Source organism: Faecalibacterium sp. An58 (genome assembly GCF_002161515.1).
Lineage (GTDB): Bacteria > Bacillota > Clostridia > Oscillospirales > Ruminococcaceae > Faecalibacterium > Faecalibacterium avium.
Genome location: NZ_NFHX01000001.1, coordinates 112,267 through 225,983 on the forward strand (window position 1 = coordinate 112,267; position 113,717 = coordinate 225,983).

Genomic DNA, 113,717 nt, shown 5'->3' on the forward strand with positions numbered 1-113,717 from the left:
GAACAGGATGGCGTAGATTTGATCCCCCAGGTAGAGGGCGGCCACCAGCAGCATGGTGACGGGGATGCCCCCGGTGCCGCCTGACAGGGAGGCCAGCATGATGAGCATGAACACGATGCCCGACGCCCCCAGCAGCGCCACCCCGGGAAACAGGATGCACTGCAGCACCCCCGACACAAAAGCGGTGAGGACAATGGCCTGCAAAAGGGGAACGCTGCCGTACTTTTCCTCCATGGGCGGGCCTACCACCAAAAACAGCAGCATATTGCTCAAAAAGTGTTCCAGGTCGGCGTGGCCCAGCACATGGCCGAACAGCCGCAGATAGAACAAAGGATCTTTCAGGGAGGAACGATAGACGCAGAACAGGTGGGTGGTGGTCCAGCCGCCGGTGGCGCCGTCCAGGGCCAGGGCCCCCAGAGACAGCAGGAAAAAGGTGAGGACCACAGGGGAATTGTACTGGAAACTGATGCGGAATTTGGCGTGTTTCGTAAGAGCCAGCTCCTTTCGGGGGCGGTGAGGTGCAGTCGTACATTTTATTTTAACACAAAGCGGCGGCACTTTCCAGTACAGAGGACATTCCTCACTGTATAAGGTACGTAAAGAGAGCGAAAATTCGACATTTTGCCCTTGGACAAAAAAGGTGGTTTGTGGTATAATGATCGTATATACGAAGAACAGGACCGCCCGCACTGCCGCCCGTCCCGCTGTCTGCCGCCGGCATGGGGTGCTGTTCTCCAGTGCGTATAGGATGTTCTTCTGCGGCCGGCGGGGTGAGGAGGGATGCAGTATGTTCCGGAAAGAGGATTATGTGGTGTATGGGGACCTGGGCGTGTGCCAGGTGCAGGACATCGTGGAGCGCAAATTTGACGGGCTGGACAAGGCCCATCTGTACTATGTGCTGGCCCCGGTGTACCAGGACGGGGTGCTGTATGTCCCGGCGGACAACCCCCGCATCTTCCTGCGGGCGGTGATCTCGGCGGAGGAAGCCAACCGCCTGATCGACCAGATCCCCACGATGGAGGGAAAGGCGTTCCACAGCCGCAGCTCCCAGGAGCTGAGCGCCCACTATGAGGAGGCCATGCGCACCCACAGCTGCGCCGATTTGATCCGGCTGACCATGTCCATCCACACCAAAAAGAGGGATCTGGCCAGCCAGAAAAAGAAATTCGGCCGGGTGGACGAGCATTTCATGAAGCGGGCCGAGGACAGCCTGAACGGGGAGTTTGCCATCGCGCTGGGCATCCCCCGGGAGGAAGTGCCGGGGTATATTTCCCGGCGGATCGCCGCCCTCGCCCCCGCCAAAAGCTGACCCAAAAAAAGCCCGCCATTGAGGCGGGCTTTTCTCTTTCATGTTTATGGCGGGCTGTCACAGCAGCTGGGGGCCGCCGTACCAGATCAGCGCGGCGCCGGCCAGGCTGACGGCGCCCGGTATGATGTAGGAGGAGACTTTGCTCAGGACCTGCTCCAGCTTGTGGATGGCGGCAGTGCCGTGCAGCCGGTTGTAGCCGAAATAGAGCAGCATCAGGGGCAGGCAATAGACAAAGGTGTAGAGAAGGATGAACAGCAGCACCAGCAAAAAGGGCAGGTGATACCCGGCCAGCAGGGCCAGGAAGCCGAAGTAGGGCAGGGCGCTGGTCAGTTCCAGCAGGCAGAACACCACGCCCATCACAAAGAGGGAGAAGGGGTTCAGCTGGGCGGGCTGTTTGGGGCTGTCCGCCTCTGCCTCGGGAGCGGCTCCGGCCAGGGAGAGCCGGCGGGTGCGGATGATGAGGCGCAGGCCGACGGTCAGGCACCCCAGCCCCAGCAGCAGGGCCGAGCCATACAGCTGGGTGGGCCAGTTGCCGGCGGCCCAATCCAGCAGGCGAGCCAGCTGGGCGGCGATGCCGTAGTAGACGGCCAGGCCCAGCAGGGTGTTGGTCAGGAATCCGCCCATGGTAAAGAACCAGGTATCACTCTTTTTGCGGGCGGAAGCGAGCAGCAGCATATACTGGGCGATGGCGGTGGGATTCAGGCTGTCAAAAAAGCTGGCGGTCAGGGTGGTGCCGATCAAAAGCCACATAGTTCTCCTCCTTGCAGGTGCTGTGGTCGGGGCCTTGGTGTACAACCGAAAAAGGGCAGAAAAAAACGCCTTGGACCATCCCTCCTTCAAAGGCCTACAGAGGGCGGCAAGGCGTTTACCCGGCGGTAAATCATTCAGAACGGGGTCAGTATAGCAAACCGTGCGGGAAAAGTCAAGGGGCGGATCGCTCAGGTGCGGGTGCGCTCCCAATAGGCGCCCATGCTCTGGCCCGGCTGGCCGGTCACCTCGTCGGACAGGTAGCCGGACAGGCCGCAGGGAGCGGGGTCCCACTGCCGGGCGGCGGTCACGGTGGGGTATTCGATCTCGGCGTACCAGAAGGCGCCGGGCTGGCCGGCATCCACATGGTTCACCTCCAGATGGCAGCCGTCGGGCAAAAGATAGGTGCGGCGCAGCTTTTCGATCAGGGGCTTTGCGATGATCCGGGCGGCCAGCTGGTCAAACAGTTTCTTTTCGATGGGCTGTTCGATCTCCTCCCGGGCCAGGCCCCCTGCCGACTTGAAGCAGAGGATATAGCGGGTGGGGCCGCCGGTCTTGGCCTCCTCCCGGATCCGGACGGTGGGCTGTACGCTGATATAGCCCTGCCGCATCCGGAACTCCTCTACCAGGGGCAGGCCGTCGGGCCAGCCCTCCACCATCCATTTGCGTTCGATCTCCATAGCGCAGGTCCTCCTTTCAGGTTCAGTTTTTGTTTTCCACCGGCTTGATATACACGCTGGTGGAGGGGAAAGCGAAATCCAGCCCGTCGGCCCGCACCACATCCATCAGATCCAGGTTCAGGTCGTTGCGCATCCGGTAGAAGGTGCCGGCGTCGGGGGTGCGCACATAGGCCGAGACCAGCAGGTCGATGCTGGAGGCCCCGAATCCGCTGACCTCCACGATCACCGAATCCTCGTAGGTGTAGGGGCTGGCCTTGAGCATGGCCCGCAGGTCCTCCATCAGCTTTTCCAGCTGGGCGCGGGTGGCGCTGTACTCCACCCCCAAAGTGAAGCGATACAGCCGCTTGGTCCGCTCGGTGCCGTTGTTGACGGTGGAGCCGCAGACGTTGCTGTTGGTGAGGATATAGAGGGAGTTGTCCAGGGCCCGCACCCGGGTGGAGCGGAAACTGATGTCCTCCACCGTGCCCTCGATGTCCCCCACGACGATCCAGTCGCCGATCTGGAAGGGGCGCTCGATGAGGATCATCAGCCCGCCGAACAGGTTGCTGGCGGTGTCCTGGGCGGCCAGGGAGATGGTCAGGCCAAAGAGGCCGGCGCTGGTGATGATGCCCGACACCGGCAGGCCCAGCTCCTGGGCAGCCATCAGGATGCCCAAAAGGATGATCACTACTTTGTAGACTTTCACCAGGACGTTCTGCAGCGTCTTGCTGGTGCGGATCTCATCCCGGGAGGTGGTGAGCAGCAGGCTGGTCAGCTCGGAGGCGCCGTACAGGCCCCAGCTCAGCAGCAGGATGCAGAAAAACCGGTAAAGCGTCAAAAACAGCGGGCGGGCGGGCACCGTGCCCCAGGGCAGGGAGACAAGGCCCAGATACAGCCCGGTGAGGAGGGCGGCATAGGCCGCAGGCCGGACGAAGCTGCCCAGCAGGATGCTCACGGCCCGGGAGGGCCAGTGGATGTGGAGCAGCCGGGGGAACAGCCACCGGGACAGCCAGCGACTGACCAGCCATCCCGCCAGCGCCAGCAGGACGGCGCAGGCGCACCGGGCCGCAAAGGCGGGAAGGCCTTCCAGCAAAAGGGCGCCCCCCAGGGAAAAGCTCAGGTCTTGTATCTGAAAAAGCATGATGGTTCCTTTCTTTGAGGGTTGGTTCGGGCGGATGGGACAAATTCAGCCCCTTTATTCTAGCATAGATCGGCCCCGCAGGCAAACCCCTGCCGGGGAAAAGTATGACTTCCGTTTTCCCTCTTGCTTTTTCCCAGCTTTATGCTATACTATGGGCAGAAAGTTCGTTTCGGGGCGGGGTGAGATTCCCCACCGGCGGTAGAGCCCGCGACCACTTTGCTGCAAAGTGCTGACCCGGTGTGATTCCGGGGCCGACAGTATAGTCTGGATGGAAGAGACGATGAACAGTTGATTTTTGACTTGTCATTGCGCCCTGTTGTACCATTTTGGTAGGACAGGGCGTTTTCTGTTTATCTTCCGGAAAGGAGCTTTCCCCACTATTTTTGATCGGGGCGCTGCCCCGGGGAGGTAACGACAATGCAAGCAAACACACAGACCACACCCATCCGCACCGGCGACCGGGACCGCATCCGCAAGCTGACGGTGACAGCCATGCTGTCCGCCGTGGCTTTCGTGCTGATGTTTTTGGATTTCCCCATCCCCATGATCATGCCCTCTTTTGTGCAGATGGACTTTTCCGACCTGCCTGAGCTGCTGGGCGCCTTTGCACTGGGCCCGGTGTACGGCGTGCTGATCAGCCTGCTGAAGAACCTGATCCACCTGCTGCTGGCTTCCTCCACCAATGGCGTGGGCGAGCTGTGCAACTTCCTGTTCGGCGCCGTGTTCGCCTTTGTGGCCGGCTTTGTGTACCAGCGCCGCAAGACCCGCGCCGGCGCCGTGCTGGGCGCCGTGCTGGGCTCGCTGGCCATGGCGGTGATCAGCGTCCCCCTGAACTATTTCCTGACCTATCCTGCCTATGTGGTGCTGTACGGTATGCCGATGGAGACCATCCTGGGGATGTACCAGGCCATCCTGCCCTCGGCGGACAGCCTGATCAAGTGCCTGGTCATCTTCAATATGCCCTGGACCCTGGCCAAGGGCCTGCTGGATGCAGCGCTGTGCATGCTGATCTACAAGCCCCTGTCTCCCATCCTGCACGGCCGCCGCTGAGCCGGTCCCTGGCCGTTCCGTTTTGAACCAAAGCGCCCCGCCGGTCTTAATGCCGGCGGGACTTTTTTGTTTTTTTTGAGAAATGATAAAACTTTCGTTACATTTTTGCGCTATACTGCGCTTGGATGGGCAGTGCGCCTGTCTGTGTGGGAAAGAGTTGCCATGCCAAGCATGGCGGAAAGGAGCGTGATCGGGATGGCGCAGACGACAAAGCGGGCCCTGGCGGCGTCGCTCAAGGAGCTGCTGCTGCAAAAACCCTTCCATAAAATCACCATCAGTGACATCACCCAGCACTGCGGGGTCAACCGGATGACCTTTTACTATCATTTCCATGATATCTACGACCTGGCCAACTGGACCTTTGAAGAGGATGCGGCGCGCCTGCTGAGCGGCAGGATGTCCGCCCAGGACTGGCGGGACGGTTTTCTGGCCATTTTGCAGGAGCTGCGCAAAAACCGGCAGATGATCCTGAATGTCTGCCGGTCGGTGGACCGGCAGACGCTGGACCGGTATCTGTGCAAGGCCATGTGCCGGCTGCTGAACGGGGTGCTGGACGAGATGCCTGGCGGCAGGGATCTGAGCCAGGAGGACCGGGACTTCATCGTGAGCTTTTATGCCCATGCCATCACCGGCATCATCCTGGAGTGGGCCGACAGCGGCCTGAAGGAAGAGCCGGAGGCCCTGGCCCGCCGCACCGACAGGCTGTGCCTGTGCAGCATCGATCGGGTGATCGAAACATTTCTTCGGGAAGAAGGGTGAACCGGTTTGAATCAAGTAGGCCGCTGTGATGCAAAAAGCATCACGGCGGCTTTTTTGTTCATGGAAGTTCCCGACCCTCTGCGCCTATACTGTGTGCATCCCCGTTACGCATAAAAATGGAGTAGAAAACAGACAGAGGAGGCAGTAGGATGACTACCGCGATCAACACGCTTTCCCACAAGATGCAGCGCGCCGCCGCCGGGACCCTCATCGACATGGCCCTGGGCTATGCCGCCAAAGACAGGCAGAAAGCCTACCTGCAGATGGTGGACTGGGCCCGCCAGTTCTGGGGGGACGGTCTGCCGGAAGAAAGTTACGACAAGGCCCGGGCCGCCCTCAGCGACCCGGACAACAAATGGGTGCGCTACATCGACCGAGTGCTGGACGAGACGGACCCCCATGTGGCCCGGGTGACCGCCCTCAACCTGGGGTTCGAAGCCTTTCTGCGGGGAACCAGGAGCATCCGCAAAAACCGGGAACTGTACCAGTGCAACATTCCCTGGCTGATCCTGTTCGACCCCACGTCGGCCTGCAATATGCACTGCGAGGGCTGCTGGGCCGGCACTTACGGCGGACGCAGCAACCTTTCGTTTGAGGATATGGACAAGATCCTCACCCAGGGCAAAGAGCTGGGGGTGTATCTGTATATGCTCACAGGGGGAGAGCCTCTGGTGCGCAAGGCGGACATCATACGGCTGGCGGAAAAGCACAGCGACGCCGAGTTTGCCATCTACACCAACTCCACCCTGATCGATGAAGCCTTCTGCAACCAGCTGACCAGGCTGGGCAACATCATCCCCATGCTCTCCATCGAGGGCACCCCCGAGACCAACGACGCCCGCCGGGGCGGCGGCCACTACGCCGCCGTCATGCGGGCCATGGATCTGCTCAAGCAGCACGGCATTCCCTTTGGCACCTCCATCTGCTACACCCGCGCCAATGTGGAGGCGGTGACCAGCGACAGTTTTCTGGAGATGATCGCCGCAAAGGGGGCCAGGTTCGGCTTTTATTTCCATTATATGCCGGTGGGCAGCGATGCTGCGCCCGGCCTGCTGCCCACGGTGGAGCAGCGGGAATACATGATCCGCCGCATCCGCTACCTGCGCTCGAAGGACAGCCCCATCGCGTTTTTCCCCATGGACTTCCAGAACGACGGCCAGTATGTGGGCGGATGCATCGCCGGCGGCAGGAACTACTTCCACATCAACTCGGCGGGGGACGCGGAGCCCTGCGTCTTTATCCATTATTCCAACGCCAACATCCACGACAGCTCCCTCCTGGAGATCCTGCGCAGCCCCCTGTTCATGGCCTACCGGGAGGGCCAGCCTTTCAACCAAAACCACCTGCGCCCCTGCCCCATGCTGGAGAATCCCCAGCTGCTGGAGGAGATGGTCCACAGGACCGGCGCCCATAACACCGACCTGGCCTCCCCGGAAAGCGTGGAGCATCTGTGCGCCAAATGCCGGCAGTATGCCGCCGACTGGCAGGAAGCGGCAGACCGGCTCTGGCCCACCCTGGAAAAACCCGCCAGGGGCTATCAGAATTACAAGCAGGCCGACGCCTGAACTCCCTTTCCAAAAACGGGACGCCGCCCCCGGTACCATGCCGGAGACGGCGTCCCGTCTGTTTTGGCTGTTCAGCGGCTCCAGCGGACGGCCCACTCCAGGGCGGCCGCCCCCACCTGCTCGGGGGTCATGTTGGCAGTCTGGAGAACGTCCACATTGTCCTTTTGGGCAAACCAGGCCCGCTTGAGGGGCAAAAGCTCCTGCAAATAGTGCTCGAAGAAGCCCCGGTCCCGGGCGGCGTCCCCTTCTTTGCGGCGGCGCAGCACCGGGTCGGGCGCGTCCAAAAAGAGGATGCGCCGGGGCATACAGCGGCGCACCGCCGCCAGTTCCCGGGCCAGGGGGCCTTCCACATCCCAGTCCTGCCCGATGGTGCGGGGATAGTGCAGGGTGTAGAATTCGATCTCCTCCGCCCCGAAGTCCATCACGGTGCAGGGCCACGGCTGGGCCTGCTGCCAGCGGTCCACCTCATGCTGCAGCCAGAGGCGCTGGATCCGGATGTAGTCGTCGCAGCGGGTCTTGTCCAGACCCAGCCGCTGCACCTGGCCGATCACGGCGCGGTTGTCCTCCAGACAGACGTGCAGGTCGGGGGCGTGCCGGGCCAGATACCGGGCGGCGGTGGTCTTGCCCACCGCCATGCCCCCCTGCAGGGAAAGAACGATCATGACATCACCTTATGCGCGGTCAGCAAACCACTTGATCTCGTCCTTGCCGAAGAAGGCGGCCCCTGCAAAGCCTGCGGCCTCCAGGGAAGCCAGCTGCTTGCCCAGCTTTTTGCCCTGGGCCAGCACCGTGACGCTGTGTTCGGCCCGCAGGGCTTCGGCCTGGGCCAGCACGGCGGCAAAATCGTCCCCGGCCCTGTACAGCAGGGCCAGCTTCTGCCGGGCCCCGGGGATCCGGTAGCCCTGCTCCAGCAGGATGCCGCACACCCGCTCGAATCCGATGGAAAAGCCCACCGCCGGCACCTGCTGGCCCAGGAACTTGCCCACCATGTTGTCATAGCGGCCGCCGCCGGCCACCGCCCCTGCAAACTGGGGGCAGACCACCTCGAACACCATGCCGGTGTAGTAGCCCTGGCCGCGCACCAGGCTGGGGCAGTAGGCCACCTGGTACTTGCCCTGGGCCAGACGGCCCGCCGTCGCAAGGACGTACCGCAGGTCGTCGGCGATGGAAGGGTCGGCGCAGCGGGCGGCCACCGCCTCCAGGGAGACGTCTCCCTGGGCCAGGAAAGAAGCCAGGGCGTCCACAGCGGCGGCAGGCATCTGCTTTTCCAGCAGCTCGGCCCGCACCCCTTCGGGGCCTACCTTGTCCATCTTGTCAAAGGTGATGCACACCGAATCCAACGTGTCGGGGGCAAAGCCCATGCTCTCCAGCATCCCCCGGAGGATGCGCCGGTCGTTGACGTTGACGGTGAAGTCCGCAAAGCCGATCCGGAGCAGGGCCCGGGCGGTGACGTCGATCAGCTCCATCTCGGCGTTGGGGCTCTCGTCCCCCAGGATGTCGATATCGCACTGGACAAACTCCCGCAGGCGGCCCTTCTGCGGGCGCTCGGCCCGGAAGACCCGGTCGGTCTGGATCACCTTGAAGGGGGCGGGCAGCACGCTGCGGTTGGCCGCGTAGTAGCGGGACAGGGGCAGCGTCAGGTCGTAGCGCAGGCCCATGTCGGCCAGCTGGTCGTATCGGCCTTCCTCCAGGGCGGCGGAGAGCTTTTCGCCCCGCTTGAGCACCTTGAAGATCAGGTTCAGATTTTCGCCGCCCTCGGATTTGTCCAGGTTCTCCATGTCTTCCAGCATGGGGGTGGAGATCCGCTCAAAGCCGGCTTCCCGGTAGACCTGGAGGATCTGGCCCTGGATGTGGTCCCGCAGGGCCTGCTCGGCGGGCAGAAGGTCCCGCATCCCTTTTAAAGGTTGAATTTTCATCTGTTGAATCCCTCTCTTTTCCACACGAAGGGCGGTAAAATGCAGCCCCGGTTCGGTCGTAGCTTTCATTATATAGAATAATAGGCCGGCTTGTCAACCAGAATACGTGTATCCGATATGCCCTGGAAAACAGGCGGGCGCCCCGTGCGGGGCCGCCGGCCCCACAAGAGAAGGGAGCGTGGCACAGATGCAGAAAAGGGCAGGATCTTCCGCCCGGCCGGGCGCCATCCTGGCGGCAGGGGCGGCCGTCCAGCTGCTGACAGGACTGCCGGCGGCCTGGGGGATATTCCAGCAGCCGGTGATGGAGGAATACGCGCTGGGGGAGGCGGGGGCCACCGCCGCCTTCAGCATCCTGATCGCCGCCTACGGGGTGGGGTGCGTGATGGGCGGCTTTTTGCAGGACCGGCACGGCCCCCGGTGCGGAGCCCTCTGGGGAACCGCCCTGCTGTGCGGGGGACTGGCAGGGGCGGCGCTTCTGCCTGCAAAGGCGGGCTGGGCCATGGGGCTGGCCTTCAGCATCCCGGCGGGGCTGGGGACCGCGTTCCTCTACCCGTCCATCCAGTCCTGCGTCCAGAAGTGGTATCAGGGGCGCAAGGGGTTTGCCACCGGGATCACCGGGGCGGCAGCGGGGCTGTCGGGGGCTTTCCTGACCCTGCTGGTGCGGCTGACCGTGCCCCGCTGGGGGATCCGCGGGGCCTTCTGGACCCTGGCGGGGGCGGCGCTGCCGGTATGTCTGGCCGGCGCCGCCCTCCTGACCGACCCGCCCGGCGCCGCGAAACAGGGGCAGAAGGCCCAGGGCCCCGACTACACGCCCGGCCAGATGCTGCGCACCCGGCAGTATTGGCTGTGTACGGCGGCCGTCTGTCTGTCCACGCCGGCTGTGCTGCTGTTCAGCCCCATCATCCTGCGGCTGGGCCAGGCCCGGGGCCTCAGCGAAGGGGAGGCGGTGTGGGCGGTGGTGCTGGGCAGCGTGGGCAGCACGGCGGGCCGGCTGCTGATGCCCCTGCTCAGCGACCGGATCGGGCGCCGCCCCACCGACCTGGTGCTGTTCGGGGCGTCGGCAGCCCTGTCGGCCGGCTTTGCCTTTGCCCGGGGATGGGCGGTGGCGGCGGTCTATGCGGGGCTGACCTTCTGTTATTCGGCCCTGGCGGCGGTGCTGCCCGCCTTTTCCACCGACCTGTTCGGACTGCCCCACGCCGGGGTGAACTACGGCTTTCTGGCCCTGGGGCAGAGCGTGGGAAGTCTGCTGTTCCCCCTGGGGGCCGGGGCTCTGGGGCTGGAGGCGGGCCGCCACTGGGCCGCCGCCGCAGCGGCCATGGGGGGATTTTTGTGCATCTGGCTGGTCAAGCCCACCGCCCCGGCGGTCCCCGGCCAACCGCGCGGCCCAAAAGCTACAAAACAAAATCAAAAGCGCGGCTTTGCTTGACAAACAGGTAACGATCCTGTACAATCAAGCTGGATGTGTCTGCAGAGAACAGACACCGTTCAAGGTAAAGAAGAAAGGAAAAAAGACATGAGAAAACGCATCGCTGCGCTTGCACTGGCGGCGGTCATGGCCTTTGGGCTGGCCGGCTGCGGTGGAAGCAGTTCCTCGACTGCCGGCTCGGCACAGTCCGGCGCGACAGGGGTGTCGGGTGAGTTCACCGGCACCGCCCAGGGCATGGGGGAGGTCACCGTCACCGTTACCCTGACCGACGGCGCCATCACCGGCTGCGTCATCGAGGGCCCCGACGAGACAGAGGGCATCGGCTCGGTGGTGCTGGAGAACGCCCCCGACGAGATCGTCTCGGCCAATAAGGGCTCCATCGACGTGGTGGCAGGCGCCACCATCACTTCCAACGCAGTCAACGAGGCTCTGGCCGCAGCTCTGGCTGCCGCCGGCCTGGACGCTGCCGACTTCACCGGCAGCGCCGCTGAAGGCCAGACCGCCGAGGACAAGGTCATCGATACCGATGTGGTGGTCGTGGGCGCCGGCGGCGCTGGCATGACCGCCGCCATCACCGCTGCCCAGGCCGGCCGGAACGTGGTCGTTCTGGAGAGCCAGGCCATGGTGGGCGGCAACTCGGTGCGGGCCACCGGCGGCCTGAACGCCACCAAGACCCCCGCCCAGGACGAAAACGAGTTCAATGAGTCTGCCGGCGTGGAGGCCACCCTGGCCGCTGCCGCTGCCGACTACGCCGACAACGAGACCATCACCGCCCTGGCCGAGACGGTGGCCCAGCAGTGGGCCGACTACCAGGCCAACCCTGTGGGCTACTTTGATTCGGTGGAGCTGATGGAGCTGGACACCATGATCGGCGGCCACGGCGTCAACGATCCCGCCCTGGTGGAGACGCTGTGCTCCAACTCGGCGGACGCCATCGCCTGGCTGGCAGAGCAGGGCATCGATATGCCCAGTGTCTCCAGCTTCGGCGGCGCATCGGTCAAGCGGATCCACCGCCCCCTGGACGACGAGGGCAAGGTGATCTCGGTGGGCAGCTACATGATCCCCCGCCTGGAGGACAAGTGCGAGGAGGAGGGCGTTGAGATCCTGCTCAACACCACCGCCACCAAGATCCTCACCGATGCCGAGGGCGCAGCCGTGGGCATCGAGGCCACCGACAACAAGACCGGCGGCACCGTCACCGTCAACGCCAAGGCGGTCATCCTGGCCACCGGCGGCTTTGGCGCCAACCTGGATATGGTCGTGGAGTACAAGCCCGACCTGGCCGGCTTCATGACCACCAACGCAGCCGGCGCCCAGGGCCAGGGCATCGACATGGCCGTGGCCATCGGCGCAGGCACGGTGGATATGGACCAGATCCAGATCCACCCCACTGTGGAAGCCAACACCGCCGCCCTGATCACCGAGGGCCTGCGCGGCGACGGCGCCATCCTGGTCAACGCCGAGGGCAACCGCTTCACCGATGAGGTGGGCACCCGCGACGTGGTCTCGGCCGCCGAGATCGCCCAGACCGGCAGCTACAGCTGGCTGATCATCGACCAGGCCATGGCAGACGCCTCCAGCGTCATCCAGGGCTACATCAACAACGGCTACACCGTCACCGGCGAGACCTATGAGGAGCTGGCCGGTGCCATGGGCGTCGATCCCGCCGCTTTCACCGCCACCATGGAGAAGTGGAACGCCGCCGTTGCAGCCGGCGTGGACGAGGAATTTGGCCGCACCAGCTTTGCCAACCCCCTCGACACCGCGCCCTACTACGCCATTAAGGTCACCGCCGGCATCCATCATACCATGGGCGGCCTGACCATCAATCCCCAGACCCAGGTGCTGGCAGGGGACGGCAGCGTCATCGCCGGCCTGTATGCGGCAGGCGAAGTGACCGGCGGCGTCCATGGCGCCAACCGCCTGGGCGGCAACGCCGTGGCTGACTTCACCGTCTTTGGCCGGATCGCAGGCCAGCAGGCTGCCGACTATGCTGCATGAAGCGACCCGCTGACAGGCCCCGCCGCCGCTGGCTGATCAACGCGGTGTTTGCCGCAGTGGTCCTGCTGGCAGCCGGTGGGTTGTGGCTGGCTCTGGGCCCTGACAAAACCGGGGCCAGCCGGGCTGTGGTGGATTTCGGCATGGGGATCACCGAACAGATCCCTCTGGACGCCGACCACGACTATTACTACGAGGTGGGCGGCTACGTCGTCCACCTGCAGGTCAGCCAGGGGGCGATCGCCTTCCTGGACAGCCAGTGTCCGGACCACGTCTGCGAGGACTTTGGCTGGCTGGACCAGCCCGGCCAGTGGGCCTGCTGTGTGCCCGCAGGGGTATACGTCACGGTGGAATAGGCCCGGCCGGCGCAAGCAGACAGACAGGGGCTGCCGCATGGAAATGCGGCGGCCCCTTTTGGCGCGCACAGCTGAACAGAATGCAGTCAAAGTGTGAAAATAGGGCGAAAAAATTGCGATGTAAAAGGATGTCTTTTTAAAAATTTTATGAAAGAAAAGTGGTTTTGCTTGTCTGGATTCGCCGGTGTGCTATAATAAGAAAGCGATCCTTCGGCGCAAAAGGGGCCTGTGCGCCCTGCCGGAGGGACAGACAGCAGATCAGGAGGAAAGATTTACATGACCTGGAAAAAGAACAAAGGCGCGCCTGCCGGCCAGCAGCCCCGGGCGGATGACGCGGCAGCCGCCGAGTCCGGCCTGAACAAGTATAAAAAGTATCTCAAGTGGATCATTCCGCTTGTTGTTGTAGTCCTGCTGGTGGTGGTGATTGCACTCCGCAACGCCAGCACCGCCAAGACCGCCGAGGTGGCCCCCGAGTATACCCAGGCCTCCGTGACGAGGCGCACCATCTCCCAGACCCTGAGCACCACCGGTACCCTGAATGCCGCCAACAGCTACAAGGTCAAGACGCTGGTGCAGGGCGAGATCCTTTCCTCGGATTTTGAAGAGGGCGACCAGGTGAGCAGCGGCCAGCAGCTGTACCAGATCGAGAACAGCGATGCTTCCACCAATGTGGAGCAGGCCCAGATCAACCTGGAGCAGGCCCAGCGCAACTACGATCAGATCGCGGATTACCGCTATGTGCGCTCGCCGGTGGCGGGCACCGTCTACACCCTCAGCGTCAAGGTAGGGGATGAGGTCACCAGCGGCCAGGAAGTGGCCGTGGTGCAGGATGCCAGCCAGATGGTCCTGCAGCTGACCTTCCCCTCCGCCGACGCTGCCCATTTTGCGGTGGGCCAGAGCGCCCAGATCACCCTGGACGGCACCTTTGAGGTGCTGCAGGGCACCGTCACCGAGGTGTCGGGCAGCGACGCGCTCAGCACCGGCAATGTGCTGGTGCGCAACGTGACCATCTCCACCGCCAACAACGGCGCGCTGAACACCGCCCAGTCGGCTACCGCCACCATCAACGGCATCAGCTCCACCAACAGCGCCACCTTCAATTACCGTGAGCAGCGGACCCTGACCGCTTCCACGGCGGGCACGGTGGCCAAGATCTACATCAGCGAGGGCGGCCAGGTGCCCGAGAACGGCATCGTGCTGGAACTGTCGGGCGACGACCTGGAGGAGACCATCCAGAGCGCCTATGAGAGCCTGCGCAGCCGCGAGATCTCGATGCGCAACGCCGAGGACACCCTGGCCAACTACACCATCACCGCGCCCATCAACGGCACCGTGATCCAGAAGAACCGCCAGGCCGGCGAGTCGGTGGAGAGCGGCAGCGACCTGTGCATCATCTACGACATGAGCTACCTGGAAATGACCATCAACATCGACGAGCTGGACATCAACCAGATCAACGTGGGCCAGCCCGTCACCGTCACCGCCGACTCGGTCAACGGTACCTTTGACGGCGTGGTGACCCGTGTGTCGATGGTGGGCACCACCCAGGGCGGCACCACCACCTATCCCGTCACCGTCCAGGTGGATGAATACGGCGACCTGCGCCCCGGCATGAACGTCAATGCCGATATCGTGGTGGAGCAGGCCTCCAGCGTCATCGCGGTGCCCAACGCCGCCGTGGAGCGGGGCGACATCGTGCTGGTGACCACCGAGTCCCCCAGCGCCGCCAACGCCCTGGCCGATACCCCGGCCCCCGAGGGCTACGTCTATGTCCAGGTGGAGACCGGCGTCAGCGACCAGAACTACACCGAGATCGTCAGCGGCCTGCAGGAAGGGGACATCATCGGCTATGTCTCCAGCAGCACCTTCAGCTATGACGATTACAGTACATCCACGGATGAGGCCACCGGCAGCATCCTGATCGCGGGCGTGGTCAACCCTGTCCCCGCCCTGGGAGGGCGTAAATGAGCGCATTGATCGAATTCAACGAGGTGTGCAAATTCTACCAGATGGGCGATACCACCGTCAAGGCCCTGGACCACGTCACCATGCGGATCGAAAAAGGGGAGTTCGTGGCCATCGTGGGCCAGTCCGGCTCGGGCAAGTCCACCTGCATGAACATCATCGGCTGCCTGGACGTGCCCACAGCCGGCACCTATCAACTGAACGGCCGGGACGTGGGCAAGATGAAGCGCAGCGAACTGGCCGCCATCCGCAACGAGATGCTGGGATTCGTGTTCCAGCAGTACAATCTGCTGCCCAAGCTGAACCTTTTGGGCAACGTGGAAGTGCCCATGATCTACGCCCGGGTGCCCCGGGCCCAGCGCCATGCCCGCGCCAAAGCGGTGCTGGAGCAGGTGGGGCTGGGGGATAAGCTGAAAAGCAAGCCCAACCAGCTTTCGGGCGGCCAGCAGCAGCGGGTGTCCATTGCGCGGGCCCTGGTGCGCAATCCGCCCCTGATCCTGGCGGACGAGCCCACCGGCGCTCTGGATACCCATACCGGCCGGGAAGTGCTGGGGATGCTGCAGGAGCTGAACCGGCAGGGGCACACCGTCATCCTGATCACCCATGACAACTCCATCGCGGTGCAGGCCCCCCGGATCATCCGGCTGGAGGATGGCCGCATCGTCTACGACGGCGACGCCCATTCGCCCGACGCTTTTGTCGTCAGCCCCATCCTGGAGACGGTGCTGGAGAGCAGCCAGAAGAAAGCCCCGGCCCCCCAGGGTCAGGAAGGAGGCGAGAGCCCGTGCTCTTGATGGATACCTTTATTCTGGCGCTCAAGAACATCTGGAGCAACAAGATGCGCACCATCCTGACCATGCTGGGCATCATCATCGGTGTGACGGCCGTGATCGTCATCGTGGGTCTGGGCAACGGCATGACCCAGTCGGTGCGGGACAGCTTCTCGGCCATGGGCATCAACAGTATGTCGGTGTCCATCTGGGGCCGCGGCTCCTCCCGCAACGCCAGCGTGGACTATATGTACCAGGTGGTGCAGGACAATCCCCTCTATCTGCAGGATATCTCCCCGTACGTCCAGGTCTCCGGCGGCCAGACCGTCAAGGAGGGCCGGGATACCTACCGCTACACCGGCGTCTACGGGGTCAATGAGGACTACACCTCCATGGCCAACTACACCATCGCGGACGGCCGCGGCCTGCAGTACATGGATATCAAGGAAAACCGCTATGTCTGCGTCATCGGCGACTATCTGTCCCGGGAGGCGTTCAACGGCAACGCCATCGGACAGGACATCAAGGTAGGCCCCTACCGCTTCCAGATCGTGGGGGTACTGGCCGCCAAGGGCAACGACCCCGAACTGCAGGAGGGCGGCGAGGATGACCGCATCTACGTGCCCTATACGGTGGCCATGAAGATCAACCAGCAGAGCACGGTGGACACCTACACCGTCATCATGGCGGACGAGAATTACGCCAACCAGGCCAAGGCAGCCGTGGAACAGGCCCTGTATGCAATTTATGAGGATGAAGACGCGTATTATGTATACAGCATGAGCGAGCTGCTTGCCCAGATGAACCAGACCATCAGCATGGTGGTCATGGTCCTGACCCTGATCGCGGGCATCTCCCTGCTGGTGGGCGGCATCGGCATCATGAACATCATGCTGGTGTCTGTCAGCGAGCGCACGCGGGAGATCGGCATTCGCAAGGCGATGGGCGCCCGGGAGCGCACCATCCTATTCCAGTTCGTTGTGGAAGCGGGCACCACCTCGGCCCTGGGCGGCGTCATCGGCATCCTGCTGGGGTACGCCCTGTCGGCGGCAGCCACGGCGGCTGTGCCCCTGATCATGCCGGGGGAATCGGTGGCCATTACCCCGGGCAGCAGCGCAGTGCTGGTCTCCTTTGGCATCTCGGTGGGCATCGGTGTGATCTTCGGCTATCTGCCGGCCCGCCGTGCCGCCCGGCTCAACCCCATCGAGGCGCTGCGCTATGAATAAGCGCCCCGCCTTGAGTGAAACATGAGGAGAAGCGAAAATGAAGAAACGACTTTTGTCCCTTCTGCTGGCAGTCTGCATCCTGATCCCCATTCTGACGCTGCCGGCCGCGGCCGTCAACAGCAATGTGGCCATCCAGACCGCCCGCACCATGGGCGTGCTGGATGTGCAGACCGCCGAGGAGCTGGCCGCCCCCGTCACCCGGGGGGAGTTCGCCCGGATGCTGACCATGGTCTCGTCCTACCGTGAAACCGTGAATGAGCAGATCCTGGTGGGCAGCCTGTTCACCGACGTGAACAGCTCCACCGCATACGCTCCCTACATCCGCATCGCAGTGCAGCAGGGCTGGCTGACCGGCTACACCGACGGCACCTTCCGCCCCGAGGGCACCGTCAGCCTGGAGGCCGCCTGCGCGTCCGCTCTGCGGCTGCTGGGCTTCACCCCCACCGACCTGGCGGGCGCTTTCCCGGCAGCACAGCTGAGCAAGGCCACCGAGCTGGGCCTGCGCAGCGGCCTGACCCGCAGCCAGGGCGAGGCCATGACCCGCACCGACTGCGCCGTGCTGCTGTACAACACCCTGACCGCCACCAACAAGAGCGGCTCGACCTACGGCAACACCATCGGCCTGACCGTCTCGGACGGACAGGTGGACACTTCCACCATCCTGGCCAGCAGTCTGAAGGGACCCTTCGTGGCCCAGGCCGGCGAAGTGCTGCCCATCGTGCCCACCACCGTCTACCGCAACGATGAGGTGAGCAGCTCGGCCCAGCTGAACATCAACGACGTCTACTATTACAGCGAGAGCCTGAATTCCCTGTGGATCTACACCAACAAGGCTTCGGGCCGGATCACTTCCGTCTCCCCCAACGCCGCCGCCCCCACCTCGGTGACGGTGGCCGGCGTGACCTACCAGATCGGCAGCACCGATGTGGCCTACCGCATTTCCTCCCTGTCGGGCGGCGGCGTGGGCCAGGTGGTGACCCTGCTGCTGGGAATGGAAGATGTAGCCGTGGGGATCCTCACCGGCGAGGAGGTGGACCAAAGCTACTACGGCGTAGTGCAGTCCTCCAGCAAATCCCTCATCACCGATAACGGCGCCGACGTCATGCAGACCGTCCGTGTGCTGTGCACCGACGGCACCGTGCGCAGCGTCCGGGTGGACAAGAACCTCCGCTACCCCACCGGGTGGCTGGTGTCCATCACCGCTACCCCCGAAGGGGAGAGCGTGGCCTCCCTGAGCGAGCGGGGGGTCAGCGGGCTGTTCAGCGCCGCGGGCCGCAGCCTGGGCAATTACAGGCTGGCCAACGACGTGGAGATCCTGGACACCACCGCCGACGGCACCGGCAAGACCATCCGCCTGGACCGTCTGGACGGGGTGAACCTGTCCGAAAACGATATCCGCTACTATGCCCTCAACGACGCGGGGGAGATCTCCCGCCTGGTGCTGGACGATGTGACCGGCGATGTCTGGACCTATGGCTGCCTGACCGGCTGGAGCATCAACAACAACAATTCCGTCCTGGATGACCTGACCAACCTCCAGCCCAACGATGTGCTGATGCAGATCGTCACCGGCCTGGCCTCGGGCGTGGTGACCGGCTCGCTGCTGAACGATATCTGGAGCGAAGTGACCGGCAACACCGGCTACCTGACCAGTCTGGTGCTGAACCTGCTGGCCAACAACACCAGCGGCCTGCTGAGTACCGTGCTGGGTACCATTGCAGGGGGCGCCAACTACACCTATATGACCGGCACCTCTGCCACCACCTCCACCACCGATGTGCTGTACCCCGTTGTGGCGGGCGGCATCGGCGTGCGCTATGAGGTGAACGGCTCGGTGCGTGGGATGGTGCAGCTGCAGCCCATCCTGATCCAGGACCTGGGGGCTGCCTCGGTGACTGCCACCGGCGGCGCCCGCTATGAGACCGCCGACGATATGCAGGTCTATCTGTGGCACATGGGCGTCTACTATCCCACCACCCTGTCCACCATCAACTCCCAGGACTACTTCCTGGTGGGGTGGGTGGATTCCTGCACCGCAGGCCATCAGGTCCGCGTGCTGACCGCCCTGCGGAAGAACTGAGATGCGGGCGGGACTGGGCGGCTACACCAGGCCGGAGATCCTGCTGCGGCAGGCGCTCGGGCTTGTACTGCCCCGCCGGTGCCCTTTCTGCGGGCAGGTGTTGGGCTGGGCGCCCCAATGCCCCGATTGCGCCGGTATGCTGAAAAACCGCGCACGGCATCCCCAGGGCCGGAACCTGCCTCTTTCGGGCATCCAGCCCGGGACCCTCGCCTGGGCTGCGTCCGCTTTCTGGTATGAGGGCACTGTGCGCAGCGCCATCCGCCAGGCAAAGTATGACCGCAAGCCCTGGATCGCGGTGCAGCTGGGCTGTCTGCTGGCCCAGCAGATGTTTGGGGTCCGGGTGGATGTGCGGGGCGGGGTGGAGATCCCGCGGCCTGCGGCAGACCCGGTCACCGACTGTGACCTGATCGTGCCCATGGCGTCCTCGGGGCGGGGCAGGGCTTATAATGTCCCGGCCCTGATGGCCTACCCGCTGGGTCATGGCCTGGGGATCCCGGTGGACGAGGCTGCCCTGCTGCGCACCCGCCGCGGGACGGCGCAGGCCGGGCTTTCGGGCCAGGAACGGGTGATCAACGCCATGGGGTTGTTCCGGGCAGACGCCGACCGGGTAGCCGGACGACGGGTGCTTTTGCTGGACGATGTGATCACCACCGGCTCAACGGTGTCCGCCGCGGCCCAGGCCCTGCTGTATGCAGGGGCCGAGTGGGTGGGCGCTGTGAGCTTTGCCGTCCCCTGGGAAAATCAGACGCTGCCCGCGTATCCCGGCATCCCCTTTGAGGGGAGAGGGGAGGGCCAGTGGGAGGACGCCGGTCCGGAGGAAGACGAAGAGATCCCATTCTGAAAACGGGAACCGATTTGCCGCAGCGCTCCTGCGGCAAATTTTCCTGTCCATAAAGGAGGAGCTGCATCATGAACCCGAGAAAACAGAGATTTTATATTGCGGCGGCCGCTGTGCTGGCCCTGGTGGCCCTGGCCTGGTCTTTGCTGGGCAGCCCGGTGGTGCTGTGGCACAATCACCAGCTGAAATCGGCCCTGACCGGCCTCACCGACACCACCATCACCCTGGAGCAGGCGGTGCCTTTCAGCTGGGACGAGGTGTATACGTTTGCGCCTTATACCCCGGTGGAGGAGATCCAGCAGGTGATCGGCGCCCAGAGCTACAACCTGCGGGAGGCACAGAGCGAGGGGATGCTGCAGCTGGTCTTTCTGGACGAGGGCGCAGTGACCGCCGCGATCTGCGGCTTTCCCGCCGAGCTGGGCTATGAGATCGTGTTTCCCGACGCGGCCGGCACAGACCCCGGCCCTATCACCCACGGCGAGGACATCTCTTTCACGGTGGAACGCACAGAAGGCGTGGTGCGGCTGACCGCCGCATAAAAGCGGGAAAAAACCCTTGACAAAACCAGTCCGGTCCGGTATAATAATGAAGCTGTAAGCCGCAAGGCGCACAGCAATATCCGGGTGTAGCGCAGTTTTGGTAGCGCGCTTGAATGGGGTTCAAGAGGCCGTGAGTTCGATTCTCGCCACTCGGACCAAAAGACCGTCAGCATGAGCTGGCGGTCTTTTTTCGTTGCAAAAACAGGATAGATATGCTAAAATTAAAACATAAACGAAAAACGCCTGGCTTATAAAAACCAAAGCGTTTCGCGTGTGCCACCTAGTCTGGAGGAGGTTGTGATCATGAAGAAATTTTTCAGTATTCTGTCCGCTGCTCTGGTATTCTGTCTGGGAATATCTATACTGAATGTGAGTGTTTTTGCGGATGAACCCTTGCAGGTCCTGCATTACATTGACCATAAATACAGCGATGGTACAGAAAGTCCTGATTTTGTGGAGTATAGGGATACCGATGTGTCCAAGCTGACGGAAGGTACACCGCTGCTGCTGGGAGGAATGCCGGACTATAACGCTATTTACAACGATGGAACAAACAATTACATCGGATACAATACCAACCAGGGAACGGTATGGTATCTTTGCACAGGTCCTTACAGCCCCGAGATTTTAAAGATCATTCCGGAAGGGCTTCCCGAAGGTGTTGTTCCGGAGGGCGCTGAACTGAGTAAGATCTGGGTGGGCGGTACCTATGCTGGCCTGCTGGAGGCCAATCAGATGCCTGTCCTGGATATTCAGCGGGGGCTTGCTCTTTATGACTGGGAGCAGACCACAGTGATGTCGTATCTGGATGGCAACTGGTCTTCCCTTCAGCGTAAGCTGGAAAGTATGCAGCAGGGCTGACCGGGCATATTTTGCCCCTTCAGGTTTTATGGGCCTGAGGGGGCGTTTTTATGCGGCGAGAAATACGTGAAAATCGGGTCTGGAGAAAGAAATTTTTCGCGTCCCGATCTACAATTCAACAAGGAGTGGGAAAAATGAAGGATCGTGTGGGCCCGATGGTCAGCGGCTGGCTGAAACGGGCGAGGCAGGAGGCGCTGCTGGTGGTGCTGGCAGCGGCAGCCGGCGGGATCGCCGGGGTGCTGACGGCGGTGTTTGGCCGGGGCGTGCTGGCGGTGACCGCCCTGCGGGAAGCGCAGCCCTGGCTGCTGGTGCTGCTGCCCGCAGGCGGCGCGGTGATCTGGCTGGTATACGCCCGTTGGGGCAAGGAATGCAGCCGGGGCATGGCCCTGGTCTTTGATGCGGAAGAAGGCCGCCGGGAGGACGTGCCCCTGCTGCTGGTGCCTCTGGCGGTAGGGGCTACCTGGCTGGGCCACCTGCTGGGGGCCAGCGTGGGCCGTGAAGGGGTTGCCGTCCAGATCGCGTCGGCGGGGGCCAGCCTTCTGACGCCGGCCCTGCAAAGGCAGCAAGACCGGCGCCGCCTGCTGGTGGCGGGGGTGGCGGCCGGTTTTGCGGGGCTGTTCTGCACCCCGCTGGCGGCGGTATTCTTCGCGCTGGAACTGTTCCGCGCGGGGGTGGCGGTATACGACGCCCTGCTGCCGGCTTTGGTGGCTGCATGGACCGCATCGGCGGTCAGCGGGCTGCTGGGGATGGCCCCGTCGGCGGTGGATCTGGGGATCGCGGCTCCGGCCCTGACAGGGCCGGTCCTGCTGCGGCTGGCGGTGCTGGGCGCTGCCTGCGGTTTGGCGGGCTGGCTGTTTGTGGCCCTGCTGCACGGCCTGAAAGACCGTCTGGGCCGCTGGCTGCCCAATCCCTGCCTGCGCATCGTGCTGGTGGGAGCGCTGGTGGCGGTCATAGGCTTTGCCACAGGCAGCCGCTACAACGGCCTGAGCGAGGGCCTGTCGGCGGCGGCCATGGCAGGGGGCAGCCTGTATGCCTGGGACTGGCTGGCCAAGCTCTGCCTGACGGCGGTGTGCCTGGCGGCGGGGTTCCAGGGCGGCGAGGTAGCCCCGCTGTTTACCATTGGCGCGGCGCTGGGCGCGGTCCTGGCTCTGCCTCTGGGCCTGCCGGTGCCCCTTGCTGCGGCCCTGGCTTATGCGGCCGTGTTTGCGGCGGGGACCAACACCCTGGCCGCCCCCATCCTGGTGGGGCTGGAGCTGTTCGGCGGGGAGTATTTCGGCTGCTTTGTGCTGGTGTGCGCGGCGTCCTATCTGTGCAACGGGGGCCACTCCATCTATCCTCAGGCCAAAAGTTAAAATTCAGCCTTGCCCCGCGGGGCGGGTTTATGGTACACTTTACCAAAATAAACATAGCAGGAGGATGAATGGTTTGAAGATCACAAAGCACATCGCAAGACGGCTGGCGGCTCTGGCCCTGGCCGGGGTCATGACCCTGGCGGCGGCGCCGCAGGCTTTGGCGGCGGACACCATCGGCGGGGCGGATACCGCACAGGTGCCCGTCAGCCGGGAACTGGAACAGGAAAACTGCATCCAGTGGCTGCTGGACCTGTTTGGCCTGGGAGGCAGCGACAAGATCACGGTGGATTATCTGAACGTCCGGGGCCAGGGGCTGCGCCGCAACGTGCGGATGGACCTGGTGGACTGCCTGGTGGGCATCACCTACACCGAGCTGGGTTCGATCGGCAGCTATGCTGAGATCTCGGACCGGGCCGCCGCCGAGGCATGGAAGGCCCAGGCCATCGCCATCCACTCCTATCTGGAGTACCAGAACCAGTATGGCTCCTCGGCCAACGCTCTGACCTACACGCCGGTGGATCAGATCCCTTCCGCCACCCGCCGCAAGATGGAAAACGCCATCCGGGATGTGGCCGATCTGGTGCTGGTCTATGACAACGGCAGCGGCTGGTCGGTGTGCGACGCGGTGTTCTCCTGCAGCGCCGGCTACAACACCCAGACCGGGGTGTACGGCACCTGCTCGGCCCTGGATGCCTGGGGCACCGATGTGCCCTACCTGCAAAGCGTCGAAAGCCCCTATGAGGAGCAGTACCACAACATCCTGCGCCGGGTGATCGGCAAGGATTACCGGATGCTGGAGTATAACGACAGCCGCCACCCGGACGAGCCCTACCGGAGCGCCGACACCAGCCACAAGAGCCTGGGCGGCTTTGTGCAGTACGATACCCTGGTGGTGAATGGCCGCAGCTACCGCTACCTGAACCAATTCGTCAGCTCCCGGTACTGCTTCGACTTCACCGCCGACCAGGACGGCACCCCAGCCATGGCGTACTATGGCTATGGCCACGGTGTGGGGATGAGCCAGTGCGGCGCAGTGGGCTTTGCCCAGGAGCGGGGGTATGACTACCGTCAGATCCTGTCCACCTACTACACCGGCACCCGCCTGATGGACAGCAGCGACGGCAGCGTGAGCTCGGGCGGCTGGAACCTGTTCGACTGGCTGTTCGGCTGGCTGTTCTGAACAGACCCTCTATAAACTATAAAAAAAGCCCGCCCCTGGAAGATGGGGGCGGGCTTTGGTCGTATCCGGGGGTCAGACCAGGTAGGGCTGGTAAAGATGCAGGTCCTCCCGCTTGACGATGCCCTCGAGATAGAGGCCGTCGGGGCGGTATTCCTCGGTCAGGACGCTGCCCCGCTGGCGCATGGGGCCTGCCAGGGACAGGGCATCGTAGGGCAGCAGCACCTGGATGGTGCGCACCCGGTCGGCCAGAAGCTGGTCCAGCCGCTGCAAAAGGCGGTCCAGGCCCAGGCCGGTCTTGGCGCTGGTCAGCAGGATGTCGGGGTCGAAGGAGGCGGCCCCGGGTTTGTCGCACTTGTTGTAGAGGGTGATGCGGGGGATATCGGCGCAGTCCAGGCTGTCCAGCACCTGGGCGGTGACGGCCAGCTGCTCCTCCCGCAGCGGATCGGAGGCGTCCGCCACCTGAAGGATGACATCCGACCAGGCGGCTTCCTCCAGGGTGCTCTTGAAGGCTTCCACCAGATTGTGGGGCAGCCGGGACACAAAGCCGACCGTGTCCACCAGCAGCACCGCCATGCCGCTGGGCAGCACCAGCTTGCGGCTGGTGGGGTCCAGGGTGGCGAACAGCATATCCGCTTCGGCCACGCTGGGGCCGCACAAAGCGTTCATCAGGCTGGATTTGCCCACGTTGGTGTAACCCACCAGGCTGACCACCGGCATACCGGTCTTGGCCCGGGCCCGGCGGCTCTCCCCGCGGCGCTTTTCCATTTCGGCCAGACGGGCGGCCAGGGTATCGATGCGGGCGTGGATGTGGCGGCGGTCCAGCTCCAGCTTGGTCTCGCCGGCGCCTCGCCGTGCGCCTGCTCCGCCGCCCCCGCCGCCGCCCTGGCGGCTGAGGCTTTCGCCCATCCCCTGGAGCCGGGGCAGACGGTACTTCAAAAGGGCCAGCTCGGTCTGCAATTTGCCTTCCCCGGTCACGGCGCGGCTGCGGAAGATCTCCAGGATCAGCATGGTGCGGTCGATCACTTCCACCCCCACCGCCGTCGAGATATTGCGGATCTGGCTGCCGGTCAGCTCACCGTCAAAGACAGCGCACTGGGCCCCCAGCTGCTGGGCGGCGAGGCGCGCTTCCTCCAGCTTGCCGCTGCCCAGAACGGTGCCCGTCTCAGGGGTGGAGCGCTTTTGCACCACCTCGCCCACCGCCTCCATGTGGTTGGCCTCGCACAGGGCGGCCAGTTCTTTCAGACTGCGCTCGCAGTCAAAGGCCCCCTGGTCCAGCGCCAGCAGCAGGGTGGGGGTAGGGGGCGTTTCCACCAAAATATCGTATAATTCGCTCAAAGTGTGTCCTTTCTCGTCTGCCAGGCGTCCCGCGTCAAAAGATAGGTATGGCAGGGCACCGGCGTGCCGTCGAATTTGTGGTAGGTGTCGTCGTGGTGCCAGACAAAGCCCGCCTTCTGCATCACCCGGCCGCTGGCGGGGTTTTCCACCGCGTGACAGCAGGCCAGCCACCGGCTGTCCGTCCGGGTGAACCAGTAGTCCACCGCAGCCCGCAATGCCTCAGTCATGAAGCCTTTGCCCCACCAGGCGCGGCCGATGCAGTAGCCCGGTTCCCACACCCCCTGGGAGGTATCGAAGCCCAGACTGCGCCAGGTTTCGGCGGCCCCGGGCTCGCCCATCCGGTCGTCGCAAAAGCCCATCGTGCCGAACACCTCGCCGGTGACCTTGTCCACCAGGCACCAGTGGTAGTAATCGGGGTTTTGGTACAGCTCGTCCCAGGCCGTCAGCAGGGCGAAGGTCTCGGTTTCGTCCTTGTGGGGTTCCCACCGCATATAACGGGTGACGGCGGGGTCGCTGGCCCAGTTGCGGTACATGGCCGGGGCGTCCGCCGGGGCAATGCGGCGGAGAAGCAGCCGGGGCGTTTCGATCTCTTGTGTGCCGGCATGGCGCATGGTGCATTCCTCCCTTGGTTCATGTGGAGACAAATATAGCATATATGCGCCCTTTATGCAAGAGGCGCTTGACAATTTGGCCCGGACCGTTACACTGGTAGCATAAACCACCGAAAGTGAGACGGAACTATGAAAAATGCGCGTGAGATCCTGAAAGACCGCGTCCTGTTGTTTGACGGGGGAATGGGCACCTATTACAAGGCCCGGCCGGGGCTGGAGTGCGAACAGGCCAACCTGGAGGACCCGGCGGGCATCCTGGCGGTGCACCGGGAATACCTGGCGGCAGGGGCTCAGGCCCTCAAGACCAATACCTTCGGCCTGCCCCGGATGGCGGCAGCCCATGTCCCCGGCTGGCAGCAGCTGGCCCGGGCCGGCTGGGAGCTGGGAGCCCAGGCTCTGGCAGAGGCAGGGGGAGAGGGCGCCCTGTTCGCGGACATGGGGCCCGCCCCCGACACCGAAGCCGACCCCGCTGCCCAGAGCTACAAGGCGGTAGCGGAAGTGTTTTTGGAGCTGGGGGCGGAAAATTTCCTGTTTGAGACCCTCAGCAGCGACGCCGGCCTGGCCGAAGCTGCGGCCTATATCAAGAGCCGGCGGCCGGACGCCTTTGTGCTGGTATCCTTTGCGGCGCTGCCCGACGGCTACACCCGGGAGGGCCTGTCCTGCCGGGAGATGGCGGCCCGGATGGCGGCCTGCGGTCAGGTGGACGCCGTGGGCCTGAACTGCCTGCTGCCCCCCGGCGCCATGGCCCCGGTGCTGCAAGGGGTGGCGGGCTGCGGGCTGCCGGTATCCGCCATGCCCAACGGAGGCTACCCCCTGGTGACCCGCAGCCGTGTGGTCTACCGGGGCAGGCCCGATTACTTTGCCCGGGAGATGTGCCGCATCCGGGCCGGGGGCGCGGTCATCCTGGGAGGGTGCTGCGGCACGGCTCCCGCCCACATCGCGGCGCTGCGGCAGGCCCTGGAGGAAACGCCCATACCCATTTGCGGGACCGAAGCTCCGGCCCCGCAGCCCGAGGCCCAGATCCTGCCGGCGGTCTCCGACCCCTTCCTGCGCAAGCTGGCCCAGGGGGAGCGGGTGATCGCGGTGGAGCTGGACAGCCCCCGGGACGCCGACCTGACCGGTTATATGGCCAGCGCCCGGCGGCTGCAGCAGGCCGGGGTGGACGCGCTGACCATTGCCGACTGCCCCATTGCCCGGGCCCGTGTGGACGCCAGCCTGACCGCCTGCAAGCTGCGGCGGGAGCTGGGGCTGGTGGCCATGCCCCACATGACCTGCCGGGACCGCAACCTGAACGCCATCAAAGCCCTCCTGCTGGGCCTGTACGCTGAGGGGGTGCGGGAGGTGCTGGCCATCACCGGGGACCCCATCCCCACCGCCGAGCGGGACGAGGTAAAGAGCGTCTACCAGTTCAACTCCCGCAAGCTGGCGCGGTACATCCACGCGCTGGCGGGGCCGGGGGAGGCCCTGCCGGGGATGACGGTATTCGGGGCGCTGAACCTCAACGCCCGCAACTTCGACGTAGAACTGCGCCGCGCCCAAGAAAAACAGGACAGCGGGATGGCGGGCTTTTTGACCCAGCCGGTGCTGTCGGCCCGGGCGGTGGACAACCTGCGCGCCGCCCGCGCCGCCCTGCCGGGGGCCAAACTGCTGGCCGGCATCATGCCGGTGGTCAGCCACCGCAACGCCCTGTACATGGAAAATGAGATCAACGGCATCCACGTGGAGGACAGCATCATCCGCCGGTACGAAGGGGCCGACCGGGCCCGGGGCGAGGAGCTGGGCCTGGAGATCTCGCTGGAGATGGCGCGGGCCGCCGGGCCCTGGGCCGACGGCTTTTACCTGATGACTCCCTTGGGCCGGGTGGGGCTGATGGAGCAACTGGTGCAGGCCATCCGCCGGGAGGGACTGTGAACCGGCCTTGACAAGCGGGCCGCCGCACACTATAATGGAGCCAGAGGGCCGCTCGCAAAGCCGGGGCGGCCTTTGGCTGGACTTTCTGGTTTGCTATAACAAACCAAGAAACCTGGAAGATTGTGTGTCCGACTCACGGACAGAGCGAGGAAAGGAGAATAGAATGGAGGGAGAAGCGACTGGATAGAAACGAGGTAACGATTTATGCTGAGCAAGGTCATGTGGGGGATACTGATCCCCTTTTTGGGCACTTCTTTGGGGGCGGGATGCGTCTTTTTGATGCGGCGGCAGCTGCATGAGCTGGTGCGGCGGGGGCTGACCGGCTTTGCCGCCGGCGTGATGGTGGCGGCGTCGGTGTGGAGCCTGCTGATCCCCGCGCTGGAGGAAGCCGGAGCCGCCGGCATGGGGGTATGGTCCTTCGTGCCTGCCGCCGGCGGATTCTGGGCGGGCGTGCTGTTTTTGCTGGCGCTGGATCATCTGATCCCCCACCTGCACCAGAATGCCCGCCGGCCCGAGGGGCCGCCCGCCCGGCTGCCCCGCATCACCATGATGATGCTGGCGGTGACGCTCCACAACATCCCCGAGGGGATGGCGGTAGGGGTGGTGTACGCGGGATATCTCACCGGTGCGGCGGATATCTCGGCGGCAGGGGCCCTGGCTTTGTCGCTGGGCATTGCCATCCAGAACTTCCCCGAGGGCGCCATCGTATCCATGCCCCTGCGGGCTGAGGGCGCGTCCCGGCGGCGTGCCTTTGCGGATGGGGTGCTGTCCGGCATCGTGGAGCCGTTGGCCGCGGTGTTCACCATCCTGGCCGCCGAACTGGTCCTGCCCGCCCTGCCCTGGCTGCTGGCCTTTGCAGCGGGAGCCATGCTGTATGTGGTGGTGGAGGAACTGGTGCCCGAGATGGCCGGCGGACAGCATTCGGACATTGGCCCGGTGGCTTTTGCGGCGGGCTTCACCCTTATGATGGCCCTGGACGTGGCTCTGGGATGAGACAACAAGGAGGACGGAACGATGTACAAGACGACCGCGAAGATCGACGGGATGGCCTGCGGGATGTGCGAGGCCCATGTGAACGAGACGGTGCGCAAAGCTTTTGCAGTGGAGAAGGTCACCTCCTCCCACCGGCAGGGTACCTGCACCATCCTGTCCCGGCAGCCCATTGAGGAGCAGGCCCTGGCCGCCGCCCTGGAGCCCACCGGCTACCGTGTGGTATCGGCCCAGTGCCAGCCCTATGAGAAGAAGGGGCTGTTTGGCTTTGGACGCTGATACGCTGAAAAAGACCGCCGATCAGGCGGTCTTTTTTGCGGCGTATGTGTCCCGTCCATCCGCACATGTCGGCTGGACGGGACTTTTTTGCTCATTCAAATACGGCGTCGGTCAGATGGAGATAGCGGAAGCCGTTTTCTTCGTACAGCTCCACCGTGCCCACCACCCGCACCTGGCTGCCCTCGGCGGGGTAGTCCTGGGGATAGGCGGCGGACGGGTCCGCCAGCTCAAACTCCAGCCCCTGGGCGCAGCAGGCCAGGGCGTCCTCGATGACGCAGTAGAAGAAGTTCTGGCTCAGGTCCTCTTCTCCGTCCATGGTGTAGCCGTGCTCCACCGAGAACTCTCCCTCCATCCGCACTGTCTTGCCCAGATAGGGGATGGGGTCGTACATCAGATTGCTCACCTCGGCAAATACCATGGTGCTGCTGAGGGTGGTCAGATCCACGTCCACAGGAGCCGGCTGGCTGACGGCCTGGGGCTGGCTGGCCGGAGCAGAGGAGACCGAGGGCGAGGCCGGCTGGCTGGCCGGGGACTCCGGCGTGCCGGCCTGCCTGCCGCATCCGGTCAGGACAGCGGCGGCCAGCAGCAGGGCTGCACAGCGGGCAAAGGGGTGCATAAGGACCTCCTTTCAGGCGGCGCGGCCGGTGACGGCCCCCGCCAGCGCGAACAGCGCGAACACGCCCAGGTCCACCGCCACGATGGTGGAGCCCACCGGGGTGCCCGCCAGGATCGAGATGAGGATGCCGGCGGCGGCGCAGACCACCGATACCACGGCGGCGCACACCGTCACCGCGCGGAAGCTCTTGAACAGCCGCATGGCCGACAGGGCGGGGAAGATGATGAGGGCCGAGATGAGCAGCGAGCCCACCAGGTTCATGGCCAGCACGATGATCACCGCGATGACCACCGCGATCAGCAGGCTGTAACGGCCCGCAGGCAGGCCGGTGGCCGCCGCAAAGGCTTCGTCGAAGGTGACCGCGAAGATGCGGTCATAGAACACCACGAACAGGGCGATGACCACCACCGACAGCACCACACACAGCCACACCTCGGCCCGGGTGAGGGTGAGGATGGAGATGGAGCCGAACAGAGTGCTGCACACATCCCCCGACAGGTTGGTGCTGGTGGAAAAGAGGTTCATCAGCAGATAGCCCACCGCCAGGGTGCCCACCGACAGCACCGCGATGGCCGCATCCCCCTGGAGTTTGGCGCCCCGGCCCCCCCGCAGCAGCAGGATGGCCGCCGCTATCGTCACCGGCAGCACCAGCAGCATCTCGTCGGTCAGGTTGAACACTGCCGCCACCGCCAGGGCGCCGAAGGCCACATGGCTCAGCCCGTCCCCGATGAAGGAGAACCGCTTGAGCACCAGCGTCACCCCGAACAGGGAGGCGCACAGGGCGATCAGCACCCCCACCACCAGGGCATAGCGCACAAAGGGGAAGGTGAAATAGTATTGCAGCGTCTCAAATGCTGTCACTGGGGGTCACCGCCTTTCGGAAAGTCCTGGGAGCAGGGGGCGAACATCCGGCCCGCCCCGCTGGCCGCGTAGGCGGCCGCCGTGCCAAAGAACAGCCGCTGGCCCTCCCCGATGTGAAGGATATGGCTGGCATATCCCACCGCCGCAGAGATGTCGTGGGAGATCATGATGACGGTGATGCCGTCCTGCCGGTTCAGCCCGGCGATCAGCTCGTACAGCTCGGCGGTCACCTTGGGGTCCAGGCCGGCCACCGGCTCGTCCAGCAAAAGCAGCTTGCGGGTGGCGCACAGGGCCCGGGCCAGCAGGACGCGCTGCTGCTGGCCGCCCGACAGCTCCCGGTAGCACCGCCGCGCAATGGGGGTGATGCCCAGCCGCTCCATGTTGCGGGCGGCCAGGGCCTTTTCCTCCTTGCCGTAGAAGGGGCGCAGGCCGCACCGGTTCAGGCAGCCCGACAGCACCACCTCCTGTACGCTGGCCGGGAAGTCCCGCTGGATGGGGGTCTGCTGGGGCAGGTAGCCGATCTCGTTTTTGTGCAGGCCGTCCCCAAAGACGATCTGCCCCGACAGAGGGGACCGCAGGCCCAGCAGGGTCTTCATCAGGGTGCTCTTGCCCGAGCCGTTTTCCCCCACGATGCACAGGTAGTCCCCCTGCTCCACCGTGAAGGACAGGTCCTCCACCACCCGGGTGTTCTCATAGCCCAGGGCCAGATGTTTACAAGTGATCAGTGCCATAGCGTATCTCCTTTATGCGGCGCAGCCCAGTGCCTGCCGCAGAACGTCCAGATTCTGCTCCATCAAAGACAGGTAGCTGACCCCCGCTTCCACATCGCCGGCGTTCACCGCCTGCATCGAGTCGATGGTCAGGATGGCCGCGCTGCGGTCTGCGGTGTTCTGTACGATGGTCTGGGCCACCCGCTGGTCCGAGTTCTCAATGGTCAGCACGGCGGGCAGACCCAGCTGGTCCACCTTGCCGGCCAGAAAAGCGATGGTCTCAAAGCTGGCCTCGGTCTCGGCCGAGCAGCCGGGGAAGGCGGCGTAATAGTCCAGGCCATAATCTTCCACCAGATACCGGAAGGGAAACCGGTCCCCGAACAGCAAGGTATCCACCGTCCCGGCGTCCACCGCCGCCTGGTAATCGGCGTCCAGGGCCTCCAGCTGCCGGCAGTAGGCCGCCGCGTTGTCGGCATAGGCCTGGGCGTTGTCGGGGTCCAGCTGGCCCAGAGCATCGGCAATGGCGCCGGTCAGCAGCTGGGCGTTGCGGAGGGAGAGCCAGATGTGCTCGTCGTATTCGGCCTCCTCGTCATGGCTGTGGCCTTCGTGGTCCTCGGCCTGCATCCCCTCGGCCAGCTCCTCCAGCCGGGCCTGGCTGCCCAGCTGCTCCAGCATGGACACCGTCTGCATGGCGGGATTGACCGCCTCGGCCAAAGCGTCCTCCACCCAGCTGTCCGAGGTGCCTCCGATATACAGGAACAGATCGCAGGAGGACACCCGCAGCATATCCTGGGCGGTGGGCTGGTAGCTGTGCATATCCACGCCGGTGTCCTGCAGCCAGGTCAGTTCCACGCCGGGAACCTCCCCGATCACCTGCCTGGCCCAGTCATACAGGGGGAAGATGGTGGCCACCACCTGTATGGTGTCCTCCTGGGGGGCGGCATCCGGACGGCTGCCCGAAGGGCTCTGGCCGCAGCCCGCCAGCAGCCCGAGGGCCAAAACAGCAGCCGACAGGGCAGAAATAAGACGTTTGGGTTTGAACATAAAAGCGTTCCTCCGATAAAAGCAAGCCCGCGTTGGGGCGAATTTGCAACTTGACTGCAAATTATTATACACAGGGCCGGGGCGGTTGTCAATCGGGTTTTGGTGATTTTCCTACAAAACAGCCCGGTATTTTCTGTGCAGGATGGCAACAGCCCCGTCCGCTCGACAAAGAATGGGGAATGATGTATACTATTGTAAAAAAACAGGTACAGGGAGCGTGCAGCATGATGTCCCAGCAGGAAAACGCCCAGAAGGCGCAGTTCATCAAAATGACCCAGACCCCCATCCCCAGGCTGGTGATGGGGCTGGCGGTCCCCACCATCCTCAGTATGCTGATCACCAGCATCTACAATCTGGCGGACACCTTTTTTGTAGGACAGCTGTCCACCAGCGCTTCGGGAGCGGTGGGGGTGGTGTCCAGCCTGATGGCGGTGATCCAGGCCATCGGGTTCATGCTGGGGCATGGGGCGGGCAGCGTCATCAGCCGCAGCCTGGGCAGCGGGGATACCCACAAGGCGTCCCGGTTCGCCTCCACCAGTTTTTTCACCGCCATAGGGGCGGGAGCGGTGCTGGGTGTGTGCGGCATTGCAGGGCTGACAGGACTGGTGCGGCTGCTGGGCAGCACCGAGACCATCCTGCCCCACGCCCGGGCCTATGCCTTTTACATTTTGCTGGCGGCTCCTTTTATGATGTCCAGCCTGGTGATGAACAACATCCTGCGCTATGAGGGCAAGGCCAGCTTTGCCATGGTGGGCCTGGTGACAGGCGGCCTGCTGAATATCCTGCTGGACCCTCTGTTCATCTTTGGGTTGGGGATGGGCACCGGGGGCGCGGGGCTGGCCACCGGCCTGAGCCAGATGGTCAGTTTCGGCATCCTGCTGTCCATGTATCTGCGGGGCAAGACGGTCAGCAAGCTGGCCCTGAAAAATTATACCCGCGCCCCGGCGGACCTGGTCCTGATCCTGACCACCGGCCTGCCCAGCTTTGGACGGCAGGGCCTGGCCAGCTTTGCCAGCATGATGCTCAATGTGGCGGCCCGCCCCTATGGAGACGCGGCGGTGGCCGCCATGAGCATCGTCAGCCGGATCTTCCAGTTTTTGCAGTCGGTGGCCCTGGGGGTGGGGCAGGGATTCCAGCCGGTGGCGTCCTATAATTATGGCGCTCAGAAGTTCCACCGGGTGCGGGCGGCCTGCATCTTTACCATGGAAGCGGGGATGGTGCTGCTGACCGTCCTGGCAGGACTGAGCCTTGCCGGAGGGGATACTCTGGTGCGCCTGTTCCGGGATGACGACGCGGTCACCGCCATCGCGCTGCCCGCCTTCCAGTGGCAGTGCGCCGCCACCCTGCTGCAGCCGGTGCTGGTGTGCAGCAATATGCTGTTCCAGAGCGTGGGCAAGTCGGTGCGGGCCACCTTCCTGTCCTGCTGCCGACAGGGGATCTTCTTTATCCCGCTGATCCTGGTGCTGCCCCGGGTGTGGGGGCTGGCGGGGGTGCAGTACAGCCAGCCCATTGCCGATCTGCTCAGTTTCTTCGTGGCGGTGCCCTTTATGGCGCAGTTTTTGGCCGAACTGGACCGGATGGAAGCCCGGGTGCAGGCCGGCCAGGCCCCGGAATGATCCAAAACGCGCCGGCCTGTGTCTCTAAAAATTTTGAGGTAAGAGCCTGGGTTTTGTGCAAGTTGATGAAAGAACGCCCACATACTTGTGAAAAATTACGACGGGTGGTATAATTCCACCAAGAACTCGAATGCCCGGGCCCGGCAGGGCGGGGCCAACCTGATAATCTGCGTGGAGGGATAGACCATGAAAACCATCGAACAGACCTCGATCAAGGCCGGCAGCTACTACACCATCGCCGCCGCATCCGGCTGTGTCATCGAGTATGTGGGACAGGCGGCTGACGGCGCCCAGCTGCGTCTGGGCAAGTACCAGCACAAGCCTGAGCAGGAGTGGTCCTTCGTGCGGGTAGGGGACAACGCCTACCGCATCCACTGCCGTGCCAACAACAAGGTGGTGGACCTGGTGGCCGCCGGCACCGGCCGGGGCACCTGGCTGCACCTGTGGGACGATGTGATGGGCAGCTCGCAGGTGTGGGTGCTCACCCGCAACAACGACGGCACCGTGCAGATCAGCAGCCCCTGGGCCAGCGGCAAGTGCGTGGATACCGTGGGGATGGGCAGCCCTGAGGGGGCCATCCTGCAGATCTGGGACAAGACCCCCGGCGACGACCAGCATTGGCTGATCGCTCCGGTCCGGGAGCGCAAGGGCACGGCCAAGGCAGAGGAGGCCGAAAAGACCCAGACCGCCGCCGTGGAGGCCGCCCCCGCAGAGCAGGCACAAACTGCCGGGGCACAAACTGCCGGGGCACAACCTGCCGAGGCACAGCCTGCTGAGGCGCAGCCGGCTGAAGCGGAGTCTGCTCCCGCACAGGCTGTGGAGGAGAAGGCCGCCGAGCCGGCTGCTGCGGAAAAGCCCAAGCGCTGTGCCTGCCGCACCAAGAAAGCGGCGGAGGCTCCGGCTGCCGAGACCGAAAAGGCCGGGACTGCCGCTGAAAAAGCTCCGGCTCCCAAGAAGGCTGCTTCCCGCAAGAAGGCTGCCGGGACGGAGGCTGCGCCCAAAAAGCGCGCCGCCCGCACCAAAAAGACGGCCGACAAATAAGTAAGACGTGCAGAATGATGCCCCCGCTGTCCGAAACAGGATGGCGGGGGCTTTCTGCTGCGGCCGGCAGAACAACAAAAAAGACGAATGCCATCAAGCACTCGTCTTTGGTCGGAGCAGCGGGATTTGAACCCACGGCCTCCTAGTCCCGAACCAGGCGCGCTACCAGCTGCGCTATGCCCCGAAAATACCGCAGCCTTTTGTGCTGCGGTTAGGTTTGGTTGGGGATGAGAGAATCGAACTCCCACAAGTAGAGTCAGAGTCTACCGCACTACCACTATGCAAATCCCCATCATTCAGTTTGGGCCAGGTGCCGCGCCCTGCCGGGCCGCCGCCGCTGACAAGGGATATTATACCTGAACAGGCCGCCTTTGTCAACACCTTTTTTTACTTTTTTGCGGCGGCGCATTTTCTTATGAAATAAGGCCAAAAACCTTGACAGCGAGCCCCTTTCGGGCTAATCTTATACATAAGATATGGGCCTGTGCCCAAGACAAGGAAAAGAGGGTTTAGAATGAAGAAACGTGTTGGCATCCTGACCGCCGGCGGCGACTGCCCCGGCCTGAACGCGACCATCCGCGGCGTGGCGAAAGCGCTGTACGTCCGCATGGGGGACAACGTGGAGATCATCGGCATCCTGAACGGCTACCATGGGCTGATCAACGGGGACTACAAAAAGATGCAGCCCGACGATTTCCGCGGCCTGCTCACTTTGGGCGGCACTATCCTGGGCACCAAGCGCACCCCCTTCAAGATGATGCAGGTCATCGAGGAGGACAAGATCGACAAAGTGGCCGCCATGAAAAAGACCTATAAGGATCTGAAACTGGACTGCCTGCTGTGCCTGGGCGGCAACGGCACCCACAAGACCGCAAATCTGCTGTCGCAGGAGGGTCTGAACATCATCGGCCTGCCCAAGACCATTGACAACGACATCTATGGCACCGATGTGACCTTCGGTTTCCACACCGCGGTGGAGATCGACACCGAGGTGATCGACCGCATCCACACCACCGCCGGCAGCCACAGCCGCGTGATGTGCATCGAGATCATGGGCAACAAGGCGGGCTGGCTGACCCTGTATGCCGGCATTGCCGGCGGCGCGGACATCATCCTGATCCCCGAGCTGCCCTACGATATCGATCGTGTCTGCGCCGCGGTGGAGCGCCGGGCCAAGAACGGTTCCAACTTCTCCATCATTGCGGTGGCCGAGGGCGCCATGAACGCCGAGGAAGCCCGGATGAAGCGCAAGGAATGGGCCGCCAAGCGGGCCGAGGCAGGCTTTGGCGCTACCGCTACCAACCGCATCGCCGCTGCCATCCAGAAAAAGACCGGCCTTGAGACCCGTGTGTGCATCCCGGGACATATGCAGCGCGGCGGCACCCCCTGCGCCTATGACCGTGTGCTGTCCACCCAGTTCGGCAGCCATGCAGCCAAGCTGGTGGAGGCCGAGCGCTATGGCGTCACGGTGGCCATGGTGAACAACCGCGTGGTGGAGAACCGCCTGGAGGATATTGCAGGCAAGAGCCGCAATATCCCCGAGAGCTGCGATCTGCTCACCGTCGCCCGCCGCATGGGCATCAGCCTGGGCTGACATGCTTTGCCGCGTCCTGTGGCTGCGCAGCCGAGCCGCGTCCTGCGGACGGAACAGGCGAGGCGGAGCAGGGGCCGCGGTCTGAATTTTCAAGCGCATTGCATGCGCCGGAAATTCAGGGCACCGCAACCCGGACGAAACATCCCAAACCCAACAGCACATCAGCCTCCGCCGCCCTGTCAAAAGGACGGCGGGGGTTTTTGTATGAATAGCTTCTTGACTGCGCACCAATGCATAAAACTTGCAAAAACCGGACTCGTTTTGTATAAAACGCCAAAAATGTCCTGCGGCGGGATTTGCCCCCTTTACAACCGGGAGCGGGTGGGGTATAATCCAATACGTTATCACTGCATCGCTTTACCACAGTAGAATGATAGCGCGGAGGGGCCGCGCCCGGCGTGCAGCGCGTAGGGAGGAGATTACGATGAGAAAGTTGAAAAAGGCAGTTTCCCTGATGATGACGGCGGCCATGTGCCTGTCCTTTGCAGCCTGCGGCGGCTCCGCCAGCTCTGCTTCGTCCGCTTCGTCTGCGGCGGCTTCGTCCGGCGCGGCAAGCCAGGAGGCAGCTTCGGCCGCTTCGAGCGAAGCGGAGAGCGATCTGGCCTATGTGCAGGACAAGGGCACTCTGGTGGTGGGCATGACTGACTTTGCCCCCATGGATTACCGGGACGAGAACGGCGAGTGGATCGGCTTTGACGCCGACATGGCCAAGGCGTTTGCCGAGTACCTGGGCGTGGACGTGGAATTTCTGGAGATCAACTGGGACAACAAGCTGATGGAGCTGGACACCAAGGGCGTGGACGCCATCTGGAACGGCATGACCATCACCGACGAGGTGACCAACGGCGCGTCGGTGTCCCAGCCTTACTGCAACAACGGCCAGGTGGTGGTGGTGCCTGCTGAGAAGGCTGCCGACTACCAGACCACCGACAGTCTGTCCGACCTCGCCTTTGCGGTGGAGAACGGCTCGGCGGGCGCCGAGCAGCTGGACGCCCTGGGCATCCCCTATGTGGCCAAGACCACCCAGGCCGACGCCCTGATGGAGGTGGCTTCGGGCGCTTCGGACGCCTGCGTCATCGATCTGCTGATGGCGGGCGCCATGATCGGCGAGGGCACCAGCTACCCCGACCTGACCTACACCGTCCAGCTGAACAGCGAGGAGTACGGCGTGGGCTTCCGCAAGGGTTCGGATCTGGTGGACGCCTTCAACACCTTCTGGCAGGAGGCCTATGCGGACGGTACCGTCACCGAAGTGGCCACCACCTACGGCGTGCAGGAATCCCTGATCGCCTACTGAACCGAAGCATGACGATGGCAGCGGCCTGGCCCTTGGGGGGCGGGCCTGCTGCTGTGTAAAAGGAGAGGAAGTTTATGCTGCTGACCGTTACCCTGAGCTTGCTGGAGGGCCTGGGCACCACCATGGAACTGTTCGCCCTGACCCTGCTGCTGGCGCTGCCTTTGGGCCTTGTGATCGCCCTGGGGGCCATGAGCCGGCTGCGGCCTCTGCGGTGGCTGGTCAGCACGGTGGTGTGGGTGGTGCGCGGCACCCCCCTGATGATCCAGATCCTGATCATCTTCTACGGCCCGGGCCTGCTGTTCGACCTGCCCCTGCTGCCCCGGTTCGGGGCGGCGCTGCTGAGCTTTGTCATCAACTACGCCTGCTATTTTTCCGAGATCTACCGGGGCGGCATCCAGTCCATCCCCCGGGGCCAGTACGAGGCGGGCGAGGTGCTGGGCATGACCCGCAGCCAGATCTTCTTCAAGGTGACGCTGCTGCAGGTGGTCAAGCGGATCGTGCCGCCTATGGGCAACGAGTTCATCACCCTGGTCAAGGACACCGCCCTGGTGCGGGTCATCTCGGTGTACGAGATCATCTGGATGGGGGAATCCTACATCAAAAAAGGGATGATCTGGCCCCTGTTCTATACCGCCGTGTTCTATCTGGCGGTCAACGGCATTTTGACGCTGCTGTTCCGCTGGGCTGAGAAGAAGCTGGATTATTTCCGCTGAGGAGGGGGACGCCATGGCCATTCTGGAAGTCAAGAACATCGAAAAGCACTTTGGCGCCACCCGGGTGCTGGAGGACATCAGCTTTGAGCTGGAACAGGGCCAGGCCCTGGCCATCATCGGCTCGTCGGGGTCGGGCAAGACCACCCTGCTGCGCTGCCTGAACTTTTTGGAGGCCCCCGACCGGGGGCAGATCGTAGTGAACGGGGAGACCCTGTTCGACGCGGCCGATCCCGCCACCCAGCGGGAAGGGGAGGTGCGGCGCAAGCGGCTGCACTTCGGGCTGGTGTTCCAGTCCTTCAACCTGTTCCCCCAGTACACGGCCCTGCAGAACGTCATGCTGGCCAAGCAGCTGCTGGCCAAAGAGCAGCCCGGCTACAAAGAGAACAAGGCGCAGGTGAACGCCGCCATCGAGCAGGAAGCCCGCGAGCTGCTGAGCCGGATGGGCCTGGCCGACCGGGCCAACCACTACCCCCACCAGCTGTCGGGCGGCCAGCAGCAGCGCGTGGCCATTGCCCGGGCGCTGGCCCTCCACCCCGATATCCTCTGCTTTGACGAGCCCACCAGCGCCCTGGACCCCGAACTGACCGGGGAGGTGCTGAAGGTGATCCGCAGCCTGGCCGAACAAAAGACCACCATGATCATCGTCACCCACGAGATGGCCTTTGCCCGCGATGTGGCAGACCGGATCATCTTTATGGACGGCGGCGTGATCGTGGAGCAGGGCGACGCCCGCCAGGTGATCGAACGCCCCCGCCAGGAGCGCACCAAGCAGTTCCTGGCCCGCTATTCGGAAAACTGAATCCCGGCCCCCGCTGCCCGCATCCGGACGGCGGGGGCTTTTGCTGCCTGCTGCGCCCCAAAGAGGGCCCGGGCCTTGCCCCGGCGGGGCGGAAGGTGTATACTGAAACTATCTCGACCTGACTTCATAAGGAGGTATATCCATGCAGGCAACCATTCGCAACGACTTTCTTACCTTGACCGTGGATACCCATGGGGCGGAGGCGGTCAGCGTCCAAAACGCCCAGGGCCAGGAGATGCTTTGGCAGGGGGACAAATCGGTGTGGGGCCGCCATGCCCCCATCCTGTTCCCCTGGACCGGCAAGCTGGCCGGGGGCATCCTGACCCACGCAGGCAAGAGCTATAAGGGCGGCCAGCACGGCTTTGCCCGGGACCTGGAGCACACGCTGCTGTCCGATGGACCCGACGCCATCCGTCTGGAGCTGCGTTCGGACGAGCAGACCAAAACCAATCGCTTCCCCTATGACTTTGTGCTGGAGAGCACCTTCCGGCTGGACGGCAAGACGGTCTGCCACACCCTGACCGTCACCTGCCCCGAGACGGCGGCCGAACCCTTGCCCTTTGGCATCGGGTACCATCCGGCTTTTGCGGTGCCTTTTGACAGCCAGCACACCACCACCGACTACGAGTTCCGGTTCGACCGGCCCGAGAGCCCGGTGATCCTGGATGCCCGGCCCAACGGACTTTTGTCGGGGCGGTGCTATTACCAGTGGAAGAACGCACAGTCCATCCAGCTCACCGACGAGCTGTTTGCCAACGACAGTTTCTGCATGGCGGGGCTGCGCAGCGAAACGCTGGGCATCTATGAGAAGGACACCGGCCGCAGCGTCACCTGCCGGATCGCCGGCTTCCCCTATACCCTGATCTGGAGCGCCAAGACCGACAAGGTGCGCTTTGTGTGCATCGAGCCCTGGCACAGCCTGCCCGCCGCCGAGGCGGACGGCCCCTCCTGGTCCAAGCGGGCGGCGGCCGCCATCCTGGAGCCGGGCCAGCAGTGGCAGACCACCCTGTTCACCACCTTCGACCGGTGAGGGCACTGGGCTGCTGGGCACTGGCCCATCGCGGGGCTCTGGCGGCTCTGGCCGGCGCCCTGGGGGCTGTGGGCCTGTTCTTGGTATTCCGCTCGGACCGCGCCGCCATGGACTGGTGGGTGGCGCGGGTATCCATGCCGGTCAAGCGGTTTTTGGGCGCCGTGTGCGATCCGCTGCCCTTCAGCGTCTGCGAGGCGGGGGCCACGATGCTGATCCTGGCGGCCTTCCTGCTGCTGGCCCGGGCCCTGTGGCAGACGGCCCACGGCAGCCCCGGGGCCTTAGGGACCTGGACGCTGCACCTGGCAGTGGTGGTGCTGTGGGGCTATGCGGCGGTGTGCGGGCTGTGGGGCACCCAATATTATGCGGCTTCCTTTGCCCAGCAGGCGGGGATGGCCGCCAGCCCGGTCACGGCCGCCCAGCTGGAAGCGGTCACCCGGTACTTTGGACAGCAGGTGGCGGCCTGCGCCGGCACGGTCCCACGGGATGGGGAGGGCCGGTTTGCGGTGGCCCGCAGCGCCATCCTGGAGGACACGGAGGGCCTCTACGACGGCTTGACCGGGGACTGGCCCTTTCTGGAGGGGCCGGCCCGGAGGCCCAAGCCCGCCTTCTATTCCCGGCTGATGAGCGCCTGGGGCTTCACCGGATATCTGTGCCCCCTTACAGGGGAGAGCACCCTCAACGTGGACTGCCCGGCGGTGTTCCTGCCGGTGACGGTGGCCCATGAATTTGCCCATCAGCGCGGGGTAGCCGCCGAGCAGGAGGCAAACTTTGTGGGGATCCTGGCATCCATCACCAGCGGCAAGCCCGCCTATATTTATTCGGGGTGGCTGTATGGCTACCTGCATCTGTCCAACGCCCTTTACCGCACCGACCCCCAGGCCGCAGCGGCCCTGTCGGCCCGGCTGCCTGCGGGGGCTGCGGCCGACTTTGCAGACAACAACGCCTACTGGGCCGGCTGGGAGGGCCCGGTGCGCACCGTCGGGGAGTCGGTGTACGACAGCTTCCTGCGCAGCTATGGCCAGGATCTGGGGATGCAGAGCTACGGCGCCTGCGTGGACCTGCTGGTGGAACACTTCCTGCCCCTGTGCGGCCCGACCGAATAAAACGACCCCCGCTGTTCCTTTCGGGAACAGCGGGGGTCGTTTTTATCTTACAAAGAGAGCAGGGGCCTTAGTACGCTACGCCCCAGTAGACCATCGCCTTGGCGGGTTTGCCGCAGCAGGGGCATACGTCGCTCAGATGCTCCTGGACAAAGGGCATACAGCGGCTGGACAGTCCGGCTTCCTCTTTCATCTTCAGCTCGCAGGCCAGGTCGCCGCACCACATGGTCTTGATGTAGCCGGTGTTTGCGGCGGCCAGCTCCTTCACCTGGTCCATGGTGGTGGCGGCCCAGGTGCGCTTTTCGCGGTTTTCCAGGGCGCGCTGGTACAGATCGTGGGTCAGCTGCTCCAGCAGGGCAGGAATGGCGGTCTCCAGCTCATCCAGGCTGACAAAGATCTTTTCCCGGGTATCCCGGCGCACCAGGACGCACTGGTTCTTCTCCAGATCCTTGGGGCCCAGCTCCAGACGCAGGGGCACGCCCTTCATCTCCCACTGGCTGAACTTCCAGCCGGGGGCGTTGTCGCTGTCGTCCAGCTTCACCCGGGCGTAGCGGGCGATGCCGGCGGCCACTTCGGCGGCCTTTTCGGCCACGCCGGGCTTGTGGGGAGCGATGGGCACCACGACCACCTGCCAGGGTGCAATGGCGGGGGGCAGGATCAGGCCGTCGTCATCCCCGTGGGTCATGATGATGGCGCCCACCAGACGGGTGGAAACGCCCCAGCTGGTCTGGTAGGGATGGTGCAGCTGGTTGTCCCGGCCGGTGAAGGTGACGTCGTAGGCCCGGCTGAACTTGTCGCCAAAGTAGTGGCTGGTGCCGCTCTGCAGGGCCTTGCCGTCCTTCATCATGGCCTCGATGGTGTAGGTGGCCTCCGCCCCGGCAAACTTCTCCTTGTCCGTCTTGCGGCCCTTCACCACGGGGATGGCCAGGTCGTCCTCGCAGAAGCTGGCGTAGCAGTTCAGCTGGGCCATGGTCTCTGCTTCGGCCTCGGCGGCGGTCTCATGGATGGTGTGGCCTTCCTGCCACCAGAATTCCCGGCTGCGCAGGAAGGGGCGGGTGGTCTTTTCCCACCGGATGACGCTGCACCACTGGTTGTACTTCATGGGCAGCTCCCGGTAGCTGTGCAGCACGCGGGACCAGTGGTCGCAGAACATGGTCTCACTGGTGGGGCGCACGGCCATCCGCTCTTCCAGCTCCTCGCTGCCGCCCATGGTCACCCAGGCCGCCTCGGGGGCAAAGCCCTCCACCAGCTCCCCTTCCTTTTTCAGCAGGCTCTCGGGGATCAGCACCGGCATGGCCACGTTCTCGTGGCCGCTGGCCTTGAAGCGGGCGTCCAGATTCTTCTGGATGTTTTCCCAGATGGCCTGGCCGTAGGGCCGCAGGATGATGAAGCCCTTCATGCTGGAATATTCCACCAGCTCCGCCTTCAGGCAGATGTCGGTGTACCACTGCGCAAAGTTCTCTTCCTGGCTGGTGATGGCCTGAACCAGTTTTTTCGTCTCTTTTGCCATTGTTATCCTCCTCATGGCCGTGCGCCAAACGCTCTGCGTTCCGCACGAGCCGTCAGTAAAGGCCCCGCCGGGGCGGCTGGGGCCGTCAGAGCATCAGTTGTCCAGATGGCTGTCCACAAAGCGCACCACGTCGCCCACGGTATGCAGGGACTCGATGGCGTCATCGGGCACCTCGATGCCGAATTCGTCCTCCAGGGTCATCACCATGTCCACGATGTCCAGACTGTCTGCGTCAAAATCGTTCAGCAGGTCGCTGTCCATGGTGATGGTCTGGGGCTCGACGCCCAGCTGCTCGGCCAGAAAGCCGCGGATCTTCTCAAATGTACTGTCCATACTCTTGGTTACTCTCCTTTGGTTTTTGAAATCGGGCGGCCCGGGACCGTCCTTTTACGAAATGCCTTATTAAGATATATCGTAAGCCATGGCCGTTGTCAAGCCCTGATTTGCGAAAAGCGGTTGCCAGAACGGCCTTTGCCCATTATAATAAGAGGCAGGACACCGAAAGGGGATGAGGCCATGAGACTGAGTTTCACCAAAATGCAGGGCTGCGCCAACGATTATATCTACCTGGACTGCCGCACCGGGGGCCCCCCGGCGGACATTGCGTCGCTTGCCCGGCAGCTGTCGGCCCGGCATGTTTCGGTAGGTGCGGACGGCGTGATCTGCATCTGCGCCCCACAGACCACCGGCGCTGCGGCCACCATGCGGATCTACAATGCCGACGGCAGCGAGGGGATGATGTGCGGCAACGGCATCCGCTGCGTGGCCCAGTGGCTGCGCACCCACGATCCCGACCTGGCCGGGGCGGATACCCTGCTCATTGACACCCGCAGCGGGCCCAAGACCCTGCGCTGGCAGGGACAGGGGAGCGATGCCCGGGAGGGGCTGTGGCAGGTGGAGATGGGCCGGTACAGCCTGCTGGCCGACAGCCTGCCCGCTGTGAACATGGGGCCCGGCCCGCTGGTGGACTGTACGCTCCATGCCGCGGGGCGCGACTGGCGCGTCACCTGCGTCAGCGTGGGCAACCCCCACTGTGTGGTGGTGGTGCCCGACGTGGACAGCCTGGACCTTGCAGCCATCGGCCCCGCCTTTGAGAAGCATCCCAATTTCCCCCGGCAGGTCAACACCGAGTTTATCCAGCCCCTTGGACCGGACCGGCTCAAGATGCGGGTGTGGGAACGGGGCAGCGGAGAGACCTGGGCCTGCGGCACCGGCGCCTGCGCCAGTGTGGCGGCCGCCACCCAGCTGGGCTTGTGCGATCCCGGGCAGGATATCCGGGTGCAGCTGCGGGGCGGCGTGCTGACCATCCGGGTGCTGCCCGGCCAGGACCTGCGGATGACGGGCCCCGCCTTCACCGTGTGTGAGGGAGAGGCTTTGCTTTGAACGCGTCCGATCCATCGTTGAACCACCAAATGGCAGAAAGGACCCTTTGACTATGAAGATGAACCATCATTACAGCGAACTGAAGGAAAGCTATCTCTTTGTGGAGATCAACCGCCGGGTGACCGAGTACCAGAAGGCCCATCCCGGCTGCGACATCATCCGCATGGGCATCGGGGATGTCACCCGTCCCCTGGCCAAAAGCGTGGTGGAGGCCATGACCGCCGCCGTCCAGGAGATGGGCACCACCGAAGGCTTCCACGGCTACGGCCCCGAGCAGGGCTACGATTTCCTGCGCCAGGCCATCCAGAGCTATTATGCGGGCCGGGGCGTCCAGCTGGAGGCCAGCGAGATCTTTGTCAGCGACGGCGCCAAGAGCGACCTGGCCAACATCCTGGGCCTGTTCGATGCGGACAACACCGTCCTGGTGCCCGACCCCGTCTACCCCACCTATGTGGATGACAACATCACCGACGGCCGCAAGGTGATCTATGCCCCCACCAGCCGGGAGAATGACTTCCTGGCCATGCCCGACCCCGCAGTGCACGCCGATATCATCTACATTTGCAGCCCCAACAATCCCACCGGCGCCGCCTACGACCGCGCCCAGCTCAAGCAGTGGGTGGACTATGCCCTGGCCAACGACGCCGTCATCCTCTACGACGCAGCCTATGAGTGCTTTGTCTCGGAGGAGGGCCTGGCCCGCAGCATCTTTGAAGTGGAGGGGGCGCGCCGGTGCGCCATCGAGATCTGCTCCTTCTCCAAGATCGCGGGCTTCACCGGCACCCGCTGCGGCTACACCGTGGTGCCCCACCAGCTGCAGCGGGAAGGGCTGGAGCTGAACAAGCTCTGGCTCCGCCGCCAGACCACCAAGTTCAACGGGGTGCCCTACATCGTGCAGCGGGGCGCAGCCGCTATCTTTACCCCCGAGGGAATGGCCGAGATCCAGGCAAACCTCGACTATTACCGCCGGAACGCCAAAGTGCTGGCCCAGGCGCTGGACCAGGCCGGCATCTGGTACTGCGGCGGCCACAACAGCCCCTATATCTGGATGCGCTGCCCCGGCGGGATGGACAGCTGGACCTTCTTTGGCTGGCTGCTGGAGAAGGCCAATGTGGTGGGCACCCCCGGCGTGGGCTTTGGCCCCTGCGGGGAAGGCTATTTCCGCCTGACCGCCTTTGGCGACGCCGAAAAGACCAAAGAAGCCGCCCGCCGCATCCAGGAGGCCGTGCGCTCTCTGGAGGGCTAAGCGCAAGAGCTGCAGCGCTCATGCGCCTTGCATCTGGCGTTTTCTGGCGAATATCTCAGCATGTTTGACTTCTCAGATACACCCTGACGGACGGGGATTCGTCCTTGCAAAACAGGGCGAAATATGCTATACTGCACACAGGCTTCCGCCTGACCGGACGTACAAAACAGTCCGCCGCTCCCGCAGAGAAAGGAGCGTGCGGCTGTGGTTATGGCCGCCCCCACAACAGGCGGGCAGGCCCTTTTGGAGAATGACCCTATGATATTTGATACACTGAACAACCTCCCCAACTATCTGGGGCTGGCCTCCGGTCTGGATGCCGTTATCGAGTATATCATGGCCCGTGACATCGGCACCCTGCCCGATGGCCGCACCCCTGTGCCCGGCTCGGACGCCTGGGCAGAAGTGACCGCCCTGACCCCCCAGCCGGGGGAAAAGCTGAGCTTTTCCTGCCGGGAGGGGCATCTGGCCCTGGTCACCGATCTGACGGGCAGCGAGATGTTCGAAGTCTCCCTGGGGGACTTCGCCCTCCAAAAGCCCGCCGCAGGGGCGGCGCCCGCCCAGGGCAGCGCTCCCACCAGTGCCGCAGGGATGCTCAGCGAGGGACGGTTTGCCCTGTTTCTGGCAGGGGAGCCCTATAAGACCGGCATCAAGGCCCAGGGCTGCGGCAAAGTGCGGCAGGCGGTGTTCCTGATCCCGGTGGAGCAGCCCGCCCGGGACTGACCCCGTCCTGTACACAACGCTCATGAGGAGGGGATTTGCATGAGGATCGAGACGCTTGAGACACCCCGGCTGCTGCTGCGCGGTTTCCAGCCCGAGGATGCGGATTTTGCCATTGGTATGTGGAATGACGCCGAGATCGGGCGCTGGCTGTCGGACCCGCGGCTGGAGGATATCCCGGACCAGGCGGCCTACCGCAAGGACATCGAAAACCTGGGGGAGGCCATCGACTGCTGCCACATGGTGGCGGTGGACAAAGCCGATGGGCAGCGGATCGGCACCTGCAGCTTTGTGCCGGAGAACAACGGCCGCAGCTACGATATCGCCTATGCGGTCCATCCCAGCCAGCAGTGCAGGGGATACGGCACCGAGATGGTGCAGGCCCTGATCGACTATGCCCGGGCCCGGGGGGTGGGTGCGGTGACCATCCGCATTGCCCAGGAAAACGCCGCGTCCAACGCCCTGGCCCGCAAGGTGGGCGCACAGGTCATCGCCTCGGGCTCTTACACCAAGGGCGGCACCAATGAGGTCATCCCGGACTTCCTCTATGAGCTCAAGCTGTGAGCCCCGGCCCATCTGTTTCCGATCGCCTTTTGGCTCCCGCGCCTGTTTTGGCAGGCTGCGGGGGCCTTTTGTTTTACACTCCAGGGGGAACCCATTTCTGCGCGCAGTCGCGCGACAGAAATTCCTTCCCCCTGGTATCCCCCTGGGGACAAAATTTAGCGCTGAACCGCGCACTCGGCCTTATGGCCTCGCACACTCTCAGCGCTAAATTTCCCTGTATGTGTCCTGTCCATCCGCACATGTCGGCTGGACAGGACTTTTTGACAATCCGATTCCTGCGCCCGTTAAAGCACAGGGGGTTCTTTCGATCAGCGTGTCACTGCTGGGGTGCATCGGCGTCGGCGCCGGCAGGGTCGGTCAGCAGTTCTTTGATGGCGGGCACTACGGCCCCCAGATTCTGCAGCTCGGAGGGGATGATGATCTTGGTGGCCTTGCCGTTGGCTACCTTGGCCAGGGCTTCCAGGCTGCGCAGGGCGATCACCTTGTCGGCCGGGGCGGCCTCGTTCAGCAGGCGGATGGCGTCGGCGTTGGCCTTCTGCACCGCCAGGATGGCCTGTGCTTCGCCCTCGGCCTCCAGGATGCGCTGCTGCTTGATGGCGTCGGCCCGCAGGATGGCGGCTTCCTTCTCGCCCTCGGCGATGGTGATGGCGGCCTGCTTTTCACCCTCAGCCTTGAAGATGACGGCCCGTTTTTCACGCTCGGCCTTCATCTGCTTTTCCATGGCATCCCGGATGTCGGCGGGCGGGGTGATGTTCTTGACTTCCACCCGGTTGACCTTGATGCCCCACTTGTCGGTGGCTTCGTCCAGGATGGCGGTGATCTTGGAGTTGATGGTGTCGCGGCTGGAGAGGGTGTGGTCCAGCTCCATCTCACCGATGATGTTGCGCAGGGTGGTGGCGGACAGGCTCTCCAGAGCCGCGATGGGCTGGTTGACGCCGTATGTGTACAGCTTGGCGTCCATCACCTGGAAGAACACCACGGTATCGATCTGGATGGTGACGTTGTCCCGCGTGATGACAGGCTGGGGCGGGAAGTCGCCCACCTGCTCTTTCAGGCTGACCTTCTTGGCTACACGCTCAATGAAGGGGATCTTGACATGGAGGCCGGCCTCCCATGTGTCGGAATAGACGCCCAGCCGCTCGATGACGTACACGGTGGACTGGGGGACGATGACGATGTTGGTCACCACGATGAGGATGACCACAAGGACCAGCGCCAGGATCAGAAAAAACAGAATTGCGCTTTGCATAGCTCATACGCTCCTTTCTTGGCAATCAGTTGGGCTGGAGAGGCGTTTCGATGGGGGCGGGCTCGACGATCAGAGTGGTGCTGTGGATGGCGGTCACCCGGCACTTGTCGCCGGGCACAAAAGAGGCGCCGGGCACGGCCTGGGCGTTCCAGTCCACGCCGTCCAGACGGACGCGGCCGGGGGTGCCGTCCGAGACCGGGGTCAGGATGGTGGCGGTACGGCCGATGTTCAGATCCCCGTTGGTGGGGGTGGGAGGCCGGCGGAGCCGGGCTGCCAGCGGCCGCAGGGCCAGCAGGCAGAGGATGCTCACCGCCACAAAGATCGCCGACTGGACCTGCATACTGTCGGTAAAAAGACAGCTGATGAGGGCAGCGGCCCCGCCTACCGCGAACCATACCGACACCAGGTTGAAGGTGGTGGCCTCGATGAACACGAGGACGATGGTGGCGATCAGCCACCCAATGGCTTGCAGCATAGGTACTCCTTCCTTATGACGGGCGCGGCAGAAAGGACCGCGCCTTACCTCTACTATATTCATTTCCGGGGACCAGGTCAAGCTTTTTTGGCTGGAAGGGACACACTGCCCCGGAAGTTTGGCGGAAACCACAAAAAAGCCCGGCACATTTTGGCGTGCCGGGCAAAAATTGCATGCAATTTTTTGAAAGATGCCGAAAATGGGCGGAAAATCTCTGTCAAAATACAGCGCTTTTCCGGGCCGGAAGGTCAGCGGTAATCGTAGTAGCTGTGGTTGGGGTTGTGGCCCACTTCCTCCACCGTGATGGTGAAGCCCATGGGGTTGACCTCGGTGTATTTGCCGCTGGCCAGTTTCTCCACGATCAGGTGGTCGGTGCGGTTGGCGATGATCTCGGCGGTCTCCATGGCGCCCACCCGCTGGTAGTGCAGGATGCCGCCCTCTGCCCGCAGCACCCGCAGCTCTCCCTCCCGGAAAGCCTCGCAGCTCTGGCGCAGCTGGGCCAGCTGGGCGATCACCGGGCGCAGCCGGTCCTCATGGCTGTCCCACAGGTAGTATCCCCGGTTGAAGGGGTCCCGGTAGCCCTGCATCCCGATCTCGTCCCCATAGTACACGCAGGGAACCCCCGGCAGGGTGAAGATGATGGCATAGGCCATTTTGAGCAGGATCAGGCCCTCCTCATAGGCCTCGCCGGTGACGCTGCGTCCGCTCTGCCACTCCCGGCCGCGGTCGCCTGCGGGCTCGTCGGCAATGACGGTCAGGGCCCGCTCGGTGTCGTGGGTGGAGAGGAAATTCAGGGCGGTGTGCAGCGCCGGGGCAGGGTAGTGCTCGCAGATGGACAGGATCTGATCGGCGGCGTCGGCGGCATCCCCGCCGCAGACAAAGCCCAGCACCGCGTTTTTGAAGGGGTAGTTCATCACGCTGTCCAGTCCGTTGCCCAGCAGATAGGTGCGGCGGTGTCCATAGCCGAATTTGGTGGTGGCGTCCTCCCACACCTCGCCCAGCAGGAACTTGTCGGGGCTGACCCGTTTGACCGCCGTGCGGATCTGCTGGATGAAGCTGTCGGGCAGTTCGTCGGCCACGTCCAGCCGGAAGCCCGCCGCCCCCCGGCGCAGCCAGGTGTCGATGACGCCGCCTTCTCCGGTGATGAACCGGGCGTAAGAGGGGTCCTCCTCGTTTACTTCGGGCAGGGTCTCGAAGCCCCACCAGCTGCGGTAGCCGCCCTTGTAGTAGGGGGCGAAATCGTACCAGGAGCGGTAGGGGGAATGGGGGTCCCGCCAGGCCCCCTTGGAGCCATAGCGCCCTTCCTTGTTGAAGTAGATGCTGTCCGAGCCGGTGTGGCTGAACACCCCGTCCAGCACGATGCCGATGCCATAGCGGGCAGCGGCCTGGCACAGCTCCTCGAAATCCCGGTTGGAGCCCAGCAGCGGGTCCACGTTGAGATAGTCGGCGGTGTTGTACCGGTGGTTGGAGTGAGCCTCAAAGATGGGGTTGAGGTAGATGTAGTTCACCCCGAGGTGATGCAGGTAGGGGAGCTTGGACTGGATGCCCTTGAGGTCGCCGCCAAAGTAATCGTGATTGAGATGGCCGCCGTCCTCATTGGGCTGCCAGAAAGGCTCTGCGTGCTTGTCGGCCCGGTAGATCCGGTCCGAGAAGGGCATATGCTTGTTCTCCACCCCCTCGCAGAACCGGTCGGGGAAGATCTGGTAGAACACGCTCCCCTTGATGCACGCCGGCGTCTGGAAGCTGGGGTCATAGACAGTCAGCTGCCAGCGCTCCCCCTCCTGCCAGGACAGCACCCCGCGGCCCATCTTGCCCCGGTAGATCTTGCGGAAGTCGGTGTACAGATCGAAATAATAAAAGTACAGTCCCACGTCAAAGACCTGCACGTCCACCGAAAAGTGGTTGACACCGGGGGTCTGGCCGTCGAAGCGCATCCGGTAGTACACAGGCTGGTCCCCGGGCCCTTCCTTTTGCAGGACCAGGTGGGGGTCCACATAGCCCATCTGCTCGGGGATGCACAGGGCCATATGCACCGTCTGCCCGGCGGGCAGGGCGCCGAAGGGGCGCTTGTAATAGGTGTCACAGCTGTTGAACAGGCAATCCAAGTTCGATCGTTCCTTTCAAAAGAGAAAAGGGGAAGCAGACCCTCTGTGCGCAGGATGCGCGGGACCACTTCCCCCTTAAAAGATACAAAGAGAATTGCAGGGCTGCTTATTTGACGGTGGGTGCGTGCCAGATGTCGCGGGCGTAGTCCAGCACGGCGCGGTCGGCGCTGAAGATGCCGCTGTTGGCTATGTTCTTCAGGCTCATGCGGGCCCAGCCCTCGCGGTCGGCGTACAGACGCTGCAGGTCGGCCTGGGCGCGGCGGTAATCCTTGAAGTCGGCCATGACCATATAGGGATCGCTGGTGAACAGGTTGGAGGTGACCTCGTGGAAGTTCTCGCCGTTCCAGCCGCGCTCCAGGAAGTTCAGCACCTCGTTGGCCACGTCATCCCCGGTGATGAAGGAGCTGGGATGGTAGCCCACCCGCTTGAGGTTCTCCACCTCCTGGGTCAGCATACCGAAGATGATCTCGTTCTCCTTGCCGGCGGCGTTGGCGATCTCCACATTGGCGCCGTCCAGAGTGCCCAGGGTGATGGCGCCGTTGAGCATGAACTTCATGTTGCCGGTGCCCGAAGCCTCGGTGCCGGCCAGGGAGATCTGCTCCGACACCTCGGAGGCGGGCATCAGGTGCTCGCTGAGGGACACGCAGTACTCCTCCAGGTAGACGATGCGCAGCTTCTGGTTGACGGCGGGATCGTTGTTGATCAGGTCGCCCAGCTTGCAGATCATCCGGATCATCTGCTTGGCCATATAGTAGCCGGGGGCAGCCTTGGCGCCGAAGATATAGGTCTTGGGGATGAAGTTGGCGTTGGGGTTGGCCTTCAGGTACAGGTACTGGGCGGCGATGTTCAGAGCGTTCAGATGCTGGCGCTTGTACTCGTGCATCCGCTTGACCTGGCAGTCGAAGATGGAATCGGGGTCGATCAGCTGGCCGGTGGTCTTGGAGATATAGTTGGCAAACTCGGCCTTGTTCTCCAGCTTGATCTTGTTCAGCTCGTTCAGGACGGTCTTGTCGCCGGCGTAGGCGTTCAGCTTGGACAGCTGGGCGGCATCCTGCTTGTAGCCGGTGCCGATGGTCTGATCCAGCAGCTTGCACAGACGGGGGTTGCCGCCCAGCAGCCAGCGGCGGTAGGCGATGCCGTTGGTGACATTCTTGAAGGCGGCGGGCTTATACAGGTAGTAGTCGTGGAAGACGCTCTGCTTGATGATCTCGCTGTGCAGCTTGGACACGCCGTTGATGCTGTTGGCGGTGTAGGCGCAGATATTGGCCATCCGCACCTGGTTGTCGCCGATCAGGGCCATATAGTCGATCTTGCCCTTGTCACCGGGGAAAGCCTGGTTCAGCTGGATGCGGGCCCGGCGGTCCATCTCGGCCACGATCTGGTAGATGCGGGGCAGGGTCATCTTGAAGATGTCCACGTTCCACTTTTCGAGGGCCTCGGCCATGACGGTGTGGTTGGTGTAGGAGAACACCTTCTGGCAGATCTCGAAGCTCTTGTCCCAGTCAAAGCCGCACTCGTCCAGCAGAATGCGCATCATCTCGGGGATGGCCAGGGTGGGGTGGGTGTCGTTCAGCTGGATGGCCACCATGTCGGGCAGGTTCTCCAGGGTGCCGTAGGTGGACAGGTGGTTCTGGACGATGTCGCCCACCGAAGCGGCGGACAGGAAATACTGCTGGCGCAGCCGTAGGATCTTGCCCTCCACGTGGTTGTCGTTGGGGTACAGCACCTTGGAGATCAGCTCGGCCGAAGCGCTCTTGCTCATGGCGGTGCTGTAATTGCCCAGAGAGAAGCTGGACATATCGAAGTCGGGGGCCTTGGCCTGCCACAGGCGCAGCTTGGCCACGCCGGCTCCGTCGTAGCCCTGGACGTACATATCCGAGGGCACGGCCATGACGCTGTTGTAGTTCAGATGCTGCACATAGTGGAAACCGTGGTCCCAATTCTCGCGGATCTCGCCGTCAAAGCGCACCTCGATGGCCTGCTCGGGGTGGCTCTTGAGCCAGACCTGGCCGCCGGGCAGCCAGTTGTCGGCCCGCTCCTGCTGCCAGCCGTCCACGATCTTCTGCTTGAAGATGCCGTACTCATACAGGATGGAATAGCCGGTGCCGCCGATGCAGGTGGTGGCCATGCCGTCCAGGTAGCAGGCAGCCAGACGGCCCAGGCCGCCGTTGCCCAGACCAGCGTCAGGCTCTTCCTCATAGATGGTGTCCACGTTGATGTCGGCGGCAGCCAGGGCATCCTTGCACACCTGGTCCAGGCCCAGGTTCATCAGGCTGACCTTCAGGCTGCGGCCCATCAGAAACTCCATGCACAGGTAATATACCTGCTTGGAACCGGTGCCGATCACCTTCGACTGGAACTTCTTGTAGTTGTCGCTCATCATCTGGCGGCAGATCAGGGCCAGGGCCCGGTAGATCTGCTGGTTGGACGCCACCGAAAGATCGACGCCGTACTCGCTGGTGAGCTTGTTCTGCAGAAGGGTAGAGAATTCCTTGGTTGTCATACGTTCAATCTCCTGTCCAATATGGGTTGCGCAGCATAGTTTGCAAAATGTGGGGCGGCAGCGCGGGGCATCGGCCCCCGCCGCCGGCTGCTTGCCCGGATAAAAAACGGCGGAAACGTCGCGGTAACTCCTCATACGGTATCCGCGTTCATAACACAACAAAGTTATTATAATCGGTTCCACGCGGGATTGCAAGGAAGTGAGCCCATTTTTTCCGTATCCTCTATATTTTGATGGAAAAGTTTGTGCTGAAAGTGCACTAATTTCAAATTTGCTCTTTCTCTTAAGGCCTGATTATATTATAATAGGGTCAAATGGAACGCCGTCCGCACCGCCGCCCGGCCCCTGTTTTTGGGGGAAACTCGGGGAGAAATGCGGGGGGAAATGTCTGCGCCTGCATCCTGTATGAACAGGAGCGGGGAGTTTGCCCCCTCTGCACCGCCGTTTTCGGGGGCGGACAGGCGGAAAGACGACAGGAAAGCGAGGCTGGCAGCTATGGTCAACAAAGTGCGGGTCAACATTGCGGGGGCGCAGTACGCCTTCGCCACCACCGATTCAGAAAAATACATCACCTCCCTGGCCGACAAGCTGGACCGGGACATCGGCAAGCTGATGGAGGCAAACCCCAGCCTGCCGGTGACCAAGGCCGCGGTGTTCTGCGCCATGGACTACCTGGACGAATACCAGAAGAGCACCGGCAGTGCCGAAAATATGCGCAGCCAGATCCAGGATTACATCGCGGACGCAGCCCGGGCCCGCACGGCAGAGGACAAGCTGCGGGCTGAGAACGAGGCCCTGCGCCGGGAAGCCGCCGCCCTGCGGGAACAGCTGGACAAGCTGCGCCGTCATAAGGAAAAGGAAGAGAAGGAGAAAGAGCAGGAGCAGGCCGAAGGCTGACAGGCCCCTGCGGTTGGAAGGAGAGCTATGGCACAGATCGAGATCCTTGCCCCGGTGGGCAGCGAAGAAATGCTCCGTGCGGCTGTATACAGCGGCGCGGACGCGGTGTATTTGGGGTTCGCGGGGTTCAATGCCCGCAGCGGCGCCGGCAATTTTGACGCCGCCAGCCTGTGTGAGGCGGTGCGCTTCTGCCATGGGCGGGGGGTGAGGGTCCATGTGGCCATGAACACCACCGTGTATGCCGGCGAGCTGGAGGCTTTGGCCGGCGCGGTGCGGGCCGTGGCGGCCAGCGGTGCGGATGCGGTGATCTGCCAGGACCTGGCGGTGGCCCGGCTGTGCAGGGAGATCGCGCCTCAGCTGCCCCGGCACGCTTCCACCCAGATGAGCGTCCATACCCTGGAAGGGGCGCTGGAGATGGCCCGGTTGGGTTTTACCCGCGTCATCCTGGCTCGGGAACTGAGCCTGGAGGAGATCCGGCAGATCACGGCCCGCTGCGGCATCGAGACCGAGTGCTTTGTCCATGGGGCCCTGTGCATGAGCATGAGCGGCCAATGCTATATGTCCGCTTTCCTGGGCGGGCGCAGCGGCAACCGCGGCTCCTGTGCGGGGCCCTGCCGGCTGCCCTTTGACGCCAGCCCCCTGCCCGAAGGCCGGCCCGGCACCGCCTGCCACCTGTCCCTCAAGGACAACTCGGTGATCGACCGGCTGGACCAGCTGCAGGCGGCGGGGGTGGCGTCGGCCAAGATCGAGGGCCGGCTGCGCACCCCCGAATATGTGGCGGCAGCGGTCAACGCCTGCCTGGCCGGGCGGGAGGGCCGGGCCTATGACCGGGCCCTGCTGCAGGACGTGTTCAGCCGGTCGGGGTTCACCTCGGGATATCTGGACGGAAAGATCGACGGCACCATGTTCGGGACCCGCAGCGAGGCGGACGCCCGGCAGACCCGCCGCGCCCTGCCCGCCCTGCGGGAACTGTACCGGAGGGAGCGGTCCCGTGTACCGGTGGATTTCAGGCTGGAAGTGGAGGCCGGGGGTGAAAAGCTCACGGCCGCCGACCGGGAGGGCAACCGCGCCATCGTCTACGGGGATACCCAGCCCCAGCCCGCCCGCACCGACCCCGCCGAGGGTCTGCGCCGCAGCCTGGCCAAGACCGGCGGCACGCCCTTTGCGGCCGGGTCCATCGAGATCCGGATGGAGGATGGTCCCTGGTATCTGCCGGGCAGCGCCGTCAATGAGCTGCGACGCGAGGCCCTGGATGCCCTGCTGGAAAAGCGGTCGGCGGTGCGGCCCTGGCCGGTGCAGCCGGTCCAGATGCCGGCCCTGGTCCGGCGCAGCGCCCCGGCCCGGCCCCAGCTGTGGGCCCGGTTTGAGGAATGGGCCCAGGTGCCCCCCGAAGCGCTGGCCCAGGACGGACCCGTCCGGCTCATCCTGCCCATCGCCCAGGCGGATCAGGTGCCCGGGGAGTGGCGGTCCAGGACCATCCTGGAGCTGCCCCGGGCCATGTTCGGCGCCCTGGAACAGGATACCCTGCGCCGGGTGCAGCAGGCGGCAGGGCAGGGTTTTGCGGGGTTTGAGGCCAACAACATCGCCCACCTGGGCATCTGCCGGGGACTGCCTCTCACCGGAGGGATCGGCCTCAACCTGACCAACCCTCTGGCGGCCCAGGCTTATGCCGATTTGGGGCTGGAGGCCATGCTGGTGCTGCCCGAAGTCAGGGACAGCGAGATTGCCTGCATCGCCCCCCTTCGGCAGGGCGTGCCGGTGCCCACCGGGGCCCTGATCTATGGCCATATGCCCCTGATGCTCACCCGGGCCTGCCCCTTGCAGAACGTCCGGGACTGCACCCACTGCGACAGACAGGGGGTGCTCACCGACCGCAAGGCCAGGAAATTCCCGGTGCGGTGCACAGGCGGGGTGCGCATCATCTATAACCCCGTGCCCCTCTACATGGCGGACAAGCCCGGGGCCCTGGCGGTGGACTACGGGGTGGCTTACTTCACCCTGGAAAGCCGGGAGGAGGCCGCCCGGGTGCTGGCCCGGATCGTCCGGGGAGAGCCCTTTGACGGGGAGTTCACCAGAGGGCTGTATTATAAAGGTACGGCGTGAGCCATTCCGGGCCCGCGGTGCACCTGCCGGCGGCCCTTTCGAATAAGATGAAAGAGACAAGAGAAAAGGATTGTACTGATATGCAGCAGATCACGGTAAAATATAAGGTACTGGACCCGCGGGCCCATGTGCCGGCCTACGCCACCGAGGGTGCGGCAGCCGCCGACCTGTGCGCGGTGCTGGACGCGCCCCTCACTCTGGCCCCCATGCAGCGGGCACTGGTGCCCACCGGCCTTGCCATCGAACTGCCGGGGCCCGGGACGGTGGCCCTGGTCTATGCCCGCAGCGGCCTATCCATCAAGCATGGGCTGTGCATGGCCAACGGGGTCGGAGTGATCGACAGCGACTACCGGGGGGAACTGCGGGTGCCCATGATCAATCTGGGGACCGAAAGCTACACCATCCAGCCGGGGGAGCGGGTGGCGCAGCTGTGCATCGCCCCGGTGTACACGGCGGCCTTTGTGCCCGCCCAGACCCTGGGGGATACCGCCCGGGGCCAGGGCGGCTTTGGCTCGACCGGTAAGTGAGGGGGCTGCGCTGTGAAACTGATCTTGGCTTCCGGCAGCCCCCGCCGCAGGGAACTGCTCGGACTGTATACTGCGGAATTTGAAGTCTGTCCTAGCGCGTTTGACGAGCGGGCGGTGCACGCCGACACCCCGGCGGCCCTGGCAGGGGCCCTGGCCCGGGGCAAGTGCCTGGCGGTGGCCGCCCAGCATCCCGGGCGCCTGGTGCTGGGCAGCGATACGGTGGTGGAGCTGGAAGGCCGGATATTCGGCAAGCCGGCCGACGCCGCCGACGCGGCCCGGATGCTGCGGGCCCTGTCCGGGCGCACCCATCTGGTGCACACCGGGGTGTGGGTGTCGGACGGCGAGCGGGACGAAGGCTTTGTGGACAGCTGCAAGGTGACCTTTTTCCCCATCCCGGAGGAGGAGATCCAGCGCAGCATCGCCAGCGGCGAACCCTTCGACAAGGCGGGAGCCTATGGCATCCAGGGCAGCGCCGCCCTCTGGCTGGACCGGCTGGAAGGGGATTATTACACCATCATGGGGCTGCCGGTCAGCCGCACCGTGCGGCTGCTGCACCGGTTTGGAGGCTAAAAGGGGCGCCCCAAAGATGAAAAAAGGGGGAAAAATTGCCAAAGGACTTGTGAAAACGGGGCTTTGTGACTATAATAATGAAAGGACTGGCTGTGCCCGGCACACGGGTGGCCGTCTGCAAGATGCATTTTCTGCCCGGGCTGGCCGGTGGGGCCGGGCCGGGTACCGAGATAGGGGTGGGCAGGATCGCGGGTCCGCCCTGTATGCGCGTGGCTGATTGGAGTTTAGGAGTTTAAAGGAGCTGGCTTAGCTATGAATTTTCTGTCGAAGGACATCGGGATCGACCTGGGCACCGCCAACACCCTGGTCTACATGAAGGGCAAGGGCATCATCATGCGGGAACCGTCGGTGGTGGCGGTGGACACCCGCAACGACGAAGTGCGCTGTGTGGGCGCCGAGGCCAAGGCGGTCATCGGCCGCACCCCCGGCAGCATCGTGGCGGTGCGCCCTCTGAAGGATGGCGTGATCGCTGATTTTGATATCACCGCCAATATGCTGGAGAATTTCCTCAAGAAGGCCTGCGGCAACAGCCTGTTTGCCCGGCCCCGGGTGGTCATCTGCATCCCCTCGGGCGTCACCGAAGTGGAGCGCCGCGCCGTCCGTGAGGCTACCCTCAAGGCGGGGGCACGCCAGGTGTCGGTGATCGAGGAGCCCATGGCCGCCGCCATCGGCGCAGGTCTGCCCATCAGCGAGCCCACCGGCAGCATGATCGTGGACATCGGCGGCGGCACCGCTGAGATCGCGGTCATTTCCCTGGGCGGCATCGTGGCATCCCGCAGCGTGCGGATGGCCGGCGATATGTTCGACCAGGCCATCATCGCGTTCATCAAGCGCAAATACAACCTGCTGATCGGCGAGCGCACCGCCGAGCAGATCAAGATCGATATCGGCTCCGCCTACAAGCTGGAGGAGGAGCTGACCATGGAGATCAAGGGCCGCAACCTGGTGGACGGCCTGCCCAAGAATGTGGTGGTCCACTCGGAGGACGTCCGCGAGGCGCTGCTGGAGTGCCTGGTCAAGATCACCGACGCCATCAAGGAGACGCTGGAGCGCACGCCCCCGGAACTGAGCGCCGACATCATCGACCGGGGCATCACCCTGACCGGCGGCGGCGCTTTGCTGCGCGGCCTGGATAAACTGATCCAGAGCGAGACCGGCATCGACGTCCATGTGGCGGAGAATCCCCTGGACTGCGTGGCCACCGGCGCCGGCGCCGTGCTGGACCATGTGGATGTGCTGCACGACGTGCTGGACACCGACGGGGACCATATGTGACGGACCCGGCCCGCAGCCGGCGTGGCCGTAAGAAGCGAACAAGCGCGGATGGCACCGGCTGTCCGCGTTTTTTCGACCCGATGGGGGGCTTGACGCAGTGAAGGACTTTTTCGACACCTGGAAATTCAGGATCTTGATCGCGGTGGCGGTGTTTCTGGCGGGGCTGATGCTGTATGCAGCGGCCAATGGCCGCCTGACTGCCGCTCCCCAGGAACTGCTGAGCGTGGCGGTGGCGCCGTTCCAAAAGGTGGCCGCCGTGATCAGCGGGGGAGTGGCCTCGGTATGGGACAAGTATACCAGCATCGACGAGACGATGGCGGAAAACGAGGCCCTGCGGGAGGAAAATGCGCAGCTGCGCAGGCAGCTGGCAGACTACGACCAGCTGAAAGCCGAGAACGAAGCCTATAAGAATCTGGCCGGCATCCAGGAGGATAATCCGGAGATGAGCTTTGTGTCGGCCTTTGTGATCGGGCGGGACGCCCTGGACGCCTTCGGCGGCTTTACCCTGGACAAGGGCACAGTCAACGGGGTGGAGCGAGGCGATACCGTCATCGACGACCAGGGCCGGCTGCTGGGCACCGTCATCGAGGCGGACCTGACCAGCTGCCGTGTGCTGACCATCCTGCACCCCAGCTTCAACGCGGCCGGGGTGGTATCCCGCACGCGGGACAACGGCATCTTGACCGGGGACGCCGCCTACGCGGCCGAGGGGCAGTGCGTCTTTACCGACCTGTCCCGGGAGTCGATGGCGTCGGTGGGGGATGAGGTGATCACCACCGGTCTGGGAGGCGTCTACCCGCCGGATATCCTGGTGGGGCGGATCGTCAGCATCGAGCCGGAGGCCAGCGGCACTTCGGTGGTGGCGGTGATCCAGCCGGACGCCGACGTACTGGGGGCCAAACAGGCCTTCATCATCACCGACTACTGAGCAAGGAAGGGCGGGGCTTATGGAATCACGGCGCAAACGCAGGCGTTCCCAGCTGTACAAGTGGGGGCTGTACGTCCTTTTGCTGCTGGGATGCACGGTGCTGCAGACCGTCCCGGGGTTTCTTCTGCTGGGGCAGGCCAAGCCTGTGCTGCTGCTCCCCCTGGCGCTGGCGGTGGCCGTCTGCGAGGATGAGTTTTCGGGGGCGCTGTTCGGGGCGGTGTGCGGCCTGATGTGGGACTACACCGCCGGCCGGACGGTGGGGCTGCTGGCCCTCACCCTGATGGGACTCAGCTTTGCGGTATCGGTGGCCAGCCAGCTGTATCTCAAACTGAACACCCTCAACTTTGCGCTGGTCAGCGCGGGGGCGGTGTGGCTGGTGGTATCGGGGGACTTTTTGTTCTATTACGCCATGCCCGGCTACAGCAATATGCTGGGCCGCTATCTGGGCTATGTGCCCCTCACGGTGGTGATGAGCGGGCTGCTGGCGGCGCCCCTCTACCGCGCCGCCGTCTGGATCAGCGAGACGTTCAAAATCGACAACGGTGTGATCTGATACACCCGGAAGGAGGGGCACGCGCCTATGGATGAGCACAAGACAGTGGTGCGCCGCCTGGCCATGCTGATCGCCGCCGCAGTGGCCGTACTGGCACTGTATACCCTGCGGCTGATCTTTCTGCAGCTGGTGCATGGGGAGGAGTTCGCCGCCCAGGCCACCAGCACCACCGAATACCGCTTCAACGTCACGGCGGCCCGGGGGGACATCGTGGACAGCGCCGGCCGCCGCATTGCCACCAGCACCACCAGCTACAATGTGGTGCTCAGCCGGCTGTTGATCGGGGACAACGACCTCAACGAGACCATCCGCAGCGCGGTGGAGATCCTGCAGGCCAACGGCGAAAGCTGGAACGACGGGCTGCTGATCGGCCAGGCGGACGGGGCGGGGCACTATGCCTTCACCGATGACCCCGCCAGCGAGAGCCAGCAGGAGGATGTGGCCAGCCTCAAGGAGGCCCTGGGCCTCCAGCAGTACGCCACCGCCGACGATGTGATGGACCGCCTGATCCAGCGGTATGAGCTGGAAGGATATGACCCCGCCTGGCAGCGGGTTCTGGGGGGCATCCGCTACCAGATGGAGCAGGAAGCCTTTTCCAATGTGAACAACTTTACCCTGGCGGAGAACGTCTCGGACAAGACGGTGGCCACCGTGATGGAGCACAGCCTGACGCTGCCCGGGGTTGAGATCGCAGAGACCAGTGTGCGCAGCTACACCGACGGCACCATCCTGCCCCATGTGCTGGGCCGGGTGGGCAAGATCACCGCCGAGATGTGGCGCGTTACCGACGAAAACGGCCAGGTGACCTATCCGCTGCGGGAAAAGGGCTACGCCATGAACGACGTCATCGGCATCTCGGGGCTGGAGTCCGCCTATGAGGACCAGCTGCGGGGCCAGGACGGCGTGGAGACCATCACCCGGGACAGCGACGGGGTGATCATCGACACCAGCATCACCACCGAGCCCCAGCCGGGCAAAACGGTGATGCTGACGGTGAACAGCGAGTTCCAGAAGGCTGTGGACGAAGCCCTGGCCCGCAACATCCAGCAGATCGCCGCCACCTACAACACCGATGCCAGCGCCGGCGCGGCGGTGGTCATCGACGTCAAGGACGGCAGCATCCTGGCCTGCTCCAACTATCCCACCTACGACCAAAATCTTTACAGCACCCAGTACAGTGCGTACAGCGCCGACCCCGGCCTGCCCCTGTACAACCGCGCCTTGCAGGGCCTGTACACCCCCGGCTCCACCTACAAGCCGTCGGTGGCCATCGCGGCCCTCCTCAGCGGGGTGATCGACCGCAACAGCACCGTCTACTGCAACGGCGTCTACAACTATTTCAGTGATTACCACCCCCGCTGTACCCGCCACGGCCACAGCGGCGACATCGACGTGGTCACCGCCATCAAGTGGAGCTGCAACATCTTCTTCTACGACGTGGGCCGCCGCACCACCAGCGAGATCTACGACCAGTTCGCCTATCAGCTGGGCCTGGGCACCCCCACCGGGGTGGAAGTGAGCGAGTCCACCGGCCGCCTGACCACCCGGGAGGACTCCAACTACACCGCCTCGCTGGAGATCCAGGCCGCCATCGGCCAGGGCAACACGGTGGTGTCCCCGGTGCAGCTGGCCACCTATGCCGCCACCATCGCCAACAAGGGCGTGCGCTACCGCACCCACTTTGTCAAGGCCCTGGTGGACACCAACACCGGCGAGGTACTGGAGGAGACCGCCCCCGAAGTGATGGACGTCATCGAGGACCAGGTGGGCGCCTTTGACATCGTGGAGGAGGGGATGGTGGGGGCGGCCCAGACCGTCAGCGGCCTGGCCAACTACCCCTATACCATCGCCTGCAAGACCGGTACCCCCCAGCGCAGCGAATACACCATGGTGGGCAACCGGCGGCAGTATTACACCAACTCCACCATCATCGCCTATGGTCCGGTGGAGGACCCCCAGATCGCCGTGGGCATCGTCATCGAATATGGCGGCGGCGGCGCCCGTGCCGGCGAGCTGGTGGCGGATATCTTCAACGCCTATTTCTTCGAGCGCTCCAACAGCATGATCCCCGTACAGGAGGGCGAGCTGCTGGAGTGAGCCGGCCTCCCCAAACAGGCCCGGCGCCCCGCAAAAGCGGGCCAGTTCTTTGCATCTGTATGGAAAAAAGATGCGGATTCTAAAAATATTGAAACTAATGTATAAAAACAGTTGCTATTCTGAGAAAATTGTGGTAATATCATAATTGAATAGTAGCACTGTTTATTTGGATTGAATCGGGTTTAGACAAAGGAGATGGATACGGATGACGATTGCGCTGATCGCACATGACTCCAAAAAGGAATTGATGGTGCAGTTTTGTACGGCGTACTGCCGTATCCTCAGCCAAAACCAGCTGGTCGCCACAGGCACCACCGGCAAGCTGATCGCTGAGGCCACCGGCCTCCAGGTCAAACGGTTCTTGTCGGGCAAGCAGGGAGGAGACCAGCAGATCGCCGCCCGCATCGCCTGCAATGAGATCGACCTGCTCATCTTCTTCCGTGACCCGATCAATGCCAAACCCAGTGAGCCCAACGAAATGACCCTGCTGCGGCTGTGTGATGTACATAACATCCCCATGGCCACCAATATCGCCACCGCCGAAGTGCTGATCCACGGCCTGGAGCGGGGCGATCTGGACTGGCGCAGCATCGTCAATCCGCCTCAGGCGTAACGGCTGCCCTGATCGTACTGCAAAAGCCCCGCTGTGCCCCGGTATGTCCGGCGTGCAGCGGGCTTTTTCGCGTCCGGACGCAAAAAAGCTCCCGGATAAGGCTTCCGGGAGCTTTGGCCGTGCAGGCAGAAGTCAGCGTGCGGACGTGATGAAGCCGCTGCCGGCCACCGTGTCGTTCCGGTAGAAGGCCGCAGTCTGGCCGGGGGCGGGGGCGCGTACCGGCTGCTCAAAGACCAGGGTGTCCACGCCGTCAAAGGCGGCGCTTTGAGCCTGGGCGGCGCTGCGCACCTTGACCTGGTATGTCCCGGCGGGCAGGGGCTGGCCGTCCGGGGTGACGATGCCGTCTACCGTCACGGTGGTGAAAAATTCCTCCCCGGCCCGGGCCAGACGGATATCGCCGTTGGGGCAGATCTCGCGGATGAACACCGGCTCGCCCAGGGCAATGCCCAGGCCCTTGCGCTGGCCCACCGTGTAGTGCAGCACCCCTTTGTGGGGGCCAATGTCCTTTCCATCGGGGGAGATGAACCGTCCGGCCTTGCCCTCCATGCCGCGGTCCCGGATGAAGGCGGCATAGTCCCCGCCGGGGATGAAGCAGATCTCCATGCTGTCGGGGGCGTCGGCGCAGTCCAGGCCGAAGTCCCGGGCCATCTGGCGCACGTCGTCCTTTTCAAATTCGCCCAGGGGCAGCACCAGACGGCTGAGGACCTCCTGGTCCAGCCGGCTGAGCATATAGGTCTGGTCCCGGGCGGCGCTTTGGGGCAGGTGGATGCGGCTCACCCCGTCGGCGTCCACCTCCACCCGGGCATAGTGGCCGGTGGCGATGTACTGGATGCCCAGCCGGTCGGCCGCCGCCAGCAGTGCGGTGAACTTGACGGCGGGGTTGCACCGCACACAGGGATTGGGGGTGCGGCCGGCGCAGTAGTCGGCGCAGAAGGGAGCCACCACTTCCTGCTCAAACAGAGCCTGGGCGTCCAGCACGATGCATTCGATGCCCAGCTGCTGGGCGGCCTGCCGGGCGGCCTGGACCGCTCCGTCGTGGGCGTCCGAGAAACGGATCACTGCGCCGGTCACTGCAAAGCCCTGCTGCTGCAGGATGCGCACCGCCACGCTGGAGTCCACCCCTCCGCTCATCCCCACCAGGACCTTGTCCTGCTCCTCATAGGTGTCAAACCCGCTGCCGGGCAAAATGGTATCGTTCATGTTCAGCTCTGCCTCCCGCCATGTGCTTTGCTCTGCGCCACGGCCAGACGGTCGCAGCGCTCGTTCTCCGGGTGGCCCGCATGGCCCTTGACCCAGACGTAGGTGATGGTGTGTTTTTCGGCCAGTTCCAGCGCCCTGGCCCACAGATCGGGGTTCTGGGCAGGGGATTTGTCCGCCTTTTTCCAGCCCCGGGCCCGCCAGGACCTGGCCCAGCCTTTTTCCAGCCCGTTGATGACATACTGGCTGTCGCTGCAAAACCGGATCTCGCAGGGTTCCTTCAGCAGGCCCACCGCCTCGATGAAGGCGGTCAGCTCCATCCGGTTGTTGGTGGTGGAGCTGTCGCCGCCGCTCAGCTCCTTCTCATAGACTTTATCGCCGCTGCGGTACCGCAGCAGCGCCCCCCAGCCCCCCGGGCCGGGGTTGCCGCTGCAGGCGCCGTCGGTGTAGATCTCGACTTTTTTCATATCGTTCTCCTTGCAGGGTTCAGGGGCACGCAGCGCCCGCTGTCCCTCTTATATTAGAGGCAGGCAGGGGGCGCTGTCAAGGGCAAAACGTATATTTTCCCGCCGCCCTGCCCAAGCTCGAATTGACAAAACCCGGCTTACCTACTATAATGATTGCAAGTAGAAAGCGCCAGGATGTGCGTACAGCGCGCATCCAGGGCGTATCCAGGGCCCTTCCTGCTCTGTGCAGAGCATCCGATCCCGCGTCGTGCGCAGGGTCTTTCAGGACAGGGCGGCCCGGGTATGCCCCGGCCTCCGGGGGGCCGGCCGCGGTCGCATTGAGCAGATGGACCGTGCAGGCCACCAGCGCCCGCCCCGGGGCCACAGCATCCGATCAGCAAGCCGGAGAGCGGCTTTTTTGAGATACGATCCTTTACCGGAGACCGGGCGGAAGGCCGCGGCCTCCCCTTTGGTAAGGGCCGGACGGCCCTTGCCCTGTTTGCGTTATGGAGGTACACATGGCAACAAAAGAGAACACTGGCACATCTTCCGGCAGCGCCCGCCGCCCCAGCCCTGCGGCTGACAACCGCGTCCAGCGCACCCGCCGCCCCATGCGCCGGCCCCGCCGGCCCCAGCCCCCCAAAGGCGGCGCGGCAGTGCCCATCCACATCTACCCTCTGGGCGGCCTTGGGGAAGTGGGCAAGAATATGACCGTCTATGAGTGCTGCGGCGATATGATCATTGTGGACTGCGGCTTGGTGTTCCCCGACAGCGAGATGTATGGGGTGGATATGGTCATCCCCGACTTCACCTTTGTGCTGCAGAACAAGGACAAGATCAAGGGGCTGCTGATCACCCACGGCCACGAGGACCACATCGGCAGCATCCCCTATCTGCTGCAAAAGATGGACCTGCCGGTCTATGGCACCCGGCTGACCCTGGGGCTGATCCGCAACAAGCTGGAGGAGTTCAACCTGGCAGGCAAGACCCGCTTTGTGGAGATCGTCCCCCGGCAGAAACTGCAGCTGGGATGCTTCACGGTGGAGCCCATCCACGTCAACCACTCCATCCCCGATGCGGTGGCCTTTGCCATCGAAAGCCCCGCCGGCGTGGTCATCCAGACCGGCGACTTCAAGATCGATTACACCCCCCTGGCCTGCGGTCCCACCGACCTGACCACCCTGGCCGAGTACGGCCGCAAAGGGGTGCTGGCCCTGCTGAGCGATTCCACCAATGCCGAGCGCCCCGGGTTCACCGCCACCGAGCAGAAGGTGGCCGCCGGCGTCCACAACCTGTTCACCCAGGCGCGGAACAAGCGGATCATCATTGCCACCTTTGCTTCCAACATCTACCGCATCCAGCAGATCATCGACCTGGCGGTGCAGGAAGGCCGCAAGGTGGCGTTCAGCGGGCGGAGCATGGTCAACAACACCGCCATGGCCCAGGAGCTGGGCTATATGCATATCCCGGACGGCACCCTGATCAGCGTGGACGAGCTGAACCGCTATGCCCCCGAGGAAGTGGTGCTGATCACCACCGGCAGCCAGGGCGAGCCTTTGAGCGCTTTGTCCCGGATGGCTTCCTGCAGCCACCGGCAGGTGCGGGTGGGCCCGGGGGATTTCATCATCATCTCGGCCAACCCCATCCCCGGCAACGAAAAGAGCGTCACCAAGATCGTCAACGGCCTGCTTTTGCTGGGGGCCGAGGTGATCTATGAGAGTATGTACGATGTGCACGTCTCGGGCCATGCCTGCCAGGAGGAGCAGAAGCTGATGCTCACGCTGACCCGGCCCAAGTTCTTCCTGCCGGTGCACGGCGAGTACAAGCAGCTGAAAAAACACGCCCTCACGGCGGCCAGCCTGGGCATCCCCCACAACAATATCCTCATCGCGGAGAACGGCTCCAACGTCATCCTGACCCAGGATGAGATCAAGCTGGGAGAGCCGGTCACCGCCGGCGCCGTCATGGTGGACGGCCTGGGCGTGGGCGACGTGGGCAATGTGGTGCTGCGGGACCGCAAGCACCTGTCGGAGGACGGCCTGGTGATCATCGTGGCCACCGTGGACGGCAAGACCGGCCGTGTGCTGGCCGGGCCGGATCTGGTCAGCCGGGGCTTTGTGTACGTCCGTGAGAATGAGAGCCTGATGGAGGGCGCCCAGAGCACGGTGGAAATGGCCCTGAACCGCTGCGTAGAGGAGCGGGTCCGGGACTGGAACAGCGTCAAGACCCGTATGCGGGAGGCGCTGAGCAGCTATATCTACCGGCGCACCAAGCGCAGCCCCATGATCCTGCCCGTGCTGATGGAGGTATGACCTCCATCCCCGCCGGGGCCGTGCCGTGCAGGATGGACCTGCGCGGCTGAACCGCCGGGCCGCCCGCCCCGGGGGCATCCCGGGGACACAGCGGCAGAGGGGATGCAGGCAGCTCCCCGGCCCGGCCAGTGAAGTGTGTCCTCCCGAAGGGGAGGGGAAAAGAGGCATCCGCCATGAAGCAAAAACCCAGATGGACGCTGGAAATGTTTACAATGGGCTTTGCGCTGCTGGCGGCGGCGCTGTCCCTGCTGCTGCTGGTGGTACAGCCCGCCCTGGGCCCTGTGGTGCTGGTGGTGGCGGTGGTGTGCATCATCCTGGTGGTGGTGTCGCGCTACCGCATCCGCCGGTGGGCGGCCCGCTGGGTCACCGGCACCAGCTTTGAAAATTCCCGCACCCAGTACAGCCTTGCGTCCCTGTCCCAGCCGGCGGCCCTGCTCAGCGGGGACACGGTGGTGTGGTATAACCTGCCTTTCCGGGACAGGGTCCTGGCCGGCGGGGACCAGCTGGCCGGACGTGTGAACAAGATGCTGCCCGGACTGGATATGGCCCAGTGCGCCGGCCCGGACGGCCAGGTGCTGGCCTGCGTCAGCGGTACCTGGCGCATCCATGCCTCCACCGTCAAGGGGGAGGGGGAGAAGGTCAGCATCCTGATCCTCAACGATGAGACCGCCCTGCGCAGGGTCGAGCTGGAATACAAGGCCAGCCGCCCCGGTTATATGATCTTCTCGGTGGACGGCTACGACGATGTGTTCAGCGACATGCTGGACAGTGAGAGCGCCCGTTTGCTGGAGCGGATCAACCGCACCATCGAGGCCATGATCGCCCGGGGCACCGGTTTTCTGCGCCGGGTGGCCAACGGGCGCTACATCGCCGTGGTGGAGGAGCGCCAGCTGGAGCAGTTCGCCCAGCAGGGCTACGATGTGCTGGACAAGATCCGGGCCCTGGAGCCCAGCATCAACCTGTCCATCTCCATCGGCATCGGCCGGCGGGCCCCCACCCTCCACGAAGCCCAGGAGATGGCGGTGCAGGCTCTGGATATGGCCCAGGGCCGCGGCGGCGACCAGGCCGCCGAGATGACCCCCGACGGCTTCACCTTCTACGGCGGCGTCAGCCATGGTGTGGAAAAGCGCAGCAAGGTGCGCAGCCGCATCGTGGCCGAGGCCCTGGTGGGGCTGATCAAGACCGCCGACCATGTGGTCATCATGGGCCACCGGATGAGCGATCTGGATGCCATCGGCTCGGCGGAAGGGATGCTGCGGATCTGCAAGATCTGCGATGTGCCCGCCGTCATCGCCGTCAAGCGGGAAGCCACCCTGGCCTCCAGCCTGATCAACGCCATTGAGGACGCCGGTCAGGAGGGGGATTTCATCGACCCCCGCAGCGCCCTGAGCATCATTTCCAAGGAGACTTTGTGCATCGTGGTCGATACATACCAGGTCGGCCAGGTGGAGTGCAAGGAGATCCTGGAAAAGTGCGGCAAGATCGCCGTCATCGACCACCACCGCAAGGGGGTAGGCTATATCGAAAACGCCGTGCTGGTCTGCCACGAGCCCTATGCGTCCTCGGCCAGCGAGCTGGTCACCGAGCTGCTGCAGTATGTGGGCACCCGGGATGACAAGCCCACCCGCATTGAGGCCGAGGGCCTGCTGGCGGGCATCATGCTGGATACCCGCAACTTCAGCCTGCATACCGGCGTGCGCACCTTTGAGGCGGCGGCGGCCCTGCGCCGCTACGGCGCCGAGACCGAGCGGGCCTGGGCTTTGTTCGACGTCAGCCTGCCCGAATACAACGCCAAGGCGAGCCTGGTGGCCAAGGCCCAGATGTACAAGGGCTGCGCCGTGGTGCTGAGCGGGGAATTGCCCGCCGAAGCCCAGGTGGCGGTGCCCCAGGCGGCCAACGACCTGTTGAGCATCGAAGGGGTGCAGGCCAGCTTTGTGGCGGTGCAGGCCGGCAGTATGGTCAAGATCTCGGCCCGCAGCATGGGCCAGGTGAATGTGCAGGTGATCATGGAGAGCATGGGCGGCGGCGGACACCAGACCATGGCGGCCACCGTCCTCAAGCACACCACCATGGAGCAGGCCCACGCCCACCTGTGCGCGGCCATCGACGCCTACCGGGCTGCCCAGAAAAAGGGCAGCGTGAAAGCCTGACAAGCTGAAAGGAGAAGGGAAATGAAGCCCTATGATTATCTGATCGTGGGGGCGGGGCTGTTTGGCGCCGTCTTTGCCCATGAGGCCCGCAGCAAGGGCAAGCGCTGCCTGGTCATTGACCGGCGGGACCACATTGCAGGCAATGTGTACACCCAGCAGGTGGAGGGGATCAACGTCCACCGCTATGGCGCTCATATCTTCCACACCAACTCCAAAGAGGTGTGGAACTATGTGGGCCGGTTTGCCGAGTTCAACCGCTACACCAACAGCCCGGTGGCCAACTACCACGGCCAGATCTACAACCTGCCCTTCAACATGAATACCTTCAATAAGATGTGGGGCGTGGTGACTCCCGCCGAGGCCAAGGCTGAGATCCAGCGCCAGCGGGATGCCGCCGGCATCACCCAGCCCAAAAACCTGGAGGAGCAGGCCATCAGCCTGGTGGGCACCGACATCTATGAGAAACTGATCAAGGGCTACACCGCCAAGCAGTGGGGCCGTCCCTGCGACCAGCTGCCCGCCTTCATCATCCGGCGGCTGCCGGTGCGGTTCACCTACGACGACAACTATTTCAATGCCCTCTATCAGGGCATCCCCAACGGCGGCTACACCGCCATGGTGGAGCGTATGCTGGAGGGGGTGGAGGTCCGCCTGGGGGTGGACTACCTGAAAGAAAAAATGCAGCTGGACGCTTTGGCGGACCGTGTGATCTACACCGGCGCCATCGACGCTTATTTCGGCTATCAGCTGGGGGCGCTGGAATACCGCAGCGTCCGGTTTGAGACGGAGGTGCTGGACACCGACAACTACCAGGGCAACGCGGTGGTCAACTACACCGACGCCGAGACCCCCTACACCCGCATCATCGAGCACAAGCACTTTGAGTTCGGCACCCAGCCCAAAACGGTGATCAGCCGGGAGTACAGCGCCGAGTGGAAGGTGGGGGACGAGCCCTACTATCCCGTCAACGACGATAAGAACAGCGCCCTCTACGCCCGTTACCAGGCCCTGGCCGGGGAGGAAAAGAAGGTCCGCTTCGGCGGGCGCCTGGGCGAGTACCGTTACTACGACATGGATAAGGTGATCGAGAGCGCCCTGGCCGCTGCCCGGGAGGAGCTTGCATGAAGATGGATCGGAACATGATCGCCTATTGCGGCGCCTACTGCGGTGTGTGCGAGTGGAAGGACAAGATCGGCTGCAAAGGCTGTAAGGCCAATGCGGGAACGATGTTCTGGGGCGAATGCGATAAGGCGTGCTGCTGCATCGAAAAGGGCTTTGCCCACTGCGGCGAGTGCCCGGATCTGCCCTGCCAGAAGCTGCAGGAGCTGTTTGATGACCCGGAACACGGCGACCGGGGCGTGAGGCTCCGCAACCTGATGCACTGGAAAGCCGGAGACAGCGTGTATGAAGAACTGGGCAACGCAGCCCAGGAGAAAGCAAAGGGCCTGCAATAAAAAGGACGCGGGCAAAGGGCTTGCCGCCCTTGCCGAAACGGCCCGGATGCGCTATACTGTAAGATAGAGACAGGCCTGCGCGGCGCGAGCTGCCAGGCCGGAAATGAGGGATTGCCATGAAGGTTATTTTGAAGCAGGATGTCAAGGGGATCGGCAGGAAGGACGAGATCCATGAGGTGTCGGACGGCTACGCCCGCAATTACCTGTTCCCCCGCAAGCTGGCCGCTGTGGCCGACGCCACCGCGCTGAACATCGCCCGCAGCAAGGAGGCCGCCGCCGATTTCCATGAGGCGGAGAATGTGGCCGCTGCCCAGGCGCTGGCGGCCAAGATCAACAGCCGCATCGTCACCGTCAAGGCCAAGGGCGGCGCTTCGGGCCGCCTGTTCGGCAAGGTGACCGGCAAGGAGATCGCCGCCGCCCTGTCCGAGGCCACCGGCGAGACGGTGGACAAGAAGAAGATCGAGCTGGAGGTCAAGGATATCCGGGACGCCGGCGTCTTCAACGGCAAGGTGCGCCTGTATCCGGGCGTCGTGGCCAGCTTTAAAGTGAATGTGGAGGTCGAGCAGGCCTGAGTGACCTGCCCGGCGGCCGCTGCGCTCCCTGCAAAAGAGGGGGCGCTTTTTTGAGTTTCTGCCCCGGATGGGCAAAACGAGTGGAAGGGGGAGGCAGATATGCCGGAACAACGCCGGAAGGGCGGCTATTCCAATCAACTGAACCTTGAGAGCATGGGCATCCAGCCGCCTTACAGTATGCAGGCGGAACAGAGCGTGCTGGGCGCGGTGCTGCTCAAGCCCGATGTGCTGACCGACCTGGTGGAGATCCTGCGCCCCGAGATGTTCTATGCCGCCCAGAACGGGCGGATCTATGCCGAGATGGTGCGCCTGTTCACCGGGGATCAGACCATCGACTTTGTCACGCTGCTGGACGCGGTGGTGTCGGACAACATCTTTGCAAGCCCGGACGAGGCCAAAGTCTACCTGACCGGCCTGGCCGAAACGGTGCCCAGCATCTCGAATGTGCGGGCCTATGCCGAGATCGTCCAGGAAAAATACCTCATCCGCCAGCTGATGGGGGTGGCGGCGGATATTTTGCAGGACGCCGGGGACGAGCCCGACGCCAGTATGCTGCTGGAAAACGCCGAACAGCGCCTGTATGAGATCCGTTCGGGGCGGGATTCCAGCGCCCTGACCCCCCTGTCCTCCAGTATGGTGGAGACCCTGACCAATCTGCAAAAGATCAGCGGCCCCGACGCCGACAAATACAAGGGTATCCCCACCGGCTTCCGGCTGCTGGACACCGTTCTGACCGGTCTGGGCCGGGGCGACCTGATCATCCTGGCAGCCCGTCCCGGCATGGGCAAATCCAGCTTTGCACTCAACATCGCCACCCGTGTGGCCATGAAACAGCACATCCCGGTGGCCATCTTCAGTCTTGAGATGACCAAGGAGCAGCTGACCAACCGCATCCTGTCCGCCGAGGCGGGGATCGACAGTCAGGCGTTCCGCACCGGCGCCCTCACCGCCTCGGACTGGGAATACCTGGCCCTGGCCACCGAGAAGCTGCACGATGCGCCCATCTACATGGACGACACTTCCTCCATCACCATCACCGAGATGAAGGCCAAGATCCGCCGGATCAACCAGGACCCGGCCCGGCCCAACATCGGCCTGATCGTCATTGACTACCTGCAGCTGATGACCTCGGGCCAGCGCACCGAGAACCGTGTGCAGGAGATCAGTTCGATCACCCGCAATCTCAAGATCATGGCCAAGGAGATGAATGTGCCCATCATCGCCCTCAGCCAGCTGTCCCGTGCGGTGGAAAAGCAGGGCAGCAATTCCGGCCACCGGCCCCAGCTGTCGGACCTGCGCGACTCGGGTTCGATCGAACAGGACGCCGACTGCGTGCTGTTCCTCTACCGGGATTCCTACTACGCCAGCCAGCAGCCCGACGGCGCCGACGTTGACGCCGATACCGCCGAGTGCATCGTGGCGAAGAACCGCCACGGCGAGACCAGCACCGTCCCGCTGGGCTGGGACGGCGCGCATACACGCTTTATGGATGTGGATTTCAGGCATTGATATGACCGAAGAAGAAAAGACCTTGCATGGGACCCGGGACCGGGTGCTGGCGTTTTGCAGGCAGGCCGGGCTGCTGGCTCCGGGCCAGCAGGTGGCGGCAGCCGTGTCGGGCGGGGCGGACAGTATGGCCCTGCTGCGGCTGCTGCTGGATCTGGCCGGCCCTCTGGGGATCCGGGTGTCGGCCTGCCATGTGAACCACAGGCTGCGGGGCGCCGCGGCCGACGCCGACGAGGCCTTTGTGCGGGCCCAGTGCGCCGGGCTGGGGGTGCCCCTGCGAGTGTTCCGTGCCGGAGAGGAGGGCCTGCCCTCTGCGGCCGGCGGGGAAGCCGAAGCCCGGGCGCTGCGCTATGCCTGCTTTGCCCGACTCCACCGAGAGGGGATAGACCGGGTGGCCACGGCCCATACTGTTAGCGACCAAGCGGAAACGCTCTTGTTCCGGCTGGCCCGCGGCACCGGGCTGCACGGGGCGGGGGGCATCCGCCCGGCCCGGGATTTCTACGTCCGGCCGCTGCTCTGCCTGACCCGCCTTCAGGTGGAGTCCTATTGCAGGGCCTGCCGTCAGACATGGGTCACCGACGAGACCAACCTGGAGGACGGCTATGCCCGCAACCGGCTGCGCCACAATGCGCTGCCCGCTTTGCGCCAGGCCAACGCCGCCGCCGAGGAAAATCTGGCCCGCTTCTGCGAAAAGGCTGCCCGGGCCGACGCCTACTTTGCCCGGGCTGCCCGGGAGCTGCTGGACCGGGCCGCAGCCGCCTGGCCGGGAGCCTGGGACCTGGGACCTCTGCGTCAGGCCGACCCCCTGATCCTGGAGGCGGCGGCCCACGCCCTGGTGGCCCCGCACCGGGACCCCGAGGCGCTTTATATCCGGCTGGTCTGCGAGGCGGTGGCCCGGGGCGCCGGAGCGGTACAGCTGCGGTCGGATGTGCGGCTGCGGGCCGGCCAGGGCTGCCTCTGGCTGGAGGAGGGGCCTCCTGCCGGACCGCTGCAGCCGGCGGCTTTCTGCCCCGAAAAACAGTCCCGCTATCCCCTGGGCGGGGGCAAAACCCTGTCGGCACAGCTGGTAAGAGAGACTTTTCAAGAAAAAACACAGGTCGTTCACAAAAAAGACTTAAAAAATGTAGCAGATTATGCTAGAATAACCATGTTGCATCCTGCCCTCACCCTGCGCAGCCGTCAGCCGGGGGACACCTACCGGCCTGCGGGCCGCGGGGTGACCAAATCCCTGCGCAAGTGGATGAACGAGCAGGCCATCCCGCCCTGGATGCGGGACAGCCTGCCGTTGCTGGCGGATGGCAGCCAGGTCGTTTGGGTCTGCGGCGCAGGCTTTGCGGAGGGCCTGGCCCCCGATGGGGCCGCCGGCCTTGCCCTGCGCCTGGAGATACAACCCGAAAGGGAGAACAGAGAGGATGTTGAGTCATGACGATGCACGATGATATTCAGACCATTCTGGTCACCGAGGAACAGCTGCAGGCCAAGGTGGCCCAGCTGGGGGCCCGGATCAGCCAGGATTACGCAGGCAAGGACCTGCTGCTGGTGTCCATCCTGAAAGGGGCGGTGGTCTTTATGGCCGACCTGATGCGGGCGGTGAGCATCCCCTGCAGCATCGACTTTATGGTGGTGTCCAGCTACGGCGGCACCAACACCGAGACCACCGGCCTTGTCAAGATCGTCAAGGATCTGGACGCCGATCTGACCGGCAAGGACGTGCTGATCGTGGAGGATGTGCTGGATACTGGGGTCACCCTGTCCAACCTGGTGCCCATGCTGAAAATGCGCAACCCCAGCTCGGTGAAGATCTGCGCCATCCTTGACAAGCCCGCCCGCCGCAAGACCGACATCGCCGCCGACTACCGCGGCTTTGAGGTGCCCGACGCCTTTGTGGTGGGCTATGGCCTGGATTACAACGAAAAATACCGCAACCTGCCCTATGTGGGCGTGCTGAAGCCGGAGATCTATCAGTGAGCCCGGCGCCAAAACCATTCAGAACTGGAGTTGATCGTTTTTGCAGCAGAAAAGACCACATCTGAACCCGCTGATCCTGGCGCTGGCGCTGGCCGCCGTGCTGATGATCTGGTCGGTGTTCACCACTTCCAACACATCGTCCGGCGCCACCATGAGCTATTCTACGGTGGTGCACTACTTTGAACATTTGCAGGTGACCGCCTTCACCCTGGACCGGAACACCGGCGTCATCACCATGAACATCAAGGAAGGGGACCTGCCCCTGCCCGGCACCACCAGCGACACCCAGACTTCCGGTACGGGCGGGCTGATGTCCGGCCTGCTGGGGTCGGGCAGCTCCTCGGGCGACTCGGTGCAGCAGAATGACGACGGCACGGTGACCGTCCGCTACCAGCTGCCCTATGCCGCCATGTTCGTCAATGAGGTGCAGGGCTATATCGAGGCCTATGACGCCGCCAATCCCGACGCCCCCATGGAGTACGACTACACCGCCCTGCGGGAGTCGGTGCCCTGGATGGAGATCTTCTTCTATCTGGCCATGCTGGGCTGCACCGGCTTCATCCTGTTCTCGATGCTGCGGGGCGGCGCCGGGGGCGGCAACGTGATGAACGTGGGCCGCGCCAAGGTCAAGGACGAGTCCACCAACCAGAAGACCGCCACCTTTGCCGACGTGGCCGGCGAGGACGAGGAAAAAGAAGAGCTCAAAGAGGTGGTGGAGTTCCTCAAGAGCCCTGAAAAATTCAACTCCCTGGGCGCGCGCATCCCCCACGGCGTGCTGCTGGTAGGCCCTCCGGGCACCGGTAAGACCCTGCTGGCCCGGGCCTGCGCCGGCGAGGCGGGGGTGCCCTTCTACTCCATCTCCGGTTCCGACTTTGTGGAGATGTATGTAGGCGTGGGCGCATCCCGTGTGCGCGACCTGTTCGACAAGGCCAAAAAGAGTATGCCCTGCATCATCTTCATCGACGAGATTGACGCCGTGGGCCGCCAGCGCGGCGCCGGCCTGGGCGGCGGCCACGACGAGCGCGAGCAGACCCTGAACCAGCTGCTGGTGGAGATGGACGGCTTTGAGGCCAACGACGGCATCATCGTCATGGCGGCCACCAACCGCGCCGACATCCTGGACAAGGCCCTGCTGCGTCCCGGCCGCTTTGACCGCCAGGTCTATGTGGGCCTGCCCGACGTCAAGGGCCGCGAGGAGATCCTCAAGGTGCACACCCGCAAAAAGCCTCTGGCACCCGACGTGTCCCTCAAGGTCATCGCCCAGCGCACCGCCGGCTTTGCCGGTGCGGACCTGGAGAACCTGGTCAATGAGGCGGCCCTGCTGGCGGCCCGCCGCAACCGCAAGGCCATCACCATGGAGGACATCGAAGAAGCCTCCATGAAGGTGATGGCGGGCCCCGAGAAGAAGAGCCGGGTGGTCACCCCCGAGGAAAAGAAGCTGACCGCCTATCACGAGGCGGGCCACGCAGTGGCAGGCTTCTACTGCAAGCACCATCCCCGCGTGCATGAGATCACCATTATCCCCCGCGGCCAGGCCGGCGGCTACACCATGTATCTGCCCGAAAAGGACCGCTCCTACGTCACCAAGGGGGAGATGTTCGAGGACATCGTTTCCAGCCTGGGCGGCCGCGTGGCCGAGCAGCTGATCCTGGACGACGTCTCGACCGGCGCTTCCAACGACCTGCAGCAGGCCACCAACATCGCCCGCCAGATGATTACCCGCTACGGTTTCTCGGAGCGGCTGGGCCCCGTGGTCTACGGCACCTCCCAGGAGGAGACCTTCCTGGGCCGTGACTTTGGCCAGGGCAAGGGGTACAGTGAGACCACCGCCGCCGAGATCGACAGCGAGATCCGGGACATCATCGACGAGGCTTACGAGACCTGCCGCCGCACCCTGACCGAGCACATCGACCAGCTGCACGCCCTGGCACAGGCTTTGATCCAGCGCGAGAAGCTGAACGAGGCCGAGTTCAATGCCATCATGCGGGGCGAGACGCTGCCCCCCCGCAAGGATGAGGCCCAGCCCGCCCCTGCGCAGCAGCCTGCTCCGGATGAGCCCAAAGCAGCTGAGGCCGAGCCTGCACAGCAGCCTCTGCCCGAGAACGAGCCCCCCGCCGGCCCGGTGGATATCCCCGGGGAGAGTGCTCCCGGTCAGGACGACCCCAAACCGGACGGGCAGTGAGCCCGCCCCGCCATAGAGAGGGAAGGAGTTGAGTGTTGTGGAGGAGAGCTTTGATCCCATTGCCCAAACCAGAGCCAACTACTATACGCCGGGCAGTCCGGTGCAGTTTGTCCGGGTGGAGCTGCTCAAGGGCAGCATCAGCGGGGACCGCGCAGTCTGCCTGACGTTCAAGAACATTTCCCGGGTGAATCTGACCGCCCTGGACGTCCGTTTCAAGTGCAAGACCACCGGGGGAGAGATCCTCTGTGAGGATGAGTTCGCTTACCAGGGCCTGGATATCAAGCCCGGGGAGCTGTTCGGCATGGACGATGCGGTGTTCATCACCCAAAAACCCATCACCAGCGTGGACGTGGTGCTCAAGAACGTCTACAACGGCAAGCGTGTGGTCCGCCTGGACAACATCAAGCGGGTGCGGCTGCCTGCCCCCCGCCGCCTGCCGGAAGACCTGGCCGCCGCCCTGGAAGAACGGATGGGCCGCAAGGGGATGGTGTACGCCCCCCAGGTGCTGGACTGTGGCTGGTACTGCGCCTGCGGCGCCTTCCATCCCAAGGAGGAGGACACGGTCTACTGCAGCGAGTGCGGCTCGGACCGGATCCTGCTGCAAAACGCCCTGAACACCCTGATGCAGCCGGAGCAGCCCCCCGAGGAGGATCTGCCTGCCCCCGAGGCCGAGGCAGAGCCCACCCGCATTGCCGGAACTGCTGAGATGGGCGGTACCCGCGCCTTTGAGCCGGTGCAGCCTGCCCGCCGTCAGGAGACGCGGGCCAGCCAGGAGACACGGCTCTTCACCCAGCCCAGCGCGCCCCCGGCCCAGCCGGAGGAGCCTGAGCCGGAACAGCAGCCGGAGGATGCCACACGGGCCGTCCCGGCGGCGGACCGCTGGGCAGAGGAAAAGCCTGCCCGCCGTCCCCGTCCCGCCCCCGTCCAGGAGGACGAGGAGGATGAGGAGGACGACCGCGACCCCATGGCGGAAAATATCATCCGCTGGGTGCCGCCGGTCACTGCCCTGATCTGCGCGGGCATCGCCCTGTATGGCTTTATTTACTATCAGTTCTTTATCTGAACCAGCCCGCCCAGGGGGAGCGTGTTTTGACCGCTCCCCCTGTTTTGGGTCGGAGCGTCCTTTCCCGGCAGTTTTTTTCAGAGCCGGGATCGGAACAGAAGGGAGGGGAGAGTATGCCTGAAGCCTATTTGCAGGCGGCCTTTGAGATCAAGGCGTCCTGCGATGAGATCAGCCGCCGCATCCTGCGCTGGCACTGGGACGCCAAACCCGGGCCCCACAGCTTTGACTCCCTGCTGGAGCACATCGCACGCCGCCAGGAGGAGAGCCCCACCTACTACGGCCATATGCCCGACGTCAGCCGCAAGACCAGCTGGCAGCAGCTGGATACCACCCTGTGTATGCGGGTGCTGCTGGACCCCGAAAGCGACGCCGCGCAGCCTCTGGATCTGCTGGGCAGCACGGCCCACCCGGGCGCGGCCCGCAGGGCCTGCAACGCGGTGCGCACCGCCCGCAACGAAGCGGCCCACGCCTCGGACCGGGCGGCAGGGGGCCAGGCGGCCATCCTGTTCGATGAGGCGGTGGAATGCATTGAGGACGCCTATGCGGGCACCGCTTTCAGCGAAAAGGAGCTGGCCAAGTATTACCAGCTCTCACGGGATTACCTGCGCCGGTGCGGCGTAGGGGGCAGGGAACCGGCTCCGCCCCCCAATCAGCCGCCTGCGCCGGAAGATCCGGCCCCCGAAGTGTGGGTCTATCCCACCGGGGAGGCCCGTCAGAAGGCCGCCGCAGCCCGCCAGAAGGGCAGCCGCAGCGCCGCAGGCACGCCGCCCCGGGAGAGCGCCGCCCCCGCCCGCTCCCGCGCCGCACGCAAGGCGGCCCCGGCCAGGGAGCCGGCCCGCCGTTCCCGCACCTCCAGAGAGGAGGAGCCGGGCAGCCGGGCGGCTGTGGTGCTGGCTCTGGCGGCGCTGGTGATCGGTTTGGCAGTGCGGGCAGCCCGGATGGGCGTGCTGCCCTTTTTGTAAGAACATTGTGAGGGATCGGATATGGACAAACGACTGATTTTTTTGGACATCGACGGCACCTTCATCCAGCCGGGGCGGATGGAAGCCCCGGCCAGCGCGGTGGAGGCGGTGCGCCAGGCGCAGGCCAATGGCCACAAGGTGTTTTTGTGCACCGGCCGCAACTACAAAATGACCTCCCCGGTGCTGCGCTATGGCTTTGACGGCTATGTGTGCAGCGCGGGGGGCTATGTGGTGTGCGGGGACACCGTCCTGTTTGACTGCCCCATGGACAAGGCCCAGAGCGACGGAGTGCGTGCGGTGCTGGAGGCAAGCGGGGTGGAGTGCACCCTGGAGGCCAGGGACGCCACCTACGGGGGCGGCCAGATGATGGAGCGGCTGGCCGCCTACCAGGCCCAGCGCCCCGACGCCGTGAACAGCGAACTGGAGCGCTGGCGTCAGGCTTTTGCGGACGGAATGCTGATCCGCCCGCTGGAGGAATACAAGGGGGAGCCGATCTACAAGATCTGCTACATAGCCCCGGGCCGGGATTGCCTGGCCCAGGCCAGGGCCGCCTATGAGGATCAGTTCCTCTTTTGCGAGGCCGGGGGCCCTGCGCAGCGCCAGGGCTTTGTCAGCGGCGAGCTGATCAACCGCAAGTTCAACAAGGGGGAAGGCATTCGCCGGATCTGCGATTTCTGCGGTCTGCCCACCTCTGCGGCGGTGGCCTTTGGGGACAGCGAGAACGACCTGGAAATGGCCGATGTGGCCGGGGTCAGCTGCTGCATGGAGAACGGCGCCGAGGCCCTCAAGGCCCGCTGCACCTTCACCTGCCCCTCGGTGGACGAGGACGGCATCGCCGTGGCGTTCCGCCGGCTGGGCCTGATCTGACCCGCCGCCCAAAAAGAAAAGCCGGCGTCTGCCGGCCTCAGCGTGTCGCAAAAGCGACACGCTTTAGGGGGAACCCATTTCTGCCTGCTGTGCAGGTCAGAAATCCTTTCCCCCTAATATCCCCCTTTTGGACAAAATTCAGCGCTGAACCGCGCACTCGCCGCAAAGCGGCTCGCACACTCTCAGTGCTGAATTTCCCTGTATGTGTCCCGTCCATCTGCACATGTCAGCTGGACGGGACTTTTTGAAAGTTTGAGGTTGGCGTCTGCCGGCTTGTAAGGGATCGCGTTTATGCGCCGCCTTCGGGCGGCGCTTTTTTGTGGGCGGCGGCCTGCCAGCCCATGGTGTATTCTTCCTGGCCGGTGGCGGGATCGATGCCCTGGCCCAGGATCTCAAACCCTTCCCGGCGGTAAAAATCCAGGGCGCGGGGGTTCTTTTGATAGGCGTGGAGCCGCAGGGCAGGCTTGTGTTCTTTGGCGCAGTCCAGCAGCAGCCGGCCTACTCCCTGGCTGCGGGCGTCCTGGCTCACAAAGATCCCCTCGATCCACTGGCCCACAAGGCCGATGAAGCCGTCGATTTGGCCGGCCTGGTTCTGGTGCACGTAGACCTCTGCCCGGGGCAGAGCGGCCCGCACGGCTTCCCGCTGCTCTTCCCAGTACGAGCGGGGGATAAAGCTGTGGGCCTGGCTGTTGGCGTCCAGCCAAAGGCGTACGACGGCGTCCAGATCTTCCGGCTGAAATGGGCGGATCATACAAAAACTCTCCTTTCAGGGGTCTGCGCTTTCGGGGCGCAGGTTGGTGTAGTATAAGATCTCCTTTCGGTGATCTCCATCATTTGACGAGTGAAGCGCAGGCTGCCGCACACCGTGAGGATCTTCATGACAGAGCCTCCCGGATGGCCGCAAGGACAGGGTCCAGGGTGCTTTCGTCCACGAAATCCACCTGTTTGCCGTAGGTTTCCAGCATGGCCCGGGTCTCGGCGTTCTGCTTTTCGGGGGGCAGCTTTTTGGCATGGCTGCACAAAAGGGACATCATGGTCTTGTGCATCAGGTTCAGCTTACTGTAATCGATGCCGCCCCGCAGATGGAAGATCTGACTGCGCGCCAGCACCGCCGGAGGCACCTGCAGGGAGATGGAGCGGCGGATGTTGGCGACGTTGGCCGGGTCGGCGGGGTCGGCCAGACCCACCGTGACGATCATCAGCCGGGCGTCCTGGGGCAGGGCCTGCAAGGTCTGCTTGAGCCCTTTGACCCCGCCGGCATACAGTCCCCCCAGGTGGACTGCCAGCCTGCATCCCGCAAGGTCTGGCTTGTGCTGCGCATTGTGGACGGGCAGGCCGGACATCCGGCCCAGGGCTTCGGCGTAGCGCCGGGTGGTTCCGTACTGGCTGCCATAGAGGATGACGGATTCCATAAAGACTCCTTTCGTTGCGATCATTGGCTGCGGTAGGCCCGCAGCATCCACCCGCCCAGATTGCCCAGCAAAAGGGCCAGCGTCACCGGCATGAACCAAGCCGGCAGCGGCCGGGCCAGGATGGAGCAGAGGGCCAGAAAGCCGAACACAAGGGCCATCAGCAGCTTGGTGCTGCTGAGCAGGTGGAGCAGGGCGGCATAGACCCGGGTCTGGTTTGCTTCAGTGATCTGCAGGCCCCCGGTATTCCACAGGGCGGGGAAACGGCCGATCACCGACAGCAGCCCATAGAGGACCCAGGCCACACCCAGCAGCGCTGCCAGACTGGTCTTGCTGCCCCACCGGTCGATCTCGCCAAAGGCGTTGTAGTGCATGGGCACCCGGCTGGGCAGGGCCTGCCAGCGGGCAGCCAAAAACACACTGATCCCCGCCAGCACCAGCAGCGCCAGCGCATTCAGCAGGCGGTCCAAAAAAGCAGGCTTCATAAAGGTACTCCTTTGCGGCTTCCAGGGCGGGATTCAGTTGTTTTTGTTGTCCTTGCCGCCGGTGTGGCGGTCGACGAAGGACTGCCAGGCCTTGCCCCGCAGCAGCATGACGCCGCAGACGACCAGTGCGGCGGCAATGAGGATGACGATCTCCATAGGAAAACCTCCTTTTGCAGAAAAACTCACCCCCTCGCCCGGAGCTGCCAGAAGGCCACGGCGCTGGCGGCCGCTACGTTCAGACTGTCCACCCCGTGGGACATGGGGATCCTGGCGGTGTAGTCGCAGTGGGCGATGGTGTCGGCGGTCAGGCCGTCCCCTTCGGTGCCCAGCACCAGGGCCAGCCGGGGTTCGGCCATCAGGGCGGGGTCGTCGATGGACACCGAACGGTCGGTCAGGGCCAGGGCGGCGGTCTTGAAACCAAGAGCCTTCAGCTGGGTCAGGCCGGCAATGGGCCAGTCGGCGGGCTCGGCGCCGATCTGGGTCCAGGGCACCTGAAAGACGGTGCCCATGCTCACCCGCACCGCCCGGCGGCACAGGGGGTCGCAGCAGGAGGGAGTCACCAGCACCGCGTCGATGTGCAGCGCCGCCGCCGAACGGAAGATGGCCCCGATGTTGGTGGAATCCACGATGTTTTCCAGCACCGCCACCCGGCGGGCGTCCCGGCACAGAACTTCCACGCCGGGCAGGGCGGGACGGTGGAAGGCCGCCAGTATGCCGCGGGTCAGCTGGTAGCCGGTGAGGGCCGTCAGGATATCCCGGTCCGCCGTGTAGACGGGGGTATCAGCCGGGCAGCGGGCCAGGATCTCCTGGGCCGGACCCTCGATCTTCCGCCGTTCCATCAGCAGGGAAAGGGGAAGCAGCCCCGCGTCCAGGGCCCGCGCAATGACCTTGGGGCTCTCGGCAATAAAGACCCCTTTTTCCGGCTCCAGGCGGCTGCGCAGCTGGGCCTGGGTCAGGCGTGCAAATACGTCCAGGGCGGGATCGGACAGGTCGTTGATCTCGATGATATGCGGCATAGGCTCTCCTTTATGAGGGGTTGGAGGTGAAGTCGCTGTGCCCCGACAGGCCGTCCAGGCTCAGCATCCCTTCCAGGGCGGCGATGTCCGCCGACACGTCCAGTGCGTCCGACTGGAACAGCTTGTCCAGCTGGTTTTCAAAGGCGGTGACCAGCAGGTCGAGCGAGCGCTCGATGCTCTGCTTGGTTTTGGCGATGTTCTCACCGTCCACCCCCTGGCTGTCCAGCTGGGCATAAGTGTGCAGCAGCTTGAGGGAGGTGGGCAGGTAGTAGCTGGTAAACTTGCGCAGCTGCTCCTCCTTGTCCGGGTCGGCCTCGGCCAGGGCGAAGATGCGTGCGCTGACCTGCTCCAGCCGGTCGGCCTTGCCCTTCATGTCGGGGTCGGTGATGGCCTGTCCGGCCTGATGCAGCTGGCGCAACAGTTTCTGGTACTGGGTCTCCCCGCCGGTATCGGGTTGGGGCTCGGGAGCGGGCTGGGCAGGGATGGGGGCCGGGCCCCGCACCACCAGAAAGCCGGTGCGGTTGTCGATGTAAGCATCCGTGCCGAAATAGCCGTGGTCGATGGCGTTTTCCAGCACCTTGCGGCCCTCTTTTTCGGTCAGGCCCGCCGCCGCGAACAGCTCGTCCAGGGGGATGTTGTCCCGGCCGCCCACCACCTTGTCCAGCTGGCGCTCCAGGCGGCGGCTCCGGCGGATCACCAGGCCCAGGGCCAGCGCGCCCCCGCCGCCCACGATCATGGTCAGATTGGAGAACACATCGTTCCACAGGCTATAATAGATGCTCTCCGGCAGGCTGAGCACCCCGGCCAGCAGCACAAGGCCTCCCAGGACGGTGCACCACTTGATCAGGGTCTGCTGGCGTCGGCGGGACTTGCGCTGTTCGTCGGCCGTCATGCCGTCGGGGGTATAGTGGACACTGTAATCGTAGGCTGCCTTTGGGGCGCCGGCCTCTTGGGGGCGGAAAGCGGCGCCTGCGGACCGGCCCTCCTGAAAGGCATTCCGCTCTTTCTTTTCCGCATCCCGGTCGATGGTCCGCAGGATAAACAAAACCACCGCCAGCCAGGGGACGGTGCCCAGCAGGACCAACAGGAAAATGGTGGGGATGCGGGCAAAATAGTGTTTGTGCTCCAGCTGCATCGTGACGAAACCTCCTGACAAAACGGCAAAAAAAGCCGTGTTCCCCTTTATTATAATGGAACACGGCTCGTTTGTTAAGGCTTTCTTATAAGAGAGGAAAAATTTTGATCCTGTCCGGGATGGACGGTGTGCGCGGCCCTCCTGTTATTTCATGAGGGCGCAGACGGCGTCGGCGTAGGCGACAGGGTCGTCCACCGGCAGGCCCTCGATCAGCTGGGCCTGGGCGTAGAGGATCTGACTGTACTGGTTCACCTTGTCGGTGTCGCCGGCCTCCTGGGCGGCTTTGAGGGCTGCAAAGACCGGGTGGCTGGCGTTGACCTCCAGCACCTTGTCGCTCTTGACATCCTCGCTGCCGGGCTGGCGGGACAGGACCTTCTCCATCTCAATGGACAGGGGGCCCTCCGACGACAGGCAGACCGGGTGGTCCTTCAGCCGGGTGGAGACCTTGACCTCCTTGACCTTGCCCTCCAGGGCGGCCTTCATGGCGTCGAACAGGGACTTGTTCTCGGCGGTGGCGTCCTCGGCGGCTTTCTTCTCCTCGTCGGTCTCAAGACCCAGGTCGCTGCCGTTGATGTTCTTGAACTCCACGGTGCCGTCCTTGCCCTCGGCATCCTTGCGGGGGAAGCTGTGCATGATCTGGAAGCAGAACTCGTCCACGTCCTCGGTCAGCAGCAGCAGATCATAGCCCTTGTCCAGCACCAGGGCGGCGGCGGGCAGCTTGGCCAGCCGGTCGGCCGAGTCGCCGGCGGCGAAGTAGATGTACTTCTGCTCGGCGGGCATCTTGTCCACATACTCCTGCAGGGTGACCATCTTCTGCTCCTTGGCGGAGTAGAACAGCAGCAGGCCCCGGAGCAGCTCGGTGTGCATCCCATAGTCGGAGTAGACGCCGAACTTGATCTGGCGGCCGAACTCTTTCCAGAAGGCTTCGTACTTCTCCCGGTCGTTGACCAGCATGGCGTTCAGTTCGTTCTTGATCTTCTTCTCCAGGGCGTTGTGGATCAGCTTGAGCTGGCTGTCCTTCTGGAGGGTCTCACGGCTGATGTTGAGGCTCAGGTCCTGGCTGTCCACCACGCCCTTGATAAAGCTGAAGTAATCGGGCAGCAGGTCGGCGCACTTGTCCATGATCAGAACGCCCGAGGCATACAGGGCCAAGCCCTTTTCGTACTCTTTGGTGTAGAAATCGTAGGGCCGGTGGCCGGGCACGAACAGCAGGGCGTTGTAGTTGGCGGTGCCCTCGGTGCGGCTGACGATCACCCGGGCCGGGTCGGCATAATCCCCGAAGCGGTTCTTATAGAACTCGTTGTACTCGGCGTCGGTGACCTCGCTCTTCTGCTTCTTCCAGATGGGGACCATGCTGTTCAGGGTCTCCAGTTCGGTGTACTCTTCCCACTCGGGCTTGTAGTCCTCGGGCTTGGGATCGGGTTCGGGCTTCTGGCGGCTCTTGGTGCGCTCCATCTGGATGGGGTAGCGGATGTAGTCGCTGTACTTCTTGACGATGGCGGCCACGCCGTACTCGGACACATAGTTGTCGTAGTTGTCGGTGTCGGTGTTGGGCTTGATGTGCAGGATGATATCGGTGCCGGCGGTCTCTTTTTCGGCGGGGGTGATCTCATAGCCTTCCACCCCGCTGGACTCCCACTGCCAGGCCTGGTCGCTGCCGTAGGCCTTCGAGATGACGGTGACCCGGTCGGCTACCATAAAGGCGGAGTAGAAGCCCACGCCGAACTGGCCGATGATGTCGATGTTCTCATCCACGTTTTCGGCCTTGAAGTCCTGGCTGCCCGAGTGGGCGATGGTGCCCAGGTTCTGCTCCAGCTCCTCCCGGGTCATGCCGATGCCGTTGTCCGATACGGTCAGCATGCGGGCGTCCTTGTCCAGCGTCAGCAGGATGCGGAAATCCTCCCGGTCCATCCCCACCGAGGTGTCGGTCAGGCTCTTGAAATAGAGCTTGTCGATGGCGTCGGAGGCATTGGAGATCAGCTCCCGCAGGAAGATCTCCTTGTTGGTATAGATCGAATTGATCATCAGGTCCATCAGCTTTTTGCTTTCGGCCTGGAACGGCTGCATTGCCATAGCAAAAACCTCTTTTCTGGTATGGATAGTTAGGGTGTATCTGAAAACTCCCTAACGCTGTTCTATTCTACCAAAAAGCCCCATCTGCCGCGTTGCATTCGCTTGCATTCCACAAAGGAGTGCAGCGCTCATGCGCCTTGCATCTGGCGTTTTTTGGCGAATATCTCAGCATTTTTGACTTCTCAGATACACCCTAGCACTCATAGTTTACGAGTGCTAATATACACCGTTTTGACCTGAAAATCAAGAGGGAAGGGGCTTCCTTCATAAAAAGTTTAAAAATCCCCCTTTCCAGCCGGGGCGCTGTGAGGTACAATAGGGGGCAGGCAGACCATCCAGGTCGTATAGATGGGAGGATAAAAAGATGAAGATCGAGACGTTGAACCCCTGCGGCAGCCGGCTGACGGTCTATCTGCGGGATGCAGAGCAGGCCATGCCCCTGTTCCAGACCCGGCCTTTGGTGCTGGTGATCCCGGGCGGCGGCTATGAGCACGTCAGCCCCCGGGAAGGGGACCCGGTGGCTCTCCGCTTTTTGGCAGCGGGCTACCATGCGGCGGTGCTGCATTACAGCGTGGGCGAACAGGCCCGGGATTACCGCCCCCTGGCCCAGGTGAACGGGGCGCTGGCTGCCCTGCGGGCCCATGCGGCCGAGTGGGGCATCTGTCCGGACAAGATCGCGGTGTGCGGTTTTTCGGCAGGGGGGCACCTGGCGCTGTCCTCGGCTGTGCTGGACCTGCCCGACCCTGCGCTGCCGGCCGGCCAGCAGCGCCCCGACGCCCTGATTTTGGGTTATCCGGTGGTGAGCGCCGGTCCCTGCGCCCATCGGGGCAGCTTCGTGCAGCTCAGCGGCAGCCGGGATGAGGCCAGCCACCTGGCCTTTGGCCTGGAGGACAAGATCACCTCCCGCACGCCCCCGGTCTTTGTGTGGCATACCATGGACGACAGCACCGTGCCGGTGGAGAACACCCTGCTGCTGGTGTCCGCCCTGCGCAAGGCCCAGGTGCCCTGTGAAGCGCATCTGTTCCCTCACGGCGTCCACGGCCTGAGCGTCTGCACCGCCGAGGTCAACACCCCGCTGCCCCATGCGGCCCACTGGTTTGCACTGGCCTGCGAGTGGCTGGGGGAGACCCTGGACTTCCACCCGTAAGGGAAAGGCGACTTTTTCGTAAATACGATGAAAAGATTGTGGAAACCGATTGACACGGGCCACCTGTTTTTGTATACTATGGAGCGGAGGGCATCCGCTCTGTACGGCAAAGGAGAGCGAGAGATATGCCGTTCCGTGACGACCAGCCCAGGATATCGGTGAAGGGCCTGCTGCTGCAGGCTTTCCTGACCGGATGGGAGAAGTCGGGCAAGGCCATCCCCCAGGACGAATATCTGGACAGCTCGATCCGGGTGATCGAGAAACTGCAGGTGGAGCCTGAGACCCTCTATGCAGAGGAGGGACTGGGCCTTTTGGACGGGGACCATGTGGACCACCTGGAGGATCTGCTGCGCGCCGACGGCGCATGGCTGTACTATGGGGTGGAAGCCGAAAACTTCTTCCTGCTGCAATGGTATCCGGACCAGGCCTCGGCCCAGGCCAAGCTGGCCGACCTGGAGGCGCTGGGGGATGGGGTCCAGTATGTGGTGGATCTGACCCTGCGCCGCGAAAACCCTTCACAAGCGGAATATTTTGGGGATTCATCCCCGGTGCAGCTGCGTTCCTGACGGCGGCCCGGGGCCTATCTTAGGGAGGAAACCTATGATCCTGTCTGAAACAGAACACAGCTGCCTGCGGGGCATCCTGCAAGCCTACGAAAAGGACCCCCGTGTGCTGGAGATGGACAACTACATCCAGCACGGCAGTGTGACCACCTACCAGCATTGCTGGAACGTGGCCCGGGTGAGCTTCTGGATCAACCGGCGGTTCCATCTCGGCGCAGATGAGACGGCGCTGGCGGTGGGGGCGCTGCTGCACGATTTTTATCTCTACGACTGGCACTGTGCAGGCCGGTTCCAGCTGTGCAGCGGGCTGCGCAGCATCTTCAAGATGCACGGCTTCATCCACCCGCTGCTGGCCAGAGAGAACGCCGAGCGGTGCTTTTCCCTCAGCCCCAAGGTGCGCAACATCATCCGCAGCCATATGTGGCCCCTGACTTTGCTCCACGCGCCCCGGTGCCGGGAGGCAGTCATCGTCTGCATCGCCGACAAATACTGCGCGGTGCTGGAGGCCCTCTACCGCGACCGTCAGAAGGCCATCTGCGTGTGAGCCCCCTTTTACATCCATACAAAACAAAAGCCTGTGCCCTTTAAAAGGCACAGGCTTTTTTGTCTTTAAAGCTTGATGTATCCCGGGGGCTCGTCGGCGGCACAGCGCCGCTCCATCAGCCAGGTGTCCAGCCAGCGGCCGTGACAGTCCCGGGCGATCCGCTCCCGGCGGCCCACCACCCGGAACCCGCATTTGGCGTGCAGGCGCCGGCTGGCCTCGTTGTCCTGGAGGACGGTGGACTGCAGGGTCCAGTAGCCGGCGGCCTCGGTCTCGCGGCACAGGGCGGTCAGCAGGTGGTATCCGTAGCCGTGGCCGCGGTAGCGCTCCCCCACATAGATGCTCACCTCGGCCACCCCCCGGTAGCACCAGCGCATATTCACCCGGGACAGCACCGCCCACCCCGCGATGGCCCCGTCGGGGGCCAGGATCACCAGCCGGCACTCCCGGATGTGGGAGGCGTCCCACGCCCGGTAAGGGGGACAGGCAGTCTGGAAGGTGGCGTGTTCGGTGGCGATGCCCTGGGTATAGATCTCGGCCACCTGGGGCCAGTCCTCTGGCCGCATGGGCCGGATCGTCATTTCCTGTTCCATGAAAATTCGTCCGTTCTTTCGTATCAGAAATCGATGGGAGCGCCCTGCAGCTCGGCCTCGGTGACATAGCCGGAGGCGATCACTTTGGCCCGCATGGCTGCGTAGAGCTCGGCATTGGTGGTTGAGGTATAGGGCTGCACAAACAGGACGCCGATGCCCAGCAGCAGGCTGCCCAGCAGGTTCCATCCCAGGAAGGACAGATCCAGCACAAAGATGTTCCACTTTTCGCCGTCGGTCATCATGGTGCTGATCTCAAAGGCGCGGCTGGCGTCCATGCCGGGATTTTCAGCCAGCAGCCAGCCGACGAAACGGTACTGGTAGGACTTGACGATGCCGGGAACGATCAGCAGCAGGCTCCACAAAACGATCTTCAGGTTGAGCAGGAACATGACCCACACCGTGTTCCAATAGCCATAGGTAAAGCTGGAAAACAGCATACCCAGCCGGGCGGGAGCGGTGCGGTTGAACAGCAGGTAGCGGTTTAGTCCCACCTGGATGGCCGGGCTGACCAGGATGGTCCAGCACAGCGCCGCAAAGAGGAACAGAAGGATGGCCAGGGTGCCCAGCGTGAAAAGATAGGGCAGCAGCAGGGAATAGGGAAAACCCTGATTGCTGGCCAGCTGGGCGGCTTCCTGGGGCAGGCTGGATGCGCTGTTTGAGCCGACGTTGTACCGCAGCTCGATGGTGCCGCACAGCAGGGAAGCGATGAGGCAGGCGAGAAAGACCTGCCAGTAGCTGCGGCTCAGCACATGTTTGGCGTTGGTCTTTAAAAGTTTGCGTGTCCACATAAAAAGGACCTCCTCCTTTGCAACCAAAATCAAAGGGCACAGCAACAGTATAGCAGATTTCGCCCCAAAGCACAATGCGACGGTTTTGTAAATGTTTTGACAAGGAGCCCTTTGGAGGGTACAATAGAAGAAACTGCGCCGCCGGCTGGCGGAGAGATGACAGGAAAGAAAGGTACTTCTTATGACGATCACAGGCAAGATCCAAAAGAGGCTTTGTGCCGGCGCGGCCCTGGCGATGCTGGCGGCAGCGCTGCTGATGCCTGCACAGGCAGCCGGCGCCCCCCATGTGACCCCTGACACCACGGTGGCCGAGATGCGGGCCAATGAGGGGATCATGGGTTCGGGGGTCAATACATGGGACAGGGGAGACTTGCTGCCCGAACAGCCCTGGATGTACGGCCACTGGACGCTGCGCCGGTTCATCGGACCCACGGTGGAGGACGGCGTGGCCGGGCTGAACCTCATCATCGACAACTATAATCAGGGGGTGCAGGTCACCTACCCGATCTATACCCCCGAGGAGATCGCGGCAGACCCCTCCCTGGCCGAGGTGGAGCTGTATTATTTCCCTGCCACCCAGCCCGGCGCCAAATATGCCCTGGTGCTGGCGGGCAATATGTTCGAGCGCACGTCGGTGGTCAAGGAAGCCTGCGGGGCGGTCAGCCAGCTGCACGAGATGGGCTATGGGGCCTTTATCCTGCGCTACCGCATCGGGCGCGACCTGAAAGACAACGCCAACTACAAGGACCTGGTGCGGGCAGTGCAGTTCATCACCGAGAACGCCGAAAGGTTCGATGTCCAGGCCGAGGACTATGCTCTGGTGGGCCACTCGGCAGGGGGGCAGCTGTGCGCCATCTTTGGCACCGACCGGATGGGGTACAGCAATTACGGCCTGCCCAAGCCCGGGGCGCTGCTGCTGGCCTACCCCATCATCAATTATATGTACAGCAAACCCGCCTTCTTTTACCTCTACGACGGGGCGGAGCCGGGGGACCACCTGGCGCCGGGGGACTACTATTACAACATTGAGGTGGCGGCGGAAGTGAGTTCCGATTTCCCGCCCACCTTCCAATGGTACGGCCGGAATGACAATACCCTGAAGGGGATCTTCTTCCCCCTGCAGAGCCCCGCGCTGGATCGGGCCCTGGAGGCCCATGGCGTCATGCACCAGATGCTGGTGTTTGACAATGCGCCCCACGGCAGCGCCACCGGCACCGGCACCGACGCGGAGGGCTGGCTGTACCAGGCAGCCGCCTTCTGGGAACAGGCGGTGGCTGCACGGCACGCAGGCGGGTAAGACAGAGCAGTGACCTATCCCAAAAGAGAGGTGATTTTATGCCCCGAGATCTCAATGAAACCTTCCGCAGCCTGAATGAGGGCCTGCCCGGCGATATCGCCAGACTCAAGGCCGCAGGGTATTTTGCCGAGGCCATCGCCCGGATCGACGAACGGCTGGCCGAGGACTGGTCCGCCACCCAGAACGGCCCGGGTCTGGCCGCCAACCCCACCCCCCGCGGGCCGGACGGCCAGCGGGAAGCGATGACAGCGCAGCGGGAGATCATGCGCCGTCTGCCCCTGGAGTACCCTTACGACCAACAGCAGGCCGTGGCTAAAATGCAGGCCAAGGTGCCGGATTTCACTCTGGAGGAGCTGCAGGCCCTGGAGCGGGCCGGCCGGGTGGACTGGCGCTTTGTGGAAGGGGAAAAGCACTACCTGGACCGGTTCGATGAGACGCTGCTGGACACCGACCCCAGCTTTGCGGCCCGGCAGGCATCGCCCCCGCCCCGGGACGGCCAGGCTCTGGCCCGCCGCAAGGCGGTGCACCAAAAGATGAAGCAGCGGGGGTCTGCCCGTGCGCGCATCACCCTGGCCACAGGGGTGGGGATGTCGGACCAGGCCTTTGCCCGAGCGCTGGCCAGGGCCAAAGCCGAGGGCCGGGACAGCGTCCATGTGCGGGCCTGGCTGCCCCTGCCGGCGGCCTGCCGGGCCCAGAGCGACATCCGGCTGGAGGAATGGTCGGTGCAGCCCACCTTCATTGCCCTGGCCGACGTGCCCCAGCGCACCGCCTATTGGGAGGCCGACCTGACCGAGAACCGCTTCTTTACGGCGCGGTACAGCTACATCAGCACCGCCCGCTACATCGAGCCGATGGACGCGGTGCCTGACAGCACCCAGCCCAGCTTTGACACCGCCGAGGAGCCGCCCCACATCGTGTTCACTCCCTTCCTGCGGGCGCTGGCGGCCCAGCTGACCCAGGGGGTCACCAGCCCGGTGGAAAAGGCCCGGCGTTTCTATGACTACATCACCCTGAACGTCCGCTACCACTACCAGCCCGCCTATTTTGTGCTGGAGGACATCCCCACCTGCTGCGCTGCCGACCGCCGGGGGGACTGCGGCGTGATGGCCCTGACCTTCATCACCCTCTGCCGCATCGCGGGCATCCCCGCCAAATGGCAGAGCGGCCTGGCGGTGGGACCGGGCAAGTGCGGCTGCCATGACTGGGCCAAGTTCTACATCGAGCCCTGGGGCTGGATGTACGCCGACTGCTCGTATGGGGCCTCGATGGCCCGGGCAGGGGAGGAGGAGCTGCGCCGCCACTACTTTGGCAGCCTGGACCCCGGCCGGATGGTGGCCAACCGGGCCTTTGGCGCGCCTTTCGATCCGCCCATGTACGGTTTCCGGGCGGACCCCTACGACAACCAGACCGGCGAGGTGGAGGCCGACGGCGTGGGCCTGTACGGGGACCAGGTGGTCAGCACCAAAGAGACCCTGTGCTACGAAGAATTGGATTGACCAGGAAAGGTATATGATGGAAATGAGCATTGTACTCTGCCTGCTGCTCGTGGTGGGCGATATCCTGCTGGTGGTGCTGCTGCTGCGCAGCCGCCGCCCCGATGACAACGCCCGGGAGGAGATGGAACACTGGCTGTCCGAACAGCTGGCCGCCCAGGCTGCCGACTTTGACCGGAGACTGCGGGCCAGCCAGGCCGCCCTGGCCGACCAGAACTATGCGGCCATCCGGGGGGTCAAGGACGCGGTGGAGGGTATGGCCCGCCAGATGACCGACAGCCAGGGGGTCCAGCAGAAAAACCTGGAGGGCCGGGTCCAGAGCATGGAGCGCACCCTGGAGAGCCGCCTGCGCACCCTGGAACTGTCCAACAGCCAGAAGCTGGAGGATATGCGCCGCACCATGACCGAGGGGATGGACGCCGTCCGGGCGGAGAGCGCCAGGAAGCTGGAGGAGATCCGCCATACGGTGGACGAGCAGCTCCAGGATTCCCTGCAAAAACGGGTCAGCGAGAGCTTCCGGACGGTCAGCGATCAGCTGGAGCAGGTGTACAAGGGCCTGGGTGAGATGCAGACCCTGGCCGCCGATGTGGGCGGCCTCAAACAGGTGCTGTCGGGGGTCAAGACCCGGGGCATCCTGGGTGAGATCCAGCTGGGCGCCATCCTGGAGGAGATCCTGGCCCCCGAACAGTATGCCACCAATGTGGCCACCATCCCCGAATCGGCCAACCGGGTGGAATTTGCGGTGCGGCTGCCCGGAGCCGACGGCCAGAACATCTGGCTGCCCATCGACTCCAAGTTCCCGGGGGACACCTACGCCCACCTGCAGGACGCCTATGCCTCGGGGGACGCCCAGGCCGTGGAAGCGGCCCGCCGCGCCCTGGAGCAGGTGGTCCGCGCCGAGGCCAAAGACATCCGCACCAAATATGTGGAGCCCCCCTATACCACCAACTTCGGCATCCTGTTTCTGCCCTTTGAGGGGCTGTATGCCGAAGTGGTCAACTTGGGCATGGTGGAAAAGCTCCAGCGCGACTACCAGGTCAATGTGGCGGGCCCCAGCACCATGGCCGCCCTGCTGAACAGCCTGCAGATGGGCTTCAAGACGCTGGCCATCCAAAAGCGCTCCAACGAGGTGTGGCAGGTGCTGGGCGCGGTCAAGACCGAGTTTGAGAAGTTCGACAAGGGACTGTCCCGCCTGCAAGACCGGCTGCGCCAGTCCGACCGGGAGCTGGATGACCTGATCGGCACCCGCACCCGGGCCATCAACCGCAAACTGCGTTCGGTGCAGTCTCTGGACGACGCCAGCGCCGCCGCCCTGCTGGAGCTGGACGCGGCTCCCGGCCAGCCGCCCCGGGCCAGCCTGACCGGCGGGGAAGAATGAGCGGATTTTTTATCCCGTGAGCGGTTTTGGCATTGCTTTTTCCATATGAATATGGTATGATAACAGCCGCGAAGGAACCAGGGCGCCGCCGCAGGCCCGGTCACGGCCACCCCGGCCCGGCGCCCTTTGCAGTAAAATGGAAATGATAGGAAAAAATGGAAGGAAAGGACGACCCGCCATGAACGTATACAAGACCCATGTCACCGATTCTGTGTTGGGCATCAGCATCAACGACACCACCCTGGATCTGTTTGAGAGCCAGTACCCGGTGCCCACCGGCGTCAGCTACAACTCCTACCTGATTCGCGACAGCAAGACCGCCGTACTGGATACGGTGGACGCCCGCGCCACCGACGCCTGGCTGGAGGCACTGGAGGCGGAACTGGACGGCGCCGCCCCCGATTATCTGATCGTCTCCCATGTGGAGCCGGATCACTCGGCCAATGTGGCCCGCCTGGCCGCCAAGTATCCCGCCATGCAGGTGGTGGGCAACGCCAAGACCTTTGCCTATCTGGAGAACTTTTTCCCCGGCGCCATCGCTGCCGGCCGCAAGGTGATGGTGAAGGACGGCGATACCCTGGAGCTGGGCAGCCACACCCTGCACTTTGTGTTTGCGCCCATGGTCCACTGGCCCGAAGTGATGGTCAGCTATGAGTCCAGCGAGAAGATCCTCTTCTCGGCCGACGGCTTTGGCCGGTTCGGCGTGGTGGCCGACGGCGACAGCTTTGACAACTGGGTGGAGGATTCCCGCCGCTACTTCCTGAACATCGTGGGCAAGTACGGCCCCCAGGTGCAGGCCCTGCTGAAGAAGGCCGCCGCCCTGGACATCGCGCAGATCTGCCCCCTGCACGGCCCCGTGCTGAAGGGCGACCTGACCGGCTATCTGCACCTGTACGATACATGGTCCAGCTACAAGCCCGAGGCGCCCGCCGAGATCCTGGTGGCGTCGGCTTCCATCCACGGCCATACCCTGGCCGCCGCCCGTACCATGGCTGAAAAGCTGCGTGCCGCCGGGGCCAAGGTCATCGAGATCGACCTGTGCCGCACCGATGTGTCCTATGCGGTGGCTGAGGCGTTCCGCTGCGGCAAGATGGTGCTGGCCTGCGCTACCTACGACGGATTCCTGTTCCCCCCGATGGAGACCTTCCTGACCCACCTCAAGACCAAGAACTTCCAGAACCGCATCGCGGGCCTGATGGAGAACGGCATGTGGGCTCCCATGGCCGCCAAGCTGATGACCGCATCCCTCACCGGCATGAAGGGGATCACCCTGTGCGAGCACATCGTCAGCATCCACGGCGCGGTCAAGGCTTCCACCGAAGCCCAGATGGACGCCCTGGCCAGCGAGATCATGGCCCGCTGCGCCGCAGCCGACTGAATATAAAAAACGCCCCGGCAGCGATGCCGGGGTATTTTTGTTTTCAGTTCAGGTCGTCCAGGATGTCGGGCCAGAGGGCCTGTTCCTGCCGCAGGGCATCGAACCAGCAGTCCAGATAGATCTTGTGGGCGGCCGGGATGATGGTGCGGCGCAGCAGGTACTGCTCCTCGGTCAGGTCGCTGTCTGTGGGGCGCGGGGCGGCATCCAGGCCGAACACCTGGCCAATGGCAGACTCCAACTCGGCGCAGAAGGTGTTGTAGGCCCTCTCCGCCGTACTGATCTCCTGCTGGATGGCAAAAAGCATCTGGATGTTCTCCATCGACAGCACGTTTTTGACCGCCACGATGTACATGAGGTAAGCGATCTGGTCCCGCATATACTTCTTGCGCACCGGGTGGGTGATAAGGCCCTTTTTGACGTAGTTGCTGACCATCGAGCCGGTCAGCTCCATCCCCGCAAAGGTGCGGAAATGGCTGTTCACATATTGGACGGTCTGGTCCAGATACAGCCCCATGGTCGGCAGCTGGTCATACCGGGGCAGGGCAAAACCCGCGGCAGAAGCCGCAACACGGCGTTTCGTTTCAGCATTCATGATTTCAGTATACAGCAAAACGTTGAAATGTCAACAGAAAACGAAAATAAAAACTTGTGTTAAGATTTTTTGATTGTGTTGACAAGTTATTGAAAACCTGATATGATGAAATCAAATCAAGCTACGGTTGGCTCTGCCGGCTGCAGAATGGAGAGATGTATGTATGAAACGGAAGATCGTGGTGGATTCCTCATCGAATCTGAGCCGGATGCAGGGGATCGACTTTGCCTGTGTGCCCCTGAAGATTATTACCGATGAGCAGGAGTATGTGGATGCTCCTGAGACGGATGCTTTTGCCATGGCCCATGCCTTGCGCAGCTACAAGGGCAAAAGTTCGACCTCCTGCCCCAATGTGGGGGACTTTCTGGCCGCCTATGAGGGGGCGGACGAGATCTTTGTGGTGACCATCACCGGCACCCTGTCGGGCTGCAACAACGCAGCCCGCATGGCCGCCGAAGAATATCAGGACAATCACCCCGGGGCCCGCGTCTTTGTGCTGGACAGCCTGTCCACCGGGCCCGAGATGTGCCTGCTGGCCCGGCGGATGGCGGTCCTGGCGGCCACGGATGCCGCCTTTGATGAGATCTGCCAGGACGCGGAGGCATACAGCCAGCATACCCACCTGCTGTTCAGCCTGGAGTCCCTCAACAATCTCGCCCGCAACGGCCGGGTCAAGCTGACCGCCGCCGTGGTGGCCCGGGCGCTGGGGATCCGGGTGCTGGGCCAGGCCAGCCCCCAGGGCGAACTGGACCTGATCTGCAAGACCCGCGGCGAGCACGGCGTGCTGGAGCGGATCATTCTGGAGATGAAGGCCAAAGGCTATGCCGGCGGCCCGGTGCAGATCGCCCATTGCGACAACGAGAATGCCGCCCGCCGCCTCAAGCTGATGATCGAGGCGGTGTGGCAGAACGCCAGAGCAGAGATCGTCCCCTGCGGGGCGCTGTGCAGCTTCTATGCGGAGCTGGGCGGCCTGCTGGTGGGCTATGAGGACGCGAAAGCGCCTGCGCTGCCCGTAAAAGAATAAGAGACCCCGGCCGGCACGCCTGTGTGTACAGACGGGCCGGTGAGCGTGTCGAAAAACGACACGCTTTAGGGGGAACCCATTTCTGCCTGCTGCGCAGGTCAGAAATTCTTTCCCCCTAATATCCCCCTGGGGACAAAATTTAGCGCTGAACCGCGCACTCGGCCTTTCGGCCTCGCACACTCTCAGCGCTAAATTTCCCTGTATGTGTCCTGTCCATCCGCACATGTCGGCTGGACAGGACTTTTTTGACAGTCTGGCCGGCCCGCCTGTGTGTACAGACGGGCCGGTTTTGTCTCTTTTTGGGGAGGGCGGCTTGCAAAAAGCGCACAGGGGCGGTATACTGTCGGAAAAGGAAAGCGTCCCGGGGCCGGCCGGCAGGCCCCGCAAGGGAAGGAGAAGCTATGTTCAGACTGCCCATTGTCAAATTTTTCAGCCGTTTTGTCAATAAGATCACCATTACCTTTCTGCTCATCCTCATCGAACTGGTGTGGCTGGCCTCCCTCTATCTGCGCCTGACCGAGTACGCGGCCTGGCTGAATGGCGTCATGACTTCGCTCAGCGTGCTGATCATCCTGTTCCTGGTGCGCAAAGATGAAAATCCCGCCTACACCATCGCCTGGATGGCCCTGATCGGCATTACGCCGGTGTTTGGCGGTCTGATGTACCTGTTCTGGGGCAACAAGCGCCCCTCCCGCCGGATGCGCCGCCGGATGGCCGCTGTGGACCGCCGCCACCGCGGGCTGGTGGCCCAGCACCCGGACCAGGTGGCGGACCTGCCCTCCCGCACCCGCCAGCTGAGCAGCTATATTGCAAAGTACGGCCCCTGGCCTGCCTGGCAGAACACCTCGGTGCAGTATTATTCCAGCGGCGAGGAGATGTTCCCCCACCTGCTGGAGGATCTGCGCAAGGCCCAGCGGTTCATTTTCCTGGAGACCTTCATCATCCGCCCCGGCAGGATGTGGAACGCGGTGGAGGATATCCTGCGGGAAAAGGCCGCTGCCGGTGTGGATGTGCGGGTGATCTATGACGATATGGGCTGTCTGACCACCGTACCCTCGGGCTTTGTGGTCCGGCTGGAACGGGCCCACATCCGCTGCATCCCCTTTAACCCGGTGGTGCCTCTGGTGTCGCTGGTGATGAACCACCGGGACCACCGCAAGATCGTTTCCATCGACGGCAACGTGGCCTACAACGGGGGCACCAACTTTGCGGATGAGTATATCAACGCAGAGGAACGGTTCGGCTACTGGAAGGACGCCGCTGTCCGGCTGGAAGGCCATGCGGTGTGGAATTTCACCGTCATGTTCCTGAATTTCTGGAACGCTTTCCGCCCCATGGAGGAGGATTACAGCCCCTTCCGCCCCACCTGCACCGCGCCCACCGACGGGGTGGTGCAGCCCTATGCCGACAGCCCTCTGGACGAGGAGCGTCTGGCCGAGAGCGTCTACCGGGATATCATCGACCAGGCCCAGCGGTATGTCTATATCTTTACGCCCTATCTGGCCATCGGCGAGGATCTGCTCAACTCCCTCAAGCTGGCGGCCAAGCGGGGGGTGGATGTCCGGCTGGTGCTGCCCGGTATCCCGGATAAGCCCATCGTGTTCCGGCTGAGCCGCTCCTACTACCTGCCCCTGCTGCGGGCGGGGGTGAAGATCTACGAGTTCACCCCGGGGTTCATCCACTCCAAGTGCTATGTCAGCGATGACCACATCGCCACTGTGGGCAGCATCAATATGGATTACCGCAGCCTTTACCTCCACTTTGAATGCGGCACCCTACTGATGGGGGGCAGCCAGGTGGCGGCGGTGCGCGCCGACGCCGAAAAGGCCTTTGCCCAGAGCCATCGCATCTCCATCGACGACTGCCGCACCAGCCTGCTGGGCACCCTGCTGGACGACGTGCTGCGCCTGGTCAGCCCCCTGCTGTGATACGAATTTTCAACACGGCTTTGAGAAGCGCTTTGCGGCGCTTGAGCGTGTCGAAAAACGACACGCTCCAGGGGGAACCCATTTCTGCGCGCAGCCGCGCGTCAGAAATTCCTTCCCCCTGGTGGTTGCGGTTCCCTGCTTTTGCTGCGCCCGTCGCAGCGGGCTTGCAAAAGGCAGACCGCTGCCCCTGCTCCGCTTTGGCTGTTTCGTCCGCGGGACGCGCCTCAGCTTCGCAGTCCCTGGGGACAAAATTTAGCGCTGAACCGCGCACTCGCCGCAAGGCGGCTCGCACACTCTCAGCGCCAAATTTCCCTGTATGTGTCCCGTCCATCCGCACATGTCGGCTGGACGGGACTTTTTGATTATCTGCGCTTTTCTGTGCGCATAAAACCGGTCCGGGGCGGGTATACTGGCCCAAAAGCCCCCGCGGGGGCATACAAAGGAGCGAGAAGATGAGAGCAAGACAGTATCTGGCGGCCCTGGCCGCGGCGGTGATGCTGGCCGGATGCGGCCAGACCGGGACGAGCAGTTCGAGCGGAGCCTCATCGGGACAGCAGGCCCTGCGCACCGGCCTGGCCGTCCAGAGCAAGGCCGAGGATGGGGAGATGCACACGGTGGCCGCCGCCGTATGGCTGGACCAGGAGGGCCGCATCCAGCGGGCGGTGGTGGACGAGTTCGAAGGGCAGCTGGCCTCGGGAGAGGACGGCAAAAACACCTGGCCGGAGGACCTGCGCACCAAGCGCCAGAAAGGCGCGGACTATCCGCTGGACAAGGTCTCCTCCATCGGCAGGAGCTGGGCCCAGCAGGCGGACGCTTTTGCCGAACACCTGGAGGGGATGACCGCCAGCCAGGTGCGGGCGGTGCAGACCGATGAGGACGGCTATGCCCGGGACCCCGACCTTTTGGCGGGCTGTACCATCAAGATCGACGATTACCGGGAGGCTGTGGCAGCCGCCTGCGCGGACGCCATGGCCTGATGGTGTGCCCCTCGTGAAAATAGATAGATTTACAGCGGGGAACGCCGCGCGGATTGTCCAAAAATACGCTTGCAAATCAGGGCGATCTGCACTATAATGTCTCCGTTCAAAAACAGCGTCCTGCCCTGATTGGGGCAGGGCGCTTTTGACGGCAAAAAAACGGGTGCACCCGCCTGTGGCGCGGGGCAAGGAGGATGCGTATGACCAAGGATATGACCCAGGGCCGGCCGCTGCAGCTGATTTTGCTGTTTGCGGTGCCTATGATGCTGGGCAGTTTGTTCCAGCAGTTTTACAATATGGCCGACACCATCATCGTGGGCCGCTTTGTGGGCGTGGAAGCCCTGGCGGCGGTGGGCAGCGTGGGCGGCCTGAGCTATCTGGTGCTGGGCTTTGTCAACGGCATTGCCTGCGGCTTTGCCATCCCTCTGGCCCGGTGCTTCGGCGCCAAGGACGGGGATGGAATGCGACGCTACACCGCCAATTCGGTGTGGCTCTCCATCCTGTTTGCGGCGGTGCTGACGGTGGTGACGGTGGCCCTCACCCGGCCCATCCTGGTGCTGACCAACACCCCCGCCGATATCATCGATATGGCCGACGCCTACATCCGCACCATTTTTGCCGGTATCCCCTTCACTCTGCTCTATAATGTCACCAGCGCCTTTATGCGGGCGCTGGGGGACAGCCGCCGGCCCCTCTATTTCCTGATCGTGGCCAGCGTGCTGAACATCTTTTTGGATATCTTCTTCATCCTGGCCTTCGACGCCGGGGTGTTTGGGGCGGCGCTGGCCACCGTCATCAGCCAGGCCATTGCGGGTGTGTGGAGCCTGGCTTATATGGTCCGCAACTTCCGTATGCTGGGCTGGTCCAAGGAGGAGGGCCGCCTCAGCCGGTCCCACTGCGCCGAGCTGTGCCGGATGGGCCTGCCCATGGGCCTGCAGTGCAGCGTCACGGCGGTGGGCAGCATCGTGCTGCAGGCTGCGGTCAACGGACTGGGCAGCGCTGCGGTGGCTGCCATGACCGCAGGCTCCAAGGCGGGCCAGATCCTGTCGGTGCCCCTGGAGAGCATCGGCACCGCTATGACCACCTACACCGGTCAGAACCTGGGCGCAGGCAGCCTGCCCCGGGTGCGCCAGGGCGTGCGGACGGCGCTGGGCATCGGGTGCGTGTACAGCGTGGCCTCCTTTGTGATCCTCCACTTTGTGGATACCCTGCTCATCGGGATGTTCCTGGATACAAGCCAGGACGCGGGTGGCGTCATCATGGCCAACGCCCGGGAGTTCCTGTTCTGGAACAGCGTATTCTACATCCCTCTGGCGGTGCTGATCGTCTACCGCTACTCCATCCAGGGCCTGGGTTATTCGGGCCTGGCCATGTTTGCCGGCGTGGCGGAGATGTTCGCCCGGGCCATGGTGGGCTTTGCCATGGTGCCGGTCTTTGGCTATTGGGCCGGGTGCATCGCCAGCCCGGTGGCCTGGCTGTTCGCCTGTGCTTTCCTGCTGCCCGCCTACCATTTTGTGATGGCCCGGCTGGAGCATCCCGCTGCCGCCGGCACGGTGCGGCTGCGCAAAGCTTGACCCTGTGATCCAGACGGCCCCCTTCCGGCCTGCGGCGCCATGCCGCCTGCCCGGGAGGGGGCTTTTTTTGCGCCGGTGCAGGCCATTTACAAAACCAGTCCGAAAGGGTATACTTAAAATATATTTGCAAACGTCCCGGCCCCTGCCCAAGTGCCGTTTTCGGCCTGCGGCAGAGGCGGCCGAAGGGGCGTATCCGGGGTCGCCCGGATCTTGCGAGAAGGGAGGGCCCGCCTGTGGAGCAGCAGGAGCTGGAGCAGCTGGAAGGCACCGTAGAGGACATTATTTTTGAAAACAGTGACAGCGGCTATACCGTGTTCGAGCTGTCGGGGGGCGGTACCTTGACGGTGGTCTGCGGTACGGTGGGGGAGCTGCACCCGGGCCAGGCCGTGGTCTGCCGGGGCCGCTATGAGAACCACGCCACCTATGGCCGCCAGTTCCATGCAGTGGAATGCATGACCGATATGCCCAAGGATCTGGATGCCGTGTATGCCTTCCTGGCCAGCCGGTCTCTGCCCTATGTGGGCCCCGCCACCGCCCAGAAGATCATCGAAAAATTCGGGGCTGCGTCCCTGGATGTCATCGCCAACCAGCCCGCCCGCCTGACCGAGATCAAGGGAATCTCAGCGGACAAGGCCGACCGCATCCAGCAGGAGTTCAAACGGATGTTCGGGATGCGGGAACTGATCGCCTACCTGGCCCAGTTCGAGATCGGGCCCCGGCGGGCCATGGAGGTGTTCCGCACCTTTGGGCCGGGCGCAGCCCAGGCCATCGCGGCCAATCCCTACCTGCTGTGCGGCGAGCCTTTGCAGCTGGATTTCCGCCATGCGGACAGCATCGCCCAGTATTACCAGATGGAAGGAGACTGCCCCCAGCGGCTGGAGGCGGCTTTGCTGCGCACCCTGCGCCACAATGCCGGCAACGGCCATACCTGCCTGCCCCGGGAGCGTCTGGTGGCCACCGCATCGGCCTTCATCCATCAGCCCGCCGATAAGCTGACCGATGCGTTGGAGCGATGCCTGGCCGGCGGTGAACTGGATTCCCGCAGCCTGGGCGGCGCGGAGTACATCTATCTGCCCGATCTGCTGGCTGCCGAGGAAGCCATCGCCGCCCGGCTGGCGGCCCTGGCGGGGCGGGAGCGGCAGGCCGCGCTCCACCTGGACCGGGATATCCAGACCCTGGAGCTGAGCCAGGGGTTCGCCTATGCCCCCGAGCAGCGGGAGGCCATCCGCCAGGCGGTGACCGAGAACTGCCTGGTGCTCACCGGCGGCCCCGGCACCGGCAAGACCACCACCGTCAAGGCCATCCTGAACCTGCTGGAGAGCCGGGCCGAACGGGTGGCTCTGTGCGCCCCCACCGGCCGGGCTGCCAAACGGCTGTCCGAGCTGACCGGGCGGAAGGCTTCCACCATCCACCGGCTGCTGGAAGTGGATTACAGCGGCGGCGTAGTCACCTTCATCCACAACGAAAAGAACCTGCTCAAGTGCGACGTGGTGATCCTGGATGAGATGAGTATGGTGGATGTGCAGCTGTTCCAGAGCCTGCTGGCTGCCCTGCGGCCCGCCTGCCGGATCATCATGGTGGGGGATGCCGATCAGCTGCCCAGCGTAGGCCCCGGCAACATCCTCAGTGAAGTGATCCGCTCGGGGGCGGTGCCCACCGTCCGGCTGGAGCACATCTTCCGCCAGGCCAGGCGCAGCCTGATCGTGGAGAACGCCCATAACATCGTCAGCGGCCGCCCTCTGCAGAAGGGGGGCAGGGAGGACGATTTCTTTTTCCTGGAGGCGGACGGGGAAGCCTGCCAGAAGCTGGTGTGCGACCTGGTGGCGGTCCGGCTGCCCCGCAGCTACGGGCTGGACCCGGTGCGGGATATCCAGGTGCTGTGCCCCACCAAGATGGGGCCCTGCGGCACCCAGGCGCTGAACCCTCTGCTGCAGGACCTGCTCAACCCGCCGGCCAGGGGCAAAGCCCAGCTGCAAAGCGCCTCCCGGGTGTTCCGGGTGGGGGACAAGGTGATGCAGGTGCGCAACAATTATGAGATCATCTGGCGCCGGGACGGCGGCGAACAGGGAGTAGGGGCTTACAACGGCGACATTGGCATTGTAGAGTCCATCGACACCCGCAGCCGCTCGATGGTGGTGCATATGGACGACCGGCGGCTGGTCTATCCCGCCGAGAACCTGAACGAGCTGGAACCCGCCTACGCCATCACGGTGCACAAGAGCCAGGGCAGCGAGTTTGCGGCGGTGGTGCTGCCTGCGGCAGGGGTGCCGCCCCGGCTGTGCTACCGCAACCTGTTTTACACCGGGGTCACCCGGGCCCGCCGGCTGTGCGTGGTGGCGGGCCGCCGGGACACGGTGGCCGCCATGATGGCCAATGTCCGCCAAAACCTGCGGTACAGCGGTCTGGCGGCCCTGCTGCAGCAGCGTCTGGCCCCAAAAGGCCCGTGAAGGCCGGCGGCTTTTCCGCTGTACTTTTCGGGCGGGATATGGTATACTGAAAACTGGATTTTTACGGCCCCGCAGGGCCTTTATATCATAGAGGACAGCCGGGGCCTGCCGCCTGCGGCGAGAAAGGATGCAGCATTATGGCACAGAACGATATCGGGATTGATCTGGGCACGACCACCATCATCATCGCGCAGGAGGGCAAGGGCGTGGTGCTCAACCAGCCCAGCGTGGTGGCGGTGGATACCCGCAAAAAGACGGTGCTGGAGGTAGGGGACAAGGCCCTGGCCATGGTGGGCCGCACGCCCAACTACATTTCGGCCACCTTCCCGCTGAAGGACGGGGTCATCAGCGACCACACCATGACCCGGGAGCTGATCTGCCGCTTTGTCAATGAGGTGTACAGCTCCCACATGGTCAAGCCCCGCGTGGCGGTGTGCGTGCCGGCGGCCATTACCGGCATCGAGAGCGACGCGGTGGTGGAAGCCGTGGTGGCGGCGGGCGCCCGTCAGGTCTACCTGATCGACGAGCCCATCGCGGCAGCCCTGGGTTCGGGGCTGGATATCACCGTCCCCGACGGCCGGATGATCATTGACATCGGCGGCGGCACCACCGATATCGCGGTCCTCAGTCTGGGCGGCAAGGTCAAGGCCACAAGCGTGCGGGTGGCGGGCAACCACTACGACGACGAGATCCTCAAGCACGTGCGGGCCAAGTTCAACATCGCCATCGGCCAGCGCACCGCCGAGGAACTGAAAAAGCGGGTGGCCTGCTGCCCCCAGAAGACCGACTTTGACGAGACGATGGAGATCAAGGGCCGCAGCCTGCTGACCGGGCTGCCGGTGCGGGTCAATGTGTCCACCAGCGACCTGTATGAGCCGGTCATGATGCTCAGTGAGCAGATCGGCACCGCGGCCCACCAGGTGCTGGAAAAGACGCCCCCCGAGCTGGCCGGCGACATCTATAAGAACGGCGTCATGCTGACGGGCGGCGGCGCGCAGCTGCACGGCCTGCCCGAGTACCTCAGCCAGGAGCTGAAGGTGGATGTGTACGTTTCCCCCGATCCGGTCAACTGCGTGGCCCTGGGCACCGCCATGAGCCTTTCGATGGGCGACAAGCTGGAGGTCGGCTTCACCGACGCGACCCCGCGGATCGGCCGCCGGTGAGAAAAGGCTGTTGAAATCCGCCAAAAAACCGGGTATAATGGGAAATAAATAAGATGACCGGCCCAATTTGGGCTGCAACAGGAGGATGAACATGGATACCAATACGATCATGATCTTGGTGATTCTGGCAGCGCTGCTCATTGCCTTTGTGGTGCTGCGCGGCCGCGGCAGCTCCAAAGCCCGCTCCGATTTTTCCGCCCCCACCGCCCCGCTGCCTGAGTCGATGCCCGCAGCCCCGGCTGCGCCGGCTGCTCCCGCCGCGGCGTCCGCGCCCCAGGTGGAGGCCGGCATCCCTCCTGAAGTGGTGGCAGCCATCACAGCGGCCATCTATGCCATGGGCAGCGGCCGGTATGTGCTGAAAGCTGTCCGCCGCGCCGACCGCTCGGTGTGGGCCCAGGCGGGTGCCGCCGACGTCACCGCACCTTTCTGAGAGTGCCTGTGAGGAAGGAACTGTCATGAAAACAAAAAAGAAACTTGCGTCTGTTATGCTGGCGGCAGCCATTGCGGCGGCTGCTTCCGTGCCGGCCTGGGCTACCGAGAGCTTCGATCTTTCGGTGTTCCAGGGGATCGAAGGCATCACGGCGGAGCAGCAGAGCGTAAAGGTGGATGACACCATGGTGTCAGGCGCCATCGTGTGGCCGACTTCCTATTTACAGACGGCCAACGACGAGCAGCCGGTGGGAACGGTCAGGGTGTATCCCATGGTGGAATCGCTGCAGGACGGGGACTATATGGCGTTTATCTTCTGCTGCTATCCGGAAGAAGGGACCAGTCCGCTCTTTTATGAGGCGGAGCTGGACATCGCCGGTGTGACCCATACGCTGGAGACGGCCCCCAGTATGATGGACCTGGCGCTCAGTGAGGGAGCGCGCAGCTCCGTTACCTCCCCTCTGACCCGGGACAGCCTGACCATGCTCCAAAGCCTGGCAGAGCATCGGGATGAGGAGATCCACGGCCGGCTGAGAGGCATGCCGGATATCCGGCAGATGTATACCACCGGCAGCAAAGAGGATGTCGTGATGGAATTTGTCCTGACCCAGGAGGATAAGGACACCCTCATCGATTTCTACAACCGCTTCGGGATGGCCGGCGGCTTGCGGGAGGACAATCTGCGGGCGATTTTTGGCGAAGAATAAACCGTAACAGTTGGACCGCTATGGCCCGACCTCCGGTACAGGAGGCCGGGCTTTTTTGCGGGGCCAGTTGCCCGCCTTTACTTTAAATAGTGGCCGGTTTGTGGTATACTGTAAAAAGATTTTGTAGGACAGGAGAAGCACATGGCAAAGGATATACAGACCGAATTTTGTACTTTGCGGGATACATTCATAGAAAAGCAGTTCGGCCGGCTGAATGAGATGCAGCGGCAGGCCGTTTTTACCACCAGCGGCCCCCTGCTGATCCTGGCAGGGGCGGGCAGCGGCAAGACCACCGTGCTGGTCAACCGGATCGCCAGCTTGATCCGGTTCGGCAGCGCCCACGGTTCGAACTGGACCCCCCGTCCCGCCACCGACGAGGACGTGCGGGCCCTGCGCACCGCCATCATGACCGGCACCGATGTGCCCCTGTGGCTGGACGAGATGCTGCGCAAGGATCCGCCCCGCAGCTGGAACATCATGGCCATCACCTTTACCAACAAGGCCGCCGGCGAGCTGAAAGCCCGCCTGCGCGCCATGCTGGGGGATGAAGAAGGGGATGAGGTGTTCGCCTCCACCTTCCACTCGGCCTGTGTGCGCATCCTGCGCCGCTATGCCGAGGAACTGGGCTGGCCCCGCAGCTTTACCATCTACGATACCGACGACGCGCAGCGGGTGATGAAGGCCCTGTATAAAGAGCAGGGCGTGGACGATAAGCTCCTGCCGGTCAAATCGGCCCTGGGGCAGATCGGCCGCTGGAAGGATCAGCTGATCGCCCCCGCCGATGCCGTCCGGGACAGCGCCGGCAAGACCAAGGCGGAGATCGCCGCCAGGCTGTACGGCCTGTACGAAAAGCGGCTGCGGGAGGCCGGCGCCTTTGACTTTGATGGGTTGATCTACTACACTGTCCGGCTGCTGCAGGAGCATCAGGAGGCCCGGGAGTACTACCAGAATCGCTACCGCTACCTTTTGGTGGACGAGTATCAGGACACCAGTGTGGCGCAGTTCCGCCTGGTCAGCCTGCTGACCGGCCCCGACCGCAACATCTGCGTGGTGGGCGACGACGACCAGAGCATCTACCGCTTTCGCGGCGCCACCATCGAGAACATCCTCAACTTTGAGCGGTATTACCCCGGGGCCAAGGTGATCCGGCTGGAACAAAACTACCGCTCCACCTCCAACATCCTGGACGCGGCCAACTGCGTCATCCGCCACAACACCGAACGCAAGGGCAAGACCCTTTGGACCAAGAACGCCGAGGGCGCCCCGGTGCACGTTTACCAGGCCGAGGACGAGCAGGACGAGGCCGCCCATATCGCCGAGGTGATCGGCCAGCATCTGCGCCAGGGCGGGCATCTGTCGGATCACGCCATCCTCTACCGGATGAACGCGCAGTCGGCCCCCATCGAAAACTACTTCACCCGTGCGGGTATCCCCCACAAGATCGTGGGAGGCCAGCGGTTCAACGACCGCAAGGAGGTCAAGGACATCCATTCGTATATGTCCATCGTGGCCAATCCCCGGGACGATGTGCGCCTGCGCCGGATCATCAACGAGCCGGCCCGGAAGATCGGCGCGTCCACCGTGGACACCATCGCGGAACTGGCCGCCCAGGAGGGCGTGGGGATGATGGATATCATCAGCCGGGCCGATGAATACGCCCGGCTCAGCCGTGCGGTGGCGCCCCTGCTCAAATTCTGGCAGATGTACCGCCAGCTGCAGGACGCCCTGGACACCTGTCCGCTGGACCTCTTTGCCCAGAAGCTGATCGACCTGACCGGCTACCGGACCATGCTGGAACAGCAGGCCGCCCAGGGCCATGAGGACGCCCAGGACCGGCTGCAAAACCTGGGCCAGCTGGTGAACAACGTCAAAAACTACTGCGACACCCGGGGGGTGGATGCCAGCCTGGAGGGCTATCTGGAGGAGATCGCCCTGATCAGCGACATCGACAGCTACAACGCCGACGCCGACCAGGTGGTGCTGATGACCATCCACTCGGCCAAGGGCCTGGAGTTCCCCTATGTGTTCCTGGTGGGCATGGAGGAGGGGATCTTCCCCAGTGAGATGAGCCGTTATTCCGAGGAGGATCTGGAGGAGGAGCGCCGCCTGGCTTACGTGGGCATCACCCGGGCCAAGCAGGAACTGTATATTTCCCACAGCGCCACCCGGATGCTGTACGGCCGTACCTGCCGCAATGAGCCCAGCCGCTTTTTGAATGAGATCGAGCCGGAATACCTGGAGACCACTCGCAGCCCCGCCCTGGACCGTCCGATGCGCGCCGGCTGGGGGGGCGGTATGGGCGCTTCGGTGCCCGGCGGGGCCTCGGGCTATTCCGGGCCGTCGGGCTATGGCCGGGCCGCCTCGTCCGGCCGCACAGCTTATCTGGACCGGGAATACAACGCCGCCGGCCAGCGGACTGCCTTTCCGGGAGGCGCGGGCATCAGCCGCCCGGCCCCCGCGCCCCGTCCGGCCGCTCCGGCCAAGAGCTACCAGCCGGGGGATGTGGTGATGCACAAGGTGTTTGGCCGGGGCGTGGTCACCCGGGTCACCCCGGCGGCGGGGGACTTTATCGTGGAGATCCGTTTCGACAAGGTGGGCGTCAAAAAGACCATGGCCAACTACGCCCCCCTGACCAAAGTTTCGGAGGGATGAGGAATGATGACAGTTCGACTGATCGCATATACGCCCGACCCGGAGCGTGTGGTGGCCGCTGCGGCCAAACTCTGCTACTCCGACAGCCACATCCCCGACCTGCTGGAAGGGCTGGATGAAGAAAAGACCGCCCGCTTTCTGGATATGCTCAGCGACCTGGGCCACGCCAGCCCCATCGAGCACGCCAGCTTTACATTTGGCATCGAGGGGGTCAGCCGGTCGCTGCTGGCCCAGATCACACGGCACCGGATCGCTTCCTTCAGCGTCCAGAGCCAGCGGTATGTCCGGCTGGACGATTTCCGCTATGTGGTGCCCCCCGCCATCGAGGCGGTGCCCGAGGCCAAAGCGGCCTTCCTGGCCAGCATGGAGGAGGATGCACGCCGCTATCTGGACCTGGCCCGCAAACTGGAGGAGGGCCACACCGCCCGCCTGATGGCCGAGGGCGTGCCCGAAAAGGAAGCCCGCCGCAAGGCCGAAAAGATGGCCAACGAGGACGCCCGCTTTGTGCTGCCCAATGCCTGTGAGACCAAGATGGTGGTGACCATGAACGCCCGCAGCCTGCACAACTTTTTCCGCCTGCGCTGCTGTGAGCGCGCCCAGTGGGAGATACGGACCCTGGCCGACGAGATGCTGCGGCTGGTGTATCCCCTGGCGCCCCACCTGTTCCGGACGGCGGGGCCCGGCTGCCTGAGCGGCCCCTGCCCCGAAGGAAAGATGTGCTGTGGCCGGCCGGAAGAGGTGCGGGAGAAATACCGGGCTCTGTGCAAAGGCGGTGAGGATGCATGAGGAATTCTTCCCAGGAAGGGCGGGGACGCCTGCTGGTGATCGAGGGGCTGGACGGCAGCGGCAAAGCCACCCAGGCCAGGATGCTGGCCGAAACCCTGACCAGGGAAGGGCTGCCGGTGCGGCAGATCAGCTTCCCCAACTACGAAAGCGAGTCCTCGGCCCTGGTGCGGATGTATCTGGGCGGGCAGTTCGGCGATAAGCCCGACGATGTCAACGCCTATGCGGCGTCCAGCTTTTTTGCGGTGGACCGCTATGCCAGCTACAAGACCGACTGGGGCGCGTTTTATCACAGCGGCGGCATCCTGATCGCCGACCGCTATACCACGTCCAACGGGGCCCATCAGTGTTCCAAGCTGCCCCGGGACCAGTGGGACGGCTATCTCGGATGGCTGTTCGACTACGAATACCGGCTGCTGGGGCTGCCCGCCCCCGACCTGGTGATCTACCTGCGGGTGGACCCCATGGTCAGCCAGCGGCTGATGACCGGCCGCTACCACGGAGACGAGAGCAAGAAGGATATCCAGGAGCGGGATCTGGAGTACATGGAGCGCAGCCGCCAGGCTGCCGAATACTGCGCCCAAAAGCTGGGCTGGGAGATCCTGGAGTGCACTACGGCGGCAGGCCGGATGCGCCCGGCGGACCACATCAGCTGGGAAGTGCGGGCCCTGGCCGGCCAGATCCTGGGGCAGGAAAAATAATACAGATGCAAGCAAGAACGAAAAAGGGGGTATCTTAAAGATGTTTCGCCTGATGGGACCGTCCGACCTGGCGGCCATGGAACAGCTGTGGACCGCCCAGTGGGACGAACCGGCCCAGGCCGCCCGGCGTGCGGTGCTGCAGTTTGCCGGGCAGGAGAACGCCTATGTGGCGGCGGAAGGGGACGCGGTGCAGGCCATGGTCCTGGCGGTGCCGGTCACCCTGCAGGGCCGCCGCGGCTGTTACCTGTGCGGCCTGTGCGCCCGGGACACGGCCCTGGCTGCGGGTCTCGTGGACTATGCCTGCGATCAGCAGAGCCGTCAGGGGGCGGTCTTTTTTGCGGCGGCCCCCGGCGCGGGCCAGGCCGCCTTTTACATCGCCCGCGGGTTCCAGCGGGCCTTCGGGCTGCGCTGCCTCACCCGGGAGGTGCGCCGCAATCTGTGGAGCCAGGCCGAGTTTGACGCAGTCACCGCCAAGCGCCTGTGCGAGCTGCGCCGCCAATACTGTCCCGACTGCGTGGAGCTGGACGCTGCACGGATGTCGGTGGTGCTGGGGGACTTGTACAGCCGCGGGGTGACCATTGTGTCCAACGCCCATGGCTATGGCCTGTATTTCCGCAAGGATGACACCCTCTTTTTCATCGAGCTGATGGCCGACGACGACCGCGCCGCCGAGGTGCTGATGGAGGCCGCCCGTGAGAAGGAGTCGGTGGTGGAACGGGCCGTCATCACGGTGGGGGAGGCCCAGCCCCTGTTTTTGGGAGAGGGCAGCCGCCAGGAATACGGCATGATCCGTTTTGTGGGCGCCCCCTTTGACGTGAGCGGGAGCTATATGCGCCTGATGCTTGAAAACTGACCGGAAGGAAAAACCTGTATGAAGGAAGCGAAAAAAAGCAAACACACCGCCCCTGCCTCCAAACACACCCTGCGCTGGGTGCTGCTGGCGCTGCTGGCCGTGCTGGTGCTGGGAGCGGGGGCTGTGGGGCTTTTGCTGCGCCGGGAGATGACCGGCGCCGGGGCTACCGGCCAGACCGTCACCGTGACGGTGGAACAGGGCAGCGGGGTGGCCGCCATCGCCCGGGATTTGCAGCAGGCAGGGGTGATCCGCTTTCCCCGGCTGTTCCGCTGGTATGTGGGACAGCAGGGAGTGGCCGGCAGCCTGCAGTATGGCACTTTTGAGCTGGAGCAGGGCGCTTCCTACGACCAGCTGATCCAGGCGCTGTCCGTATATGCCGCCGCCGAGACTACCCGGCTGACCTTCCCGGAGGGGACCACCGCCATCGCCATTGCCGAGCAGATGGAACAGGCTGGTCTGTGCTCCGCCGAGGAATTCCTGCAGGAGGCAAACGAGGGGGATTTCAGCGAGTTTACCTTCTGGCAATACCTGCCCACCGACCAGGAGGTCCCCGACCGCTTTATGAAGTGCGAGGGGTATCTGTTCCCCGACACCTACGAGTTCCTCAACGACGGGACCGTCCATGACTATGTGGCCACCTTCTATGCGCGCTTTGACCAGATGATCACCCCGGACATCTACGAGGCGCTGGAACAGCAGGGGATGACCCTGCACCAGCTGGTCACCCTGGCTTCCTTCGTCCAGGAGGAGGCGGGCAACGACCAGGACAGCAACGTGGCCCAGGTGTTCCGCAACCGGCTGGCCCCCGATTCGCCCTACCCCCGGCTGGAGAGCAACGTCTCCAGCTACATCCAGAGCGATGAGGACAACAACTACCTGTGGAACTGGGTGGCCCCGTGGTATGGCGGCTGGGACGAGATCCCCGCCAACATCCTGGCGGCCTACGACACTTACAGCTGCGCCGGGCTGCCGGCGGGGCCTGTGTCCAACCCCGGCCTCGCAGCCATCCAGGCCGCGCTGGACCCCCAGCCCGACCCCGAGGTCCAGGATGCCTATTTCTTTGTCACCGACCTGACCGGCCGCTACTATTACGCCCAGACCCTGGAACAGCACCAGGCCAACGTCCGGGCGGCCCGCGCGGTCAACAACAGCCTTTGAACCACATCCACAACAAGGGGGCAGGCCCGGCGCCCGGGCCCGCCCCTTTTGACGTATGGGAGGAAACATCATGCTTCAAATACCCGAGCTGCTGGCCCCTGCGGGGGACCTGGAGCGGCTGCGCTATGCGGTCTGCTACGGCGCCGACGCCGTCTACTGCGCCCTGCCTGAGTTTGGGATGCGGGCCGCTCCCGCAAACTTCACCCCCGAACAGCTGGCCGAAGGGGTGATTTATGCCCACGCAAGAGGGCGCAAGGTCTATCTGACCCTGAACACCCTGCCCACCAACGAGGAGGCGGACCGTATGCCCGACGCCATCCGCCAGGCCGCCCAGGCCGGAGTGGACGCCTTTATTGTGGCGGACCTGGGGGTGCTAGACGCCTGCAAGACATATGCCCCCGACATCGATGTGCATATGTCCACCCAGACCGGCATCACCAACTACGCGGCTGCCACAGCCTGCTGCAAGATGGGGGCCAAACGGGTGGTGCTGGCCCGGGAACTCAGCCTCACCGAGATCGCCGTCATCCGGGACAAAACTCCGCCTGAACTGGAGCTGGAAGCCTTTGTCCATGGGGCTATGTGCATGAGTGTGTCGGGCCGGTGCCTGCTGTCCAACTACCTGGCGGGCCGGGACGCCAACCGCGGCCAGTGCGCCCAGCCCTGCCGTTGGAAATACTACCTCACCGAGGAGACCCGTCCCGGCCAGCTGTATGAGATCGGGGAAGGGGAGGGCGGCAGCTACATCCTCAACGCCAACGACCTGTGCACCGCCCCGTTCCTCGACCTGCTGTGCAAGGCCGGCGTGGACAGTCTCAAGATCGAGGGTCGGGCCAAGACTTTTTACTATGTGGCCAGCGTCACGGCGGCCTACCGCAAGGCCCTGGACCAGTACCTGGCCGACCCCTATGCGGAGGATTTCGAGCTGCCGCAGGCGGTGCTGGAGGAGCTGACCCGCACCAGCCACCGGCCCTATTCCCCGGGGTTCTATTTCGGACCCGACAAGGCCCGCCAGAATACATCCACCGCGGCCTATATCCGCCAGTGGGAGTTTGTGGGCACGGTGGACAGCTGGGAAAACGGGGTGGCCAGCTGCCAGCAGCGGGGCAAATGGTCCCTGGGGGACACCCTGGAGGCGCTGACCCCCGACGGCACCTCCATTCCCCTGCAGCCCGAATGGATCCAAAACGAGGCCGGGGAACCGGTCACATCCACGCCCCATGCCATGGAGCGCTACACCATCCCCACCCCTGCGCTACCGCCCATGAGCCTGCTGCGCAAAAAAGTTGTGATCTAAAAAACGGAGCCGCCCCGGGCGCTGGTCCAAGACCAGCAGCCCGGGGCGGCCTGCTGTATAAGGAGAAAGAAAATAGCAAAGATCAGACGCTGTCCAGCGCGGTGCGGGCAGCGCGGATGGCGCCGGCATCGGTCTGCCACAGAGTGAACTCGTCAAAGCCCGGCAGGCCCATGGGCACGCCCTCCCGGCGGAAGGACATCCGGCTGGGGACTGCCTTTTTGCCCGACAGGTGGCAGGCGGTGACGCCGGTCTGGCGCACCAGTTCGGGGATGTTGGCTGCACTGACCCCGGACCCTGCCAGGATCTCGATCCGGCCGGCGGCCTGGGTTTGCATTTGAGCCAGCATGGCTCGGCCGGTGTAGGCGTCGGCGGCCTGTCCGCTGGACAGGATGGTGGCAAGGCCGAGGGCGCAGGCCTGCTCCAGGCAGGCGCCGGCGTCCCGGCAGACGTCAAAGGCGCGGTGCAAAGCCAGCACCACAGGGCGGCATCCGGCAGCCTTGCGGGCAGCCTGGCAGATCTGCTCCATGGCGGGCAGGTCCAGCTGGCCTTCGGGGGTCAGCACGCCGGTGACGATACCATCGGCCCCTGCGCGCACCAGCTGGGCCGCCAGGGCGACCATCTGGGCCACTTCCCACCGGTCGTAGCAGAAATCGCCTGCCCGGGGGCGGAGCAGGGCCCGCACCGGCAGCCCGGTCTCGGCCTTGACCTGTTCCACCAGGGCCAGGCTGGGGGTGGTTCCCCCAATGGCCAGATCGGCACAGAGCTCCAGCCGGTCGGCCCCGCCTTCGCGGGCGGCCAGGGCGCTGGCTGTGCTGTCCACACAGACTTCAAGGATACGGGTCATCCAAAAGTCCT

General features: G+C 63.9%; 105 protein-coding genes, 3 tRNA genes and 1 riboswitch (1 of these 109 running past the window's edge). Of the genes, 74 read left to right on the top strand and 34 right to left on the bottom strand.

What is annotated here, in order from left to right:
* Positions 1-444, bottom strand: the 5' portion of a protein-coding gene (locus tag B5G12_RS00585) for a rhomboid family intramembrane serine protease (RefSeq protein ID WP_242955879.1). 105 nt of this gene lie to the left of the window's left edge; only the first 444 of its 549 coding nucleotides appear in the window; the start codon lies at positions 442-444; its stop codon lies off the left edge, out of view.
* Between the two features lie 343 nt (positions 445-787).
* On the opposite strand from B5G12_RS00585, the gene B5G12_RS00590 reads away from it, so the two are divergent.
* Complete coding sequence (locus B5G12_RS00590) at positions 788-1,309, top strand: CarD family transcriptional regulator (protein WP_158099661.1); 522 nt, start codon at positions 788-790, stop codon at positions 1,307-1,309.
* Between the two features lie 57 nt (positions 1,310-1,366).
* Here B5G12_RS00590 and B5G12_RS00595 read toward each other — a convergent pair whose 3' ends face one another.
* From B5G12_RS00595 to B5G12_RS00605, 3 genes are all read right to left on the bottom strand, one after another.
* Positions 1,367-2,059: a GAP family protein gene (locus B5G12_RS00595; RefSeq protein ID WP_087322847.1), complete on the bottom strand. Its 693-nt coding sequence runs from the start codon at positions 2,057-2,059 to the stop codon at positions 1,367-1,369.
* Between the two features lie 188 nt (positions 2,060-2,247).
* Positions 2,248-2,736 carry a CYTH domain-containing protein gene (locus B5G12_RS00600; protein ID WP_087227986.1) on the bottom strand — a complete coding sequence of 163 codons (489 nt, stop codon included), beginning with the start codon at positions 2,734-2,736 and terminating at the stop codon, positions 2,248-2,250.
* Between the two features lie 22 nt (positions 2,737-2,758).
* Positions 2,759-3,856 (bottom strand): mechanosensitive ion channel family protein, encoded by a 1,098-nt coding sequence (locus B5G12_RS00605; RefSeq protein WP_087322850.1) that lies wholly within the window; start codon positions 3,854-3,856, stop codon positions 2,759-2,761.
* A 161-nt stretch (positions 3,857-4,017) separates the two neighbouring features.
* Positions 4,018-4,140, top strand: a riboswitch (FMN riboswitch).
* Positions 4,141-4,273: 133 nt separating this feature from the next.
* Between B5G12_RS00605 and B5G12_RS00610 the strand changes: the two genes are divergently transcribed.
* The 3 genes from B5G12_RS00610 to B5G12_RS00620 all read left to right on the top strand — a co-directional run bounded on the left by B5G12_RS00610 (position 4,274) and on the right by B5G12_RS00620 (position 7,230).
* The gene (locus B5G12_RS00610) at positions 4,274-4,906 is read left to right on the top strand and encodes an ECF transporter S component (protein ID WP_087227988.1); all 633 of its coding nucleotides are present in this window, start codon (positions 4,274-4,276) and stop codon (positions 4,904-4,906) included.
* Between the two features lie 195 nt (positions 4,907-5,101).
* Positions 5,102-5,665 carry a TetR/AcrR family transcriptional regulator gene (locus tag B5G12_RS00615; RefSeq protein WP_158098290.1) on the top strand — a complete coding sequence of 188 codons (564 nt, stop codon included), beginning with the start codon at positions 5,102-5,104 and terminating at the stop codon, positions 5,663-5,665.
* Positions 5,666-5,814: 149 nt separating this feature from the next.
* Positions 5,815-7,230: a radical SAM/SPASM domain-containing protein gene (locus B5G12_RS00620; RefSeq protein ID WP_087322853.1), complete on the top strand. Its 1,416-nt coding sequence runs from the start codon at positions 5,815-5,817 to the stop codon at positions 7,228-7,230.
* Between the two features lie 71 nt (positions 7,231-7,301).
* Here the strand turns inward: B5G12_RS00620 and B5G12_RS00625 are convergent, their stop codons facing one another.
* Positions 7,302-7,892: an AAA family ATPase gene (locus B5G12_RS00625; protein ID WP_242955880.1), complete on the bottom strand. Its 591-nt coding sequence runs from the start codon at positions 7,890-7,892 to the stop codon at positions 7,302-7,304.
* A gap of 9 nt (positions 7,893-7,901) precedes the next feature.
* Positions 7,902-9,146 carry a histidine--tRNA ligase gene (hisS, locus tag B5G12_RS00630; RefSeq protein ID WP_087322856.1) on the bottom strand — a complete coding sequence of 415 codons (1,245 nt, stop codon included), beginning with the start codon at positions 9,144-9,146 and terminating at the stop codon, positions 7,902-7,904.
* Positions 9,147-9,333: 187 nt separating this feature from the next.
* On the opposite strand from hisS, the gene B5G12_RS00635 reads away from it, so the two are divergent.
* The 13 genes from B5G12_RS00635 (at position 9,334) to B5G12_RS00695 (ending at position 23,737) form a co-directional block, all read left to right on the top strand.
* Complete coding sequence (locus B5G12_RS00635) at positions 9,334-10,572, top strand: MFS transporter (protein ID WP_087322859.1); 1,239 nt, start codon at positions 9,334-9,336, stop codon at positions 10,570-10,572.
* Positions 10,573-10,659: 87 nt separating this feature from the next.
* The gene (locus B5G12_RS00640; RefSeq protein WP_242955881.1) at positions 10,660-12,573 is read left to right on the top strand and encodes a flavocytochrome c; all 1,914 of its coding nucleotides are present in this window, start codon (positions 10,660-10,662) and stop codon (positions 12,571-12,573) included.
* Positions 12,570-12,926, top strand: a complete 357-nt coding sequence (locus tag B5G12_RS00645) for a NusG domain II-containing protein (RefSeq protein WP_087227994.1) — start codon at positions 12,570-12,572, stop codon at positions 12,924-12,926. The genes B5G12_RS00640 and B5G12_RS00645 overlap by 4 nt, the downstream gene beginning before the upstream one ends.
* A gap of 276 nt (positions 12,927-13,202) precedes the next feature.
* On the top strand, positions 13,203-14,894 hold the full coding sequence (locus tag B5G12_RS00650) for an RND family efflux transporter (RefSeq protein WP_087322865.1): 1,692 nt from the start codon (positions 13,203-13,205) through the stop codon (positions 14,892-14,894).
* Entirely contained in the window at positions 14,891-15,685 is a 795-nt protein-coding gene (locus tag B5G12_RS00655) for an ABC transporter ATP-binding protein (RefSeq protein ID WP_087227996.1), read from the top strand. Before B5G12_RS00650 ends, B5G12_RS00655 begins: the two co-directional genes overlap by 4 nt.
* On the top strand, positions 15,685-16,887 hold the full coding sequence (locus tag B5G12_RS00660; RefSeq protein WP_087322868.1) for an ABC transporter permease: 1,203 nt from the start codon (positions 15,685-15,687) through the stop codon (positions 16,885-16,887). The genes B5G12_RS00655 and B5G12_RS00660 overlap by 1 nt, the downstream gene beginning before the upstream one ends.
* A gap of 37 nt (positions 16,888-16,924) precedes the next feature.
* Positions 16,925-18,967, top strand: coding sequence for an S-layer homology domain-containing protein (locus B5G12_RS00665; RefSeq protein ID WP_087227998.1), 2,043 nt, complete (start codon positions 16,925-16,927; stop codon positions 18,965-18,967).
* A 1-nt stretch (position 18,968) separates the two neighbouring features.
* Positions 18,969-19,808: a ComF family protein gene (locus tag B5G12_RS00670; protein WP_087322871.1), complete on the top strand. Its 840-nt coding sequence runs from the start codon at positions 18,969-18,971 to the stop codon at positions 19,806-19,808.
* A gap of 68 nt (positions 19,809-19,876) precedes the next feature.
* Complete coding sequence (locus tag B5G12_RS00675; protein ID WP_087322874.1) at positions 19,877-20,344, top strand: hypothetical protein; 468 nt, start codon at positions 19,877-19,879, stop codon at positions 20,342-20,344.
* A gap of 80 nt (positions 20,345-20,424) precedes the next feature.
* Positions 20,425-20,502: transfer RNA gene (locus tag B5G12_RS00680), tRNA-Pro, on the top strand.
* Between the two features lie 145 nt (positions 20,503-20,647).
* Complete coding sequence (locus B5G12_RS00685; protein WP_087322877.1) at positions 20,648-21,205, top strand: hypothetical protein; 558 nt, start codon at positions 20,648-20,650, stop codon at positions 21,203-21,205.
* A 134-nt stretch (positions 21,206-21,339) separates the two neighbouring features.
* A complete protein-coding gene (locus tag B5G12_RS00690; RefSeq protein ID WP_087228001.1) occupies positions 21,340-22,557 on the top strand; it encodes a chloride channel protein in 1,218 nt (405 codons plus the stop codon).
* 73 nt (positions 22,558-22,630) lie between these two features.
* Positions 22,631-23,737 carry a sporulation protein SpoIID gene (locus tag B5G12_RS00695; protein ID WP_242955882.1) on the top strand — a complete coding sequence of 369 codons (1,107 nt, stop codon included), beginning with the start codon at positions 22,631-22,633 and terminating at the stop codon, positions 23,735-23,737.
* Between the two features lie 72 nt (positions 23,738-23,809).
* Here the strand turns inward: B5G12_RS00695 and hflX are convergent, their stop codons facing one another.
* Together hflX and B5G12_RS00705 are read right to left on the bottom strand one after the other, a co-directional pair.
* Positions 23,810-25,072, bottom strand: a complete 1,263-nt coding sequence (hflX, locus tag B5G12_RS00700) for a GTPase HflX (protein ID WP_087322883.1) — start codon at positions 25,070-25,072, stop codon at positions 23,810-23,812.
* Positions 25,069-25,683 carry a GNAT family N-acetyltransferase gene (locus tag B5G12_RS00705; RefSeq protein ID WP_087322886.1) on the bottom strand — a complete coding sequence of 205 codons (615 nt, stop codon included), beginning with the start codon at positions 25,681-25,683 and terminating at the stop codon, positions 25,069-25,071. The genes hflX and B5G12_RS00705 overlap by 4 nt, the downstream gene beginning before the upstream one ends.
* A 129-nt stretch (positions 25,684-25,812) precedes the next feature.
* On the opposite strand from B5G12_RS00705, the gene B5G12_RS00710 reads away from it, so the two are divergent.
* From B5G12_RS00710 to B5G12_RS00720, 3 genes are all read left to right on the top strand, one after another.
* The gene (locus B5G12_RS00710) at positions 25,813-27,594 is read left to right on the top strand and encodes a bifunctional homocysteine S-methyltransferase/methylenetetrahydrofolate reductase (RefSeq protein ID WP_087322887.1); all 1,782 of its coding nucleotides are present in this window, start codon (positions 25,813-25,815) and stop codon (positions 27,592-27,594) included.
* A 204-nt stretch (positions 27,595-27,798) separates the two neighbouring features.
* The gene (locus B5G12_RS00715; protein WP_087322890.1) at positions 27,799-28,587 is read left to right on the top strand and encodes a ZIP family metal transporter; all 789 of its coding nucleotides are present in this window, start codon (positions 27,799-27,801) and stop codon (positions 28,585-28,587) included.
* 21 nt (positions 28,588-28,608) lie between these two features.
* Positions 28,609-28,863, top strand: coding sequence for a heavy-metal-associated domain-containing protein (locus B5G12_RS00720; protein ID WP_087228007.1), 255 nt, complete (start codon positions 28,609-28,611; stop codon positions 28,861-28,863).
* A 91-nt stretch (positions 28,864-28,954) separates the two neighbouring features.
* On the opposite strand, the gene B5G12_RS00725 is transcribed toward B5G12_RS00720, so the two are convergent.
* From B5G12_RS00725 to B5G12_RS00740, 4 genes are read right to left on the bottom strand one after another with little or no spacing between them, the layout of a single operon-like run.
* Entirely contained in the window at positions 28,955-29,479 is a 525-nt protein-coding gene (locus tag B5G12_RS00725) for a hypothetical protein (RefSeq protein ID WP_087322893.1), read from the bottom strand.
* 12 nt (positions 29,480-29,491) lie between these two features.
* On the bottom strand, positions 29,492-30,340 hold the full coding sequence (locus tag B5G12_RS00730) for a metal ABC transporter permease (RefSeq protein ID WP_087322896.1): 849 nt from the start codon (positions 30,338-30,340) through the stop codon (positions 29,492-29,494).
* Positions 30,337-31,071 carry a metal ABC transporter ATP-binding protein gene (locus tag B5G12_RS00735; RefSeq protein WP_087322899.1) on the bottom strand — a complete coding sequence of 245 codons (735 nt, stop codon included), beginning with the start codon at positions 31,069-31,071 and terminating at the stop codon, positions 30,337-30,339. Before B5G12_RS00735 ends, B5G12_RS00730 begins: the two co-directional genes overlap by 4 nt.
* 12 nt (positions 31,072-31,083) lie before the next feature.
* The gene (locus B5G12_RS00740) at positions 31,084-32,094 is read right to left on the bottom strand and encodes a metal ABC transporter substrate-binding protein (RefSeq protein ID WP_087322902.1); all 1,011 of its coding nucleotides are present in this window, start codon (positions 32,092-32,094) and stop codon (positions 31,084-31,086) included.
* A gap of 224 nt (positions 32,095-32,318) precedes the next feature.
* On the opposite strand from B5G12_RS00740, the gene B5G12_RS00745 reads away from it, so the two are divergent.
* Positions 32,319-33,710 carry an MATE family efflux transporter gene (locus tag B5G12_RS00745; RefSeq protein WP_343286613.1) on the top strand — a complete coding sequence of 464 codons (1,392 nt, stop codon included), beginning with the start codon at positions 32,319-32,321 and terminating at the stop codon, positions 33,708-33,710.
* A 186-nt stretch (positions 33,711-33,896) separates the two neighbouring features.
* A complete protein-coding gene (locus B5G12_RS00750) occupies positions 33,897-34,751 on the top strand; it encodes an RICIN domain-containing protein (protein ID WP_087322905.1) in 855 nt (284 codons plus the stop codon).
* 108 nt (positions 34,752-34,859) lie between these two features.
* Here the strand turns inward: B5G12_RS00750 and B5G12_RS00755 are convergent.
* A tRNA-Pro gene (locus B5G12_RS00755) sits at positions 34,860-34,935 on the bottom strand.
* 34 nt (positions 34,936-34,969) lie between these two features.
* Positions 34,970-35,043 (bottom strand) — tRNA-Gln (locus B5G12_RS00760).
* A 222-nt stretch (positions 35,044-35,265) separates the two neighbouring features.
* Between B5G12_RS00760 and B5G12_RS00765 the strand changes: the two genes are divergently transcribed.
* From B5G12_RS00765 to B5G12_RS00790, 6 genes are all read left to right on the top strand, one after another.
* Positions 35,266-36,345 (top strand): 6-phosphofructokinase, encoded by a 1,080-nt coding sequence (locus B5G12_RS00765; RefSeq protein WP_087322908.1) that lies wholly within the window; start codon positions 35,266-35,268, stop codon positions 36,343-36,345.
* Positions 36,346-36,769: 424 nt separating this feature from the next.
* Positions 36,770-37,642, top strand: coding sequence for a transporter substrate-binding domain-containing protein (locus tag B5G12_RS00770; protein ID WP_087228014.1), 873 nt, complete (start codon positions 36,770-36,772; stop codon positions 37,640-37,642).
* A gap of 74 nt (positions 37,643-37,716) precedes the next feature.
* On the top strand, positions 37,717-38,355 hold the full coding sequence (locus B5G12_RS00775; protein ID WP_087322911.1) for an amino acid ABC transporter permease: 639 nt from the start codon (positions 37,717-37,719) through the stop codon (positions 38,353-38,355).
* Positions 38,356-38,368: 13 nt separating this feature from the next.
* Entirely contained in the window at positions 38,369-39,154 is a 786-nt protein-coding gene (locus B5G12_RS00780; protein WP_087228016.1) for an amino acid ABC transporter ATP-binding protein, read from the top strand.
* Positions 39,155-39,296: 142 nt separating this feature from the next.
* Positions 39,297-40,184, top strand: a complete 888-nt coding sequence (locus B5G12_RS00785; RefSeq protein ID WP_087228017.1) for an aldose 1-epimerase family protein — start codon at positions 39,297-39,299, stop codon at positions 40,182-40,184.
* Positions 40,148-41,287 (top strand): DUF3810 domain-containing protein, encoded by a 1,140-nt coding sequence (locus B5G12_RS00790; protein WP_144064073.1) that lies wholly within the window; start codon positions 40,148-40,150, stop codon positions 41,285-41,287. Before B5G12_RS00785 ends, B5G12_RS00790 begins: the two co-directional genes overlap by 37 nt.
* A gap of 67 nt (positions 41,288-41,354) precedes the next feature.
* Here B5G12_RS00790 and proS read toward each other — a convergent pair whose 3' ends face one another.
* Positions 41,355-42,794, bottom strand: a complete 1,440-nt coding sequence (gene proS / locus B5G12_RS00795; RefSeq protein WP_087228019.1) for a proline--tRNA ligase — start codon at positions 42,792-42,794, stop codon at positions 41,355-41,357.
* 93 nt (positions 42,795-42,887) lie between these two features.
* The gene (acpP, locus tag B5G12_RS00800) at positions 42,888-43,127 is read right to left on the bottom strand and encodes an acyl carrier protein (protein ID WP_087228020.1); all 240 of its coding nucleotides are present in this window, start codon (positions 43,125-43,127) and stop codon (positions 42,888-42,890) included.
* 183 nt (positions 43,128-43,310) lie between these two features.
* Between acpP and dapF the strand changes: the two genes are divergently transcribed.
* The 4 genes from dapF (at position 43,311) to B5G12_RS00820 (ending at position 46,707) form a co-directional block, all read left to right on the top strand.
* Complete coding sequence (gene dapF, locus B5G12_RS00805; protein ID WP_087322917.1) at positions 43,311-44,177, top strand: diaminopimelate epimerase; 867 nt, start codon at positions 43,311-43,313, stop codon at positions 44,175-44,177.
* A gap of 52 nt (positions 44,178-44,229) precedes the next feature.
* Positions 44,230-45,423 carry an LL-diaminopimelate aminotransferase gene (locus tag B5G12_RS00810; protein ID WP_087228022.1) on the top strand — a complete coding sequence of 398 codons (1,194 nt, stop codon included), beginning with the start codon at positions 44,230-44,232 and terminating at the stop codon, positions 45,421-45,423.
* A 258-nt stretch (positions 45,424-45,681) separates the two neighbouring features.
* The gene (locus tag B5G12_RS00815) at positions 45,682-46,146 is read left to right on the top strand and encodes a YhcH/YjgK/YiaL family protein (RefSeq protein WP_087323528.1); all 465 of its coding nucleotides are present in this window, start codon (positions 45,682-45,684) and stop codon (positions 46,144-46,146) included.
* Positions 46,147-46,185: 39 nt separating this feature from the next.
* Positions 46,186-46,707: a GNAT family N-acetyltransferase gene (locus B5G12_RS00820; protein WP_087322920.1), complete on the top strand. Its 522-nt coding sequence runs from the start codon at positions 46,186-46,188 to the stop codon at positions 46,705-46,707.
* A gap of 316 nt (positions 46,708-47,023) precedes the next feature.
* Here B5G12_RS00820 and B5G12_RS00825 read toward each other — a convergent pair whose 3' ends face one another.
* The 4 genes from B5G12_RS00825 to B5G12_RS00840 all read right to left on the bottom strand — a co-directional run bounded on the left by B5G12_RS00825 (position 47,024) and on the right by B5G12_RS00840 (position 53,039).
* Complete coding sequence (locus B5G12_RS00825) at positions 47,024-47,956, bottom strand: SPFH domain-containing protein (protein ID WP_087228025.1); 933 nt, start codon at positions 47,954-47,956, stop codon at positions 47,024-47,026.
* 25 nt (positions 47,957-47,981) lie between these two features.
* A complete protein-coding gene (locus B5G12_RS00830) occupies positions 47,982-48,431 on the bottom strand; it encodes an NfeD family protein (RefSeq protein ID WP_087228026.1) in 450 nt (149 codons plus the stop codon).
* Positions 48,432-48,679: 248 nt separating this feature from the next.
* On the bottom strand, positions 48,680-50,536 hold the full coding sequence (locus tag B5G12_RS00835) for a glycoside hydrolase family 13 protein (protein ID WP_087322923.1): 1,857 nt from the start codon (positions 50,534-50,536) through the stop codon (positions 48,680-48,682).
* Positions 50,537-50,642: 106 nt separating this feature from the next.
* Positions 50,643-53,039, bottom strand: coding sequence for a glycogen/starch/alpha-glucan phosphorylase (locus tag B5G12_RS00840; protein WP_087228028.1), 2,397 nt, complete (start codon positions 53,037-53,039; stop codon positions 50,643-50,645).
* 495 nt (positions 53,040-53,534) lie between these two features.
* Between B5G12_RS00840 and B5G12_RS00845 the strand changes: the two genes are divergently transcribed.
* The 9 genes from B5G12_RS00845 (at position 53,535) to mgsA (ending at position 62,602) form a co-directional block, all read left to right on the top strand.
* Positions 53,535-53,936, top strand: coding sequence for a cell division protein ZapA (locus B5G12_RS00845; RefSeq protein WP_087228029.1), 402 nt, complete (start codon positions 53,535-53,537; stop codon positions 53,934-53,936).
* A gap of 27 nt (positions 53,937-53,963) precedes the next feature.
* Complete coding sequence (locus B5G12_RS00850) at positions 53,964-56,039, top strand: U32 family peptidase (RefSeq protein ID WP_087322926.1); 2,076 nt, start codon at positions 53,964-53,966, stop codon at positions 56,037-56,039.
* Positions 56,040-56,119: 80 nt separating this feature from the next.
* The gene (gene dut / locus B5G12_RS00855; RefSeq protein ID WP_087228031.1) at positions 56,120-56,566 is read left to right on the top strand and encodes a dUTP diphosphatase; all 447 of its coding nucleotides are present in this window, start codon (positions 56,120-56,122) and stop codon (positions 56,564-56,566) included.
* 12 nt (positions 56,567-56,578) lie between these two features.
* A complete protein-coding gene (locus tag B5G12_RS00860) occupies positions 56,579-57,136 on the top strand; it encodes a Maf family protein (RefSeq protein ID WP_087322929.1) in 558 nt (185 codons plus the stop codon).
* A gap of 252 nt (positions 57,137-57,388) precedes the next feature.
* Entirely contained in the window at positions 57,389-58,411 is a 1,023-nt protein-coding gene (locus B5G12_RS00865; protein ID WP_087228033.1) for a rod shape-determining protein, read from the top strand.
* A 97-nt stretch (positions 58,412-58,508) separates the two neighbouring features.
* Complete coding sequence (mreC, locus tag B5G12_RS00870) at positions 58,509-59,339, top strand: rod shape-determining protein MreC (protein ID WP_242955883.1); 831 nt, start codon at positions 58,509-58,511, stop codon at positions 59,337-59,339.
* Positions 59,340-59,358: 19 nt separating this feature from the next.
* Complete coding sequence (gene mreD / locus B5G12_RS00875; protein WP_087228034.1) at positions 59,359-59,892, top strand: rod shape-determining protein MreD; 534 nt, start codon at positions 59,359-59,361, stop codon at positions 59,890-59,892.
* A 27-nt stretch (positions 59,893-59,919) separates the two neighbouring features.
* On the top strand, positions 59,920-61,989 hold the full coding sequence (locus tag B5G12_RS00880; RefSeq protein ID WP_087322932.1) for a peptidoglycan D,D-transpeptidase FtsI family protein: 2,070 nt from the start codon (positions 59,920-59,922) through the stop codon (positions 61,987-61,989).
* 205 nt (positions 61,990-62,194) lie between these two features.
* The gene (gene mgsA / locus B5G12_RS00885) at positions 62,195-62,602 is read left to right on the top strand and encodes a methylglyoxal synthase (protein WP_087228036.1); all 408 of its coding nucleotides are present in this window, start codon (positions 62,195-62,197) and stop codon (positions 62,600-62,602) included.
* A 132-nt stretch (positions 62,603-62,734) separates the two neighbouring features.
* Here mgsA and mnmA read toward each other — a convergent pair whose 3' ends face one another.
* Both mnmA and rnhA read right to left on the bottom strand, forming a co-directional pair.
* Positions 62,735-63,802 (bottom strand): tRNA 2-thiouridine(34) synthase MnmA, encoded by a 1,068-nt coding sequence (gene mnmA, locus B5G12_RS00890; protein WP_087322935.1) that lies wholly within the window; start codon positions 63,800-63,802, stop codon positions 62,735-62,737.
* Between the two features lie 2 nt (positions 63,803-63,804).
* Positions 63,805-64,266 carry a ribonuclease HI gene (rnhA, locus tag B5G12_RS00895; protein ID WP_087228038.1) on the bottom strand — a complete coding sequence of 154 codons (462 nt, stop codon included), beginning with the start codon at positions 64,264-64,266 and terminating at the stop codon, positions 63,805-63,807.
* 497 nt (positions 64,267-64,763) lie between these two features.
* On the opposite strand from rnhA, the gene B5G12_RS00900 reads away from it, so the two are divergent.
* The 12 genes from B5G12_RS00900 (at position 64,764) to B5G12_RS00955 (ending at position 79,281) form a co-directional block, all read left to right on the top strand.
* Positions 64,764-66,557 carry a ribonuclease J gene (locus B5G12_RS00900; protein ID WP_087322938.1) on the top strand — a complete coding sequence of 598 codons (1,794 nt, stop codon included), beginning with the start codon at positions 64,764-64,766 and terminating at the stop codon, positions 66,555-66,557.
* A gap of 173 nt (positions 66,558-66,730) precedes the next feature.
* A complete protein-coding gene (locus tag B5G12_RS00905) occupies positions 66,731-68,707 on the top strand; it encodes a DHH family phosphoesterase (protein WP_242955884.1) in 1,977 nt (658 codons plus the stop codon).
* Positions 68,708-68,728: 21 nt separating this feature from the next.
* Positions 68,729-69,832: a UDP-galactopyranose mutase gene (glf, locus tag B5G12_RS00910; RefSeq protein ID WP_087322942.1), complete on the top strand. Its 1,104-nt coding sequence runs from the start codon at positions 68,729-68,731 to the stop codon at positions 69,830-69,832.
* On the top strand, positions 69,829-70,161 hold the full coding sequence (locus tag B5G12_RS00915; RefSeq protein WP_242955885.1) for a DUF3795 domain-containing protein: 333 nt from the start codon (positions 69,829-69,831) through the stop codon (positions 70,159-70,161). Before glf ends, B5G12_RS00915 begins: the two co-directional genes overlap by 4 nt.
* A 116-nt stretch (positions 70,162-70,277) precedes the next feature.
* Positions 70,278-70,733, top strand: coding sequence for a 50S ribosomal protein L9 (gene rplI / locus B5G12_RS00920; RefSeq protein WP_087228042.1), 456 nt, complete (start codon positions 70,278-70,280; stop codon positions 70,731-70,733).
* Positions 70,734-70,832: 99 nt separating this feature from the next.
* Positions 70,833-72,242 (top strand): replicative DNA helicase, encoded by a 1,410-nt coding sequence (dnaB, locus tag B5G12_RS00925; protein WP_087228043.1) that lies wholly within the window; start codon positions 70,833-70,835, stop codon positions 72,240-72,242.
* A gap of 1 nt (position 72,243) precedes the next feature.
* A complete protein-coding gene (gene tilS / locus B5G12_RS00930; RefSeq protein ID WP_087322944.1) occupies positions 72,244-73,665 on the top strand; it encodes a tRNA lysidine(34) synthetase TilS in 1,422 nt (473 codons plus the stop codon).
* Entirely contained in the window at positions 73,662-74,207 is a 546-nt protein-coding gene (gene hpt / locus B5G12_RS00935) for a hypoxanthine phosphoribosyltransferase (protein ID WP_087228045.1), read from the top strand. The genes tilS and hpt overlap by 4 nt, the downstream gene beginning before the upstream one ends.
* A gap of 103 nt (positions 74,208-74,310) precedes the next feature.
* Complete coding sequence (gene ftsH / locus B5G12_RS00940; protein WP_204245649.1) at positions 74,311-76,389, top strand: ATP-dependent zinc metalloprotease FtsH; 2,079 nt, start codon at positions 74,311-74,313, stop codon at positions 76,387-76,389.
* A 37-nt stretch (positions 76,390-76,426) separates the two neighbouring features.
* Positions 76,427-77,452 (top strand): hypothetical protein, encoded by a 1,026-nt coding sequence (locus B5G12_RS00945; RefSeq protein WP_087322950.1) that lies wholly within the window; start codon positions 76,427-76,429, stop codon positions 77,450-77,452.
* 113 nt (positions 77,453-77,565) lie between these two features.
* Positions 77,566-78,414: a hypothetical protein gene (locus B5G12_RS00950; RefSeq protein ID WP_087322952.1), complete on the top strand. Its 849-nt coding sequence runs from the start codon at positions 77,566-77,568 to the stop codon at positions 78,412-78,414.
* A gap of 21 nt (positions 78,415-78,435) precedes the next feature.
* A complete protein-coding gene (locus tag B5G12_RS00955; RefSeq protein ID WP_087322955.1) occupies positions 78,436-79,281 on the top strand; it encodes an HAD hydrolase family protein in 846 nt (281 codons plus the stop codon).
* A 289-nt stretch (positions 79,282-79,570) separates the two neighbouring features.
* Here B5G12_RS00955 and B5G12_RS00960 read toward each other — a convergent pair whose 3' ends face one another.
* From B5G12_RS00960 to htpG, 8 genes are all read right to left on the bottom strand, one after another.
* A complete protein-coding gene (locus tag B5G12_RS00960) occupies positions 79,571-80,032 on the bottom strand; it encodes a GNAT family N-acetyltransferase (protein WP_087322958.1) in 462 nt (153 codons plus the stop codon).
* Positions 80,029-80,160 (bottom strand): hypothetical protein, encoded by a 132-nt coding sequence (locus B5G12_RS15055; RefSeq protein WP_275532633.1) that lies wholly within the window; start codon positions 80,158-80,160, stop codon positions 80,029-80,031. The genes B5G12_RS00960 and B5G12_RS15055 overlap by 4 nt, the downstream gene beginning before the upstream one ends.
* Entirely contained in the window at positions 80,157-80,693 is a 537-nt protein-coding gene (locus B5G12_RS00965; protein ID WP_087228051.1) for a flavodoxin domain-containing protein, read from the bottom strand. The genes B5G12_RS15055 and B5G12_RS00965 overlap by 4 nt, the downstream gene beginning before the upstream one ends.
* A 20-nt stretch (positions 80,694-80,713) precedes the next feature.
* Positions 80,714-81,175 (bottom strand): DUF1648 domain-containing protein, encoded by a 462-nt coding sequence (locus B5G12_RS00970; RefSeq protein ID WP_087322961.1) that lies wholly within the window; start codon positions 81,173-81,175, stop codon positions 80,714-80,716.
* A gap of 33 nt (positions 81,176-81,208) precedes the next feature.
* Positions 81,209-81,331: a hypothetical protein gene (locus B5G12_RS15060; RefSeq protein WP_275532634.1), complete on the bottom strand. Its 123-nt coding sequence runs from the start codon at positions 81,329-81,331 to the stop codon at positions 81,209-81,211.
* Between the two features lie 26 nt (positions 81,332-81,357).
* Positions 81,358-82,191, bottom strand: coding sequence for a TrmH family RNA methyltransferase (locus B5G12_RS00975; RefSeq protein ID WP_087322964.1), 834 nt, complete (start codon positions 82,189-82,191; stop codon positions 81,358-81,360).
* Positions 82,192-82,201: 10 nt separating this feature from the next.
* Complete coding sequence (locus B5G12_RS00980) at positions 82,202-83,326, bottom strand: 5-bromo-4-chloroindolyl phosphate hydrolysis family protein (protein ID WP_087322967.1); 1,125 nt, start codon at positions 83,324-83,326, stop codon at positions 82,202-82,204.
* Positions 83,327-83,470: 144 nt separating this feature from the next.
* On the bottom strand, positions 83,471-85,399 hold the full coding sequence (gene htpG / locus B5G12_RS00985; protein WP_087322970.1) for a molecular chaperone HtpG: 1,929 nt from the start codon (positions 85,397-85,399) through the stop codon (positions 83,471-83,473).
* Between the two features lie 364 nt (positions 85,400-85,763).
* On the opposite strand from htpG, the gene B5G12_RS00990 reads away from it, so the two are divergent.
* The 3 genes from B5G12_RS00990 to B5G12_RS01000 all read left to right on the top strand — a co-directional run bounded on the left by B5G12_RS00990 (position 85,764) and on the right by B5G12_RS01000 (position 87,653).
* The gene (locus B5G12_RS00990; RefSeq protein WP_087322973.1) at positions 85,764-86,546 is read left to right on the top strand and encodes an alpha/beta hydrolase; all 783 of its coding nucleotides are present in this window, start codon (positions 85,764-85,766) and stop codon (positions 86,544-86,546) included.
* Between the two features lie 125 nt (positions 86,547-86,671).
* Positions 86,672-87,112 carry a hypothetical protein gene (locus B5G12_RS00995; protein ID WP_087228057.1) on the top strand — a complete coding sequence of 147 codons (441 nt, stop codon included), beginning with the start codon at positions 86,672-86,674 and terminating at the stop codon, positions 87,110-87,112.
* Between the two features lie 34 nt (positions 87,113-87,146).
* Positions 87,147-87,653, top strand: a complete 507-nt coding sequence (locus B5G12_RS01000) for an HD domain-containing protein (RefSeq protein WP_087322976.1) — start codon at positions 87,147-87,149, stop codon at positions 87,651-87,653.
* A gap of 65 nt (positions 87,654-87,718) precedes the next feature.
* Here the strand turns inward: B5G12_RS01000 and B5G12_RS01005 are convergent, their stop codons facing one another.
* Complete coding sequence (locus tag B5G12_RS01005) at positions 87,719-88,243, bottom strand: GNAT family N-acetyltransferase (protein ID WP_087322978.1); 525 nt, start codon at positions 88,241-88,243, stop codon at positions 87,719-87,721.
* A gap of 23 nt (positions 88,244-88,266) precedes the next feature.
* The gene (locus tag B5G12_RS14565; protein WP_158099662.1) at positions 88,267-89,031 is read right to left on the bottom strand and encodes a DUF975 family protein; all 765 of its coding nucleotides are present in this window, start codon (positions 89,029-89,031) and stop codon (positions 88,267-88,269) included.
* A gap of 181 nt (positions 89,032-89,212) precedes the next feature.
* Between B5G12_RS14565 and B5G12_RS01015 the strand changes: the two genes are divergently transcribed.
* The 4 genes from B5G12_RS01015 to B5G12_RS01030 all read left to right on the top strand — a co-directional run bounded on the left by B5G12_RS01015 (position 89,213) and on the right by B5G12_RS01030 (position 94,577).
* Positions 89,213-90,328 carry an alpha/beta hydrolase gene (locus B5G12_RS01015; RefSeq protein ID WP_087322981.1) on the top strand — a complete coding sequence of 372 codons (1,116 nt, stop codon included), beginning with the start codon at positions 89,213-89,215 and terminating at the stop codon, positions 90,326-90,328.
* A 38-nt stretch (positions 90,329-90,366) separates the two neighbouring features.
* Positions 90,367-91,824 (top strand): transglutaminase-like domain-containing protein, encoded by a 1,458-nt coding sequence (locus B5G12_RS01020; protein WP_087322984.1) that lies wholly within the window; start codon positions 90,367-90,369, stop codon positions 91,822-91,824.
* Between the two features lie 13 nt (positions 91,825-91,837).
* A complete protein-coding gene (locus B5G12_RS01025; protein WP_087228062.1) occupies positions 91,838-93,199 on the top strand; it encodes a DNA recombination protein RmuC in 1,362 nt (453 codons plus the stop codon).
* A 178-nt stretch (positions 93,200-93,377) separates the two neighbouring features.
* Positions 93,378-94,577 (top strand): FprA family A-type flavoprotein, encoded by a 1,200-nt coding sequence (locus tag B5G12_RS01030; RefSeq protein ID WP_087322988.1) that lies wholly within the window; start codon positions 93,378-93,380, stop codon positions 94,575-94,577.
* A 43-nt stretch (positions 94,578-94,620) separates the two neighbouring features.
* Here the strand turns inward: B5G12_RS01030 and B5G12_RS01035 are convergent, their stop codons facing one another.
* On the bottom strand, positions 94,621-95,169 hold the full coding sequence (locus tag B5G12_RS01035) for a DUF1836 domain-containing protein (RefSeq protein ID WP_087228064.1): 549 nt from the start codon (positions 95,167-95,169) through the stop codon (positions 94,621-94,623).
* Between the two features lie 163 nt (positions 95,170-95,332).
* Between B5G12_RS01035 and B5G12_RS01040 the strand changes: the two genes are divergently transcribed.
* From B5G12_RS01040 to B5G12_RS01105, 14 genes are all read left to right on the top strand, one after another.
* On the top strand, positions 95,333-96,193 hold the full coding sequence (locus tag B5G12_RS01040; protein WP_087322991.1) for a DegV family protein: 861 nt from the start codon (positions 95,333-95,335) through the stop codon (positions 96,191-96,193).
* 401 nt (positions 96,194-96,594) lie between these two features.
* Positions 96,595-98,121 carry a cardiolipin synthase gene (gene cls / locus B5G12_RS01045; protein ID WP_087322993.1) on the top strand — a complete coding sequence of 509 codons (1,527 nt, stop codon included), beginning with the start codon at positions 96,595-96,597 and terminating at the stop codon, positions 98,119-98,121.
* A 452-nt stretch (positions 98,122-98,573) separates the two neighbouring features.
* On the top strand, positions 98,574-99,098 hold the full coding sequence (locus tag B5G12_RS01050; protein ID WP_087322996.1) for a lipoprotein: 525 nt from the start codon (positions 98,574-98,576) through the stop codon (positions 99,096-99,098).
* A gap of 200 nt (positions 99,099-99,298) precedes the next feature.
* Positions 99,299-100,672, top strand: a complete 1,374-nt coding sequence (locus B5G12_RS01055; protein WP_087322999.1) for an MATE family efflux transporter — start codon at positions 99,299-99,301, stop codon at positions 100,670-100,672.
* 233 nt (positions 100,673-100,905) lie between these two features.
* Complete coding sequence (gene recD2 / locus B5G12_RS01060; protein ID WP_087228069.1) at positions 100,906-103,119, top strand: SF1B family DNA helicase RecD2; 2,214 nt, start codon at positions 100,906-100,908, stop codon at positions 103,117-103,119.
* 137 nt (positions 103,120-103,256) lie between these two features.
* Positions 103,257-104,282, top strand: a complete 1,026-nt coding sequence (locus tag B5G12_RS01065) for a rod shape-determining protein (protein WP_087228070.1) — start codon at positions 103,257-103,259, stop codon at positions 104,280-104,282.
* Positions 104,283-104,373: 91 nt separating this feature from the next.
* Complete coding sequence (locus B5G12_RS01070; protein ID WP_087228071.1) at positions 104,374-104,712, top strand: hypothetical protein; 339 nt, start codon at positions 104,374-104,376, stop codon at positions 104,710-104,712.
* A gap of 25 nt (positions 104,713-104,737) precedes the next feature.
* On the top strand, positions 104,738-105,418 hold the full coding sequence (locus B5G12_RS01075) for a hypothetical protein (protein ID WP_144064074.1): 681 nt from the start codon (positions 104,738-104,740) through the stop codon (positions 105,416-105,418).
* A 141-nt stretch (positions 105,419-105,559) separates the two neighbouring features.
* Positions 105,560-108,070 (top strand): ATP-dependent helicase, encoded by a 2,511-nt coding sequence (locus B5G12_RS01080; RefSeq protein WP_087323007.1) that lies wholly within the window; start codon positions 105,560-105,562, stop codon positions 108,068-108,070.
* Between the two features lie 3 nt (positions 108,071-108,073).
* Positions 108,074-108,856 carry an FAD-dependent thymidylate synthase gene (gene thyX / locus B5G12_RS01085; RefSeq protein WP_087323010.1) on the top strand — a complete coding sequence of 261 codons (783 nt, stop codon included), beginning with the start codon at positions 108,074-108,076 and terminating at the stop codon, positions 108,854-108,856.
* Entirely contained in the window at positions 108,853-109,554 is a 702-nt protein-coding gene (locus B5G12_RS01090) for a dTMP kinase (protein ID WP_087228075.1), read from the top strand. The genes thyX and B5G12_RS01090 overlap by 4 nt, the downstream gene beginning before the upstream one ends.
* A gap of 40 nt (positions 109,555-109,594) precedes the next feature.
* Entirely contained in the window at positions 109,595-110,407 is an 813-nt protein-coding gene (locus B5G12_RS01095) for a GNAT family N-acetyltransferase (RefSeq protein WP_087323013.1), read from the top strand.
* A gap of 18 nt (positions 110,408-110,425) precedes the next feature.
* Positions 110,426-111,565, top strand: coding sequence for an endolytic transglycosylase MltG (gene mltG / locus B5G12_RS01100; RefSeq protein WP_087323016.1), 1,140 nt, complete (start codon positions 110,426-110,428; stop codon positions 111,563-111,565).
* Between the two features lie 70 nt (positions 111,566-111,635).
* A complete protein-coding gene (locus tag B5G12_RS01105) occupies positions 111,636-112,862 on the top strand; it encodes a peptidase U32 family protein (RefSeq protein WP_087323019.1) in 1,227 nt (408 codons plus the stop codon).
* A gap of 82 nt (positions 112,863-112,944) precedes the next feature.
* Here B5G12_RS01105 and B5G12_RS01110 read toward each other — a convergent pair whose 3' ends face one another.
* Positions 112,945-113,706, bottom strand: coding sequence for a copper homeostasis protein CutC (locus B5G12_RS01110; RefSeq protein WP_087323022.1), 762 nt, complete (start codon positions 113,704-113,706; stop codon positions 112,945-112,947).
* Positions 113,707-113,717: the final 11 nt, after the last annotated feature.

Bases quoted from the DNA above. Each gene is read 5' to 3' on its own strand.
- B5G12_RS00590 (WP_158099661.1), top strand. From the start codon at position 788: ATGTTCCGGAAAGAGGATTATGTGGTGTATGGGGACCTGGGCGTGTGC.
- B5G12_RS00595 (WP_087322847.1), bottom strand. From the start codon at position 2,059: ATGTGGCTTTTGATCGGCACCACCCTGACCGCCAGCTTTTTTGACAGC.
- B5G12_RS00600 (WP_087227986.1), bottom strand. From the start codon at position 2,736: ATGGAGATCGAACGCAAATGGATGGTGGAGGGCTGGCCCGACGGCCTG.
- B5G12_RS00605 (WP_087322850.1), bottom strand. From the start codon at position 3,856: ATGCTTTTTCAGATACAAGACCTGAGCTTTTCCCTGGGGGGCGCCCTT.
- B5G12_RS00610 (WP_087227988.1), top strand. From the start codon at position 4,274: ATGCAAGCAAACACACAGACCACACCCATCCGCACCGGCGACCGGGAC.
- B5G12_RS00615 (WP_158098290.1), top strand. From the start codon at position 5,102: ATGGCGCAGACGACAAAGCGGGCCCTGGCGGCGTCGCTCAAGGAGCTG.
- B5G12_RS00620 (WP_087322853.1), top strand. From the start codon at position 5,815: ATGACTACCGCGATCAACACGCTTTCCCACAAGATGCAGCGCGCCGCC.
- B5G12_RS00625 (WP_242955880.1), bottom strand. From the start codon at position 7,892: ATGATCGTTCTTTCCCTGCAGGGGGGCATGGCGGTGGGCAAGACCACC.
- hisS (WP_087322856.1), bottom strand. From the start codon at position 9,146: ATGAAAATTCAACCTTTAAAAGGGATGCGGGACCTTCTGCCCGCCGAG.
- B5G12_RS00635 (WP_087322859.1), top strand. From the start codon at position 9,334: ATGCAGAAAAGGGCAGGATCTTCCGCCCGGCCGGGCGCCATCCTGGCG.
- B5G12_RS00640 (WP_242955881.1), top strand. From the start codon at position 10,660: ATGAGAAAACGCATCGCTGCGCTTGCACTGGCGGCGGTCATGGCCTTT.
- B5G12_RS00645 (WP_087227994.1), top strand. From the start codon at position 12,570: ATGAAGCGACCCGCTGACAGGCCCCGCCGCCGCTGGCTGATCAACGCG.
- B5G12_RS00650 (WP_087322865.1), top strand. From the start codon at position 13,203: ATGACCTGGAAAAAGAACAAAGGCGCGCCTGCCGGCCAGCAGCCCCGG.
- B5G12_RS00655 (WP_087227996.1), top strand. From the start codon at position 14,891: ATGAGCGCATTGATCGAATTCAACGAGGTGTGCAAATTCTACCAGATG.
- B5G12_RS00660 (WP_087322868.1), top strand. From the start codon at position 15,685: ATGGATACCTTTATTCTGGCGCTCAAGAACATCTGGAGCAACAAGATG.
- B5G12_RS00665 (WP_087227998.1), top strand. From the start codon at position 16,925: ATGAAGAAACGACTTTTGTCCCTTCTGCTGGCAGTCTGCATCCTGATC.
- B5G12_RS00670 (WP_087322871.1), top strand. From the start codon at position 18,969: ATGCGGGCGGGACTGGGCGGCTACACCAGGCCGGAGATCCTGCTGCGG.
- B5G12_RS00675 (WP_087322874.1), top strand. From the start codon at position 19,877: ATGAACCCGAGAAAACAGAGATTTTATATTGCGGCGGCCGCTGTGCTG.
- B5G12_RS00685 (WP_087322877.1), top strand. From the start codon at position 20,648: ATGAAGAAATTTTTCAGTATTCTGTCCGCTGCTCTGGTATTCTGTCTG.
- B5G12_RS00690 (WP_087228001.1), top strand. From the start codon at position 21,340: ATGAAGGATCGTGTGGGCCCGATGGTCAGCGGCTGGCTGAAACGGGCG.
- B5G12_RS00705 (WP_087322886.1), bottom strand. From the start codon at position 25,683: ATGCGCCATGCCGGCACACAAGAGATCGAAACGCCCCGGCTGCTTCTC.
- B5G12_RS00710 (WP_087322887.1), top strand. From the start codon at position 25,813: ATGAAAAATGCGCGTGAGATCCTGAAAGACCGCGTCCTGTTGTTTGAC.
- B5G12_RS00715 (WP_087322890.1), top strand. From the start codon at position 27,799: ATGCTGAGCAAGGTCATGTGGGGGATACTGATCCCCTTTTTGGGCACT.
- B5G12_RS00720 (WP_087228007.1), top strand. From the start codon at position 28,609: ATGTACAAGACGACCGCGAAGATCGACGGGATGGCCTGCGGGATGTGC.
- B5G12_RS00725 (WP_087322893.1), bottom strand. From the start codon at position 29,479: ATGCACCCCTTTGCCCGCTGTGCAGCCCTGCTGCTGGCCGCCGCTGTC.
- B5G12_RS00735 (WP_087322899.1), bottom strand. From the start codon at position 31,071: ATGGCACTGATCACTTGTAAACATCTGGCCCTGGGCTATGAGAACACC.
- B5G12_RS00740 (WP_087322902.1), bottom strand. From the start codon at position 32,094: ATGTTCAAACCCAAACGTCTTATTTCTGCCCTGTCGGCTGCTGTTTTG.
- B5G12_RS00745 (WP_343286613.1), top strand. From the start codon at position 32,319: ATGATGTCCCAGCAGGAAAACGCCCAGAAGGCGCAGTTCATCAAAATG.
- B5G12_RS00750 (WP_087322905.1), top strand. From the start codon at position 33,897: ATGAAAACCATCGAACAGACCTCGATCAAGGCCGGCAGCTACTACACC.
- B5G12_RS00765 (WP_087322908.1), top strand. From the start codon at position 35,266: ATGAAGAAACGTGTTGGCATCCTGACCGCCGGCGGCGACTGCCCCGGC.
- B5G12_RS00770 (WP_087228014.1), top strand. From the start codon at position 36,770: ATGAGAAAGTTGAAAAAGGCAGTTTCCCTGATGATGACGGCGGCCATG.
- B5G12_RS00775 (WP_087322911.1), top strand. From the start codon at position 37,717: ATGCTGCTGACCGTTACCCTGAGCTTGCTGGAGGGCCTGGGCACCACC.
- B5G12_RS00780 (WP_087228016.1), top strand. From the start codon at position 38,369: ATGGCCATTCTGGAAGTCAAGAACATCGAAAAGCACTTTGGCGCCACC.
- B5G12_RS00785 (WP_087228017.1), top strand. From the start codon at position 39,297: ATGCAGGCAACCATTCGCAACGACTTTCTTACCTTGACCGTGGATACC.
- proS (WP_087228019.1), bottom strand. From the start codon at position 42,794: ATGGCAAAAGAGACGAAAAAACTGGTTCAGGCCATCACCAGCCAGGAA.
- acpP (WP_087228020.1), bottom strand. From the start codon at position 43,127: ATGGACAGTACATTTGAGAAGATCCGCGGCTTTCTGGCCGAGCAGCTG.
- dapF (WP_087322917.1), top strand. From the start codon at position 43,311: ATGAGACTGAGTTTCACCAAAATGCAGGGCTGCGCCAACGATTATATC.
- B5G12_RS00810 (WP_087228022.1), top strand. From the start codon at position 44,230: ATGAAGATGAACCATCATTACAGCGAACTGAAGGAAAGCTATCTCTTT.
- B5G12_RS00815 (WP_087323528.1), top strand. From the start codon at position 45,682: ATGATATTTGATACACTGAACAACCTCCCCAACTATCTGGGGCTGGCC.
- B5G12_RS00820 (WP_087322920.1), top strand. From the start codon at position 46,186: ATGAGGATCGAGACGCTTGAGACACCCCGGCTGCTGCTGCGCGGTTTC.
- B5G12_RS00825 (WP_087228025.1), bottom strand. From the start codon at position 47,956: ATGCAAAGCGCAATTCTGTTTTTTCTGATCCTGGCGCTGGTCCTTGTG.
- B5G12_RS00830 (WP_087228026.1), bottom strand. From the start codon at position 48,431: ATGCTGCAAGCCATTGGGTGGCTGATCGCCACCATCGTCCTCGTGTTC.
- B5G12_RS00840 (WP_087228028.1), bottom strand. From the start codon at position 53,039: ATGACAACCAAGGAATTCTCTACCCTTCTGCAGAACAAGCTCACCAGC.
- B5G12_RS00845 (WP_087228029.1), top strand. From the start codon at position 53,535: ATGGTCAACAAAGTGCGGGTCAACATTGCGGGGGCGCAGTACGCCTTC.
- B5G12_RS00850 (WP_087322926.1), top strand. From the start codon at position 53,964: ATGGCACAGATCGAGATCCTTGCCCCGGTGGGCAGCGAAGAAATGCTC.
- dut (WP_087228031.1), top strand. From the start codon at position 56,120: ATGCAGCAGATCACGGTAAAATATAAGGTACTGGACCCGCGGGCCCAT.
- B5G12_RS00865 (WP_087228033.1), top strand. From the start codon at position 57,389: ATGAATTTTCTGTCGAAGGACATCGGGATCGACCTGGGCACCGCCAAC.
- mreD (WP_087228034.1), top strand. From the start codon at position 59,359: ATGGAATCACGGCGCAAACGCAGGCGTTCCCAGCTGTACAAGTGGGGG.
- B5G12_RS00880 (WP_087322932.1), top strand. From the start codon at position 59,920: ATGGATGAGCACAAGACAGTGGTGCGCCGCCTGGCCATGCTGATCGCC.
- mgsA (WP_087228036.1), top strand. From the start codon at position 62,195: ATGACGATTGCGCTGATCGCACATGACTCCAAAAAGGAATTGATGGTG.
- mnmA (WP_087322935.1), bottom strand. From the start codon at position 63,802: ATGAACGATACCATTTTGCCCGGCAGCGGGTTTGACACCTATGAGGAG.
- rnhA (WP_087228038.1), bottom strand. From the start codon at position 64,266: ATGAAAAAAGTCGAGATCTACACCGACGGCGCCTGCAGCGGCAACCCC.
- B5G12_RS00900 (WP_087322938.1), top strand. From the start codon at position 64,764: ATGGCAACAAAAGAGAACACTGGCACATCTTCCGGCAGCGCCCGCCGC.
- B5G12_RS00905 (WP_242955884.1), top strand. From the start codon at position 66,731: ATGAAGCAAAAACCCAGATGGACGCTGGAAATGTTTACAATGGGCTTT.
- glf (WP_087322942.1), top strand. From the start codon at position 68,729: ATGAAGCCCTATGATTATCTGATCGTGGGGGCGGGGCTGTTTGGCGCC.
- B5G12_RS00915 (WP_242955885.1), top strand. From the start codon at position 69,829: ATGAAGATGGATCGGAACATGATCGCCTATTGCGGCGCCTACTGCGGT.
- rplI (WP_087228042.1), top strand. From the start codon at position 70,278: ATGAAGGTTATTTTGAAGCAGGATGTCAAGGGGATCGGCAGGAAGGAC.
- dnaB (WP_087228043.1), top strand. From the start codon at position 70,833: ATGCCGGAACAACGCCGGAAGGGCGGCTATTCCAATCAACTGAACCTT.
- tilS (WP_087322944.1), top strand. From the start codon at position 72,244: ATGACCGAAGAAGAAAAGACCTTGCATGGGACCCGGGACCGGGTGCTG.
- hpt (WP_087228045.1), top strand. From the start codon at position 73,662: ATGACGATGCACGATGATATTCAGACCATTCTGGTCACCGAGGAACAG.
- ftsH (WP_204245649.1), top strand. From the start codon at position 74,311: ATGATCTGGTCGGTGTTCACCACTTCCAACACATCGTCCGGCGCCACC.
- B5G12_RS00950 (WP_087322952.1), top strand. From the start codon at position 77,566: ATGCCTGAAGCCTATTTGCAGGCGGCCTTTGAGATCAAGGCGTCCTGC.
- B5G12_RS00955 (WP_087322955.1), top strand. From the start codon at position 78,436: ATGGACAAACGACTGATTTTTTTGGACATCGACGGCACCTTCATCCAG.
- B5G12_RS00960 (WP_087322958.1), bottom strand. From the start codon at position 80,032: ATGATCCGCCCATTTCAGCCGGAAGATCTGGACGCCGTCGTACGCCTT.
- B5G12_RS15055 (WP_275532633.1), bottom strand. From the start codon at position 80,160: ATGAAGATCCTCACGGTGTGCGGCAGCCTGCGCTTCACTCGTCAAATG.
- B5G12_RS00965 (WP_087228051.1), bottom strand. From the start codon at position 80,693: ATGGAATCCGTCATCCTCTATGGCAGCCAGTACGGAACCACCCGGCGC.
- B5G12_RS00970 (WP_087322961.1), bottom strand. From the start codon at position 81,175: ATGAAGCCTGCTTTTTTGGACCGCCTGCTGAATGCGCTGGCGCTGCTG.
- B5G12_RS15060 (WP_275532634.1), bottom strand. From the start codon at position 81,331: ATGGAGATCGTCATCCTCATTGCCGCCGCACTGGTCGTCTGCGGCGTC.
- B5G12_RS00975 (WP_087322964.1), bottom strand. From the start codon at position 82,191: ATGCCGCATATCATCGAGATCAACGACCTGTCCGATCCCGCCCTGGAC.
- B5G12_RS00980 (WP_087322967.1), bottom strand. From the start codon at position 83,326: ATGCAGCTGGAGCACAAACACTATTTTGCCCGCATCCCCACCATTTTC.
- htpG (WP_087322970.1), bottom strand. From the start codon at position 85,399: ATGGCAATGCAGCCGTTCCAGGCCGAAAGCAAAAAGCTGATGGACCTG.
- B5G12_RS00990 (WP_087322973.1), top strand. From the start codon at position 85,764: ATGAAGATCGAGACGTTGAACCCCTGCGGCAGCCGGCTGACGGTCTAT.
- B5G12_RS00995 (WP_087228057.1), top strand. From the start codon at position 86,672: ATGCCGTTCCGTGACGACCAGCCCAGGATATCGGTGAAGGGCCTGCTG.
- B5G12_RS01000 (WP_087322976.1), top strand. From the start codon at position 87,147: ATGATCCTGTCTGAAACAGAACACAGCTGCCTGCGGGGCATCCTGCAA.
- B5G12_RS01005 (WP_087322978.1), bottom strand. From the start codon at position 88,243: ATGGAACAGGAAATGACGATCCGGCCCATGCGGCCAGAGGACTGGCCC.
- B5G12_RS14565 (WP_158099662.1), bottom strand. From the start codon at position 89,031: ATGTGGACACGCAAACTTTTAAAGACCAACGCCAAACATGTGCTGAGC.
- B5G12_RS01015 (WP_087322981.1), top strand. From the start codon at position 89,213: ATGACGATCACAGGCAAGATCCAAAAGAGGCTTTGTGCCGGCGCGGCC.
- B5G12_RS01020 (WP_087322984.1), top strand. From the start codon at position 90,367: ATGCCCCGAGATCTCAATGAAACCTTCCGCAGCCTGAATGAGGGCCTG.
- B5G12_RS01025 (WP_087228062.1), top strand. From the start codon at position 91,838: ATGATGGAAATGAGCATTGTACTCTGCCTGCTGCTCGTGGTGGGCGAT.
- B5G12_RS01030 (WP_087322988.1), top strand. From the start codon at position 93,378: ATGAACGTATACAAGACCCATGTCACCGATTCTGTGTTGGGCATCAGC.
- B5G12_RS01035 (WP_087228064.1), bottom strand. From the start codon at position 95,169: ATGAATGCTGAAACGAAACGCCGTGTTGCGGCTTCTGCCGCGGGTTTT.
- B5G12_RS01040 (WP_087322991.1), top strand. From the start codon at position 95,333: ATGAAACGGAAGATCGTGGTGGATTCCTCATCGAATCTGAGCCGGATG.
- cls (WP_087322993.1), top strand. From the start codon at position 96,595: ATGTTCAGACTGCCCATTGTCAAATTTTTCAGCCGTTTTGTCAATAAG.
- B5G12_RS01050 (WP_087322996.1), top strand. From the start codon at position 98,574: ATGAGAGCAAGACAGTATCTGGCGGCCCTGGCCGCGGCGGTGATGCTG.
- B5G12_RS01055 (WP_087322999.1), top strand. From the start codon at position 99,299: ATGACCAAGGATATGACCCAGGGCCGGCCGCTGCAGCTGATTTTGCTG.
- B5G12_RS01065 (WP_087228070.1), top strand. From the start codon at position 103,257: ATGGCACAGAACGATATCGGGATTGATCTGGGCACGACCACCATCATC.
- B5G12_RS01070 (WP_087228071.1), top strand. From the start codon at position 104,374: ATGGATACCAATACGATCATGATCTTGGTGATTCTGGCAGCGCTGCTC.
- B5G12_RS01075 (WP_144064074.1), top strand. From the start codon at position 104,738: ATGAAAACAAAAAAGAAACTTGCGTCTGTTATGCTGGCGGCAGCCATT.
- B5G12_RS01080 (WP_087323007.1), top strand. From the start codon at position 105,560: ATGGCAAAGGATATACAGACCGAATTTTGTACTTTGCGGGATACATTC.
- thyX (WP_087323010.1), top strand. From the start codon at position 108,074: ATGATGACAGTTCGACTGATCGCATATACGCCCGACCCGGAGCGTGTG.
- B5G12_RS01090 (WP_087228075.1), top strand. From the start codon at position 108,853: ATGAGGAATTCTTCCCAGGAAGGGCGGGGACGCCTGCTGGTGATCGAG.
- B5G12_RS01095 (WP_087323013.1), top strand. From the start codon at position 109,595: ATGTTTCGCCTGATGGGACCGTCCGACCTGGCGGCCATGGAACAGCTG.
- mltG (WP_087323016.1), top strand. From the start codon at position 110,426: ATGAAGGAAGCGAAAAAAAGCAAACACACCGCCCCTGCCTCCAAACAC.
- B5G12_RS01105 (WP_087323019.1), top strand. From the start codon at position 111,636: ATGCTTCAAATACCCGAGCTGCTGGCCCCTGCGGGGGACCTGGAGCGG.
- B5G12_RS01110 (WP_087323022.1), bottom strand. From the start codon at position 113,706: ATGACCCGTATCCTTGAAGTCTGTGTGGACAGCACAGCCAGCGCCCTG.